Origin of the sequence: Polaribacter sp. AHE13PA (assembly GCF_019278505.1) — a bacterium.
Lineage (GTDB): Bacteria > Bacteroidota > Bacteroidia > Flavobacteriales > Flavobacteriaceae > Polaribacter.
The window spans coordinates 1,499,455-1,592,500 of record NZ_CP058985.1; the positions used below are offsets into that span (position 1 = coordinate 1,499,455).

The window sequence follows — 93,046 nt, forward strand, 5'->3', positions numbered from 1 at the left end:
CTTTCCGTTCTAAAGGAGCAGAAAACCCGGTTAATATGTTAGCAAAAGAACATTTTAACGGAGGAGGACATGCTAATGCTTCTGGAGGAATGAGTGATTTAACTGTTGATGAAACTCTAGAAAAATTAAAAGGATTAATTCCTGAGTATTTTCAGAAATAAGACCAATTGTCTTTTACATATAAAAAGAGGTTTTAGCTTTACAAAGTTAATACCTCTTTTTTATTGCGCTCAATTTTAATTTTTTTCAAAACTAGTTCAAAGAATTATTTACGTTCAATAAAACTTTGATTATTTTTATCAAAAATTAGATAAACATGATGCAACATTACGAGTTTGTTAATAGAAAAGGCATTACAAAAAGAATTTTTAATCTGTTAGTAGTTGTTTCTTTTCTAACCATATTCTTTTCTTGTAATAGTAACGATGATAATTTATTTAACGAGGAAGAAATTATACAAAAAGACGCTAAAATAGAAGATTTAGCGGGTGCTTGGTCTATTTATAAAGTTGAATATGATGGAAACGAAGCTTCTGTACCTGCAACAACTGAAGAGTGCGGTAGAGATTTTTTTATTTACAATAGTTCTGGTACTTATGAAGAATTTCTTTATCAAGAATCTTATCGATGTCAACCGACACAGAATACGTTAAACTGGACTTTAAATAATGGAATAATTACGTTAAATTCTGATGAAGACAATCAGTATGAAACAATAAAAATTAAAAATTTAAGTAAAGATAACTTTGTGTTTTTTGTTAGTTTAGATACGGATGGTGACGCTGTTAAAGAACAATATACTTTTACTGCTTACAGATATTTACCACCAAATGAAATGGATGTGTATACAGCTACTTTTCAAAAAAAGGAAGAGGGGCCATTTGAAAATCACATAGAATTTGGTTGGGATGCATATAATGGCTACAATATATTTGAAAAATACGAGATTTATAGAAATGGTAAGGACTGTAACTTAAACGGAGCTACTTTATTAAAGACAATTACAGATGTAAATTTAAATACTTTTATAGATGAAGATCCTTTATCAAATAGCGAAGCGTGTTATTTTCTAAAAATTTACACTAATAAAGGCCTTTTAGGAGAAAGTGATCCGAGGTATATAAACCCTGAATTTATATTTCCAGAAAATGTTGTTTTTAAAAATGCGGAGGTAATTGAGAATGAGGTTTCTTTATCTTGGGAAAAATATTCTGGTTATTATTTTTCTCATTATGAGATAAGAGTGCAAGATCAGAATGAGAATTCTAGCCCTAATATAGAAAGCGTTAAAATTATTTCGGATATCAATACAACCACCTTTATAGATGAGAATCCACCTTATGTAAACAATCCTATTTATACTATTTATGTGCACAATATATTTGGGAATATTAGTAACTTGAATGATGAGAAATCTGTTGTAGAAACAGCTTTTATAAGACCAGAATTGTTAGACGCTGATTATATTAAATATTTAAGTTTTGATCCGGAAGGTCAATCCTTTTACTTTTATTTAAGAAATACCAAAAACGAGCCAAGATTGGTAAAATATGATTATATCAAGCAAGAAATAACAGCAGAAGCTTTTAAACTACCAACGTCGTATACAGAAGTGGAAATGAAATTAATTACTTCAGAAAATGGAAAAGAACTAGTTTTTTCTCAAAGTGATAACCTATTTATTTACGACGCAGAAACCTTAAATTATAAATATTCTTTAGTTTCATCATATAGGGCAATGGGTAGTTTTGAATATTTTGATGATAATATCTGGGTTTTATCAGACAGTGATGATGTTTTTACTTACAAAAGGAATGGAGATCAATTTGTAGAAATTGATGAAAAACCACATTTTTCAGATCACCAAGGAGGTCAGAATTATGAAATTACAAAATTAGATAAAAACAACTTTTTTTTAAGTCATAATAACGAGGGCAGAGCAATACATTATAGTATTAGTAATACAGGAGAAATCTCTAATAATGGAATAATAGAAATTCCTTTAAAATTCAAATATAATAGTGATGTGTCAACAAATACAACAAGTTCTTATTTACTAAACAAAAAAAGAAATACGGTTTATTCTTTAGATGACTTTTCTAAAATAGTAAGTTATTCTACTCCAATAGTTACATCAAATTTTAGTAAAAATGGGACTGAAATTTATGGTACAAATAATGATTCAGAAGTTTATGATAATCATAAAAATTTTAAAAAGGAAATTATAGTTTATAGTATTTTAAATAATAATTTTAGAACCTTACCTACAAAAGGATTTCCATTATACATTGCAGAAGATAATTTAGGAAATATAATAAGTCTGTCTTCTGGTTTTCCTAGAAATTCTTATTATGATAGTTATAATGGCAATGTTGCAGATCTGTTTGTAGAAATTATTAAATAAGCAAAACAAACTCTTTAAATAATTTCACAACAATCAAACTTTGATTATTTTTATCAAAATTTAGTTTTAAATGAGTCAGAAAGAAGAATTTTTTGAATACATCAATAACGGTTACAAAACCAAAGGCGATTTTATAGCATTAGGTGCCGCAATGTTAGGGGAAGAAACCGTAACAGATGCGCTGGTAAAAATACCACTTAAAACTCTAAATAGGCATGGTTTAATTGCTGGAGCAACCGGAACAGGAAAAACAAAAACCCTACAAGTTTTAGCAGAAAACTTATCAGAAAAAGGAGTCCCTGTTTTGTTGATGGATATTAAAGGAGACCTTTCTGGTTTGGCACAACCTAGTCCAGGACATGCAAAAATAGACGAACGTCACGCAAAAATTGGTTTTCCGTTTACGGCACAAAAATTTCCTATAGAAGTTTTAACGATTTCTGAACAAGACGGAACAAGAATGCGTGCTACAATTTCAGAATTCGGACCTGTTTTATTATCAAGAATTTTAGACTTAACAGAAACTCAAAGTGGAATTGTTGCCATCATTTTTAAATATTGTGATGATAATAAATTTGCCCTTTTAGATATTAAAGATTTCAAAAAAGTTTTACAATACGTTACCAATGAAGGTAAAGAAGAAATTCAAGCGGAGTATGGGCGAATTTCATCTTCATCTACAGGTGCAATTTTGCGTAAAATTGTAGAGATAGAACAACAAGGAGGAGATTTATTCTTTGGCGAAAGATCTTTTGAAGTAGAAGATTTAACAAGAGTAGATGAAGACGGAAAAGGAATTATTTCTGTTTTACGATTAACAGATATACAAGACAAACCAAAGTTGTTTTCAACATTTATGTTACAATTATTAGCTGAGGTCTATGAAACTTTCCCAGAGCAAGGAGATAGTGACAAACCGGAGTTAATCATCTTTATAGATGAAGCGCATTTGGTATTTGAAGAAGCTTCTAAAGCTTTATTAAATCAAATAGAAAGTATTGTAAAATTGATTCGTTCTAAAGGGATTGGTTTGTATTTTGTTACGCAAAACCCTAAAGATGTGCCAGAAGATATTTTAGCACAATTAGGTTTAAAAATTCAACATGCATTAAGAGCATTTACAGCAAAAGATAGAAAAGCTATTAAGTTGGCTGCAGAAAATTATCCATCTTCTGAGTATTATGACACCAAAGAAGTTTTAACGCAATTAGGAATTGGAGAAGCTTTTGTATCCGTTTTAAACGAAAAAGGAATTCCAACTCCGTTGGCAAGAACCATGTTACGCGCACCAATGAGTAGAATGGATGTTCTAACTGATAAAGAGTTAAAAAATGTAATTAACAACTCACGTCTTTTCTATAAATACAATGAAAATTTAGACAGAGAAAGTGCGTACGAATTATTGAATGAAAAGATAGAAAAGGTTAATATTGCAGAAGCAAAAGCTATACAAGCAGAAACCGATAAAAAAGAAAGAGAAAAATTAGCAAAAGAAAGGGAGAAGGAAAGAATAAGAGAAGAAAGAGCTTCTAGAAGTACTACCAGACGCAGAAGTACGGCACAAAATCCATTAATTAAAGTATTAACAAGTGCAACTTTTATTAGAGCTGCATTTGGGATTTTAAAAAAAGTATTAAAATAAGAAATAAATAAAAAGAACATTTAAATAACAAACATACTATAATGATTAACAAAAATATCCTTCCAATTATTGCAATCGCATTTTCACTATTTGTAATTAGCTGTGATAATACTAGTAAATTTAAAATAGAAAAAGGTAAAGTTGGTGCGCTTACAACCACAACTACAATAAAGGAATTAAGTACTATTTTTAAAAACGATTCTATTGTTAAAAATTTAAGTGAAGGTGCACAAGGAGACAATTATTTTCAAGAAGACGATGAATATTTCATTTTTGAAAAAGGAGGAAAATTGTTACTTACAATTTTGCCAAAACAACAATTAGATTCTACATCTACCATAAAAAGTATAGAAATTAATGATGTGCGTTATACAACTGCATCTGGAATTAATTTAAATTCTAGTTTTTCAGAAATAAATGCCAATAACAATATTAACAGAATAGAGACTACTTTAACTTCTGCAACGCTTTTTTTAAACGACTTAAATGCAACAGTTGCTATAGATAAAGAAGAGTTAGGTCTAAAAGAATTGATTACTCAAAAAGTAACAAAAGAACAAATTCCAGATTTAGCAAAAATGAAATCTTTTATCGTTTGGTTTAATTAAATTTTAGGGCAAATTTTGTCGCTTTATTTTTTTAACAAAACCGCGCTTTCAACTATATCTTTTTATGTAAAAATAAATTGATACTTTAAAAACTCTTATTTAATAAATAATATTTTGTTATATTTATTAAATAAGAGTTTTTACATAAAAAGGATGCCGTTTCAATCGCTTTCGCAAAACCAATATTTATGAAAACATATTCAATTGAAAACAGTGAAAGAACAGTTTTAAGACCAAATTCTGAGTTTGAAAGAAGAATTATCTTTCAATATTATTTAGATAATGACATTAAAATAAACTCCAAAGAAAAAGAGATTCTTTTAAAAACAGATGTGTCAGAACATGAGTCTATTGGTATTATAGGGTGTTTATTAAATGATAGCACTCATTTAAATACTCTTAGGTTAGCGATTGGTTCTAAAAATTTGTCAAATAAAAAATTATCTAATTTAGCAAGTTCATTATTTAATGCTAAAGAATTAGAAAAAGCAGATACGGTTTACTTTGTAGAAAAAAACGTTGATGATTTAAGTAGAATAGAAAATATAATAACAAGCGAATATCTTGCCGCATTTTATAGTTTTAACAGATGAAAAAATATACCATTCAAAAAGCACCCTTTGTGGTTCCAACCACAGATGGTAAAATAATAGAAGAACATTTCGGACAAGCAACCGATGGAAACTCTCAAATAAGTATTGCGCATATAATTTTAGTATTGATACATCATTAAAATGACTGAATCTTATGTTAATTAGGCGTTGTTATTTTTTTATAAAAACATCTAATCGGTTGTTGGTAGTTTGCTGAATTTTATTTCTCATAAAAGAGGACCATCCCAATAAATAACCAGGAAGTCCCATTGCTTGTTTTGTCCAAGACCATAAATCAAAAGTGTCAAAATGCTGTATAATTTTACCATCTTTAAATCTAAAATCGGCAGAAACTCTATTAACCACTTTTCTTTTCTTGTCTCCATAAAGATATTCTGCTACCCAATTTGCTTTTCCGTTTTCTGCAGTTGCTTCTATATTACTAAAGTTAATAGTAGTGTCTTGTTTTTTATTAGAAAGTAGCATTTCCCACATTTTAAAAGCTCTATCTCCTTCTAACCTTCCGAATACAGCATCTTTAAAGACAACATCCTTATGATAACATTCTAGCATTCCTGTTACATTTCCATTAGAAAATGATGTGTAAAACTTCTTTATTATTTCCTTATTTTCCATTTAGTTGCTATTTTTAATTGAGTTTAATGTTAACGATGATATCACATCGTTTCAAAGTCCAATTATCAGAAGTTAGCGAAGTTATAAGAAAATAGGTACGGAAACAAATCTAACTCTAAAACTAAAGGTTTCTTTAATAATAAATTAACGATATTAGTCAATCCAGTTCTTAAAATCTTTTACACGTTCCCTACTCACAATAATTTCACTATCAGAATAAGAATCTAAGATTAACTTTAAACGAGAATTAGAATATGCTATAATGTCTTTTATAGCATTTATGTGCACAATAAAAGTTCTGTTAACTCTAAAAAAATGTTCCGGATTTAATTGTTCTTGCCAAGTTTCTAAAGAATTATCTAGCAAGTAATTCCTATTTTCTTTAGTATGAATATAAGTAGATTTATTCTCACTGTAAAAACATGCTACCTCGTCAATATTTATAATTTTTATGTGCTGACCAACCTTAATCGTCAATCTCTTTTTAAATTTTCTATCTACGGGATTCACCAATAGTTTACGAATTTCATCCAAGTTTACCTGTACTTCTGTTTCTTTTGGCCGATATTCTTTAAACTTTTCTACGGCAACTTTTAGTTCATCTTCATCTAAAGGTTTTAGCAAATAATCAATACTATTTAACTTGAATGCTTTTAACGCATATTCATCATAAGCAGTAGTAAAAATAATAGCAGATTTTACTTCAATTTCTTCAAAAATCTCAAAAGACAATCCATCAGAAAGCTGAATATCTAAAAAGATCAAATCTGGATGTTCATTGTTTTGTAACCAATTTAAAGACTCTTCTACCGAGTGCAACATCTGCTGAACTTCTAAATTTAATGCTGCTAACATTCTGTTTAGCCTTCTTGCTGCAGGTTTTTCATCTTCAATTATTAATACATTCATTTTTGTAATCGCTTTTTAAGATTGTTGATCTTTTATATTTTTTTAACTCTTCTTTTTGTTAATATTCAGTTGATTTTAATCTTGCATAAATTCTTTGATTTTTTTCTCTTCCCAATTTTTATTAAAAACACCTGCAAAACCAAATGTTTTAAAAGCATCAATTAACAAAATAACTCCCCAAATTAACCAAAAAGGAATATGCTTAAATCCGTCTGAATCGTATTGATTGCTTAGCACAAAGTCACCGAAAATCTTAAAAGAAAACGTCCAAACAAATGTTAAAAATAAATTTACTAAAACATAGGTTACAACATGTTTGTAAAACTTTTTAATTTCTGCAACTCTTTGTTTTGCTTCAAAAAATCTCTTTTCGTCTAAATTTTCCATAATCTTATAATTTATGTTTCCTGAGATCTTCTTTATCCATCATTTCTTTAATTTTCTTTTCTTCCCAATCTGCGCCAAAGCCAATCGATTTAAAACCAAAAACGCCCATCCAATGAAAAAACATACCAATTCCCCAAAAAAGCCAAGTAGAATAAGTACCAAAGTTACTTATAGCATCTTCAAAATTATATCCGCTTTGCATTAAGCCAAAAATAACAACGGCACTAATAAAAATGTTTACCAAAACGTAAACCATTAAATGTACATAAAAACCTTTTATTGCTTTTACTCTTTTTTTAGCTTTAATATAATTTTGTTCTTTTGTAAAATCTCTTTCCATAACTATTTTTTTTCATTCATAAATTCTTTAATCTTTTTTTCTTCCCAATTGTTTCCTAAACCTAATAACTTTAGTCCAAAAACAGACAACCAGTGAAAGAAAAGCCCTGTTCCCCAGCCACATAAAGAGAACCAAAACCAATGAAAATGAGGTTCGAATTTTAAATTTACAAAAATTATAATCGGTATCACAATACAATAAATACTTAAATGTGTGTAAAACCCTTTTATCTTTTTTACTCTTTTCTGCGCTCTAATATATTGTTGTTTTTGCGTAGTATCTGTATCCATAATTATCTTCTATAATTTTGTTCATCCATATACTTCTGAATCTTCTTTTGCTCCCAATCTTTATTCATAAACAAACTTAAACCAAAAGTATTCAAAGCCTGAAAAGCAATTCCGATTCCCCAAAAAAACCAAATTTTATAATTATGATAATTAGAAAAAGCTTCCATAAAGGTATCTCCATCATTTATATCTCCAACTATAAAAATGGCACTTAAAAAGCTGTTTACAATAATATAAGTTGCCAGGTGTTTATAGAATTTACTAATTTTTTCAACTCTTTTCTTTGCTAAAATATATTTTTGTTCTTGTGTAAGTTCCTTTTCCATTATCTTCTGTTTTTATGCTGATTCTCGGCTTCCATCATTTCTTTTATCTTTCTTTCCTCCCAATTATTGCCTAAGAAAATATTGTAGTTATTTACTTCTAAAAAGTGAAATGCCAATCCCATTCCCCATCCAAAAATTGGAAACCAAAACCAATGAAAACCTGAAGAGAACCTTAAATTGATAAAAATTAAAAAAGGAATTACAATACAATAAGCTGCTAAATTCTGATAAAATTCTTTTAACTTTTCTACTCTTTCTACTGCTTTCACGTATTTGCTATTTTCTAAATCGTCGTTGTACATAATATCGTTCATTTTATATAAGAGAGGTAAACTCACCTTAAAAGTTTTGTTATTGTTATCTATTTTCACTCCCTTTTGAGTGATCAATCCATATCTATCCGCAATATTCTGCAATCCTACTTTAGTGCTTTTCCCTATTGCTTCTTTAGGATTTACATTGTTTTCTATTATTAAATAAGTATCTTCTTCATAAATACTAACTGTTAAAGGTTTAGAAGATGAAACCACATTGTGTTTTACCGCATTTTCTAACAAAAGTTGCAAAGAAAGTGGTACAATTTTTAAGTCATTATTACTTATGGTATCTGGAATATTAAATTTCACTGCATCTTCAAAACGCATTTCTAACAATTGCATATACGTATTTGCAAATTTTAATTCTTCTTCAATAGGTACTAAATCTTTGTTTCTTTGCTCTAAAACATACCTGTATACCTTAGATAATTTGGTTGTAAATTTTTCTGCTTGCGCAGGGTTTTCTCCAATCAAACTCGTTAACACATTTAAACTATTGAATAAAAAATGTGGATCTAATTGATTTTTTAGAGACTCAAATTTTGCAGTTTCTGTTTTTGCAACAATTTCTTGTTTGGTAGTTTCCTGGGTCATAGCACTTTTCCAATTCACCATAAAACCTTTGGCATGAAAAAAAGCAGCGACTCCTAATGAAAATATGATTGCAAATAAATGGACCCAAACTAAATATCCTTGAAAGAAGTTTTCTACTTTATATCCAAAAAGCAATATATATTGTATAAAATGAATAATTAAAACGGCAATTACTGTATAAATTACGGTAGTTATAATTCCTGCCCAAACTCTTTTGTTGGTTTCTTTAACCCAATCCCATTTGGTGTTTAAGTATTCATTAATAATTCCGTTTCCAAGTCCTAAAGTAAAAGAATACATTCCCGAAATTAAAAAGGTAATACCTGCACCTTTAAAACTAAATTGTTGGTTTATAACTATAAAAACGATCCCTATAACTATGGTAAGTTTTGTACAAAGTATAAAATCATCTTTAATTTTATTATAAATATGGTTGGTAGGTGTCTTCATTTTGGGAAATTGTTCTTATAAAAAATACATACTAAAATTTAATTTCTAAAGATACATTTTTATCGTTAACCTTAAATTTTGCATCTTCAAATCTTGGCGGACCAAAAGTCATGTTATTGTTAGAAGCACCATAATCTTCTAAAGGCATTCCATTAGCTTTAAAATCCATTTTATCATTATCATTTTTATCATGATAACAAATAATTGCATATTCGCCTCCTTCTACGTTTTCGAAAACCACTGTACTTTTCCCTGCTTCAATTATAGCATTAGCACTCTGAATTGGTTTCATTCTAAAATTTGTTTTGTCATATAAAGCAAAACCAACTTTACCAGAATCTGAAGTAATATTTACTACAGTTGCTGTAATTGTTTTGTTTTGAGCTGTTACTAAGTTTGTAACACATAACATTGCCGTTGTTAAAATTGCTAAGATAAGTTTCATAATAAGTTGTTTTAAGTGGTTAATTATACTACAAAGATGCAAAACAACCTTAGTTCTATAAATTTAAGAATACCGAGTTGTAATTTTTTAAGGATGAATTGTAGTTTTCACATAAAATAATCAGTAATAAATAATAAGCAGTAATTTAATCACCTTTAATATTATGAAAAAAAGATTTTTTAAGATATCTGTTGATTTATTTTTAACGCAAACCATAAATTTGTTTAAATTTGATAAAACTGATAAAAAAGCACTACATTTTTGATAATAATTTTTAAAAAATATTTACTTTAGCAGTATGATTACCACAAGAATAAATAATTTATGTACTACAATAGTTCCCAGCTTGCGCTTGCGCAACCGCCGTCGCTAATATTCTACTTTAGCTACAAGACAACTTATTATAGTATTTATCCATTTATTTATTTTATCGTGAACAATTCTTACAAAACTTACTTACAATCTTTCGTTATCTTAAAAAATAACAATTTACGACGTAGTTTTTCTATTCGCCCTTTGGGTGTTTAGATAATTATAGAGTTTAGGTGAGTCCGATTCTACATTCAAAAAGAACAAACAACAACTTTAATAAAATAAAAAACACAATGCAATGGAAATTGTAATTGCTAACAAGTCACATATTGTTTATGCAGATATTATTTGCAAAACAATAGAAGATGCTGCTCAGGTTAGAGGAACAGGTATCGCAAAAAGAAAACCAGAATATGTTGCCACAAAAATGGAAAACGGTAATGCTGTAATAGCATTAGAAAATGGTGAATTTGCAGGGTTTTGCTACATAGAAAAATGGGGGCATGGAAAATTTGTTGCCAACTCTGGTTTAATTGTACACCCAAATTATAGGAATATTGGGTTATCAAAAAAAATAAAACAAAAAATATTTGAGCATTCTAGAACTAAATTTCCAGATGCGAAAGTTTTTAGTATTACAACAGGTTTTGCTGTAATGAAATTAAATAGCGATTTAGGCTATAAACCTGTACCTTTTTCTGAGTTAACAGACGATCAATCTTTTTGGGATGGATGCCAAACTTGTAGAAACTACGATGTTTTAACAAGAACAGACAGAAAAATGTGTTTGTGTACGGGGATGCTTTTTGATCCTGCAAAAATAAAAAAAGAAGAGAAAACTCCTTTTAAAGAAAAAACATTTCAAAGATTAAAACGAATAAAACAAGCATTGTTTCTTAAAAAAAATAAAGAATAATATTATGAAAAAATTAGTAATAGCTTATAGTGGAGGTTTAGACACATCTTATTGTGCAGTTAGTTTATCTAAAGAATATGATGTACATGCCGTAAGTGTTAACACAGGCGGATTTACAACAGAAGAGATTAAACACATTGAAAGTAACGCCTATAAAATGGGTGTTTCTACGTACAAAAATATTGATGCAGTTGCTACGTTCTACAACAAAGTAGTAAAGTATTTAATTTTTGGTAACGTATTAAAAAACGCTACGTATCCTCTTTCTGTAAGTGCAGAGAGAATTATTCAGGCAATTGAAATTGTAGAATACGCAAAGAGTATTGGAGCTGAATATATTGCTCACGGTAGTACAGGTGCAGGAAATGATCAAGTTCGTTTTGATATGATTTTTCAAACTTTGGCTCCTGGAATCAAAATTATTACGCCAATTAGAGACCAAAAATTAACAAGACAAGAAGAAATAGATTATTTAAAATCTGAAGGTATTGATATGCCTTGGGAAAAATCTAAATATTCTGTAAACAAAGGTCTTTGGGGAACTAGTGTTGGTGGTGTTGAAACTTTAAAGTCAGAATTACCTTTACCTAGTGAAGCATATCCTTCTCAATTAGAAAAAGAAGGTGAAGAAAAAGTAACTCTAACTTTTAAAAATGGTGAATTTGTTGCTTTAAACGGACAAGAAAATGCTCCGGAAGTAAATATCGAAAAATTAAACGACATCGCTTCTGCATATGCAATTGGTAGAGACATTCATGTTGGTGATACAATTGTTGGTACAAAAGGAAGAGTTGGTTTTGAAGCTGCAGCGGCTTTAATCACAGTAAAAGCACACCATTTGTTAGAGAAACACAACTTAACAAAATGGCAATTACAGCATAAAGAGTATTTATCTAGTTTTTACGGAATGCATTTACATGAAGGGCAATATTTAGATCCTGTAATGAGAGATACGGAAGCTTTTTTACAAAGTTCTCAAAAAATGGTTTCAGGTAATGTAGTAGTTTCTTTGAAACCTTATCATTTTACTTTAGACGGAATAATTTCTGATCACGATTTAATGTCTAGTGCATTTAGTACGTATGGAGAAGAAAACAAAGCTTGGACAGCTGATGATGCAAAAGGTTTTATTAAAATTTTAGGAAATCAGAATAAAATATACAGACAAGTAAATAACAAATAATGTTGAATCGTGTAATTGTTTAAGTTATTATTCCACAACGATTACACAACATAACAATTACACGATTAAACAGTTACACAATTAAAAATTTTCAAAAGCATGAAAAATTTAGAAGTAGGAATTATAGGAGGAGCTGGTTATACTGCTGGTGAATTAATTAGATTATTATTGAATCATCCAAAGACAAATATCAATTTTGTATACAGTACTTCTAACGCTGGTAACAAATTGTATAAAGTGCATCAAGATTTAATTGGTGATACAGACATCAGTTTTACAAGTGAAATAAATGCTGATGTAGATGTTTTATTTTTATGCTTAGGTCATGGAAACTCAACTTCATTTTTACAAAAAAACAGCTTTTCTGATAACACGAAAATTATTGATTTAAGTAATGATTTTAGATTACTTGCTGATAAGAATTTTGAAGGTAAAGATTTTGTGTACGGTTTACCAGAATTAGATAAAGAAAGTATAAAAACAGCAAAATACATTGCAAATCCTGGTTGTTTTGCCACTGCAATACAATTGGCTATTTTACCTTTAGCAGCAAATGGTTTGTTAAAAGATGATGTGCATATTAATGCAGTAACAGGTGCAACTGGAGCAGGAACGTCATTATCTGCAACGACACATTTTACATGGAGAGATAATAACTTTTCTCATTATAAAGCATTTAATCATCAACATTTAGGAGAGTACAACCAAACTGTAAACCAACTACAACCTAGTTTTAATTCTGAAATTAATTTTATGCCAAATCGTGGTGATTTTTCTAGAGGAATTTTTGCAACTACGTATACAAAGTTCGATGGTTCTCTTAAAGAAGCAACAGAAATTTATAAGGCGTATTATAAAGATGCTGCTTTTACATTTGTTTCTGATGAAAGCATTTTTATGAAACAAGTTGTAAACACCAACAAGTGTTTAGTACAGTTAGAAAAACACGGCAATAAGTTGTTAATTACAACCACTATTGATAATTTATTAAAAGGCGCTTCTGGTGCTGCAATTCAGAATTTAAACTTAATGCATGGTTTTGAAGAAACCCTAGGTTTAAATTTAAAAGCAAATTACTTCTAGTAGTAAGTAACTCGAGTTAGCGATTGAAACTTTTCGGCTACGCTCAAGACAGGCTCCATCCTTTTTTGGTGTCGGTTTGAAAAAATTTGTATCGAGAACAAAATAAGATATAGTGTAAAGCGCAACCTTTAGGAACGTAAAAAAATATTAATTATGAAAGCAGCAATTATTGGAGCAGGAAGTTTAGGACAGTCTATTGCCAAAGGTTTATTAAAAAACAAAGTGGTGAGTTCTTTGTATTTAACAAAACGAAATACAAGTTCAATAGCAAGTTTTAACACTTATAATGAAGTAGTTTTAACTTCGGATAATGAAGAAGCTGTTAAAAATTCTGACATTTTAATATTTGCCGTTCAACCAAGACATTTAGATAAAATTTTAAAAGATTTAAAATCTCTTTTAACAGGAAATCATGTGATAATTACAGTAATTACAGGTTTTTCTATAGAAAAAATAGAGGCTATTATTGGAGTCGATAAATTTATTATTCGTTCTATGCCAAATACTGCAGCTGCTGTTGGTCAGTCTATGACATGCCTTTCCCCAAATACAAAAGGAAAAGAAAAAGTGGAATTAGCCAAAACTATTTTTAATAGTTTAGGTCAGTCTATGGAAATTCCGGAAGAGCAATTACAAGCCGCAACAGTAATTTGTGCAAGCGGAATTGCTTTTTGGATGCGCTTAATTCGTGCCACTACACAAGGCGCCATTCAGTTAGGTTTTGAAGCCGATGAAGCCCATAAATTAGCCATGCAAACATGTTTTGGTGCGGCTAGTTTATTAAAAGAGTCAGGCAATCATCCAGAAGCAGAAATAGACAGAGTTACCACTCCTGGTGGTTGTACAATAGAAGGGTTAAACGAAATGGAACACCAAGGTTTAAGCTCTTCTTTAATTAAAGGGATCAATAAATCTTTTGATAAAATTAACCAAATTAAAAACTAATCAACGGGTGTAAACCCATTGCTACTAAAAACTATCATTATGCCATTATTTAACGTTTATCCACTGTACAATGTTACTCCTGTAAAAGCTAAAGGAGTTTATGTTTATGACGAAAACAAAACGGAATATTTAGATTTATATGGCGGACATGCTGTAATTTCTATAGGTCATGCACATCCTAAATACGTAAAAGCGATAACCAGTCAGGTTGAAAAACTAGGTTTTTATTCGAATGCTATTCAGAATCCTTTACAAGTTCAATTAGCCGATAAATTAGAAGCCCTTTCTGGCTGCAAAGACTACGAATTATTTTTATGTAATTCTGGTGCTGAAGCAAATGAAAATGCCCTAAAATTAGCTTCTTTTAAAACGGGAAAATCTAGAGTTATTGCATTTAAAAATGGTTTTCATGGTAGAACTTCTGCTGCGGTTGCTGCAACCGATAATAAAAATATCATTGCACCAATTAACGCGCAACAAAAGGTTACTATTTTAGAATTAAATGATATTGACGCTGTAAAAACAGAACTAGAAAAAGGTGATGTTTGTGCGGTTATCGTTGAATTTATTCAGGGAGTTGGTGGTTTAGATCAAGCAACTAGTGAGTTTTTCGAACAAGTAGATGTACTTTGTAAAGCAAACAACACCTTTTTTATTGCCGATGAAGTGCAGTCTGGTTACGGTAGGTCTGGTAAGTTCTTTGCTTTTCAGCATTATAATGTAACTCCCGATGTTATTTCGATTGCAAAAGGAATGGGAAATGGTTTCCCGATTGGAGGAATTTTAATTCACCCAGATGTTGAAGCTAAATTCGGAATGTTAGGGACTACTTTTGGAGGAAATCATTTGGCTTGTGCTGCTGGTTTATCTGTTTTAAAAGTAATTGAAGAGGAAAACTTAATAGATAATGTAAATCAAATGTCTTGCTATTTCATAAAAATTGCAAAGACAATTCCACAAATAAAGAATATAAAAGGTAAAGGATTAATGCTTGGTTTAGAATTCGACTTTGAAGTTGGAGATTTACGTAAGAAGCTAATTTATGACTATCATATTTTTACAGGTGGTGCGATGAATAAAAACCTTTTAAGAATTTTACCTCCATTAACACTAAAGAAAGAGCATATCAATCAGTTTTTTGAAGCTTTGGTTGATGCTTTAGGAGAATAATTTGCTCCCGTAAAGTCGCAAAGATTTTTGCTTAAACTAATACTAGAAACTGCAACTGATTACTATAAACTTAAACTATGAATACGTTATTATCAATTGAAATTAGAAATGCTGTTTTACTTACAATGGCAGAACTTCTTGATAAAGAAAGAGAAGCTATTATTTGTATCAACAAAAAAGATTTAGAAGCTTATAAAGGAGATGACATTTCTATGTTCGATCGTTTAAAAGCGGATGATAAAAAAGTGGATGAAATGATTGCTGCTGCAAAACATTTAGCTTCACAAGAAGATCCGGTTGGTGTAGAGCGTTTTAGTTTTAAGCATGATAACGGAATGCAAGTCTATAATAAAACGGCTTCTTTTGGAACGATTCTTATTATTTATGAATCGAGACCAGATGTTACTGTGGAAGCTGCAGGAATTGCTTTTAAATCTGGAAATAAAATATTATTAAAAGGAGGAAAAGAGTCGTTAAATTCTAACTTAAAAATTGTGGAATTATGGCACAAAGCTTTAAAACAGCACAATGCTTCTACAGATTGGGTAGAATATTTGCAATTTAACAGAACAGAAACACAAGCTTTTTTAGAAAAACCAACACAAAAGGTAGATTTAATTGTGCCTCGTGGTGGCGAACGTTTAATTGCTTTTGTAAAAAAACACGCTACGTGTCCTGTTATAATTAGCGGACGAGGAAACAACTTTGTGTATGTATGTAATGATGCTGATTTAGATATTGCAATTGATGTGATCATCAACGGAAAATCAAAAATATCTGCTTGTAATGCTGTTGATAAAGTATTAATTGATGCTAATCTTACTAATAAACAAGTATTCATCAATAAATTAATATCAAAATTAAACGAATCTAAAATTGAAGTTCTAGGTGATGCAACTGTAGCTAAAAATCATCAATTAGATCAGATTTCATCAAACGAAGTTTGGTACGAAGAATTTTTAGATTACAAAATTGTAATTGGAGAAGTTGCCTCAAATACTGATGCTATTGCAATGATTAACAAATATGCTGGCGGACATTCATCAGCAATTATTACTAAAGAAATTAAGAAAGCTAAAGTATTTATGGAAAACGTAGATACCGCAGTTGTCTATCATAACGCTTCTACTCGTTTTACAGATGGTGGTCAATTAGGTTTGGGTGGCGAATTAGCGATTAGTACAGACAAATTACACCAACGTGGGCCAATTGGTTTACAGCATTTGGTTACCAATAAATGGTACGTTCATGGAAATGGACAGGTGAGAAGTTAAAAATTTTAGTTGGCAGTTTACAATCACAGTAAACAATTGAAAATTAAACACAATGCAAAAAAAGAAACGTATTTTATTAAAAATAGGCTCTAACACGCTTACCAAAGAAACGGATAATATTTCTAGAGGAAAAATTGAAGATATTGCGAATCAGATTGCAAAATTACAAGATACTTGTGAATTTATTATAGTAAGTTCTGGAGCAATTGCCGTTGCAAAACAGTTTGTAAAACTAGAAAGTAAACATGAAGAAGTTTTTGTAAAACAAGCTTTGGCTTCTATTGGTCAGCCACATTTAATTAGAATCTATCAAGAAATTTTTAGAGAATACGGTTTATTGAGTTCTCAATGCCTTCTCTCCTATTCAGATTTTGAAAAACAACAAAGTAAAACCAATATTGTAAACACTATTAATGTGTTGGTAAACAACAACTACATTCCTATTATTAACGAAAATGATACGGTTGCAACCGATGAAATTCAGTTTGGTGATAATGATAAACTAGCAGCTTTAACAGCTACTTTATTACATGTAGATTTACTAATTATTGCCACAAATACCAATGGAATTTACACCAAAGAGTCTTTTAAAAACAACGCACCAGAAACTATTTTGGTTGTTGAAGATTTTGACCATTTAAAGGATGAAGTTGTAAATTCTAAATCATCCCACGGAAGTGGCGGAATGGCTTCTAAAGTTGAAGCAGCAGAACTTGCAAAAAACGCAAACATAGAAACTTGGATTGTAAACGGTTTAGAAGACAATTTTATGACCAATGCTATGAATAACACAGTACCGTTTACAAAAATAAAATAAGACTATCAATTTCAATGGACTTAAGTACATTGTTAAAATAAAAACATGAAAAATTACACCTCCATTAACGACATAGAACATATTGACAATTGGATTCTAGAAGCAAAAGAAATAAAAAGAAAGCCTCTAAGTAATAATCACTTAGGAAAAAACAAAACATTAGGATTGTTATTCTTTAATTCGAGTTTACGTACACGTTTAAGTACCCAAAAAGCTGCATTAAACTTAGGCATGGATCCTATTGTAATGAATGTTTCTGGGGATGCCTGGGGAATTGAGTTTGGCGATGGAACAGTAATGAATGGAAACACTGCAGAACATATTAAAGAAGCTGCCGCTGTAGTATCTCAATATTGCGATATTATTGCTGTAAGAGCTTTTCCTACCTTAACGGATAAAGAACTAGACGCATCAGAACAGATCTTAAATTCATTTGTAGAATTTGCTTCAGTACCAGTTGTAAGCATGGAAAGTGCTACTGGTCATCCTTTGCAAGGTTTAACAGACGCAATTACTATTTCTGAAAACACTACAAAAAAGAGACCAAAAATAGTGTTAAGTTGGGCTCCACACGTAAAGGCTTTGCCACACGCTGTTGCTAATAGCTTTACACAAGCAATGCAAAAAATGGATGTCGAATTTGTAATTGCAAACCCTGAAGGTTATAATTTAAGTTCAGAAATAACAAAGGACACTCCTATTTATCATAATCAGGAAGAAGCTTTTAAAGATGCAGATTTTATCTATACAAAGAACTGGAGTTCTTACGATGACTACGGAAAAATATTAAAAACAGATTTAGATTGGATGATTACCAAAGAAAAAATTGGTGAAGCAAAATTTATGCACTGTCTACCTGTTAGAAGAAATGTTGTAGTAGAAGATGCTATTTTAGATTCTGACAGTTCATTAGTTATTGAACAAGCAAATAACAGAACATACGCTGCTCAATTGGTATTAAAGAAGATATTAGAAAACAACTAACGTCATTGCGAGGCACGAAGTAATCTGTCTATTTAATTAAGAGATTGCTTCGTCATTCTTCCTCGCAATGACAGATACTTAACAAAAATGGAAAAACTATCAATCATAAAAATTGGAGGAAACATCATTGAAGATGAAACGTCTTTAAATGCTTTTCTAAAATTATTTTCTAACTTAGACGGAAACAAAATTTTGGTCCACGGAGGAGGAAAACGTGCCACTCATATTGCTTCTAAATTAGGTATCGAATCTAAAATGGTAAATGGTAGACGTATTACAGATGCAGAAACGCTGGAAGTAATTACCATGGTTTATGGTGGCTTGGTCAATAAAAATATTGTAGCCAAATTACAAGCATTACAAGTTGATGCTATTGGTTTAACAGGAGCTGATATTAACAGTATTAAATCAGAAAAAAGACCTGTTAAGGAAGTCGATTTTGGTTTTGTAGGTGATGTAAAACAAGTGGCTTCTAATTCTATTGATAAATTAATTAAAGCTAATTTTACACCTGTTTTTTGTGCAATTACACACGACGGAAACGGACAATTATTAAATACCAATGCAGATACAATTGCGAGTACCATTGCAGTTGGTATGAGTGAAATCTACGAAACATCTATTTATTATTGCTTTGAATTAAATGGTGTTTTAAAAGATTTTAATGATAAAAATTCTGTGGTAAAAAAAATCGATACGGATACATATAAAGAATTATTAGACGCTAAAATTATTACAGACGGAATGATTCCAAAAATAGACAACTGTTTTGATGCTTTAGATAATGGAGTTTCAAAAGTACATATTGGAAATACATCTATGCTGACAAAAGAAAACGATAATTTTACCACAATAACATTATAAAAATGAATATTGAAAAATTAACAGAAAACGCTATTTCTCTTTTAAAGAACTTGATTGAAACACAATCATTTTCTCAAGAAGAAGAAAATACAGCAAAATTGATAGAAGGTTGGTTTATAGAAAATAAAATACCTTTTAAAAGAACAAAAAATAATATTTGGGCAACCAACAAATATTTTGATGACAGCAAACCAACCTTATTGTTAAATTCCCATCACGATACCGTACATCCAAATTCAGCATACACCAATGATCCTTTAAAAGCCATTGTAAAAGATGGTAAATTATATGGGTTAGGTTCTAATGATGCGGGTGGTTGTTTGGTTTCTTTAATGGCTACATTCACTAATTTTTATGCACAAGAAAACCTAAAATACAATTTGGTAATTGTGGCTTCTGCAGAAGAAGAAAATAGTGGTCCTAATGGACTAAATAGTATGTTATCTATTATTCCACATATTGATGTAGCAATTGTTGGTGAACCTACTTTAATGAATTTAGCGGTTGCAGAAAAAGGTTTAGTTGTTTTTGATGCTGTTGTAGAAGGAACTCCGAGTCATGCTGCACATCCAAATAATAACAACTCTATTTACAATACTATTGAAGTATTACAATGGTTTAAAGATTTTAAGTTCGAGAAACCTTCTGTAGCTTTAGGTGATGTAAAAATGACCGTTACACAAATTTCTGCAGGTTCTCAACACAATGTTGTGCCAGCACATGTAGATTTAGTAGTAGATGTACGTGTAAATGATGCGTATTCGAATAAAGAAATTAATGAAATATTACAAGAAAAAGCACCTTGTACTACAATTACACCAAGAAGTTTACGTTTAAACTCCTCTTGCATTTCTACAAATCATGACTTGGTAAAAGCAGGAATTGCGATGGGAAGAGAAACTTACGGTTCTCCTACGCTATCCGATCAATCTGTATTAACTTGCCAATCCTTAAAGTTAGGACCTGGAGACAGTACTCGTTCTCATTCTGCCAATGAATTTATTTATCTTGCAGAAATTGAAGAAGGAATTCAGATTTATGTAGAATTGCTGAATAGAGTAATTATTTAAAAAGTAATATAACAAAACGTCAAAACGAGGAAGTATCACAAAGTTACCTCTCAATTAATAAAGAGATTGCTTCGTACCTCGCAATGACAACAAAATATAAAAAATATGAAACTTTGGGATAAAGGATTTTCAATAGATCAACAAATAGAAAGATTTACCGTTGGAAATGATAGAGAAATTGATATGCATATTGCTAAATATGATGTTCAGGCTTCTTTGGCTCATGCCATAATGCTAGAATCAATTGGTATTATTACTGCGGATGAATTGAAAGACTTAAAAAGAGGATTGCAAGAATTAGCAGATGATATTGAAAACGGAACCTTTGTTATAGAAGCTTCTTTTGAAGATGTACATTCTAAAATTGAATGGGAATTAACCAATAAGTTAGGCGAAGTTGGTAAGAAAATCCATACTGCTCGTTCTAGAAATGACCAGGTTTTAGTAGCACTACAGTTGTACTACAAGGAGAACTTGGCAATTATCAACGATAAAACAAAAACACTTTTTGATACCCTTTTAAGTTTAGCAGAAACACATAAAGAAAGTCTTTTACCTGGTTATACACATTTGCAAGTTGCCATGCCATCATCTTTTGGTTTGTGGTTTTCTGCGTATGCGGAATTGTTAATAGACGATGTATATATGTTAAATGCAGTTTCTAGAGTTGTAGACCAAAATCCATTAGGTTCTGCAGCGGGGTACGGTTCTTCCTTTCCTATAGACAGAGAATTAACCACCAAGGAATTAGAATTCGCTACCATGAAATACAATGTGGTTGCAGCCCAATTAAGTCGTGGAAAAAGCGAGCGCTCTATTGCTTCCGCCTTAGGCGGATTATGTAACACCATGTCTCGTTTTGCAATGGATGTTTGTTTATACATGAGTCAGAACTTTGGGTTTATTACTTTTCCTGACGAATTAACAACAGGAAGTAGCATTATGCCACACAAGAAAAACCCTGATGTATTTGAATTGATTCGTGGAAAGTGTAATAAAATTCAGGCATTACATACAGAAATGGTGATGATTACTAATAATTTACCAACCGGTTATCACAGAGATTTTCAGTTATTAAAAGAAAATATTATTGCAGCTTTTGAAGATGTAAAAGATATTTTAGACATCTTTAATTACTCTATTCAACAAGTAATTGTAAAAGATATTGATTTGAATGATGAAAAGTATCAATATTTATTTACAGTTGACAGCATCAATAATTTAGTTGTTGACGGTATGAGTTTTAGAGAAGCTTATCAGAAAATTGGTGGACAAGTACAAGCCGGAACATACAAACCAGATTTAGGAAAACAGCATACACATGTTGGTAGTATTCACAATTTATCTTTGGATAAGATTGCTGAGAAATATCCGAAGTAGAAATTATCTATTCCATAAAAAAGCCTTGTTTACAAATTGTAAACAAGGCTTTTTATTTTATTAATTAACTTAAATATTGTTTAAAAATAAAAGTTCACTCCAACATCAGCACTAAAAACATCAAGTACACCAACCTCTTTAGACGTAATTGCATACCATAAATAGGTTTCTACAGTCCCGAATTCTAAATAAAAATCTACTCCTTTAAAAATTTTTGGCTTTTTAAAATCCTTATGCAATAAAGCTCCTCCAAAAAAAGTAAAATGAACAGCTGTAGGCACATAATAACCATCAGGATACAAACTAGGAAGCGTAGTAAAAGAATTCGTTCCTATGTCTAAAGTAGTTGTAAAACCCGCTATAGGTGTTATTGTTAAGTTTTCACCAATTACTTTTCTATAAATAGGAAACGTATTCTTAATGGTAATTAAATGTATGTTATCTGCTCTAGATGCAAACTCAGGAACAAAGCCGTATAATAATTCTGAGTACAAAACATCATTAAATAATTGATAACCTGCTCCCACAGAAACAAGACCAATATTTCCTGCAAATTGTGCTTTTACATAATCTGGTACATACCAAGATTTTTCTTTTACTACATCAGTTTCTTGAGCATAAACATTGTTAAATAATAACAACAATATAGATACTATAAATATTTTTCTAATTTTCATTTATTTTATAATTCAATCAATTCAACACTAAACCCTTTATCCTTCACAGATACTATATTATACGCCTTCTCTTTAACAGCGGGCGCAGTTAGGTAACTTACATCACCTTCTTCATAAAAATAACTGTGCGTATGTCCATGAATAGATAATGGAACATTGTATTTTGACATGGTAGATCTGTACTTTTCTCTTAATTCATCATCAAATTGATCTCCATAAGGAGGAATATGAGCAATAACAAATACTTGATTAAAAGATGTATTGTCTTCTAATTCTGATGTTAACCAATCAAAATCTAACTCCTTTTCACTTTCCCAAACAACATCATCAAAAAGAACAAACTTGTTGTTATTAAATTCAAAAGAATAATTATAATCACCAAACATTTTCTTGTAGATGATTCCTCCATTTATATTATAATCATGATTTCCAATAACGGTTAGATAAGGTTTCTTCAATTTAGACATTATATCATGAAAAATCTCATATTCTCTTAATAATGCTTGATCTGCAATATCACCTCCAAAGATTACAAACTTAATATCATCTCTTTTATTTATATCATCAATTACTGTACTAAGTTGATCATAAAAAAAATGTACATCTGATAAAAAAGCAAATTTAAATTCTTTAGAGTCTACTGTAATATTCTCCAATAATTTTAAATTTTTATCAGTAGTATTTTGTTGTTCGGTTTTAACGTTTGCTTCATAAACACTAAACTCAAAAGGATGTTTACAGCTTGTAAAAACGAGTGTAAGACCTAGTATTAATATTCTAATATATTTCATATATTTTAACTATGTTTTATAATTTAATGCAAATTTATTCAATAAGTAGACGACACAAAAACATAAACTTACATTAAGTAAAATAAAAAATGATTCCAAAAACACAAACAGACCTAACCATCTATAAATAAACCACATAAACAACAAACTTTACAAATTAAATAAATAATATAATTAATCGCTGTACTACCAAAAAACCATACTTACTTCTTTTATGAATTGATAATTGAACTCGAAAAAATCACTTTCGTAGACATAAAAAGTGATTCTACTTGTATTTTAGTAGGGATATCCCTTAAAAACGCAGGGACAACGCTTAATTTTACAACCATTTTAATACTATTTAACTTTTTAATTCTATATTGAAAAATTAACCCTAAAAAAATATACATGTTTTGGTATCATCCAGATTTAGAACGATTAGAAAATCAAATTCAAGAATTAGAATATCATCCCAAAACGATTTTTTACGGAAGTTCTACATTAACCCTATGGAATAACTTAACTACTACTTTTAAAGAACACAAACCTATAAATTTAGGATTTGGAGGCTCTACCCTGGCTGCTTGTACTTGGTTCTTTGATCGGGTTTTTGAGAATATAAAAGACATAGATGCTATTGTAATTTATGCAGGAGATAATGATTTGGGAGATGGCAGACATCCAGAAGAAATTATTCTATTTTTAGAAAACTTACTACTTAAAATTAGAACTAAATACGGTAACATAAAGTGCACTTGTATTTCTATAAAACCTAGTATTGCACGCAGTCATCTGCAAGAAAGCATCAATTATACAAATAAAAAAATTCAAAAATTAATGTCTAAAGACGATAATTTTCATTTTGTAAATATTTATGATGACTTATTAGATAAAAAAGGAAAACCTAATAGCAAGTATTTTGAAGAAGATGGATTACATTTTAATACCAAGGGTTACAACTTATTAGAAAAAGCACTCCAGAAACATCCTATAATTTTCCCTCAAAAAATACTCGAAAAAACATTTTAAAATAGTATCTTAATGGAAAATTAATTTTTCATGAAAAGAGAATATCATAAATGGTATAGTCAAAATCTTGAAAAAGAAATGGAACTCCTTGTATTTGGATATTCAGGTGAAAAAGTTTTGTTTTTCCCACCGAGAATGGGACGTTTTTATGATTATGAAAACTGGAAAATTATTGCCTCTGTAGAGCAAAAGATTAAAAAAGGAGAATTACAAGTTTATTGTGTAGACAGTGTAGATTTAGAATCTTTTTACAATAGTTTTAAAGATCCAGGTTATAGAATTTATAGACATATACAATATGAAAACTACGTTATAGAAGAAGTACTCCCTTTTGCCAATTTACAAAATTCAAATAAAAATATAGTTTCTGCAGGTTGCAGTTTAGGTGCTTACCATGCAGTAAACATAGCCATGCGACATCCAAAATTGTTTTCTAAAGTTGTTGGTATGAGTGGTCGTTATGATTTAACGAAATCTAATGGTTACTTTAAAGACTTGTTAAGTGGTTTTCATAATGATTTTGTGTATTTTAACATGCCGAATCAATATCTAAAAAATTTAGATGATCAAATTTTACTTAGTCAATTAAGTAAAATGAATATAATATTAGCAGTCGGAAAAAAAGATGTTTTTCTAGAAAGCAACTATAAACTATCTAATATTTTACAGGAAAAAGGAATTCCACATCACTTATTTGAATGGCAAGAAGAAGCCCATAGAGCATGTTATTGGCGTACAATGGTAAATCTCTATTTTTAAAATTATCTATATGAAACTAATACTTATTTTTTTATTTATGATGATATCCTTTGGTCAATTACAAGCACAAAATAAAGTTGTTTCTCTTTGGGAAACCATACCAAACAGCAAAGAAACCAGCGAAGAAGAATTTATAGAACATGGAGATATTGTTAAAATATCTAAAGTTAAAAAACCAACATTAGAAATTTATACTCCATCCAAACGAAATGCAACAGACAAAGCTGTTATTATATGTCCGGGTGGAGGTTATACTATGTTAGCCTATGATTGGGAAGGCACTGAAATTGCAAAATGGTTTAATAGCAAGGGAATTACTGCTTTTGTTCTAAAATATAGATTACCAAATTCCAAATCTATAAAAACTCCCAATGAAGCTCCTTTGCAAGATGCCCAAAGAGCTATGAGATGGGTTCGTTTTAATGCTGATAAATTAGGTATTAATCCTAATAAAATTGGTGTAATCGGTTTTTCTGCTGGAGGACATTTAGCCGCTACTCTAGGGACTCAGTTTCATACTAAAAATAACTTTAAAGAAGAACCTACAGACACCATTTCTGCAAGACCAGACTTTATGGCTTTAATTTATCCTGTAATTACGATGAAAGATGATTACACACACAAAGGTTCTCGAAATCAATTGATAGGTAAAAAACCTACCCAAGAATTAATAGAACAATACTCTAATGAATTACAAGTTACAGAAAATACACCTCCTACTTTTTTAGTACACTCCTCTAATGATACTGCAGTACCTGTAGAAAACAGTTTACAGTTTTACAAAGCTTTAAATGATAAAAAAGTAAAAGTAGAAATACATATTTATCCTTATGGAGGTCACGGTTTTTCTTTAGCAATAAATAAAAAAGGGTACTTACACACTTGGTTAGATCGATTAGAAGACTGGCTAAAAACCATATAATTTTAAATCTTTTTTTAAGCTCTATATTTAACAATATACCAGGAAATTATCTCTTTTTAATAATTTAGAAATCTTAAATACTTTAATTAATTCAGAAAAAAGAGAATCCATTTATTTTTTAACTTCGTTCTATTAGTTCTTTAAAATGGATCATACAAACCAATATCTTCAATATAAATTTCTATATATTTACTTATAAGAGAATTATTTATCTTTTACATAATTTTACAGTACAATAATTACTGAAATCTCAACAAAAATCAGTTTTAAAAATCTCAAGAAACAAGTATCTTTGTGCTCTTAAAATAAAAAAAATGCCAAAGATTTCATCTGTAAAACATTCCGAATTTGTACTTATTGGAGGCGGTATAATGTCTGCAACATTAGCCATCTTACTTTATGAAAAATTTCCTGGAAAGAAAATAACGATCATAGAAAAGCTACCTACAATAGCCCAAGAAAGTTCTGAGGCTTGGAATAATGCTGGTACTGGACATGCTGGAAATTGTGAATTGAATTATACTCCAGAAAAAAAAGGTGTTGTAAATATTACAAAAGCCATCAGTATATCGGAGCAATTTACAGAAACTTATAATTTTTGGAAAGACTGTGAAGAAAAAGGCTATATCAACAATTTATCAAAATGTATAAGTGAAGTTCCACATCTTAGTTTTGTTAGAGGAAAAAAGGACGTTGCTTTTTTAGAAAAGCGTTATGAGGTTATAAAAGATACCCCTCAATTTAAAGACATGCTTTTCTCTAAAGATAAAGAACAAATAAAAAAATGGCTACCTTTAATGATGGAAGGAAGAGCCGATAAAGAAGAAATTGCTGCTACCTTTTTTGAAAAAGGATATGATGTTAATTTTGGTGAAATTGCAGAACAAATATTTCGTTTCTTAAAAAAACAAGACAACGTAGAATTATTAAATCATAGCAATGTTAACAATATACAAAAGTCTAAAAGAGGTAATTGGGTAGTAACTATAAAAGGACAAAACGTTGTTAAAAGTTGGATGCTTGCCTCTAAATATCTTTTTATTGGAGCTGGTGGAGGTACATTGCCTTTATTAGAGAAAGCAAATATAAAAGAAGCAAAAGGTTATGGAGGTTTTCCTATAAGTGGTCTATGGTTACGTTGTACCAATCCAGAAATTATAGAAAAACATAACGCAAAAGCTTACGGTAAAGCAGGACGTGGTGCACCACCAATGTCTGTTCCTCATATGGATTCTAGAATGATTAACGGTAGAAAAGAATTATTATTTGGCCCTTTTGCGGGCTTTACAACTAGATTCTTAAAACATGGTTCTATGTTTGATTTACCAAGATCTGTTGAGTTTGATAATATTATGAGTTTATTAGGTGCAGGTTATCAAAATTTACCGCTTGTAAAATACTTAATAAAACAAGTAAGATTATCCTTTAAAGACAGGATGGAAGAATTAAGAGCTTTTTATCCTGAAGCAAATAACGACGATTGGAAAACTGTAATTGCTGGACAACGTGTTCAAATTATAAAAAGAAATAAAAAAGGGTTTGGTAAATTAGAATTTGGAACAGAAATAATAATTTCTGAAGATAAAACAATTGCTGCTCTTTTAGGCGCTTCACCTGGTGCATCTACTTCTTACTCTGTAATGAAAGAAGTGTTTGACAAAAGTTTTAAATTATAAAATTCTTTTAAAAAGTGCTATGATAAAATGTTTTGGAGGCATTTTAAGTATCACTTGTAAATCTTCAAAAACAGAAGTTTCTTCATCTAAAAATTTTAATATTTTTTTAGGTGAAGAACGTTTAAATAAATTTGAAAAAAGAAAAGATCCTATATGGTTTTTTTCACTTAAAATATCTAATAACAGTAAATCATAAAACCAGAATTTATTTATTTTATGAAATTTTGGTAATGGTTTATTTTGTTTTAAATGATTGATTAAAAGGATTGTTTTTTTATTGATCTTATTAAAAGTAAAACCTGTACTTGCTTTAGACCAACCACCTGCAGTACCAATATTAATAATATTTTTAGAGTTTTTATTCCAAAATTTATAACAGGTCATTGGTATTAAACCTTGCTCTTTTTCAATAATTTTATAATTGTTAATATTTTTACTTTGTAGATATTTTTCTATTTCTGTTTTATAAATATTATAAGCTAATAAATCTTTAGAAAACAAGGTATACTCAAACAATGCTTCTTTTTTATTGTAAGGAAGTATATACATAAAACGTGTATTTCCTTTTTGCTCAACCGTAAAATCCATAAAAGTTGCTGCACTATCATCAAAAGAATCTTCTTCTGTTTGTATAAAAAAACCAACAAAATGTTGTCTTAAAACAGGGTATTTAGACTGTTTTTTATAATCATCACTCAAAATACTATTAAGTACAGTTCGTGTTTTTAATACCTTATTTTCTGTTATTACTTCTGCTTCGGAGGATAATTGATTAATATCAAGTACACTTTCTTCAAGAAAAGAAATATTTATTTTTGAGGCTATTTGATTCCATATTTTTAAATAAAAATCTTTACTACGAATCATTTTATACTGATAAGGAGCAATATTTTCTACCTTATTATAAATAGCACTCTTAAATACAATATTTTTCCAAGAAGTAGTTAAAATGTCATTCCATTCGCCATCTTGTTCTTCCCAATAACACCAAGTTTTATCGTTAACTTGCTTTTTTACTTCGTCTACAATCAATATGGATTTGTTATCAAAGAAAGAATCTTTAGACATTCTGTAAGCAATCATTAAGCCAGATGCTCCCCCTCCAACAATTATGTAGTCGTAATAATTCAAAATAGATAAAATAATGTGTTTAGTAAAAATTGAAATAATTCGAAGAAACTAGTAAATTTTTAAACTCTAAAGTTTAGGTTTTTTAAAATATTTAAAAGGGACAAATAACATTCCAAAACACTCTCCTTCTTCTTTTCCTAAATGTTTATGATGCATTTTATGCGCTTTTCTCAAACCTCTTAAGTAACGGTTATTAGTATGTTTAAACCATTTAAAACGCTGGTGAATTAAAACATCGTGCACTAAAAAGTAGGCTATTCCGTAAAACAGAATTCCAAGTCCAATAAAAAACAAGAACGTGTATTCAGTATACGTACCAAAGTAAAAAAGTAAAATACTAGGTATTGCAAAAACAATAAAATAAGCATCATTTTTTTCGAATACACCTTGGTATTTTGGTTGATGATGATCTGCATGCAAATACCAACCAAAACCATGCATCACAAATTTATGCGTACACCAAGTAACACATTCCATAAAAAGAAAAACACCTAAAGTAATTAGTACAAAAATCATTAAATAATGTTTAATTTATATTTTACGTAACTTCTAGCTAACAAATTTATTTTCATCGGATTCGATATTCGAATTCTAGTATCCATAATTTTTTCTGATGGAACTTCTTTTAATTTTTTCAGTAATCTTTTATAATATCTATATGCCATATAAACACCAAACTTAGCTTCAACAGGCAATTTAAGAATTCCGTTTTGATAAGCAAATTCAAAATCTGCTTCTATTTCGTCAATAATCAACTGCTTAGAAGATGCATCTAATTCTCCCAAATTTATATTCGGAAAATAAGAGCGATTCAACACTTCAAAATCATCTTTTAAATCACGTAAAAAATTTACTTTTTGAAAAGCAGAACCCAAACGCATTGCAGCCTCCTTTAATTCTTCAAACCTTTTATCATCACCATCAACAAAAACCTTTAAACACATTAACCCAACAACATCTGCAGAACCATAAATGTACGCATCATATTCTTCTTTAGTTTGGTATTCTGTTTTAAATAAGTCTGCTTTCATACTTTTTAAAAAGGCTTGCACCATTTCATCTGGTATTTTGTATTTATGAACCGTTTGCTGAAAAGAATTTAAAATGGGATTTAAACTAATACCAAGCTCTTTTGCTAGATAATAATCCTTTTCAAAATGTTCCATTAAAAGTTCTTTATTATAATCATGAAAAGAATCTACAATTTCATCTGCAAAACGCACAAAACCATAAATATTATAAATATCTGTTCTAATTTTTGGAGACAACATATTTACAGCCAAAGAAAAAGAAGTGCTGTATTTTTTTGTAACCAACTTACTGCATTCACTAGAAACGCTATCAAATAGTTCTTTCATAATTATAGTTGATTTTTAAAGATTAATTCTGATGCAATTTTTCCAGATATTAAAGCAGGAGGAACTCCAGGACCAGGAACCGTTAGCTGTCCCGTAAAATACAAATTTTTTATTTTACTACTTTTAATTTTTGGTCTTAAAAAAGCAGTTTGTAAAAGTGTGTTTGCCATTCCGTACGCATTTCCTTTGTATGAGTTGTATTCACTTTTAAAATCATTTACACAAAAAGACTTCTTAAACAATACATGTTTTTTTACTTCCTGACCTGTTAACTTCTCAAACCTGTCCATAATTTTATGGAAATATTCTTCTCTTAGTTCATCCGTATCCTCTATTCCAGGAGCCAGAGGTATTAGAAAAAAACCAGCTTCTTTACCTTCTGGCGCAGAAGTTTTATCTGTAATAGATGTAAAATTCGCATAAAAGAGAGGATCTGTTGGCCATTGCGGTTTATCATAAATTTCTTTAGCGTGTGCATCAAAATCGGTATCAAAGAACAGCGTGTGATGACTTACGTTTTCTATTTTTTTATCAAAACCAACATAAAACAACAAAGAGGATGGAGCAAAGGTTTTTTTCTCCCAATAACTTTCTGAATACTGTCTTACATTTTTATCTAACAAAGTTTCTGTGTGATGATAATCTGCTCCACTTAAAACTAAATCCGTTTTAATTTCTTTTCCATTTACCAATAAACCAGTTACATTTTTAGAAGTATCAGTTATAATTTTTTCAACATTGGCATTCGTTTTAAACTTAACCCCTAAACTTTTAGCCAAGGAAACCATACCTTCTATTACGGTATACATACCTCCTCTTGGGTGCCATGTTCCTAATCCGAAATCTGCATAATTCATAAAATTATAAAATGCAGGTGTATTATTTGGTTTTGCTCCTAAAAACAAAACAGGAAATTCTAAAATCTTGATTAATTTTTCACTTTTTATATCCTTTCTCACTTGTTTTCTTATCGTTGAAAAAAACTGAGAAACTCTTGCAATAGTTGTTGTATTCACTAATTCTAAAGGTGAAACTCCTGGTTGATACACCAAATCTTTTATGGCAGTATCATAATTAGATTTTGCTGAATCTAAAAAAGTTTTTAAATGCTTGGCACTTCCTTTTTCTTCATCTTCAAAAAGTTGATAAATCTTTTTTAATTCACTGGCTATTTTAACAGATGAGTTTTCTCCAAAATAAACTTCATAACCAGGATTTAATTTATCCAAGGTATAATAGTCTGATGGTTTTTTATCAAAATCAGCAAAAAAACGCTCAAACACATCGGGCATCCAATACCAAGATGGCCCAATATCAAAAGTAAAACCATCTTTTTTATACTGTCTTGCTCTTCCTCCTAAAGTATCGTTTTTCTCTAAAATAATAACTTCATAACCTACTTTTGCTAAATAACAAGAAGCTGATAAAGCAGAAAAACCCGATCCTATTATATAAATTTTCTTCTTCATTTTTAATTTTGTTTAACAAATATACAATTTTATTAAACATAAAATTGAAAATATAAAATTATATCACCTTTAACAAATCAGTTATAGTGTTATGTAGGTGAATTTGTGGACTTAAATCTAAGTGTTTAACCTGATTTACTTTTTGACCTATAGCTATAAAAGTCTTACCTGAATTACGTATCATAGCATCTATTTCTTTAAAATAATCTTCTATTTTATCATCATACGGTTTAATAGTTAAAGAAGTAATAAAACAAATTTCATTATCACTTTCTAAAAAATAATCCAAATTGTTTAAAGGCAAACTTTGCCCTAAATAAACGGTATGAGCCCCTCTTAAAACAAGTTCGTAATTTAAATATAAAAGTCCAATTTCATGAATTTCATTTTCTGGCAAAAACAACACATACGTTTTACTTGTTTCAGAAATATTAAACTGTAGTTTTTCTGTATTTATAAGAATTTTCTGAACAATTAAATTAGAAATAAAATGTTCGTGAGCTGGTTTTAAAGTATCCGTTTGCCACAATAAACCCACATCATTTAAAAAAGGAATAAAGACTTCTTGAAAAATTTCTTGAAAAGTTTTTTCTTCTAAAAGTTTTTCATAAACATTGTTGAACAAGCGTTTATCAAACTGAAACATCGATAGTTTAAGAGCATTAATAGATTCGTCATTTAAAGATGTTACAAAAGCTAATGCTCTAGTTTGCAAAATTAGCTCTTCATCAGACATTTTTGAAATCTTAGAGATCTTAATATCATTATTATTTAATAAAACAATATTTAGGAGTTTCTGTAAATCTTCATTTGAATAAAAACGAATGTTTGTTTCACTCCTTTTTGGCTCTAAAAGATTATACCTTTTTTCCCATATACGGATTGTATGTGCTTTTATCCCTGAAATATTTTCAAGGTCTTTAATGGTAAAATCCAATTTAATATTGTTCAATGTATTTTATTTTTAGTTCAACAAAGTTAACGAAAAAACAAAGAATAAAATATTTTTTATTTAAAATGTAACAATTTATACTTTTACCCTACTAATAGGTAACTAACTAATTTACACAAGTGCAAAAAGATTTAGAGAAAAATTTTTTATTGGACTTTGAAGAAAATCAAAATATTGCTCATAAAATTTGTAGAATTTATACTACAAACCAAAGTGCTCATAATGATTTATTTCAAGAGATAACCATTCAGCTTTGGAAAAACTATCCAAAGTTTAGAGGAGACTCTAAATTTAGCACCTGGATGTACAGAGTGGCTTTAAATACAGCAATTTCGTTGTATAGAAAGTCTACAAGAAGAGTAAAAACACAAGATATTAGTGATTTTTCTTATAAAATAAAAGCGACTGATTATGATGATACGGAAGAAATTCAGTTAAAAGCTTTATATAAGGCAATTCACAAATTGAATGATATTGACAAGGCGTTGATATTTTTATATCTTGAAGACAAACCTTACAAAGAAATTTCTGAAACATTAGGAATTTCATCTGTAAATGCAAGAGTAAAAATGAATAGAGCAAAAGAGAAATTAAAAAACATTTTAAACCCATAACAGCATGGATTTATTAGATAAATATAAAAAAACTTGGGAAAATCAACCAGAAGAAGGAAATAAATTTTCTGCTGTTGATATCTACAAAATGGCTAAATCTAAGTCATCATCTATTGTAAAATGGATCTTTATTATTGGTATTTTAGAATTTGTAATTTTTAATTCTATGTACTTTTTCTTAGATATGGAAGAAGCATATTTAGAATATGAAAAAATTGGATTAATGAATTTTGTTTATTATTCTCAAGTTTTGGCATATATAATTTTGTTCTATTTTTTAGTAATGTTCTATAAGAATTACAAAAGTATTTCTACCATTGATTCAACTAAAAAGTTGATGAAAAAAATTCTTAAAACTAGAAAAACAGTAAGAAACTACGTACTCTTTAACTTAGGTTTTATGGCTTTAATGATGATTATTGTAATGGTAGCAGAAATAAACTTTAAATCTGAAGAGTTAGAAACCAAACAAATATTTTTAATAATTCTTTTAACTCTTGTTGTTACATTGGTATTATTGGGTGTCTTATGGCTCTTTTATCAATTGCTTTACGGAATATTATTAAAAAAATTGAATAGAAATTATAAAGAATTAGCTAAATTAGACGAGACTAATTAATTTTTATTATGAAAAAGTATTTCCTTCTTTTGTTTTTAAGCACTTCTTTTACCATGATTTCTCAAGAAAACACTGATTTTTGGGACAATGTACAGTTTGGTGGTGGCGTAAGTATGAGTTTTGGTTCACAAACCACTATTGGTGTCTCTCCAAGTGCCGTTTATAATTTTGACAATGGCTTTGCTTTAGGAACTGGTTTAACCTATATCTATAGTAAAAATCAAGATGTCAAAACAAATGTTTATGGAGCAAGCATTATTTCTTTATACCAAATACCTAATATAGGTATTCAGCTTTCTGGAGAATTTGAACAATCATTTGCTAAACAAACGTTTAATTCACAAAGTACAAGTACTAGTTTTCCTGCATTATATTTAGGAGCTGCTTATAATACGGGGCGTTTTGCTATTGGTATAAGATATGATGTTTTGTATGATGACAGAAGCGTTTACTCTTCTGCCATATCACCAATTATTCGTTTTTACTTTTAAAAACTTTTCAATTCCCTTAAAAGAATTTCATGCATTTCCGCTGTGTAATCTAAATGCGTAACAATTCTTATTCTTCCCTCGCCCATTGGAGTTAAAAGAATATTTTTTGCTTCCATTTTATGGATAAATTTGTCTGCTCCTATTTTAGCATCAACATAGAAAATTACAATATTAGTTTCTATAGGTTCTACTTTTGTTACATAAGAAACAGCTTCTAAAACAGCACCTATTTCCTGTGCTTTTTTATGATCTTCGGCCAATCTTTCTACATGATTATCTAAAGCATAAATTCCGGCTGCAGCTAAAAAACCGACTTGCCTCATTGCTCCTCCTAATAATTTTCTTATTCGTAATGCTTTTGCAATATGCGCTTTAGAGCCTAAAAGAATAGAACCAATCGGCGCACCTAACCCTTTAGAAAGGCAAATAGAAATCGTATCAAACAATTCACCATATTGTTTTGGAGTCTCATTTTTTGCAACCATAGCATTAAATAAGCGTGCACCATCTAAATGAAAGGCTAAATTATTTTCTTTCGATATTTTTTGTAATTTTTCTAATTCAGAAAACTCCCAACAAGCTCCTCCTCCTTTATTTGTAGTATTCTCTATACAAACCAAACTAGCAAATGGAGTATGAATACCAAAGCCTTCATCAATAGCATCTTGTAATTGCTCTGCAGTGAACATACCTCTATTTCCATCAATTAACTTACAAGTAACACCAGAATTAAATGCTGCTCCACCACCTTCATAATTATAAACGTGTGCATATTTATCACAGATTAACTTATCTCCTGGTTGTGTGTGTAATTTTATGGCAGTTTGATTTGCCATGGTTCCGGACGGAAAAAACAACGCATCTTCCATACCAAACAATTTTGCCGCTTTTTCTTGTAATTCGTTGGTAGTTGGGTCCATTTTAAAAACATCATCACCAACGTTGGCAGTCATCATTGCAGCCAACATCTCTTTTGTTGGTTTGGTAACTGTATCAGAAATTAAATCAATTATCATTACGTCTTTTTTTAATATTTATAATCTGTTCCTATTGGAGATCCATCAGGAATTTGTAATGCTTTTGTTTTTTTAAATGATGTAGGCTTTTTCTTAAAGTCATCAATCATTTTTATCATTGCAATATCATATATTTTCTGAACTCCTTTTGACTTTTTGTTTTCTAAAATTGATTTTATTTCATCTAATTTAAAAAACACAATTGCATTAACTTGTTTGTACTGATTTTTATAAGACGCTAAATAAAACAATTGCTCTAAAACAGTGGTATTAATTACGTTTTGTAACTCTTGATAATAAGAATCTTTATGTGTTTTTTTTATTGATTTTAAGATCAATTCATCAATTAACTCATCTAAACCTAATTGTTTATCATTTAAACTCTTGTGAGCGATTAATCTTGATGCTCTTTGTGGGTTTAACAACAAGTTTAAAGTCATTTCAGAGGCAGTTTCTACAGCTCCAAAAGCATCAAACGCTACACCTAAATTACTTTTAAAAGATTCTCTAGTTCTACTAAAACCCATCGCCCTTGGCGGAAACAGAGCTAGTTTTTCTTTAGGAATTGCAATTTCATCAACAGATATTGTTTTTAAAACTGCTTGTAATGCTATTTTTTCTAAAGATCCAGAAACTCTTTTTACAACAGTTTCTTTACCTCCTTTTACTGCATAAGAATACTCTAAACCACCAATTAATTTTATGGTTGCTTCTGTTTGAAATCTGTGGAAAAAATACAACGGAACAAATACATCTTCTAAAACAGAGTAAGGTTGATTGGTTTTTATATTATCGGTAGAAAAATTAGCAATCGCCATTTTTCTAATTTCAAGTAAATTATATAATTCTTCATAGATCGTACCTCCATTATCCCATAAATGAGAAGATGCACTGGCGCTTCCTTGAGATCTAGAATCTACATCAGATAAATACTTAAATCCTTCTGCGGTAGCATTTTCAATAATTTTATTTAATTCATTTGCTTCATCCGTTTTAAAATCTTGATAAAAATAGGCGACAATTACTTTATCCCAATCTCCTATTTTGTTATCATAAGCATTAGAAAAATCAATTTTACCTCCTTTTAAAGTAAACTTTGGATGCGGATAATCCATTACAGAAGCTCTACCATTTGTACTAGCAGCAAAATTATGAGCAAAACCTAACGTATGCCCTATTTCATGTGCAGATAATTGTCTTATTCTTGCAACTGCCATTTTTAAAGCAAAACTATCATCAGAATTATTATTTGCATAAGGAGCTTGCAAAGCTTGTGCTATTAAAAAATCTTGACGAATTCTTAAACTTCCTAAACTAACATGCCCTTTAATAATTTCTCCCGTTCTTGGGTCAGAAATACTAGCACCATAACTCCAACCACGGGTAGAACGATGTACCCATTGTACCATATTATAACGAACATCTAACGGGTCTGCGTCTTCTGGCAACATTTTCATCTGAAAAGCATTTTTGTAACCAATCGCTTCAAAAGCTTGGTTCCACCAACGTCCGCCTTCTAACAAAGCAGAACGTACAGGTTCTGGAGTTCCTCTATCTAAATAATAAATAATTGGTTCTTTAGCTTCAGAAATTACTGCTTCTGGGTTTTTCTTCTCCAATCTATGACGACGAATAAATTGCTTTTTTATGGGCTCGTTTACTGGAGTTGCATAATCTAAATAAGACATTGGATACCCACCAGAACGAGGATCGAACTTTCTTGGTTTGTACTTATTATCTGGTAATTCTACAAAAGAATGATGTTGGTTTACAGTTACCAAACTAGCATTAGGACTTACACTACTTATGTCACCTCCTTTGGCAGTACCTTTAAAGGTTAACAAAACATCAAACTCAACATTTTTAGGAAACGCTTTTGTTCTTTTAATATTAAAAGCAGATTTACTTTTATCTAAACTATAACTACCTTGTTTTGTTCTTACTAATTTTGCAGAAACTCCATGAGCATCTCTTATAAAAAAATCTGTTGCATCTACTAAATACACGCCTTTTTTAGTTTCTTTTATTTTAAAACCATGCAAAACAGATTTTGCAAATGCTTCTTTTACAGATTCTTTTTCTTCCTTATTATCTGTAATTGCTCTATACTCTAAATTAGGCTGTATTAACAATAATTTATTTCCAGCTTTTTTAAAATAAACTACTACACCACCTCCTAACTGGCCTCTATCTAAACCAATATCATTAGACCCAACTCCTTCAGAAAGAGAACGTACATAAAGAAATTCTTTTTCTAAAGTATCTATTTCAAGAAATATTTTATCAGAATTATCATTATAATAAAAGGTAAAATAACCTTCGAATTTAGTAATTCCTTTTTGCAATTTATTACCTGTTTTTTCTGTAAAAAACTGAGAAAAGCCATCAACAGAAAGTGTAATTAAAAATAAAATAAGTAGTGTTTTTTTCATGTTTTGTATAATTTCTATAAAACTATAAAATAACTATCACCTTTTAAAACAAGAAATCTTAAAATTTCATTTATTTTTGTTCTACTTATGATTACACAAGAACAACTTAAAGATATTGCCGAAAGAATTGAAAAGTTAAAATCTTATTTAGAGATTGATAAAAAACTGATTGAAATTGCCAATGAAGAAGAGAAAACGGTAGATCCAGATTTTTGGAACAACCCTAAAGAAGCAGAAGTTTTTATGAAAGAGCTTCGATTAAAGAAAAAGTGGGTAGAAGACTATCATAAATCCATCACTTTAAGTGAAGATGTAAATGTCTTATACGAGTTTTACAAAGAAGGTGAAATTGAAGAAGCAGAAGTTGTAGAACAATTTGAAAAAGCAAGTACATTTTTAGAAGATTTAGAGTTTAAAAACATGTTATCCGACGAAGGAGATGTATTATCTGCTACCATACAAATTAATGCAGGCGCAGGTGGAACAGAAAGTTGCGATTGGGTAGAAATGTTGTCCAGAATGTATACCATGTGGGCAGAAAAACAAGGTTATAAATTAAAAACACTTAATTACCAAGCAGGTGATGTAGCTGGTATTAAAACCATAACCATAGAAGTAGATGGCGATTATGCCTTTGGATGGCTAAAAGGAGAAAATGGCGTGCATCGTTTGGTACGTATTTCACCATTCGATTCTAATGGAAAACGTCATACAACCTTTGGCTCTGTCTATGTTTTTCCTGTTGCCGATGATTCTATAGAAATAGAAATTAATCCGGCAGATATAGAAATTGTAACTGCGCGTTCTAGTGGTGCTGGCGGACAAAATGTAAACAAAGTAGAAACCAAAGTTCAGTTAACACACAAACCAACCGGAATTCAGATTTCTTGTTCTAACTCACGTTCTCAGCACGATAATAGAGCTACCGCATTAAAAATGCTAAAATCTCAATTATATGAAATTGAATTGCAAAAACAACAAGCCACAAGAGACGAGATTGAATCTGGAAAGCTAAAAACAGAATGGGGAAGCCAAATTAGAAACTATGTAATGCATCCTTATAAATTGGTAAAAGATGTAAGAACTGGTCACGAAACGGGTAATGTAGACAATGTAATGAACGGAGATATAAACCCGTTTTTAAAGTCTTATTTAATGTTAAATGGACAAAAAAGCGATTAGATTTTAAACTATTTAAAACACAATTATTAGAAGCTGTTTCCTGCTTTCCATTATATCTTTTTTTAAGAAAAATAAAAAAAGGATGTCATTTCAATCAGGGCTAAACTTGTTTGCTAACAAATAGAAAACTAAAAACATACAGATGATTAAAATATATCACAATCCACGTTGTTCTAAATCTAGACAAGGCTTAGAAATTATAGAAAACTCTAAGAAAGAGTTCGAAATTGTAAAATATTTAGAAAAAATTCCATCAGAAAAAGAACTAACAGAAATTATTAAAATGTTAGACATCTCTCCTATTCAGTTAGTTAGAAAAACAGAAAAAATATGGAAAGAAAACTACAAAGGGAAAGAATTATCAGACAAGGAGATTATCAAGGCAATGATAGAATCCCCAAAGATAATAGAACGCCCAATTGTTATCAATAATAACAAAGCAGTTATTGGCAGACCTCCAGAAAATATTAAATCAATAATTTAACCTTAACTTTTTTGTGTTTTGTTTAACTTTTCTTTAACTACTTCTAATTAAACTTAGAGAGAACTTTGCTGTCTTAAAATAACAAGATTCAAAGACAATTATGAAGAAAATTACACTCTTATTACTTTGCCTATTAACATCAACCTATTTGCTAGCTCAAAAGCCTAGTAATGAAACCATTTCTATTACAGGTAAAGTTGTAGATGCAAACACCAATCAACCATTAGAATATGCTACTGTAGTTTTAAAAAACACTGAAACACAAGTAGTTTCTGGTGGAATTACAGATCAAACAGGTAGTTTTAATATTAAAAATCCAAAAGGAACGTACGAAATAAGTGTAGAGTTTATTTCTTTTAAAACCATCAAATTTCCAGTTCAAGAAATTTCATCAAACAAAAACTTAGGAACTATTAAACTATATGAAGATGCTAGTAGTTTAGATGAAGTGGTTGTTATAGCCGAAAAATCTACTGTAGATATTCGTTTAGATAAAAAAATATATAATGTTGGTAAAGACATGACGGTTAAAGGTGGTACCGCTTCTGATGTTTTAGACAATGTACCTTCTGTAGACGTAGATCCCGAAGGAATTGTTAGTTTAAGAGGTAGTGAAAACGTACGTATTTTAATAGACGGAAAACCATCTGCTTTAGTTGGTTTAAGCGGTGCAGATGCCTTAAAACAATTACCTTCTGATGCTATTGAAAGAGTTGAAGTAATTACATCTCCATCTGCAAGATACGATTCTGAAGGAACTGCAGGGATTTTAAATATCATTTTAAGAAAAGGAAAATCTTCTGGTTTAAATGGTTCTGTAAACGTTACTGTTGGAGATCCTAAAAATTATCAAGGTGGTGTAAATTTAAATTTACGTACCGAAAAAATAAATGTCTTTACTAATTTAGGATATAACGATAATGCAGGTCCTGGTGTTTATAATTCTGATATAACTTACCTAACTAATGGAAATATAGATAGTATTAGAGTAGAAAACAGAGATAATGACCGAAGTAGAAAAGGCTTTAATGCTAATTTTGGTTTAGAATATTATTTAAACAAAAAAAGTTCTATTACAGGTACTATATTTGTAAGAGACTCCGATGGTAATGATATTTCTAAGAATAACATTAGCTCTTTTGATGCTTTAGATAACAATTTATACAACTCTACACGTATTCAAACTGAAGGAGAAGATGATAAAACATTACAGTTTTCTTTAAATTATGTAAATAATTTTAATGAAGACGGACATAAATTAACGCTAGATTTACAACATAGTGCTAGTAAGGAAAACGAGAATGCAATTATTATAGATATAAACCCAGAAACAAACACTACAAACGAACTTTCTATAGACAATTTAGTGCAGGCAGATTACGTGTTACCAATTGGTAAAAACTCGCAATTTGAAGCAGGTTACCGTGGTAGTTTCCAAGATTTATCATCAAATTACCTAGTTGTCGCTCCTAATTTAGACCCAGCATACAACCCTTCTAATAACTTAGAATTCACCCAAAATGTAAATGCTTTTTACACACAATTTGGTAGTAAAATTAACAAGTTTTCTTATTTATTAGGTTTAAGAGCAGAAATTACAAACATTGATATTCAATTATTGAATAACAATGAAAATTACAATAAAAATTATACAGATTTATTTCCAACCGTAAACTTTGGATATGAATTAAATGATGATCAAAGTTTTACCTTAGGGTATAGTAAAAGGTTAAGAAGACCAAGCTCTCGCTATTTAAACCCATTTGAAAGTAGAGAAAGTGAAGTTATTTTTTCTAAAGGAAACGTAGACCTAGACCCTACATATACAAATTCTTTCGATTTAGGTTACTTAAATACTTGGGGTAAATTAACTTTAAACTCTTCTATTTATTACCAACATTCAACAAACAATATTTCGAGAGTTAACAGTCAAGATGTTAGAGTTGTAAACGGACAAGAAACCAATGTAATTATTAGACAACCAATTAATTTGGCTTCAGAAGACAGATCTGGTTTTGAATTTACAGCAAATTATAATGCTAGTAGAAAAGTACGTTTCTCTGGTAGCTTTAACTACTATCAATTCGAAACAGAAGGAGAATACACTTACAACGTTACAGACCCAAGTAATGGTAACCTAACACCTATTACTCAAAATTTCGACACAAAAAACGACTCTTGGTTCACACGTTTCGATGCTAAAATTACACTTCCTTGGGATATTCAATCTCAAACAAGAGTTTTTTATTACGGTCCAAAAAACGATGCACAAAGCGAGAGAGAAGGTATTTTATCTACAAACATAGCACTTAGTAAAGATATTTTAAAAGACAAAGGAACCTTAGTACTTAATGTTAGTGATCTTTTTAACTCTAGAAAGTACGAGGTTGTTGGGTACGCTCCAAGTAGAGAAAACCCAACCAATATCACAGACCAAACGTTTCAAAGAAGAATGCGCCAGGTGTCTTTAACTTTTACCTACAGATTTAATCAGAGTAAAAACCAAAAAGATAGAAAACCAGCTGAAAATAGAGAAGATGATGGTGGCGGAGATGAATTTTAAAAGTATTTGGGCGTTTTAACAGGCTTTCCACACTCGCTTTTTTTCTAAAAAAGAAAAAAGAGCTCAAACAATTGCTTCAATCCCTAACGCGGGCATATTTGCTAATTATTTGTTACTACAACAAGTTTTTGCAAGTTTGCCCGCGTTAGGGATTGTAGTGAAAAGCCCACAGATTTTTACCTTTGTAAAAAACGAGGACTTGTAACAGAAAGCCCGCCCCTTGTGGTAACGCCAAAAAAAAACTCGTTCAAATAAATGAACGAGTTTTTTTTAATTATATGGTTTAAAAAGACTACTTACCTTCCGCAGCTTTTTTAGCTTCTTTCTTTAACTTCATATTTTCCCAGATAGTTCCACCAATCCAGTAAGGAACCACAAATGTTAATAAGAATATTAACAACCAAAAACCAGCTGTAAAAATAAACATAAATAAAACCAATCCTGAAAATTCTGAAAAATCTAACATTTGTATATTTTGTAAAATTATTAATGCAAAAATAATATTTATTTTTAAAAGATAGGCATCAAAAAAACATTTTTTTTAGTTATCTAAAAATGATAAATATCAACTTTATGTAATCATAGTTTTTTGTAAATTTGTGTATCTAAAATTTACATTATAATTATGAAATATAGAATCGAAAAAGACACTATGGGAAACGTAGAAGTTCCTGCAGACAAATATTGGGGTGCACAAACAGAACGCTCTAGAAACAACTTTAAAATAGGTGCTTCTGGTTCTATGCCATTAGAAATTGTTTATGGTTTTGCATATCTTAAAAAAGCAGCTGCATATACAAATGCAGAATTAGGTGTTTTAACAGAAGAAAAAAGAGATTTAATCGCACAAGTTTGTGATGAAATTTTAGAAGGAAAATTAGATGATCAGTTTCCTTTAGTTATTTGGCAAACAGGTTCTGGTACACAATCTAACATGAATGTGAATGAAGTAATTGCTAATAGAGCGCAAGAAATTGCAGGAAAAGTAATTGGTGAAGGCGAAAAAGTGATTCAGCCAAATGATGATGTAAACAAATCGCAATCATCTAACGATACATTTCCTACTGGTATGCACATTGCTGCTTACAAAAAAATTATAGAAACTACTATTCCTGGAATTACGCAATTAAGAGATACTTTAAAAGCAAAAACAGAAGCTTTTAAAGATGTAGTAAAAATTGGTAGAACGCATTTAATGGATGCTACTCCACTTACTTTAGGTCAAGAGTTTTCTGGTTACGTTGCACAATTAAACTTCGGTTTAAAAGCGTTAAATAATACATTAGAGCATTTATCTCAATTAGCTTTAGGTGGTACCGCAGTAGGTACAGGGTTAAATACACCTGCAGGTTATGATGTTTTGGTAGCAAAATATATTGCACAATTTACAGGAATGCCATTTATTACAGCAGAAAACAAATATGAAGCTTTAGCAGCACACGATGCTTTAGTGGAAACGCATGGAGCTTTAAAGCAAATTGCTGTTTCTTTAAATAAAATTGCCAACGATATTAGAATGATGGCTTCAGGACCAAGATCTGGAATTGGAGAAATTATTATTCCTGCAAACGAACCTGGATCTTCTATTATGCCAGGTAAAGTAAACCCAACACAGTGTGAAGCTATGACAATGGTTGCTGCTCAAGTGATGGGTAATGACATTGCCGTAACAATTGGTGGTGCTCAAGGGCATTATGAATTAAATGTTTTTAAACCTGTAATGGCTGCAAATGTTTTACAATCTGCTCAATTAATTGGTGATGTATGTAAGTCTTTTGATGAACATTGTGCTGCTGGTATAGAACCAAATCATGCTAGAATTACAGAATTGGTAAATAATTCTTTAATGTTAGTTACTGCCTTAAATACTAAAATTGGGTATTATAAATCGGCAGAAATTGCAAATACAGCGCATGCTAACGGAACAACTTTAAAAGAAGAAGCTGTTCGTTTAGGCTATGTAACTCCAGAACAATATGACGAATGGGTAAAACCAGAAGAAATGACTGGCGGTTTAAAATAAAAATATTAATTTTACATTCTCTAAAAGCTGCATACCTTATGCAGCTTTTTTTGGCTAAACAAAGTAAATCATAATAAAAGAAAATGAAGATGAACAAACACGAAGAATTTATGAGCGAAGCTGTAAAAGCAGCTTTAAAAGGAATGAATAATAACGAAGGGGGGCCTTTTGGGTGTATCGTTGTAAAAGACGGAGAAGTAATTGGTCGCGGAAATAACAAAGTAACATCTACCAATGATCCAACTGCACACGCAGAAGTTACTGCAATAAGAGATGCTTGTAAAAATATTGGTTCTTTTCAGTTAGACGGTTGTATTATATATACTTCTTGCGAACCTTGCCCTATGTGCTTAGGTGCGATTTACTGGGCAAGACCAGACAAAGTTTTTTACGGAAGTAATCAGCAAGATGCTGCAAATATTGGCTTTGACGATGAATTTATCTACAAAGAAATTCCTTTACCTTACGAGAAAAGAAGCATTCCGTTTGAGCAAATAGGAAGAGAGATTGCACTAGAGCCTTTTAATAAATGGGCAGAAAAGCAAGATAAAACAGCTTATTAAATTCCCTCTAAAAAACTGAAATTTTTCCTCAGTTTTTATATAACTAAAAAAGCATCGAATTAACGATGCTTTTTTAATTTTTAATTCTTTTTAAATAAACTAGATATTCTAGAGAAGAAGCCTTTATTATCTTCATCCTCATGATAACCATTACCGTATTTTCCATAACCATAGCCGTAACCGTAGCCATAACCATAGCCGTAACCGTAACCGTATTTATTCTTTATAGAAAAGTCGTTTAAAACATAACTAATATTGGTTACCTCTTTATTTTTATACTTATCATCTATCATTCTCATCATTCCCTTTTCGGAGTAATCCTGACGTATAACATAAATAATAGCATCTCCATATTTAAACAATTCTAATGCATCAGAAACTAAACCAACAGGCGGCGTATCAATAATAACATAATCATATCTTTCTTGAAGGTCTTTAATCATCTTGTCTGCTGTTTCATTCAATAATAATTCAGAAGGATTTGGAGGTATTGGTCCAGACAAAATAAGATCTAAGTTTGGCACTTTAGTCTTAATTATAATTTCATCTAATGTCTTTTGCTTGATTAAGTGGTTTACCACACCAACATCATTGGTTAAATCAAAATCATCATAAATTTTAGGTTTTCTTAAATCTAAACCTACTAAAACTGTTTTCTTTCCGCTTAAAGCAAAAACAGTTGCCATATTTATAGAAATCATTGTTTTCCCTTCACCACTTACTGAAGAAGTTAAAACCAATGTTTTGGATTTATCTGAATCTGTATTTTTAAATAAAAATTGAATATTAGACCTAAGCGCTCTGAAGGATTCTGAAACTGAGGATTTTGGCTTATTAAAAACCGCTAGATTATTATTTCCATGGTTTTTACCTACAACACCTAAAACAGGAATTGCATAGTTATTTTGAATATCCTCTGCTGTGTGAATTTTATTATCTAAAACCTCTCTAGTAATAATATAAAATAAAGGAAAAACAATTCCCAACATTAAACCAACTAAATAATTAAAACTTGGTATTGGGTATACAGGACCATTACCTAAGTCTTTAGCCGTATCTATAATTTTAACATCAGATACATTTGCAGCAATTGCAGAACCTGCTTCGTAACTTTTTTGCTTCAAATAATTATAATTTGCTTCTGAAATTTGATAGTTTTTTTCAAACTTTAATAAACCTTGTTCTGTTTTAGGTAATTTTTTAAGTTTGCTTTTATAAGTAGCTAATTCAGCATTTAATTTGTTAATTTTATTTTGATTAACAACTTTTAAAGTGGATATATTTTCTAATAAATTAGTTTTAGAAATATTAATGTCATTACTCAACTTAATAACCTGTGGATGGTTATCTGTTACAGAACCTCTTAATTTTTCTCTTAAACTAGATAATTGTATAAGTGTAGATATTTCACCAGAAATCTTCCCATCTTGAACAGCTATTAAAGCAGGAACAGGAATATTTTCCCCATAGGTATCGTGAGAAAGTAAATAACTTCTTAAATTATTAAGATATTCATTAAGCTCTAAAACATTTTTTTTCTCTTGATCTATCTCAATAGTTTCATTAAAAACAAGACTACCTTCTTCAGATAAATTGTAAATATTATTTTTTTCCTTAAAAACCCCTAATTCCTTTTCTATTCGCTGTAAACTATCTTCTAATTGTGTAAACAAAAGCTCTATATAATCTTTCGTCTTTTTAGCATAAAGAATTTTTTGTTCTTGCTTATCTTCATCAAGAATAACAACCGTTGCATTTAAGTAGTCTACAATTCTATTTTTATTTGTACCTCCTTTAGACAATCTAAGCATAGAAGCTCCATTAGCTATACCTTCAACACCAATAGATTTATTACTACCTACAGTTCCATCAAAACTTACAAATTGAATATAAAATTTTTCACCAACAGTAAACTTTTTGGTTTTTTGCAATGAAAAATTTAAAAATTCAGTATTTATCTGTTCATCAATTTTATACTCTTTAGAAAAAAGTGGAGAGGAAAAATTGTGAACACTTGTTGTATTTGTATCATAGGTAATTAAAGCATTTGAAGTATTCTCTTTAAGATCAAAAGATAATTTATAAGTATCTTCACCTGTAATTTCTACTTGTATAAGTTGTCCATATAATTGAGGTTTACTAGTATCTAAATCTACCACAAACGGAGTGTAACCATAAACATCCACTAACCTATACCTGCCTTCTTTTAAATAGTTTATGAAGAAATTTAATTTTCTAACTACCTTTTCATTATGTGTTCTAGAAGTTAAAACTACTTTTATAGTTTCTACGGCATCACTTGCTCCTCCCCAATTAAATGCTATGTTTGTTCCTGTAGAAAACAATGGATTGTTTTCTTCTTTTACAGATATTACGGTATTTAGATTATAAATTTTTGTTTTATAATCATTCATAAATTTGGCAACTATCAAGGCAATAATAATAGTTACAAAAAAAAGTTTCCAATAAGATAAAACCTTAAAAACATACCCTTTAACATCAACATTAGCTTGAATAGTACTATTATTTAGTTTATTTAAATTATCCATAAATCCCTATAAATTTCTTGCTAAAATAAAAGTAGTACTTATCAATGTAAATAACGAAACAATTGTTGTGAGTGCTCCAAGACCAGTAGTACCTGTTCCCCATGTTTTTTGTTTCAATGGAATAACATTTATAATATCATTTGGTTTAACATAAAAAACATCAGAATCAAAAGCACTTATTTGTGTTAAATCAATTGTAAATTTTTCTGTTCCCGTAATTGAGTTTCTAATAATTTCAACTTTTTTTCTATTTCCAACAGCAGTAATATCTCCAGAACTAGAAATGGCATCTATAATTGAAAGCTTATTTTGAAATATAACATTAGGCCCAGGACTTCCTATTTCTCCAATAACGGTATATTTAATACCAGCCAATTTTACTGAAACAAAAAGTTCTTCTTGGGTTTTAATGAATTTTTTTAATTCATTTTCTATTTTTTTCCGAACCTCCAGCACTGTATATCCTAAAACATTAATTTCACCTAAAGTTGGCATTCTAATGTTTCCGTAACTATCTATACTGTATCCAGAAAAATAAGATGCTCCTTCACTAAGACCAGCTGCAGCACCTCCTGCATTTCCTGTAGATTGTTTCTTAAAAACAGATACTAAGGTCTCATCATTAGATTTTATATCTATATTTAAGATATCATCAACCTGTAACTTGTAAGGAATGTTATTAATTCTTTTAATTTCTTTTTTTGCAATTGGCTCTCCTTGAAGGTAAATTATATCCTTAGCTGGTATACACGAAAAAAGAAAAGGAATAAATAAGAGCAGTAAAAAATGGTTTCTCATTGTAATTTTAATCATAAATATGCACAAATATACTTTTTAAAAGTGGTTTACTATAATTTTATTTTACTTTCGTTTTTTATATAAAAATGATTTATTTGATAACAAAATATTTAAAATTTCTCGTAAAATCTTCTAATCAACATGGGGTCCACTCCCCTTTTGTGTATGATTTAATAACCAAATGTTTTTATAAAAAAACAGACCCAATATTAGTGAAATTATTTTCTAAAACAAAACAACAATCATTAGACAACAAAAGTTTGATAAAAGTCACAGATTTTGGTGCAGGATCTAAAGTTTTTAAAAATAATGAACGTCAAGTTTCTAAAATTGCAAAAATTGCAGGTTTATCAAACAAAAAAGCTAAATTATTAATTCGTTTAATTCAATATTTTAAACCTGATAATTTATTAGAAATTGGTACTTCTTTAGGTTTAGGTACATCAGCAATTAAAATTGGAAACAATAAAACAAATATTACAACATTAGAAGGTTGCCCAGAAACCAGTAAAGTTGCAGATCATTTATTCTCTAATAACAATTACAAAGACATTCAAATAATTACAGGTGATTTTAAAGAAACGTTACCTTTAGCTATTAAAAACCAAGAATTCGATTGTATATATTTTGATGGGAATCATACAAAAAAAGACACCTTACATTATTTTAATACTTGTTTAGATACGGTTACTAATAATTCAGTATGGATTTTTGATGATATTTATTGGAGTAACGAAATGAAAGAAGCCTGGACAGAAATTAAAAATCACAAAAAAGTAACCGTTACCGTTGATGTTTTTTACTGGGGAATTGTTTTCTTTAGAAAAGAACAAGAAAAAGAACATTTTAAAATAAGAGTCTAATTTTTTAAAAGTGTTAAATCGTGTTAATTTTAAACAGCACTCTTTTTAAACTTTGTAACTTTGATTTAATAAAAACCGCGACTAATATTATGAAAATATATACAAAAACTGGTGACGCTGGTACAACTGCTCTTTTTGGAGGTACTAGAGTAAAAAAATACAATTTACGTATAGAAAGTTATGGTAATGTAGACGAACTAAATTCTTATATTGGATTAATAAAAGATCAAGACATAAGTATACCTATAAAAGATTCTTTATTAAAAATTCAAAATGAATTATTTACTTTGGGTGCTATGTTAGCAACACCGCCTGAAAAAGAAACTTTAAAAAATGGAAAAGAAAGACTTAACATTCCAAAAATTGATAATGCTTCTATTCTGTTTTTAGAAGAAGAAATTGATAAAATGGATTTAGAGCTTCCTCAAATGACTCATTTTATTCTTCCTGGCGGACATCAATCTGTGTCATTTTGTCATATTGCAAGATGCATTTGCAGACGGGCAGAACGCTTAGTTGTAGAACTAAATGATCAAGAAAACATTAATATTGACATACTAAAATACTTAAACCGACTTTCTGACTACCTTTTTACGTTGGCACGAAAGTTGTCCAAAGACTTATCAGTAGCCGAAATCAAATGGATTCCTACAAAAAATTAACACGTTCTTTTTTTATCGATTTAAAGAAGTTTTTCATTTTATTTCATCCTTAAAGCATTAATTTTAAGATATTAACAAATTGAAAGAATAACTTCTCTATATATTTCTTAAAAAAGACTTGTATAATTCAGTAAAAAAATTATTTTTGCACAAAATTAAACATTAAGAAATGTATTGGACATTAGAATTAGCATCTTATTTAGCAGATGCGCCTTGGCCAGCAACCAAAGACGAATTAATAGATTACGCTATTAGAACTGGATCTCCTTTAGAAGTAGTAGAAAACCTACAGGATATAGAAGATGAAGGTGATGCGTATGACTCAATTGTTGAAATTTGGCCAGATTATCCTACCGAAGATGATTATCTTTGGAATGAGGATGAATACTAAACATAATAATTAAATATAAAAAGTCTCTAAAGAGGCTTTTTTTTTGTTTTCTTACAACCTAGGAAACTATTTTTCAGGCTTTTAAAAAACCTGATACGGAACTATAATGCAGTTATTAATTTAACTGAAAATAACATAATAAATGAATATTTTAAATTCAGTAATCAAACTTTTTGTTGGTGATAAACAAGAAAAAGATTTAAAAATTTTACAACCAGTTGTTGAAAATGTAAAAAAATTCGAGATAGAATTTTCTAAACTTTCTAATGATGCTTTAAGGGCAAAAACCATTGAGTTTAAAGAAAGAATAAAAATCGCTACAAAAGAATTTGATACTAAAATTACTGAATTAGAAGAAGAAGCTAAGACAGCAAATATAGATCGTCAAGAAGATATTTATACTGAAATAGATACCCTAAAAGATGATGCATATAAAGTTTCTGAAGAAACTTTACTTAAAATTATGCCAGAAGCTTTTGCTGTTGTAAAAGAAACTGCAAAACGCTTTGTAGAAAATGAACAAGTAGAAGTTACAGCTTCTGCTTTTGATAGAGAATTATCTGCAGAAAGAGATAACGTTACTTTAGAAGGTGATAAAGCTTTTTGGGCAAACTCTTGGGATGCATCGGGTAAAGCTGTTACTTGGGACATGGTTCATTATGATGTTCAATTAATTGGTGGATCCGTTTTACACCAAGGTAAAGTTGCTGAAATGATGACTGGTGAGGGAAAAACATTAGTTTCTACCCTACCTGTTTATTTAAATGCATTAACTGGTAACGGAGTTCATTTAGTAACCGTAAATGATTATTTAGCAAAACGTGATAAAGCGTGGATGGGACCCATTTTTGAGTTTCATGGTTTTACAACAGATTGTATCGATTATCATCAACCAAATTCTGATGCACGTAGAAAAGCCTACAACGCTGACATTACTTACGGTACAAATAACGAATTTGGTTTCGATTATTTACGTGATAATATGGCTAGCTCTAAAGACGATTTAGTACAAAGAGCTCCTAACTACGCTATTATTGATGAAGTAGATTCTGTTTTAATTGATGATGCTAGAACTCCTTTAATTATTTCTGGACCAGTACCTCAAGGAGACAGACATGAATTTAACGAATTAAAACCTTTAGTTTCTGAAATAGTTACTAAACAAAAAAATCATTTGGTAAGTGTTTTTGCTGAAGCCAAAAAAATAATTGCAGACGGCAATGATAAAGATGGTGGATTCTTATTATTAAGAGTTTACAGAGGATTACCTAAAAACAAAGCATTAATTAAGTTTTTATCTCAAGAGGGAAATAAACAAATCTTGCAGAAAACAGAAAACTACTACATGCAAGATAACAACAAGTTAATGCCACAAGTAGATGAAGACTTATGGTTTGTTGTTGAAGAAAAAAATAATCAAATTGATTTAACAGACAAAGGAATTGCAGATTTATCAGAAAAAACTGCAAATGAAAACTTCTTTGTGTTACCAGACATCGGAGTTAAAATTGGTGAAATAGATAATTCTGAAAGTAGTAAAGAAGAAAAAACTGCTCAAAAAGAAGAGTTATACAAAGACTTTAGCATAAAAAGTGAGCGTATTCATACAATGAATCAACTATTAAAAGCATACACTGTTTTTGAAAAAGATGTTGAGTATGTTGTTATGGACAATAAAGTAATGATTGTTGATGAACAGACAGGTCGTATCATGGACGGTCGTCGTTATTCAGACGGATTACACCAAGCAATTGAAGCAAAAGAAAATGTAAAAATTGAAGATGCTACTCAAACTTTTGCTACCGTAACTTTACAGAACTACTTTAGAATGTACAGAAAACTGTCTGGTATGACAGGTACAGCAATTACAGAAGCTGGTGAGTTATGGGAAATATATAAATTAGATGTTGTAGAAATCCCTACAAACAGACCTATCCAAAGGGATGATAAAGAAGATTTAATCTACAAAACTGCACGTGAGAAATACAATGCAGTAATTGAAGATATTGTAAAATTAGTAGAACAAAATAGACCTGTTTTAGTTGGTACAACTTCTGTAGAGATTTCAGAGTTATTAGGTAGAATGTTACAAATGCGTAAGATTCCTCATAATATTTTAAATGCAAAATTACACAAAAGAGAAGCAGATGTTGTTGCCCAAGCTGGTAAACCTGGTATTGTAACCATTGCAACAAACATGGCTGGTCGTGGTACCGATATTAAATTATCTAAAGAAGTAAAAGATGCAGGTGGTTTAGCTATTATTGGTACAGAACGTCATGATTCTAGACGTGTAGATAGACAATTACGTGGACGTGCAGGAAGACAAGGTGATGTTGGGTCTACTCAATTTTACGTTGCTTTAGATGACAATTTAATGCGTCTTTTTGGTTCTGATAGAATTGCCAAAATGATGGATAGAATGGGCTTAAAAGAAGGTGAAGTAATTCAGCATTCTATGATTACCAAATCTATTGAAAGAGCACAAAAGAAAGTAGAAGAAAACAACTTTGGTATTCGTAAGCGTTTATTAGAATATGATGATATTATGAACGCTCAACGTGAGTTTGTTTATAAAAGAAGACGTCATGCATTAGATGGTAAACATTTACAAGTAGATATTGCAAACATGATTTATGACACTTGCGAATCTATTACAAATACAAATAAAGCTGCTAAGAATTTTCATAATTTTGAATTTGAATTGATTAAATTTTCATCAATGACTTCTCCTTTTACAGAAGAAGAATTTGATAAACTTTCACAAAAAGAAATCACAGACAAATTATATGATCTTGTTACTGAACATTACAAAAACAAAATTGAAAGAAATGCCGTTTTAGCGTTTCCTGTAATTAAAGATGTTTTTGAAAATGAAGGTGATCGTTATGAGAGAATTGTAGTTCCTTTTACAGACGGAACTAAATCTTTACAAGTTGTAACCAACTTAAAAGATGCTTATGAAAGTGATGGAAAAAGTTTAATTACAGATTTCGAGAAAAATATTACGTTAGCAATTATAGATGAGAACTGGAAAGATCATTTACGTAAAATGGACGATTTAAAACAATCTGTTCAGAATGCATCTTATGAGCAAAAAGATCCTTTATTAATCTATAAGTTTGAGGCTTTTGAATTGTTTAAAACTACCGTTGATGAAATAAATAGAGAGGTTTTATCTTTCTTATTTAAAGGAGAGCTTCCTAGTCAAGATGCAAATCAAATTTCAGAAGCGCGTCAACAAAAAAGAGAAAGTTTAAATACATCTAAAGCAGATGTTCAAAACTCTACAGAGCAAGCTATAGAAAGCTCTCGTCAAAAACAATCTGAACCTGTTGAAACCATAGTTCGTGAACAACCTAAAGTTGGAAGAAATGAGCGTGTTACTATTAAAAATGTAATGAGCGGAGAAGAAAAAGCGGTTAAGTTTAAGCAAGCGATTCCTTTATTAGAAAAAGGAGAATGGGTATTGGTAAATAAATAAAAAGAACCTTTTAGAACAGGTCCTTTAATAAATAAAAATCCGTTTAGAAATTCTAAACGGATTTTTTTATTCCTAATAATTATTAGTTATTGTTTCATAAACTTTTTAGTTATTGATGTTTTATCTGAATAAATTTTAATTAAATACAATCCTTTAGATAAATCTTCTAATTGAATACTGTTAAAATTATTTGTCTCTTTTTTAACCAAACTTCCTAAAATTGAATAAATTTCAATTTTTGAAATATTAACAGATTTTGATACAATAAACAATTTATTCTTAACAGGATTTGGATACACAATGATTTCATTATCTAAAGAAACGTCAACTACACTCAAAGAAGCACAACTATCACCAACTTTATAATTGATATATTTTGTTACAGCTAAACCTCCTTCAAAAGCAAATTTACATCCATAAGAAACAGTTTCTCCGGGAGTTAAACCTCCTATCGTTTTTGTGAATTTTAAACCAGAAACATTTTCCATTTGCGTTTCACCAAAAGGTGTTTGATTCCATAAATAAGCTACAACTCCTACTCTATCTGTATCTAATAATTCAAATGTTACTTTTACACTTGTCCCTATCGTTTCAAATGTTACATTATAGCCTGTAGAAAATGAACCTTGTTGTGCTTCATTTGATGTTTCTGTACATTCTTTTACTTCGTTAATAGTAATATTTATACTTTGAGAAGTAGTTTGTGCAGCTTCATTATCTATCGCAATTGCTTTTAATTCATGCGTACCAACTGCAGCATTTGTCCAATTAAAAGAAAAAGGTGCCATTGTATCTTCACCAATTTTTGAATTACCATCGTAAAACTCAACTTTTGTAATTGTTCCATCTAAATCAGAAGCTGAAGTTGTTATATTTATTGCTGTACCAACAGAAAAAGAACTATTTTTTGATGGTGAAGTAATAGAAATGGTTGGACTTGCATTCGCATTATCTTGAACAACAACTAACACAAAACTACTTGCAGAATATGTGCCATCATTAACTGTTAACTTACATTTATAAACACCTTTTTCTAAGTTTGATATTGATGGAGATTCTAAAGTATTATCATTAAAATTAATTATTGATGGTCCATAAATTTGTTCCCATAAATAAGTTAATGTTTCATTTTCTGGATCATTACTTAAAGAACCATCTAAAGTTGCACTAGTTTCTGGTGTAATAACTATTACATTTTCTCCTGCATTTGCAACTGGTGGCATATAATCTAAAGGAGCAGCGTATGTAAAATCCATTTTCCCTAAATTAAATTCGCCATTTGTAAAAACAGCTCTTAAAATGTGTTCTCCTTTTGTAAACTCTATATCACTTACTGTTTTAGTTTGCCAACTAGACCAATCACCTGTATAAGACAAATTAATATCTGAGCTTATTTTTTTACCATCAATTTCTAAATAAAAAGGGCCTCCACCATTTGAATTACCAGAAGCAAAACGTACATCTAAACTGTATTTACCAGACGTTTGTATATCAATAGAATACTCTAACCATTCGCCTGCAGAAATCCAACCAACTATATTTCCTTCGGTATTATCTACTGCAGCATCTACATATTCATCAGTTCTAAAATCACCCTCGTTGTTTTGAGAAACATCAACATAAGAAATATTTTGCCCAACTCCACCTTCAAATTTATCATAATTCCCTGATTCGATAATTCCAGGAATTGTAAAAGCATTATCTAAAAAAGGTACTTGTTCACCAACCTGAATTTGTACAATATTAGTGACATTAAAATTAGTACTTTCATACACTTTTGCAGACATACCATGTACACCAAGTGTTAAATTTTCTGCTTTAAAAATATACGGAGCCTCTGTTTTTGTTCCTATTAAAGTCGTTTCGTCATAAAATTCAACTTTTGTAACATCACTTCCAGTAGTTGTAACTAATAAATTTACACTTCCATTTACATAAGCTTGATTAAAATCTGAACTGATAACACCAGAAATAGAAACATCTTTATTAGTAACCATTTTATGAGCAGGAACTGCTAATTTAAATCCATCAGAAAAAGAAACAATTTTTTCTGCACTGGTATAATTATGAGCAACATACGTAGTTGTTCCATTTTGTTTAAAAGCCATTGCAATTGGGTAGTCTGCAGTAATTGTTGCATCTACAACTCCCATAGCATTTAAACTATGTAACCAATGGTATGTTTGCGCATCAGAAATACCAAACTTTAAATTTCTATCGGGATACGCATTGTATAGATTTACAGCTTCTTGTGGGTTTATCATTGATAAATATTTCCAATAGGTATCGTGCCATAAATTGGCATTATCTTCTTGATTTAAAACACCGGTATTTTGAGAAATTTCATCCCATAATTTTTGAGCGTATTGCTGATTATGCCCTAAATAAAAAGACCCTGCATGAATTGGATACATTTCTATTCCATAAGAAGCAGCAATATCTGCAGTCCAAAAAGTACCATTATCATAAGAGTTTCCCCAAATTCTAGACACTAAACTATATTGTTGCGAATTAGAAAAATTACGTTCATAAACATCAAACCAATACTCTTCGATAGCTGTTTGTTCTGTGGTATAGATATAAATTCCTAAATCTCTAATTTCTTTGTTGTTAGATATCGTTCCCCAATGAATTAAAGAGGATGCAAACTGCATACTTTCTGATGTGGATTCTTGATCATTTCCTTGTGGAAAAGAAGCAAATCCATTTGCCCAACTATGACCCGCATACGGACTAAAATTTCTTAAAAAAGGAAACGTATCATCATCTCTATCTGATGAAGCTGCATCTCTAACTAAAAGATTTATCATATCTCCCCATTGATGCATCCAACCAGGTTCAAATTGCTCCATAAAAGCTGCTGCATGAATAAAATATCCCCAATGAAAATGATGATCATTTATGTTCGAATCTTGTCCATGACCTGCAGGATATCCTAATAAAGTAGACCAATTTGTATCGTAATAAAAAAGAAAGGCTTTTTCTCCAGGTTCAAAAGACAACCAATCCTCTAAACGTTCTTTTACAGTTGCAATCATTTTATCTCTTGCTGCAACATTACCTGTTTGATCTGCAATTCTTGCGGTTTGAATTAAACGATTCATAACTTGTCCTTCGTTGTAAGAATCTGTCCAAGTTGCTAAACCATCGTTTTCAATTTGAGCAATTTTACTATCTAAAGCAGCAGGACTAAAACCTTCGCTATAATTTGCTAAATAAGGTAACGTTGGTAAAATACCTTTAAAAGTATTTTCTACAGAAAAAGTATTTCCTTTTAACATTTTTAAAGCGCCTCTAATTGAGCTATAAGTAGCTTCACTTGGAGTTGCAGAAATTGATGATAAATTATTCCATTGATGAGGCAATAACCCTAATAACATATCTGTTTCAGTCCCTTCTTTTACAACAGTATTAACCGTAAACGTTGTTGTTACTTTAGATGACGTTTCATTATAAGTCCAAGAAGTTTCTGTATTTGTTGGAAAAACATAGGCATATTTTTTAAATTCTTGCGCTGCTGTAGTTACATTTGATGTTGTTTGAGGCAACATTACCATAGACCAATAGTCTTTTCCATTTAATGTCGATGTAAATACATTACCTGATTTTACCCAAGTACTTCCAACAGGTGCATAAAAAACAAAATCTGCACCACTTGTAGCATTTTCTACTATTAATAATTCGTTTAAAATTGTTGATGTACCAGAATTTACTTTAATTTCTACAATATCATCCGCATCTTTTTCAAAGTATAAAAAAGGCATCCCAATTCCTGCTGTCGTTTTTAATTCGTGATTACCGTCTTTCCAATTCATGGTTACAGTCCAATCAGAATAATCAGAAACGGTTGTTTTTGTGGTTGATAAACCAGATAGTTTTACTTCAATCGGGGCAGAATCTCCAATAACACCAGATGGAATATACGTTACAATTAAACCATTATTAGTGGTTTTTAAGGTCATAGGATAATTAAATAAATTATCTGCATGATCCTCTTTTATTAATTTAGACCACCAATCATTTGTTGGCACTGGTTTGCCTAAAGCATTACCAGTTAATTGAGGAGAACCAGAAGGATATCCATTTCTACCAGCAACATCTGTTCCTGGAAAAGTTTTAGTATAACTACCATTACCTGCTATAATGGTTTGTGCATAATTAGAAAATGAAAATGTAATGCATACTAAAAAAAGTAGTTTAGTCAATTGTGTTTTATACATAAGAATTATTTTTCATGAAATATAAAAATTAACTCATTTTTAACACCTTAAAACACTAATACATAAACCCTACAAGATAAATAGATTATTACATTTATGATAAAAAAACCAATACAAAAACCATACAAAGTATATTTTACATAAAACTTTTCATAAAAAAATCCGTTTAGAATTTCTAAACGGATTTTTTTAATAGTATATATTTTGTGGCTTAAAAAAACAAAATTTACTCGAATTTTGTATTCATTTTAAGATACTCTAAAAATTCTCTTTTCGTTTCTTTTTCTTTAAATTTACCTCCAAACTCTGCAGTAACAGTAGAGCTTTCAATATCCTTAATACCTCTAGAATTAACACATAAGTGCTTTGCATCAATAACACAAGCAACATCCTCTACACCTAAAGCTTCTTGCATAGCTTGCACAACTTGCATTGTTAAACGCTCTTGCACTTGAGGTCTCTTAGAAAAATACTCTACAATTCTATTCATTTTAGAAAGTCCAATTACTTTCCCATCAGAAATGTAAGCAACATGTGCTCTACCAATAATTGGCAATAAATGATGTTCGCAAGTAGAATATACAACGATATTGCGCTCTACCAACATTTCACCATAATTGTAATTATTGTCAAACGTAGATGCTTTAGGCATATTTTTAGGATCTAACCCCATAAAAAGTTCATTAACAAAAGATTTAGCAACTCTTTTAGGAGTTCCTTGTAAACTATCGTCTGTTAAGTCCAAACCTAAAGTGGTTAAAATATCTTTAACACTCTGTTGAATTCTTTCAATTTTTTCTTCATCAGTTATATCAAAAGCATCTGCTCTTAATGGAGTTTTGGCTGATGTACCAACGTGATTCTCTCCTATTTCTTCAATTCTTTCGTCATTCATTTTGCTGCTCAATTCAAACATTTCATTCTTATTATAGTGCAAATTTACGTGTTTGCAACGTATTATTTTAGTTTACGAATCAATAAAAATTATAAAACTATAATTTATGCTTTTAGTAAGGATAGTATTTCTGATAAATCACCATCTGTTTGCTCTCCTGAATTCATATTCTTTAAAGTAAAAACATCATTTACTACATTAGAAACTACAAATTCTATTTCTCTAGAACTAACGTATTTCCATTGTCGTTTTTGTGCCTTATTACTTTCTGCTAAATCAGGATAAAATTCACTTTTTATATTATTTTCTCTTAAAACCTTAATGGCTTTCATTTTTAGAACATCCGTATCAGACTCAAAATTTAAGAAAATAACCTTAGGTTTTGGTAAGTCTACAGCTTTAAACAAACCTAACTCTTCTAATACTAAATAGATTCTGTCTAATCCAAAAGAAATACCAACTCCAGAAACATCTTTTAAACCAAAGATTCCTGTTAAATCGTCATATCTTCCACCACCACCAATAGAACCCATTTTTACACCTTTTGGCGCAGAAACTTCAAAAATTGCACCGGTGTAATAATTTAATCCTCTTGCTAAAGTAACATCTACTTCTAAAGTTGCTGTTTCTAAACCTAATTCTTCCACAGAATTAATTACAAAACGCAACTCTTCTACTCCATTTGTTCCTTCTTCAGAAGTTGACAACATAGCTTCTAACGAAGCTAGTTTATCTAAATTAGACCCAGAAAAATCGAACAAAGGTTGTACTTTTTCTATGGCATCTTCTGTAATGCCTTTAGACAACATTTCTTTAACAACACCATCTTTACCAATTTTATCTAACTTATCTAAAGCTACTGTAAAATCGATTAATTTATCTTGTGCACCAATAACTTCTGCGATTCCAGAAAGTATTTTTCTATTATTAATTTTAATATTCGTACCTGCTAAACCAAGTTTACTAAAAACGGTATCATATAATTGTACAAATTCTACTTCTTGCCATAAAGATTTACTACCAACAACATCTGCATCACACTGAAAAAACTCTCTAAAACGTCCTTTCTGCGGTCTGTCTGCTCTCCAAACAGGTTGTACTTGATACCTTTTAAAGGGAAACGTAATATCATTTTGATGTTGTACAACGTAACGCGCAAAGGGCACTGTTAAATCGTAACGTAATGCTTTTTCTGAAATTTGACTAGTAACTTTTAAGCTGTTTTTTTCTGATAAAAGACCTTCATCGGCTTTCTTTAAAAAGTCTCCAGAGTTTAAAATCTTAAAAATCAAACGATCTCCTTCTTCACCATATTTCCCCATTAAGGTTGATGAATTTTCAAAACTTGGCGTTTCTATAGGTTGAAATCCGAATGTTTCAAAAGCAGTTTTTATCGTATTCATTATATACGTTCTGTTAGCTACTTCTGTTGGCGAAAAATCTCTAGTTCCTTTTGGAATACTTGGTTTCATATAAATCAGTTATCAATGTTCATTTATCATTTTTTAATAAACCAGATTAGATTACTGATAATTGTTAAATGATAATTGCTTTTAGCGAGCGCAAATATCGTGAAAAACTTAGAAATGTTATAAAATAGAATCAATTTTATTTCTGAACCTTAAAGCATAAATAGCAGCGTTTAACTCAAAGCCTAACAATAAGATAATTGCATTTAGCCACACAAATAACATCAAGATTAAAAGAGTACCAATAGAACCGTATAATTGATTGTATTGTGCAAATTTTACCACATAAATTCCGAATAAATAAAACGTACACAAAGATACAACTGTGGTTAAAAGTGCTCCTGCAGAAAAGAATTTTGTTTGTTTTCCTTGTTTTGTTCCGTATCTAAAAAGCAACGAAACTATCGTGAAAATCATCACTAAAAAAATGAGACTTCTTCCATAATAAAACAGATCTAAATCGGATGTATCTAACCAACCTGTTTCATCAATTTTAGACAATGCAAATTGATATAAAATTAGTGAAGTTATTACTATAATTAAAAAGAATGACATTAATAAAGAAACACCTAAAGAAACAAAATAGGCTCTAAAAACATTTCTTACATCAGTTATATGATATGAATGTTCAAAACCACCAAAGATAGCATTCACACCATTTGTCATTAAAAAGATAGACAGTAAAAAACCAAAAGAAAGCAAACCTCCATATTGATTATTAATAATATCCTTTAACACAACATCTACAGCTTCGAAAGTTTGTGGTGGTAAAACTTCTTTAATAAATGAAAATAACCCTTCTTGAAAACCTTCTATTGGAATGTATGGAATTAACGTTAAGATAAACAGTAAAAAAGGAAAAACAGCCATAAAGAAACTGAATGCAATTCCTCCTGCTCTAGTTGTTAAAGCACCTTTTACAATACCAATGATGTACATTTCTATTACATCGTACAAAGACATTCCTTCTAAACCAGGAACTTTTATTCTTTTTCCAAATAGTACCAAGAAATTTACAACTGGTATTTTTTCTAGTTTTTCTTCTATCTCCCTACTCATTAGCCCTTTTGCTTTACATAAATCTCCCCAAAGGGAAAAACTTACTCAATATTAATTTTATATTCTGATAAAAGCCCAATAATATTTTCTTTACTAAACTTCCCTCCTTTTAAGCGATTCTTTTCCGGACTGATATTAAAGTTAAAAGCGGTTCTAAAGTCTGACTTTTTTAAATTAGTTTCACCAAAAATTGCGCCATTAAAATCACAATTATCAAAAATGGAATTGGTTAAAACTGCTTCTGTAAAATCTACTTCTTGTAAGTTACAATTACTGAATTTTGTATTCGGAATTTTTAATTGATAAAAAGACGAAAAACTTAATTGACAATCTTTAAAACTAAACTGTAATAAAAACGCATCGCATTCATTAAATTTCACTCCCATCATTTTACAATTGATAAAAGCAACCTCTCTAAAAGCAGTATTATTTAAAATTGCATTGCTAAAATTACAATCTATAAATTCGCATTCTACAAACTGAATATTGGACACATGTACATTCTCAAAATTACAATTGGTAAATATACAATTGTCATACTCACCTTTGTTTATTTTAGTTTTCCTGTAATCTATTTTAGTAAATTCTTCGCTATCAAAATAAGTATCTGTCATCTAAACTTACTCTTGTTTTGTTAATTTATAGTTTAATTCACTTTTAATTTTATTACCATCAATATCTAGCATTTCAATATAATTGTCTCCAATTTCATATTTAAAAGGACTCGTTTCCAACTCTAAAATAACTTTTCCGTTTTCAACGGAATAATTTCCTGTTTTCGTATAAACATTATCATCACCTCTACCTTTATACACGCTCTCTAACACAAAGGTTTTATCAGAATTTAAGGTCATTTTATTATCGATTCCCGTGCAACTTGCACATGGAAATTCGCCAATATAAACACCAGAAACATCTTGTGCTGTGTTATTTTTACATGCTGAAAATAGAATACAAACTACCGCTATAACTTTTATAATATGTTTCATTTTATTAATTATTTTAAACCTCTTGCTTCTAACATTGGTGCTGCTTTAGGATCTCTCCCTGCAAATGTTTTATACATTTCTGCATAATCCATTGTGTTTCCTTTAGATAAAACTTGCTCACGGAATTTTTGTCCGTTTTCACGAGTTAACAAGCCATTGTCTTTAAACCAATCATACGCATCATGACTCAACATTTCTGTCCATAAATAAGAATAATAACCAGCAGCGTAACCACCACTAAAAATGTGTGCAAAATAAGTAGAACGGTATCTTGGAGGAATTTCATCCAAATTTAATTTCATATTTTTTAAGGCTTCTGCTTCAAAATTAGCTACATCTTCAATGGTCTCATTTGGTGAAATTGTATGCCATTTCATGTCTAAACTAGAAGAACATAAATTCTCTATCATAGAATATCCTTGGTTAAAAGTACCCGCATCTTTAATTTTTTGCAGCAATTCAACAGAAATCACTTCTCCTGTTTTATAATGTATCGAGTAATTATTTAAAATTTCTGGATGTGTTGACCAATTTTCATTAAACTGAGAAGGAAATTCTACAAAATCTCTTGCGGTACTTGTACCAGAAATAGATGCATATTTTTGATTTCCGAAGAAACCGTGTAATGCATGACCAAACTCATGAAACATGGTTTCTACTTCATCAAAACTGATTAATGCCGGTTCTCCTTCTGCTGGTTTTAACGAATTACAAACATTATAAATTACAGGTTTTTGATTGCGTAATTTAGATTGTTTTACAAAATTACTCATCCACGCACCACCACGTTTGCTATCTCTTGCAAAATAATCTCCAAAGAATAATCCTAATTTAGAACCGTCCTCTTCAAACAACTCATACACCACAACATCTGGGTGATAAGTAGGAATATCTGTACGTTTTTTAAATGTAATTCCGTATAATTTTGTTGCCGCATAAAAAACTCCTTTTTCTAAAACGTTTGTCATTTCAAAATAAGGTTTTACATCATCTTCGTTTAAGTTATATTTAGATTTACGTACTTTTTCTGCATAATAATTCCAATCGTAAGCAGCTAATTTAAAGTCTTCTCCTTCTTTATTAATTTCTGCTTGAATCTCTTTTATTTCTGATGCTGCTTTATCTAAAGAACCCGGAATTAAGTTTTTGAACATGTTAAAAACCTTGTCTGGAGTTGCCGCCATGGTTCCTTGTAAACTCCAACTAGCATAGTTATCAAAACCTAATATTTGTGCTTTTTCCGATCTTAACTTTGTCATTTTTAAAACAAGATCACTTGTATCATACTCACCAGCATCTGCTCTATGAATCGATTTTTCGAATAATTCTTTTCTTACTTCTCTATTTTCTAACGTTTGTAAAGAAGCTTGTTGCGTTGTATTTACTAACTGAATTTCATAGGCACCATCTTTTTCTAAAGACTTTATTTTTTCATCAGAAAAACCTTTTAAACCTTCTTTATTAGTAACTGTAATTCCGCCTTTTTTACTTGCATCTAATAATTTTTTTCCAAAATCGTTAGACAAACTCGCTATTTCTGAATTGATTTCTTTTAATTTCTCTTTTTTTTCTTCGGATAAATTTGCGCCTGCTTTAGAAAAATTCTTAAAATATTCTCCAACCAAATGTTTAGATTCAGCATCTAAATTAGCTTCAGAAAGATTTTCATAAACCGATTTTACTTTTGCAAACAATTGTGTATTTAGTAAAATATCATCGTTGTGTTTAGAAAACTTTGGCGCTAATTCTTTTTGATTTTCTTTAATAGTATCATTGGTATGCGCGCCTGCCAATCCATAAAAAACAGCAGTTACATCATCTAACTTTTTACTACTTTCTTCTAAAGCTAAAATGGTATTTTCAAAATTTGGAGCCTCAGTATTCTGAGTAATTTTTTCAATTGCCTCATTTTGCAATTTCATACCTTCTAAAATAGCCGGTAAAAAATGTTTTGCTTTAATTTTAGTAAAATCTGGTGTACCATATTCTAACGTACTTTTCACTAATAAAGGATTTTTAGAAATATCCATTGTGTTTTCTTTTTTAGCTTCTTTAGTGTTGCAAGAAATCACCAACATTAAAGATGCAGCTATTGTTATATATTTTTTCATTTTTTTTTATTTTAGTTACAAAGTTAAAAGCAGTAACAGAGTTACAAAGTCAGACTTTGTATACTGCAACTTTGTATTTTTTTCAAACTTTTTAACATTCTTAAAAAGCTTTTAAACTTAAATCTAAATTATAAACCGAATGTGTTAATGCACCAGAAGATATAAAATCTACACCACATTCTGCGTATTTTCTAATCGTTTCCTCGTTAATTCCGCCTGAAGATTCTGTTAAGCAAGTATCACCAATTAGTGCAACTGCTTTTTTAGTATCTTCATAATTAAAGTTATCTATTAAAATTCTGTAAACACCGTCGTTAGATAAAATTTCTTTAATTTCTTCTAAACTTCTCGCTTCCACAATAATTTTAATATCGATATTCTTTTCTGCTAAATATTTCTTTGTTTTGGTAATTGCAGCTGTAATCCCACCAGCGAAATCGATGTGATTGTCTTTAATCATTACCATATCATACAATGCAAAACGATGGTTTTCTCCTCCTCCAATTTTTACAGCCCATTTTTCAATAGCTCTAATTCCTGGTGTTGTTTTTCTAGTATCTAATACTTTGGTTTTTGTTCCTTTTAATAAATTTGCAAAAAAGGCTGTTTTTGTTGCAATTGCAGACATTCTTTGCATAGCATTTAAGACCAAACGTTCTGCCATTAAAATAGATTGAGATTTACCTGAAACATGAAAAACAATATCTCCATATTTTACATCATCACCATCATTTATAAATGTTTCTATTTCTAAATCTTTATCAACGTAAGAAAAAACTTGTTTTGCAAACTCTACTCCGGCTATAATTCCGTCTTCTTTTACCAACAATTTTGCCTTTCCTTCTGCATCGGCAGGAATACAAGAAAGTGAAGTATGGTCTCCATCTCCAATATCTTCTCTAATAGCATTTTTTATAATTAAATCTAACTCGTTCTGAAATTGTTCTTTTGATATCATAATTATTGAATTCTGATGTAAAAATAACAATGATTTTCAACTTTTGGTCTGTTCTGTCCAATTTATGTTTTAAAACTTATAAATTTGTACCGACAATAATTGTCTCCTCGAGCGCAGTCGAGAGGTTTTTATAAGGTCTCGACTGCGCTCGACCTGACAAGAGTTATGAAAATTAAATTACTAGCCATTGGTAAAACTGACAATAAAAATTTGATTCAGTTAATTGATGAATATCAAAATAGATTAAAGCACTATATAAAGTTTGAATTAGAGATTATTCCCGACATTAAAAACGTAAAGAATTTAAGCGAAATTCAGCAAAAAGAAAAAGAAGGTGAATTGATTTTATCTAAACTGCAGAACACAGATAATTTAGTTTTGTTAGATGATAAAGGCAAACACTTTACCTCTATTGAGTTTTCTAAATATTTACAGAAAAAAATGAATGCTGGTATAAAACAATTAGTTTTAGTAATTGGTGGACCTTATGGTTTTTCTGATGCGGTTTATAAAAAGTCTGTCGGAAAAATATCTTTATCTAAAATGACATTCTCACACCAAATGATTCGATTATTTATTGTTGAACAATTGTACAGAGGTTTTACAATTCTTAAAAATGAGCCTTACCATCATGAATAAAAAATATTTTTCTATTTCTTACTTCTACTGTAATCTTGAGGTGAATGTGATGTAATACTTTTAAAGGCAATAAAAAAAGGATTATATGATGCAAATCCCGTTTTATAGGCTAAAGACTCAAAGGTTTCTGTGTTTAAAAAACCACCTTCAATAAGTTTAAGAGCATCTTGTATTCTACTATTTTTTCTATATTCTGTAAAAGAAATTTTAGAATGATATTTAAACAAATAAACAATATGACTTGTAGGTACCCCTAAAGTTTCTGCAATATCACTCTGTGAAACTTTTTGACCTCTAAAAATAAATTGTTCTGCACTTAATTTATCAACTTCTTGAATATAACTTACAATATTGGTTCTTATATTTTCTTGTAATCTATAATCTTGACTATCTTCTTTTATAGAGACTTCTATTACCCAATTATTACCTACAATGTCACTTACTGAAGCTAATTGCTCTTCCTCTTCAGGTGATACCTCATTAAATTTTAATAAAGTTTTATTAAGAATAGGAAGTCCGTATAAAATTTCTGGAGAGATTAAAATTTTAAAGAAAACGGATAACCAAAAAACCATTGAAAAAACAGCCATTGTTTTCCCCGAAACCTTAATACCTGATTTAAACTCTAAATACAAGGAAATAAAAACCATTAAACTACAAAGTATGTTAATTACAAAAAAATAAATGGTCCAATTTTTAACCAAATTAAAATGATCTTTATTTAAAAGCATGTTTTTTCTGAACCAAACTTTATTCTTTAACAATCTAAATATTAAAACGATATAAAACAGCACAAAAATTGATATCAAATAAAAATTAGTCATTGTACCAAAATAAAATATAAAGCTATTTTGTAAAACTTCGACTGTATTGATTAGATATAGAAATATTATAAAAAAAAGATGTTTAAAATCTTTAGGGTTATATGCTTTTTTCTGATCTACTAAATGCTTATAATATAAATATAAAGAAGGAGCAAGAATTAAAAAAAGTAAGGAATATAAACCGCTATCTGGTTTTAAAATCGATTGTAAACCTAAAACATAACTACCATGAAAAAAATAACGAAATGAAATTACACTTATAATTAAAACTAAAAAAAAATTACAAAATGGATTAGATCTATATGACCTAATCATTAAGGTAAGTATAACAAGCCCAATAATGCCTGTAAATAAAAATAAAAAGGCTTCGATCAAACTATTTGAGGTATTTTTATTTATCAAACCTACAAAAAATTAACTAATATTCTTTTAATTTTATTACTGATTCATTAAAATTCTTACTGATTTCATTAAAATGACTAGTCCTTAAATTTTTAAATGAAGTTTACATTATTTATTTATTCTAAGTTTGAGTTGGCATATGCAAACAAGAAAAAGAAGAAGAGTAAATAAACTTGTCAACGGCAATATATGTGTTTATAGAAAATTAAAAAGTAATTTTTATGAATTTGGGGGAATAATAAAATAGTTTCTTTTGATTTTTATGTAAACACATGTTGACAAGTTTTTTATACTTACCAAAAAAAAATCGTAACCTATAACTTTATTTTACACTTTTCACAAGAGCTCTTTCTGTTACAATAATTCCTTAATTTAAATTTTTACATTAATCAATTTCTATCGCAGAACTCTTTAAAATTTCACTGTTTAATTTCTTACATTTGCTAAAATGAAACAGATGAAATTAGTTTTCGCTACCAACAATTTAAACAAACTTGCTGAAGTTCAAGAAATGTTACCAGATTCAATACAATTATTGAGTTTAAAAGACATTAACTGTTTTGATGAAATAGAAGAAACAGAAACCACTTTAGAAGGAAACGCTAAATTAAAGGCAGATTATATTACCAAAAAATTCGGTTATAATTGTTTTGCTGATGATACCGGTTTAGAAGTAGAAAGTTTAAACGGAAAACCAGGTGTATATTCTGCACGTTTTGCAGGTGAGCCTTCTAATTCTGAAAACAATATGCAAAAATTATTGGTAGATTTAAAACCTACTGAAAATAGAAAAGCACAATTTAGAACCGCTGTTGCTTTAAACTTAAATGATGAAAATTTTCTTTTTGAAGGAATTTGCAAAGGAGACATTTTAGAAAAGAAACACGGAGAAAAAGGTTTTGGATATGACCCCATATTTAAACCAAAAGGTTATGAAAAATCTTTTGCAGAAATGACTTCAGAAGAAAAGAACACCATTTCTCATAGAGGAATTGCAATTCAGAAATTAGTAAAATTTTTATCAAAATATAATTATTAGAATCAAACTCTAGAACATTATCTTCAAGTTAAAAATATTTTAACTTGAAGATAAAAGCACAGCTTTAGAGAAGTTTAAGTAAGTTTAGACTGTGCACAACCAACAAGCATCAATGGAAAACAAATCATACACAAAACACTTCCTTTTTTTATCAATTTCACTGGTAGTTTTGTTCTTTTTGAATATCAGTTTTGGGTCTGTTTCTATTCCGTTTAAAGATATTTTCAACAGCCTTTTTGGTGGTAATGTAACCAAAGAAAGTTGGGAAACCATTATTGTTAATTTTAGAGTACCAAAAGCCATAACAGCTATTTTAGTAGGTTCTGGCTTGTCTATTTGTGGTTTACTCATGCAAACCTTATTTAGGAATCCTTTGGCGGGTCCTTTTGTATTGGGTATCTCTTCTGGAGCAAGTTTAGGAGTTGCTATTTTAATTTTAGGTTCTTCTGTTTTTGGTGGCTTTTTTCTAACAAGTTCTGTATCTAATTGGTCATTACCTATAGCTGCAAGTCTTGGTGCTTTTTTAGTTTTATCTGCTGTAATTATTGCTGCAAACAAAGTTAGAAACACTATGTCTATTTTAATAATTGGATTAATGTTTGGCTCACTAACATCTGCAGTTATTAGTGTTTTAGCTTACTTTAGTGAAGCAGCCCAAATACAGCAATACCTCTTTTGGAGTTTTGGAAGTTTGGGTAATTTAACTTGGAATGAAATTACGGTTTTTACTATTATTTATTGCATCGGAATTTTAGGAACTATTACCGTTATAAAACCTTTAAACAGTTTTTTATTAGGTGAAAATTACGCAAAAAGCTTAGGGGTTAATGTCAAAAAAAGCCGAAATATTATTTTACTAATTACCAGTGTTTTAACGGGTGTAATTACAGCATTTTCTGGACCAATTGCATTTGTAGGATTGGCAGTTCCGCACATTGCAAGAATGTTATTCTCTAGCTCTAATCATAAAATATTATTGCCAGCAGTAGCTATTATTGGTGCCATTGTTTTGTTAATTTGCGATGCCATAGCACAAATGCCTACAAGTGAATTTACATTGCCTATAAATGCAATTACATCTTTATTTGGTGCACCCATCGTTATTTGGTTGCTAATTAGAAAAAAGAGATTATTTGTTTAAAAGGATAAATTAATCCTAACCTTCCTTTTGGGAAGGATGTAGCTCATTTATGAATAAACAAGAAAATAAACATATCGTTTTAAAAACTGAAAATCTATCTATAGGTTATCAGCAAAAAAAGACCCCTAAAATTATTGCTTCAAACATCAATTTAGAAATTGAAAAAGGAAAATTAATAACGGTTTTAGGCAAAAACGGAATTGGAAAATCGACTCTTTTAAGAACACTTTCTAAGGTTCAGAAACCTATTTCTGGTGCTATATTTATTCATCAGAAAAACTTAAAAAACCTTACAGAAACCACACTTTCTACACAGTTAAGTTTAGTATTAACAGAGCGTTTACCAGAAAGCCAATTAACGGTTTACGAATTAATTGCCCTTGGTAGACAACCTTACACCAATTGGATTGATAAACTTTCTAGTAAAGACATCGAAAAAGTAGAAACTGCATTACAACAAACAGAAATAGAACATCTTAAAAATAATCGTTTTTATGAATTAAGTGACGGTCAATTACAAAGAGTTTTAATTGCACGTGCACTTGCACAAGATACCGATATTATTATTTTAGATGAGCCAACAGCCCATTTAGATATGCATCATACTATTAAAATATTTTCATTGTTAAAAAAGTTAGTTGCAGACACTCATAAAACCGTTATTATTTCTTCTCACGAAATAAACCTGTCTATTCAATTAGCCGATCAAGTAATGCTTTTAACAGAAAACACCGTTCATTTTGGTACGCCAACAGAATTGATAGCAACAAATGCTTTTGACACCCTTTTTCCTAAAGAACTTGTTAATTTTAACAAAACGTTACAACAATTTGTGATTAACAAAAGTTAAGTTTGATGTTTAATTTACAATCAACTTTATAATTTTTATTCAACCAACTCATGAAAAACACCTTTTACACTATTGGGCTATTCTTTTTAATAGCATGTAGCTCTAGTAAAATCACCACGCAAGAAGATTTAAATATCGATTATGCTGCAAAATATGCAGAATCAATTACGGCTGAAAACTTAAAAACACATTTATATATTTTTGCTTCAGATGAGTTTGAGGGAAGAAATACAGGTGAACCTGGACAAAAAAAAGCTATTAAGTATTTAAAAGACTTTTACGTAAGCCAAGGTATTGCTTCACCTTTAGGTGGTGATGATTATTTTCAGGAAGTTTCTGCAGAATTTTTAAATAAAAACTCTAGAAGAGGAAACTTAAAAGATTCTGAAAATGTTTTAGCTTTTATAAAAGGTACAGAAAAACCAGATGAAATTGTTGTTATTTCTGCACATTTAGATCATGAAGGAATAAAGAATGGTGTAATTTATAATGGAGCAGATGATGATGGTTCTGGTTCTATGGCTATTTTAGAAATTGCAGAAGCTTTTCAAAAAGCAGCTAAAGCTGGAAAAGGGCCTAAAAGATCTGTGTTATTTTTACATGTTACCGGAGAAGAAAAAGGCTTATTAGGTTCTAAGTACTATACAGAAAACCCTGTTTTTCCTTTAACAAATACCGTTTGTGATTTAAATATAGATATGATTGGTAGAGTTGATAAAGCACATACTTTAGATTCTAATTATGTGTATTTAATTGGTGCAGATAAATTAAGTACAGAGCTTCACGAAATTTCTGAAAAAGCAAATACAAAATATACCAATATTAATTTAGATTATAAATATAATGACGAAAATGATCCTAATCGTTTTTATTACAGATCAGATCATTATAACTTTGCAAAACACAATGTACCTGTAATATTTTATTTTAACGGAACTCATGAAGACTACCACAAGCCTTCTGATACTCCTGATAAAATTGAATATGACTTATTAGAAAAAAGAACGCGTTTAGTGTTTCATACAGCATGGGAAGTTGCCAATAGAGAAGCAAGATTAGTTGTTGATAAAGCTGGCAAGTAATACATTTTAGTCAATAAAAAATTAAGAAAACCTCACAATATTGTGAGGTTTTTTTGTATGCATAATTAATTTTTATTGATAACAAAATGAATCATGATAATAGTCATATCTAAAAACTTATATAACCGCTAATTTTGCGAACAGAAAAACAGTGTAAAAACACCGATTTTTATTAACTACAACTAAACAAACTAAAAATGTTACAAAACAGAAGAATTTACTTACCACCATTAAGTTTAATTGGCCCAGGAGCGTTAAACGATTTAGGAGAAGAATTAAAAAGCTTACCTTACAAAAAAGCACTTTTTGTAACTGACGAGGTTTTAGTGAAAATTGGTGTTGCTCAAAAAATTATTGATGTAATGGAAGCTTCAGAGGTTGAAGTAGTCCTTTTTGATAAGGTTCAGCCAAACCCTACTTGCCAAAATGTAAACGCAGGTTTAGAATTGTTAAAAGACAATTCATGTGATTTTATCTTGACGCTAGGAGGCGGTTCTCCACAAGATTGTGGTAAAGCTATTGGTATTTTAGCAACAAATGGTGGAGATATTAAAGATTACGATGGTATTAATATATCAAAAAAAGCAGCATTACCAATTGTAGCAATTAATACAACTGCTGGTACTGCGAGTGAGGTTACTATTAATTATGTGATTACCGATGCGGAACGTCATATTAAAATGGTGATGGTCGATAAAAATTGTTTAGTTTCAATTGCTGTAAACGATCCAGAATTAATGATTGGTATGCCTGCAGGTCTAACCGCAGCAACAGGTATGGATGCCTTAACACATGCTATTGAAACGTATGTTACTAAAGGAGCTTTTGGTTGGTCTGATGCTTTGGCATTAGAGGCTATTAAATTAATTTCACAAAGTTTAGAAATAGCTGTTGTAGATGGTAAAAATATCGAAGCAAGAAGCAAGATGGCTTGGGGTCAGTTTATTGCTGGTCAAGCTTTTTCAAATGCTGGTTTAGGTTATGTGCATTCTATGGCACATCAACTAGGTGGTATGTATAATTTACCTCATGGTGTTGCTAATGCAATTCTATTACCACATGTAGAAGCTTTTAACCTACCTGCTTGTGCACATAAATTAAAAAGAGTAGCAAGAGCTATGGGAGTTGGTGTATTAGAAATGAGCGATACACAAGGTGCTAATGCTGCTATTTCTGCTATAAAAGCCTTATCTAAATCTGTTGGAATTCCTTCTGGATTAAAAGAATTAGGTGTTAAAGAAGAAGATTTTGCAGAAATGGCTAAAAATGCTTTAGCAGATGTTTGTACAGGAGGAAACCCTAGAGAAGTTACACTAGAAGATACTATTGCAATTTATAAATCAGCAATGTAATTTTTTTTTAAAATAATATTTAAAAACCTCACAATATTGTGAGGTTTTTAATTTTAGAACTTATTCCGTCGCTTTTTTATAATCAACTAAAAGCTTTTGTACTTTTTTATCATCATAGACAATTGGGTACAATTCTTTTAAAATAATATTATAATCGTAATCTATTTTTAAAGCAGTAATTAAGTGGTCAAATCCGTATTTTTCTTTATTCAGAATAAAAAATAAGCCTGCTAATCTATATTCTATTTCAGCAGCATCTTTGTAAAATTTTTGTGCTTTAATTAAAGTACTTATTGCATCGTTAAATTCACCTAAAAAAGATAATACATCCGTTAGACCAATAAAAACCTCTAAGTCAGTATCATTTAAACTTAAACATTTTACATAACCAACTACCGCTTCTTCATAGAAATTAAGTCTTAAATTAATTTCAGCATATCGTCTCCAATACAAAAAATTGTCCTCTTCAATTTTTAACGCCTTAGAAATATAATAAGCTGCTTTCTGATAGTTTTCATCTAAGAATGATAAATTAGCCAGTGACACCCAACCTTTATCTAATAATGGATCTTCATGTACCGCTTTTTTATAAAATGAAATAGCTTCATCTAAATTTAATAATTTTTCATAGCACTCACCTATCCTAAGACACACAAAAGCAGTTGCATCATCTAATTCTAAGGTAATTAAATAATTATCTATAGCTTCTTTATAACGCCCTAGTTGCTCTAAGGTTTTTGCTTTTTCTAAATAACCCCCAATAAAAGATTCATCAATTAAAACAGCATATTCAAAAGACATCAATGCTTTTTCAAACATTTCTAAAATAAAATACTGCCTTCCTAATTGATGCCAAGCAACTTCACAATATGGATTTATTTCTACATAACTGTTTAAATAGGTAATTGCTTCTTCATGTTTAGCCTCCATATCGAAACAATAGACAACATTATATAAGGCAGAATAATCTTCAAAATCTACTTCTACACACTTTATAAACGTAGAACGTGCATTATTAAAGTCGTCTAAATACAAATATTCCATGCCTAAAAGAGACCAAACATCTACTTTATCATCTGTAAAAGTCAACGCTTTTTTTAATAATTCTATAGACTCTTTATGGTTTCCTTGTTTAGAACTGATGGTTGCTTTTTGTATAAAAACTTCATCATTATTAGGCTCTAAACGCTCAATTATTTTTAATAATATGGATGCTTTATCTAACTCATCTTCAAAAACATAAATTTCTACTTGTAGTAATTTTAAATCTACAGAAGCAGGGTGTTGTTGCAATCCTAATTTTACTGCTTTTTTAGCCAAAGCATGTTTACCAGCATCTAAATAATGTACAATTATTTCTTCAAACTCAACCAGATCAAAAAAATAAACTGCGTTGGTTTTAAGCATGGATTCAAACTTTAAGAGGGACATAACTATTAGTTTTGAATTAGTATATTAAAGGTACTATAACTCCTAGTTCCCATTTAATTTAGGTTATTTTTTTTTTAACAATTTAGTTAACATTAAAGTGATTTCGTTTTTAGTTGCTATAAATTTTGCACATACATTTATTTACAGTAATTTTGATTTTCAATAACTATCAAGCTAAATTGATAGCTTTTCTTATGAGCAAAAAAAACTTACTTAACTCAAAGGATATTGAAATAATTTTACATCGATTGGCTTGTCAGTTAATCGAAAATCATAACGATTTTTCTAATACCGTATTAATTGGTTTACAACCTAGAGGTAGTTTTTTGGCTAATAGATTAGCCGATTTATTAAAAAATACCTACAACGTTAAAAACTTAAAATTAGGATTATTAGATATTACCTTTTACAGAGACGATTTTAGAAGAAGAGATGCACCTTTAGCAGCTACAGCTACTAAAATGGACTTTATAATTGAAGGTAAAAATGTAGTAATTATTGACGATGTTTTGTTTTCTGGTAGAAGTATTAGAGCTGCATTAACTGCAATGCAAGCCTACGGCAGACCAGAAAATATTGAGCTATTAGTATTAATAGACAGACGTTTTAGTAGACATTTACCAATTCAGCCAAATTATAGAGGCCGTCAAGTAGATGCTATTAACCATGAAAAGGTATTAGTTACCTGGAAAGAAACACATAAAAAAGACGCAGTTTACATAGAATCAAAATAATTATGTCAGAATTAAGTGTAGAACATTTATTAGGAATTAAGTATCTAAAAGAAACTGATATTGATCTTATTTTTAGAACTGCAGATCATTTTAAAGAGGTAATTAACAGACCTATTAAAAAAGTTCCTTCTCTTAGAGATATTACTATTGCTAACTTGTTTTTTGAAAACAGTACGCGTACAAAACTAAGTTTCGAATTGGCAGAAAAAAGGCTTTCTGCAGATGTAATTAACTTTTCTGCAGGACAATCTTCTGTAAAAAAAGGAGAAACTTTAATTGATACTGTAAACAATATATTGGCAATGAAAGTTGACATTGTTGTTATGCGACATGCAAGTGTTGGTGCTGGAGTTTTTCTATCTAAACATGTAGATGCTAAAATTATTAATGCTGGAGATGGAACGCATGAACATCCAACACAGGCTCTTTTAGATTCTTATTCTATTAGAGAAAAATTGGGTAGTGTAAAGGGCAAAAAAATTGTTATTGTAGGTGATATCTTACACTCTAGAGTTGCATTATCTAACATTTTTGCGCTGCAATTACAAGGTGCTAAAGTAAAGGTTTGTGGTCCTACAACCCTTATTCCTAAATACATTTCTAGTTTGGGTGTAGAAGTAGAAACCAATCTTAAAAAAGCTTTAGAATGGTGTGATGTTGCCAATGTTTTACGTGTTCAAAATGAAAGAATGGATCTTAAGTACTTTCCTTCTACCAGAGAATACACGCAACTTTTTGGTATAAATCAGGAGATTCTAGATAATTTAGACAAGAAAATTGTAATCATGCATCCAGGACCTATAAATCGTGGTGTAGAAATAACAAGTGAGGTTGCTGACTCTAATCAATCTATTATTCTAAACCAAGTAGAAAACGGAGTTGCCGTAAGAATGGCCGTTATTTATTTATTAGCACAACAGGTTAAAAGATAAATATAAACGCGGTTTACAATTCGTGTACTAAATCTGTAAACATGAAAATAGACAAAAAAGATACATATACACTTATTACAAGTGATGAAAAGTCATTCTCTGAATTCTATAATTCTTTCTTAATTGAAGAAGAAAAAAGATCTAAAGAGCATATTATTATACAAATTTCAGATAACATTAACGCTTCAATAAAAGATTTTTCACTATTTTTGAGAATAGCAGCTCAAAAAAAGGAAAATGGCACATCATTTGTATTAGTAAATTCTAGTATTAATATAGACGATTTTCCAGACCACTTCAACATTACACCTACCTTACAAGAAGCAATAGATGTAATAGAAATGGAAGCTATGGAAAGGGAACTAGGATTTTAAACAAGAAGCAAATGGTAAAAAAACTACTTTTTATTTTATTTTTATGTTACACTACAATAGGTATTTCTCAAGAAACATCTATAGATCGTTTATCTGCTGCGCCTAATCCATTTACAAATTCTACCAAAATTAGTTTTTCATCAGATGCTAACAAGACTGTTTATTTTACTGTTAAAAATGTTTTAGGAAAAACGGTATATAGAAAAAGTATTCAGATTAAATCTGGTAAAAATAACATTCCTTTTTATAAAGATAATTTAGCTACAGGTATGTACATTTATAGTATTCAGGACAATAAAAAAACCATCTCTAAACGATTTGTTATTAGATGAGTATAGCACTAACTATTTTAGGATGCCATTCTGCAACTCCTAGAAAAAACGCTTTTCCTACTTCTCAATATTTAGAAATTAACAACAGTCATTTTTTGATTGATTGTGGAGAAGGTACGCAGCGTCAAATGAGAAAATATAAAGTAGGTTTCTCTAAAATAAATCATATTTTTATTACGCATTTACATGGTGATCATTTTTATGGTTTGGTTGGCTTATTAGCTACTTTCGGTATTTTAAACAGAGAAAAAGAACTCCATATTTATGGACCAAAAGGTATTAAAGAAGTTACTTTATTACAATTGAGAGTTTCTCAATCTCACGCTAAATATAAAATGATTTTTCATGAATTAACTTCAAAAGAAAGTCAACTTATTTTTGAAGATGATAAAGTTTCTGTAACTACAATTCCTTTAAATCATAGAGTTTATACAAATGGTTATTTGTTTACAGAAAAGCAAAAACCAAGAAAATTAAACATGTTAAATATTAGCGGATATCCAGATATTGATAAAGCTGATTATTTAAATATTAAAGCAGGTAAAGATGTTGTTTTACCTTCTGGAGAAATTGTTTCTAATTTAGAATTAACTATTCCGGCAGACAAATCTTTAAGTTTTGCTTTTTGTAGCGATACTAGTTATAAACCAGACATTGTACCTATTATAAAAGATGTAGATCTATTGTACCATGAAGCTACCTTTTTAGCAGATAGAGAAGATTTGGCAAAAAAGACAAAACACGCAACAACAAAACAAGCTGCTGAAATTGCCAAACAAGCCAATGCTAAACAGTTAATAATTGGACATTATTCTGGTAGATATAAAGATATTAACGTTTTTAAAGCCGAAGCACAAGAAATATTTAAAAACACTAACCTAGCAGAACCAGGAAAAGTATTTAAAGTATAATTAATAAGTAAATTGAATTGGTTTTCTAAATTTATTAGAAAATAAAATATTTTGAAAAGGGAAGTTTAACTTTACCAATTCAATTTACTTTTTAATATTGCCCCATGCTCAACATTACTAATGTACAAGCAACTTCTACCGCTATAGAATTCTCTTCTAAAAGCTTTACAAATTCTCCATTTTCAGAACCAGGATTAAAAATTACCCTTCTAGGTTTTAATCCAATTATATAGTTATAGTATTCTTCTTGATTTTTTGGATTTAGATACAAAGTAACCGTATCAATATTATCAAACTCTTTTTTTTCGGTTTCAATGACAACACCTAAAACGGTTCCTTTTCTTATGCCTAAAGCAGCAACTGGTATTTCTTTATCTACAAGTCTTTTTATAGCAATATTAGAATATTTGTTAGGATTTGTTGATGCGCCAAGAACTAATGTTACATTTTTCATTCTGTTAATTTACGTTAAACAAATTTAATATCATAACAAATATAAACCAATCGATTAATAAAAGCTAGTAATATTAGAAATCCATTATACCTATTTAACTTCATTTTTCTAAAAACACAAAAACAGTAAATAAAATCTTAATTAACAAGAAACATAAAATAACAATAGATTTCATTGCTTAAAATAAGGTTCTAATTTCCCGTTAAAAAATACTTTCATATCATAATAAAAGACAAAGTTTCACTTTAATTAAGTAATCATTTTTAGCATCTTTGTAACATGTATCAAACTATAACAAATCATATCAATAATCATATTACTCCAACAACTATTGATTTGCAATTGTTTAATGCCATTTTAACGGAAACATCTATACCAAAAGGTCAGTTTTTACTATTACCAGGCACCATTGTAAAGCACGAATACTTTGTAATAAAAGGATGTTTAAAAGCTTATTATATGGATGATAAAGGGAATAGGCATATCATACAATTTGCTATAGAAAATTGGTGGGTAGGAGATTTTGATGCATTTTATAATCAAACACCTTCCATATTACATATAGAAGCTATAGAAGACTCTAAATTACTATCTATAAGCTATGACAATCTTCAAAAAATTTATGATGAGGCACCTATTTTTGAACGTTACTTTAGAATTTTAACCACAAAGGCATTCATCGCGCAGCGAAAAAGAATTTTATCTACATTAGAAAAAAACACCCAAGAACGTTATCTAGAATTTTGCTCCTCTTACCCAAATATAGAAGATAGAGTACCTAATTACGATATTGCAAATTATTTAGGTGTTTCTCCAGAAAACTTAAGCCGTGTAAGGCGACAACTAAAAAGTTAAATCTTTCTTAATTGATCTAAGTCAATAATATTAGCTTTCTATTCCTTTAATTTTGTGTAGATTTAACAATATAAAAAGTCAACATAAAATGAGCAAGCAACAATTATTAACTCCATATAATAAAAATATTAATCTAAAAAACAGGGTCGTAATGGCTCCCATGACACGTAGTAGAGCAAATAACGAAGGCAATGTAGCTACGAACGAATTACATGGTTTATATTACGAGCAACGTGCTTCTGCAGGTTTAATTATTACAGAAGGATCGCAGGTATCTAAAGATGCAGTTGGTTATATTCATACTGCAGGAATATATTCTGATGAACAGGTAGAAGGTTGGAAAAAAGTAACCAAACGTGTACATGACAAAGGAGGAAAAATCTTTATACAGTTATGGCATGTTGGTAGAATATCTCATCCAGATTTTCATAATGGTGAATTACCTCTTTCAGCATCGGCCATAAACCCAAACGCACAATCTTTTACGCCAGAAGGTTTTAAAGATACGGTTATACCAAAAGAAATGACAGTTGAAGATATTAAAACTACGGTTAACGATTTTAAAAATGCAGCTGCAAATGCAGTAAAAGCAGGTTTTGATGGCGTAGAAATTCACTCTTCTAATGGTTATTTATTTCATCAATTTTTTACAAACTGTTCAAATAAAAGAACAGATGATTATGGTGGAAATACAACAAACAAAACCCGTTTCTTTTTTGAAGTTTTAGATGCAATGAAAGAAGTAATTCCTCAAGAAAAAATAGGGGTACGTTTCAATCCTTCTCTAAACGGTTTGTTTGGCATCAATTTAGACGAAGAAACCATACCAACTTTTGAGTATATTATTAAAAAACTAAATGATTATAATTTAGCATACGTTCATCTTTCAGAACCTTTTACAGATGTTTCTGATGTTCCTTTTGCTGTTACTGAAATTGCAAAACATTTCCGTCCGTTATATAATGGAACGCTAATGATTAACACTTCGTTTGATAAAGAAAAAGGAAATAAAGTACTTGAAGATGGAGATGCTGATTTAGTGGCTTATGGTAAACCTTTTATTTCTAACCCAGATTTAGTAGAACGTTTTGAAAACAATTTAGAACTAGCTGAGTGGAATCAAGATACTTTTTATACTCAAGGACCTAAAGGTTATACAGATTACCCTAAAGCGAATAACTAAGTAGTTTTTTTAAAAAAAATAGTTTTTAATACTGTTTTAGAAACTATAATAAACAACAAATGCCAATATAAGTTTATATTGGCATTTGTTGTTACTTAAAATTTGGATTGTTATTTGCGACTAAATTATTACCATCTAATAATTACACTTCCCCAAGTAAATCCACTTCCAAAAGCAGCTAAAACAACTAAATCGTTGTCTTTTATTTTACCTTCTTCCCAAGCTTCGGTTAACGCAATAATTACAGAAGCAGCAGTTGTGTTTCCGTATTTTTGAATATTATTAAAAACCTTGTCATCAGACAATTTAAACTTCTTTTGTATAAACTGTGCGATACGTAAATTTGCCTGATGCGGAATTAACATATCAATATCTTCTTTCTCTAACTTATTTGCTGCTAAACCTTCTACAATTGCTTCAGAAAAACGTGTTATGGCGTGTTTAAAAACAAACTGACCATTCATGTAAGGAAAGTATGAAACATCATCCGGATCATTTCTTTCAATAATTCCTGGAACCCATTTTCCGGTAGACGGACCTTCTAAAACCAATTCTTTTGCATGTTTTCCTTCCGAATGTAAATGAGTAGATAAAATTCCTTTTCCTGCTTCTTCACTTCTAGAAAGCACAGCAGCTCCTGCTCCATCACCAAAAATAACCGAAATATTTCTTCCTCTTGTAGATTTGTCTAATCCTCCAGAATGATTTTCAGCACCAATTACCAAAACATTTTTATACATTCCTGTTTTAATAAATTGATCTGCAACAGACATCGCATAAATAAAACCAGAACATTGGTTACGTACATCTAATGCAGGAATTGTTCCCATATCTAACATTTCTTGCACTTGCACACCACCTCCAGGAAAATACATATCCGGACTTAAAGTTGCAAATACAATAAAATCGATATCATCTTTTGTTAACCCAGCTCTTTCAATTGCTATTCTAGATGCTTTTGCCCCCATAACTGCCGTTGTGTCTTCTGTTTTTGGGTCTATCCAACGTCTTTCTTTAATTCCTGTTCGTTCTTGAATCCATTCATCTGAAGTTTCCATAAACTCTTTTAAGTCGTTATTGGTAACAACATTCTCTGGAACATAATACCCAAGTCCCGTTATTTTTGAATTATACATAATTATATATTGTTTTTTTGATTTTTTGCAAACTCTTAATACGTAAAAGTACTAATTTATAAAAATAAACGAAAGAGTTGTCATTAAAATAATATTTATGTCATCTTGTCATAAAATTCTCTTTGGTATTTTTTTTGAATAACCTTTATCAGAATAATAAATTAATAAAATAAACATAAAATGGCAAAAGGAAATATTAATGTATCAGTAGAAAATATTTTTCCACTAATTAAAAAATTCTTGTACTCAGATCACGAAATCTTTTTACGTGAATTAATTTCTAACGGAACAGATGCAACTTCTAAACTAAAGCATTTAATTGCTATTGGTGAAGCTAAAACTGAATTAGGTGATGCTAAAATTGAAATCAGCATAGATAAAGAGGCTAAGACAATTACTATTAAAGATCAAGGTTTAGGAATGACTGCAGATGAAGTTGAAAAATACATCAACCAAATTGCATTTTCTGGAGCTGAAGAGTTTTTAGACAAATATAAAGACAACGAAGCTGGTATTATTGGTCATTTCGGACTAGGTTTTTACTCTGCTTTTATGGTTGCAGAAAAAGTAGAATTAATTACAAAATCTTTTAAAGATGAGCCTGCTGCACATTGGACTTGTGATGGTTCACCAGAATTTACACTAGTAGAAAGCGATAAAGCAGACAGAGGAACTGAAATTATTTTACATGTTGCAGAAGATTCTTTAGACTTCTTAGAAGAAAGTAAAATTGGTGGTTTATTAAACAAATACAACCGTTTTAACCAAGTGCCAATTAAATTTGGAACAGAAGAAATTAACGATCCTGAGTTTACACCTGCAACTACAACAGATGCTGATGGGAAAGAAACTACAGAGCCTCATAAAAAAATTACAGTTGATAATATCATCAACAACACAGAACCTGCTTGGACAAAAGCGCCTGCAGATTTAAGTGATGAAGATTATGAAAACTTCTACAGAGAATTGTATCCAATGCAATTTGAAGAGTCATTATTCCACATTCATTTAAATGTTGATTATCCTTTTAACTTAACAGGTATTTTATTTTTCCCTAAGTTATCTACGTCAATGGATATGCAAAAGGACAAAATTCAATTATACCAAAACCAAGTTTTTGTAACGGATAATGTAGAAGGAATTGTTCCTGATTTCTTACAAATGCTAAAAGGTGTTATCGATTCTCCAGACATTCCATTAAACGTTTCTCGTTCTGGTTTACAGGCAGACGGAGCTGTAAAGAAAATTTCTGGTTACATTACTAAAAAAGTAGCCGATAAATTATCTTCTATATTCAAAAAAGACAGAGCAGATTTTGAAACAAAATGGAATGATATTAAAGTAATTATTGAGTACGGAATGTTGTCTGAAGATAAATTCTTTGACAAAGCGAAGAAATTTGCATTGTACCCAACAGTTGCAGACACATATTTTACGTTTGATGAATTAATTGAAAAAACAAAAGATTCTCAGACTGATAAAGAAGGAAATCACGTTATTTTATATACATCAAACAAAGAAGCACAACACAGTTATATTCAAGATGCAACAGCAAAAGGATATGAAGTATTGTTATTAGATTCTCCTATTATTTCTCATTTAATGCAGAAATTAGAAGGTGGTGATGCTAAAGTAAAATTCTCTAGAGTAGATGCAGATCACGTAGATAATTTAATAAAGAAAGACGATAACGTAATTTCTAAATTATCTGAGGATGAAATTGCAACTTTAAAACCAATTATTGAAGGTGCCGTAAATTCTAAAACATATACGGTTCAATTAGAAGCGATGGATTCTGCTTCTTCTCCGTTTATGATAACAGTTCCAGAATTTATGCGTAGAATGAAAGAAATGCAAGCTTCTGGTGGTGGTGGAATGATGGGAATGGGTAATTTCCCAGACATGTATAACTTAGTTGTTAATACAAACAGCCCGTTAGTTGCTGATATTTTAAATAATAAAGATGAAGCTGCTCAGAAAGGTTTAATTTCTCAAGCTTTTGATTTAGCTAAATTATCTCAAAACCTTTTACATGGTGAAGAGTTAACAAACTTTATAAAACGTTCTTACGCGTTAATCAAGTAATAAAACGTCATTACGAATGAGGAACGAATGAAGTAATCTGTTTCTTTAAATTTACAGATTACTTAGTACCTTGCAATGACTTATAAGACCAAAACCTCTTTGTGTATTCAGAGAGGTTTTTTTGTTTTAAAACAACTATGAACTTTAAATGCTTTTGTAAATTAGACAGACTATTTAATCAATTATGAAACTCGTACATACAAATACATTACCAGAAATAGGCACAAGTCACGATGAAAATGTTAAGAAAAAAGTATTTATAGAAAGAGGAGAAATTCCTCAATTAATGATGTTTGGTTCTGCAACTTTTACTCCTGGTCAATCTGTAGAAACACATAAACACGATACGATGTACGAAGTTTTTTATATTCAATCTGGTAAAGCAGAGTTTATTGTGAATGACAAAAAAATGATTGTAGTTCCTGGAGATTGTATCACAATTGAACAAGGAGAATTACACTCCATGAACAATCCTTTTTTAGAAAATGTAACTTGGGTTTATTTTGGAATTGCTACAAACAAGCAAGGCTAATTTTAAAGATTCCTTTTAGCTTTTAAAAATACGCTTTCTTAACCATCATAAAGCTGCTTTAAAAATCTACTTTGTAAATTCTAAGTCATTTTTTTCTGATTAAAATTGTAACTAAACTTAACTTTTTTTACTGCTGATAAAAACCACAAACCTCACTATTCATTCAGTGAGGTTTTTTGTTTGATTTTGTCAGGAAAAAAGGGTAAATTCGTTTAACTTCTTATAAAATGAATTGAAATTTATTTTATTATTGCCATTAATACAAAAGAAACGAGAAAATGAAACCAAACATATTTATTAGCTCTACAATTAATGATTTGACTCATCTTCGAGATTCAATAAGAGATTTAATATCTGAACTCGGATATAATCCAATAATGAGTGAATATGGAGATGTCGGATATTTACCATCTGAATCTGCTGAGGATTCTTGTTATTTAGCTATGAAAGATTGTCAAATGTCAATAATGATTATTGGAAAAAGATATGGCTCTATTTCAGAAAATGGTTTGAGTATAACTCATAATGAATTTAAAACAGCACGAGAACGAAAAATACCTGTAATATTTCTGGTCAATGAAGAAGTTTTATCTTTTAAACGTGTTTTTGAAGCGAATGAAAAGGGAATTCAAATGAATTTCCCAGGAATGGAAAATCCAAGTCAAATTTTTGAATTAATTAGAGAATTTTCTGAATCTAAATACAATAATGGATTAATAGCTTATACAAATGTTCAATCAGCAAAAAAGAATTTAAAACAACAATTGGCTCATATAGTTGGAGATTTATTAAAAAGAAAATTTGACCCTGTACAAAGTGAAATAAAAGATATACTATCTGAAATAACAACTTTAAGACACCTTTTATTAAAGAATGAACAAGAAATAGCACAACAGTTTTCAGTTGCGTTTAGATTTTTATTAAATGAAGAAAATGATTACTTAAGAGACGTATCAGAAACCATTTCCGGTTCTTTAGAAAAAGCAGTTACAGAACTTTTAAAACATAATTCATTTAAATCATATTTAGAATTCAAAAATGTTCAAGTTTCTGAAATGGACACAAAAACTGCCCAAGAAAAATTGAGTACGAAAAAGTCTACAGAAGACTTTAAAAGTAACGGGCTTATTAAAATTAATTACTCTGGTTTACCATTCGAAACATCAAGAAATAGAGCTTCAATTGGAGGAGAACCAAACTATGATGTTAAACCTATATCAAAAGAAGATTCTCGAGTGATTTTTGGTTTTGGAAAAAAAATAATTTTAGCAAATTATAATGCAATTATTCTTTTGAATGCTATGTATGACAAATTGAAAAAAACAATTGAAAAAAATACTAGTAGTAATACAAAGTATAATTAATTACTCGTAAAAACTAGTTAAACGAACTACTTCAATTTTCCAAAATAATAAAATGAAAAATTACAATTTACTAATCATCCTAAGCCTACTACTTTTAAGCTGTAATAAAGAGAAAGAAGTAAGCTCTGTAGATTTTAAAAATTGGTCTAAAAGACACTTAGCAATAAACACAAAAGATTCTTTAGAGTACGGTAAATCTTACTTGTCTGTATATTCACAAATTTACAGTGTATCAGAACATAAAACCCATAGTTTAACTGCTATGGTTAGTTTGCGGAATACAAGTGACACAGACACTATCTATTTATTAAAAGCAGAGTATTACGATACAAAAGGTAAATCTGTTCGTTCTTATTTTGATAAAACAATCTTTTTAGCTCCTTTAGAAACTACAGAAATAATCATTGATGAAGTAGAAAAAAATGGAGAAACCGGTTCTAATTTTATTTTCGAATGGAAAATACCTAAAGATTGTCCAGAACCTTTATTTGAAGGAATCATGAATTCTACCAAAGGACAGCAAGGTTTATCTTTTACGACACAGTCTAGAAGAATTAAATAAAAATAAATAGTAAATTTATCTTTTTAAAATGATATTTTATGAAGTGGAAAGGAAATAGAAAAAGTTCTAATGTAGAAGACAGAAGAGGCGCCTCTTCTGGAGGGAGTTCTGGTGGTTTAGGAAGTTTAAGTCCTATGATAATTGGACTTCTATTAAAACTAGTAACTTCTAAAAAAGGATTAATTATTGTTGGTATTGTATTAGCTGTCATGTATTTTACAGGCAATAATCCTTTAAACTTTATTACAGGAAATACTGGGAATCAAATAGAATCTTCAACTACCTACAAAGGAACAGCTAAAGAAAATGAGTTAGCAGAATTTAGTAACCAAGTTTTAAGAAGTACAGAAGATGTTTGGAACCAAATTATACAAGATTATAGAGAACCTACTTTAGTTCTTTTTACAGGCTCTGTGAATTCTGCTTGCGGAAGTGCTTCTAGTGCAACTGGTCCTTTCTATTGTCCTGGTGATGAAAAACTATACATAGATTTAAGTTTTTTTGAAGAAATGGAAAGAAACTTAAATGCTCCTGGAGATTTTGCGCAAGCGTATGTAATTGCACATGAAGTTGGTCATCACATTCAAACCATTACAGGTATCAGTAAAAAAGTACAAGCTTTACGCGGTAAAGTGAGTCAAACAGAATATAACAAATACTCTGTTATGTTAGAATTACAAGCAGATTTTTACGCTGGTGTTTGGGCGCATCATTCTCAAAAAGATAATTTAATTTTAGATGACAATGATTTAGAAGAAGCGTTAAACGCAGCAAATGCTATTGGAGACGATCGTTTACAAAAACAATCTACAGGACGCGTTGTACCAGACTCTTTTACCCACGGAACTTCTGCGCAAAGAATGCGTTGGTTTAAAAAAGGTTTTGACACTGGTGATGTTAACCAAGGTGATACTTTTAGTGCAAGTTCTTTATAACTTTTAATTTATTACTCCTATATGATTTCAATTAAAAAAGCAGCTTTAGAAGATGTTAAAGCATTAGCAAAAGTTGGTGAAAAGGCATTTTTTGTTCCACATAAAGAAGCTATCTCTAAGGAAATGATGGATGCTTATATTAGTACTAGTTTTAATGAGCAAAACTTAATTGAAGAGATAACCAATAAGAAGTTTCAATATAATTTAATTTTTAAAGGTGATGTTTTAGCTGGTTATTCTAAGATTATTATCAATTACAAAAACGAAAACATAAAGGAAACCAATGTTACAAAAATGGAACGTTTGTACTTATTGGAAGAGTTTTATGGTGCAGGTTTAGGTAAACAATTATTTACACACAATTTAGAGTTAGCCAAACAACAAAATCAAAAAGGTATTTGGTTGTATGTATGGGTAAAAAACTACAAAGCAATCGATTTTTACAAAAAAGCAGGCTTTAAAAAAATAGCAGATTATGATTTTCCTGTTTCTAAAACAGAAACGAGACCTAATGATGTTTTTTATTTAGAGTTTTAAGATTATAATAACCTCATAAAAAAAGCTTCAGAATACATATCTGAAGCTTTTTTATTTCCTTAAAATAAGAAGGTTATTTTTTAACCATTGTCATTGTAATTTTAGACTTCAATTCTTGTCCGCTTACAGACATATTCATATCAATTGTAGAGTTTTCAGGAATTCCAGAAGCTTTATCAATATTCATATTTCCAGAAATTTTTCCTGTTGCCATACCAGAAACATCACCAGATAAGTCTAAAACAACTTTATCACTTGATATTGACTTTACAGTATATAAAAAATCCATTTTCATACCTTTTTCTTCTTTAGTCATTGTCCAAGTACTACCAACACTAACAGCTTCTGTAGGATACACAACATTACTAGATTGTTTTGCCATATCTTCTACTCCAGGGATACTTGGCTCTACTTTTACTTCTAAAATTTCACCTAAGTTATTTCCTTTAGCATAAATAAGAGCACTTAACATTGGTCCCATTTGAGCTTTCATCATCTTACCAGTATCATCTAACTCTTCATCACTTTTAGTAGAATCAAAACTCATTGCTTGTCCACCTTGTAACATGTCCATAGTCATTTTAGTGAATTTCATTTCACTATCATAAGTATCATCCTTTACATCTAAAACTTTTATATCCATATTAATAAGCATTCCCATAGACATTACAGTTCCCATTTCTTGAGAAATGTTCATTTCAACATCATAAGTAGCTCCTTTTTCATAGTTTAATCTAAGTAATGCAGCATCTTGCGCTAAGCTTAAGTTTGCAGAAATAGCTAGAAATAAAATTAACAATTTTTTCATTTTTTAAAATTTAGTTTTATAATTATTTATATACAACGAATATAATATTTTGAAACAAAAAAACGCTCACAAATTGTGAGCGTTTTTAGTATAATTGTATTTATTTTAAAACTAGAAGTCTTGGTTTATGTCCCAAGCTTCTAAAATATCTTTTAAAGTTTTAATAAACATACCACCTAAAGCACCATTTACAACTCTATGATCATAAGAATGTGATACAAACATTTTTTGTCTAATTCCTATAAAATCACCTTCTGGAGTTTCTATAACCGCCGGCACTTTTCTAATAGCTCCTAAGGCTAAAATAGCAACCTGTGGTTGATTGATAATTGGTGTTCCCATAATAGAACCAAAACCACCAACATTTGTAACTGTATAAGTTCCTCCTTGTATATCATCTGGCTTTAAAGCATTATTTCTTGCTCTATTAGCTAAATCATTAACTGATTTGGTAATTCCTACCAAACTAAGTTGATCTGCATTTTTAATGACAGGAACAATTAAGTTTCCATCTGGTAACGCAGCAGCCATTCCTAAATTTATATTTTTCTTTTTAATAATGGTATCACCATTAACAGCAATATTAATTAAAGGATATTTTTTAATTGTAGTAGCAATTGCTTGCATAAAAATTGGTGTGAAAGTTAATTTCTCTCCTTCTCTTTTAAAGAAAGCATCTTTAACCTTATTTCTCCAATTTACAATATTGGTTACATCAATTTCTATAAATGATTGTACATGTGCAGAAGTCTGTATAGAATCTACCATGTGCTTAGAAATCAATTTCCCCATTCTACTCATTTCTATTATTTCATCTTCTCCATTTACAGAAATTGGTGCTGCTTTAGCAACCGTTTTCTCTATTTTTTTAGGAGCTTCAGCTTTAACAGGAGCTTCTGATGGTGTTTCTTTAATAACTTCACCTCTATTTTCTATATAAGAAAGGATGTCTTCTTTAGTAACTCTATCATCTTTACCCGAACCAGAAATAGATTCTAATTCGCTCATAGAAATACCTTCCGTTTGTGCAATATTTCTAACCAAAGGTGAATAAAACTTACCAGAATCAGAAACTTTAGCAATTGGTGTAGAAACGGTGTCAACAGCTTTTTCAATCGTTTTTTCTATCTCTTCCACTGGAGACTTTTCTGCATTTCCAGATGCAGCAACTGGTTCTGTACCAGAACCTTCTCCTTCTATTTCTATAATTGCAATGGTTGCTCCAACAGCAACAACATCATCTTTTTCAAATAAAATTTCTATTAATGTACCAGCAACTTCAGAAGGAATTTCTGAGTCTACTTTATCTGTAGCAATTTCTACCACAGCTTCATCTAATTCAATGGTATCTCCAACTTCTTTTAACCAAGAAGTTATCGTTGCTTCTGCAACACTTTCTCCCATTTTAGGTAATTTCAATTCAAATCTCGCCATTTTATCTAATTTTTCAGTATGCAAAAGTACTAAAAATCGTTGATTTTTTAGTGTTTTTAATCTAATAAAAAAATGAAACTACAAAACAAACTTTACATTATCCATAATAAAACTTATTTTAAATTTAATTTTGATGAATTTAATGTAACAAAAAATTAATTTTAATATATTTTACACAATATTGATTACCAATACAACTTTTATTTATGTAAACATAAAATAGGTAATCAACTTAAACAAGCTACTTTAAAAAGTTAAGTAATTAAAGATTATAATAGTATCCATAAGTTTTAAGAGAAACAAAAGAAATAAAAATGATCTTTAGCTATATAAATGTCCTTTTTAAATTTATAGATTTCCGATAATATTTAATTTCAACATTTAGATAATTCAAGAAACATAAAAATTTAAAAATACAATTCTAAAGTCCACCAAAAACAGCAACAACAATTAACAAAGCATATAAGGACATGGTTATAATAGTAAAAACTCCTATAAACTTATAGTGAGATTTTAACATCTCAAAAGCTTTAGCTAAAGTTTCATCATTTTTTGTAGATAATGCAGTTTTCATTTTATTAGAGAATTGTAATAAGTAATACACCGGAAAAAAATAAATAATGGCTAGTACCAAATAAGTTACTGTCATTGTTAATCCTAAACTCGCAGGCATACCAGGTTGCATTTTACCTGCCAATTCGAAAATAGTTGTAGCAAAAACAGCAAAAACAAGCATGATTGCAATTAAGATAAAACCAATAATTGACAAGAATTTTGCCCATTTAGCTGTTTCTTTTAAAAAATTCTTAGAAGCCTTAGTTATTGTAAGCTGTTCTAATTGAGTAATAGGATTGTGTATCATAAAATGAATTGTAAGGTTTCGTTTTTCAAAAATAAACAAAAAAATGAAGCCACGAATTCACAATTAAAAATTTGTGTATTCGTGGCTATAATAATATTTAAAAAATCATTCCTTTTTAGGAATAACTAATTATATTAAGTTATTTAAATTCAGAAATTGTATTTTTAATAATTGAAATACAATCCATTAATTGTGCTTTATTCATCACCAATGGTGGTGCAAAACGGATAATATTTCCATGAGTAGGTTTCGCCAATAAACCATTCTCTTTTAATTTCATACAAATATCCCAAGCTGTAGAACTATCTTCAGAATCATTAATTAAAATTGCATTTAACAAACCTTTTCCTCTAACCGATTCTACTAAATGGTTGTTTTTACAAAACTCAGTTAATTCAGCTCTAAATATAATACCTAAAGCTTCTGCATTTTCCGCTAAGTTTTCTTCAGCAACAACTTCTAATGCCGCAATTGCAACAGCTGCCGCCACAGGGTTTCCTCCAAATGTAGAACCATGATTACCAGGTCCAATAACATCCATAATATTATTATTCGCTAAAACAGCCGAAACAGGATATGCACCACCACTTAACGCTTTACCTAAAATTAAAATATCTGGTTTCACATTCTCATGATCAACTGCCAACATTTTACCAGTTCTTGCAATTCCTGTTTGCACTTCATCTGCAATAAAAAGAACATTATACTCAGCACACATTTTTTTAGCCGCAGCCAAATATCCTTCAGAAGGTACATAAACACCAGCTTCACCCTGTATTGGTTCTACCAAAAAAGCCGCAATATTGTTACTACTTTCTAAAACCTCTTGTAATTCTTGTAAATTATCATATTCAATTTTGAGGAAACCTTTCGTGTAAGGACCAAAATTCTTTCTAGCAACAGGATCATTAGAAAACGAAATAATAGTAGTTGTTCTACCATGAAAATTATTCTCACAAACAATAATCTCCGCCTTATTCTCTTTAATTCCTTTTACTTCATATGCCCATTTTCTAGCAATTTTTAAAGCAGTTTCAACCGCTTCAGCACCAGTATTCATTGGTAATAATTTGTCAAAACCAAAAAGTTCTGTAGCAAATTTCTCATACTTACCCAATACATCATTATAAAATGCACGCGAAGTTAAAGTCAAGGTTTTAGCTTGATTCACCATTGCATCAACAATTTTCGGATGACAATGACCTTGATTTACAGCAGAATATGCTGATAAAAAGTCATAATATTTTTTTCCTTCTGCATCCCAAACATAAACACCTTCACCCCTACTTAAAACCACAGGAAGTGGATGATAATTATGTGCTCCATATTTGTTCTCTAATTCAATCGCTTCTTTCGAAGTTAATTTGTCTAAAACAGTCATTTTTTTTCGTTTTAAATGTTTATAATAAAATAACCATTCCTGTTCTACCTTTATCTTTTCAGCAAATACTGAAAACTCAGCGTGGGAAAGAAATCATCCCCGAAGTTTAGCAAAAGTAATCAATTAATAACTTACCTTAAAAATTATTTGGGCGTTACCTAAAGGTCGTGCTTTACACTATATCTTTTTTGTATATAGTTTATAAAAAACATACGTCTGGTAATTATTTTATTTCATTACTAATAACAACAGTTGTCAAAAAAGGATGCCGTTTCAATCACTAACGCAAAAAGATATTGAAAATTTATAATAAGTGTTTGAAAATGGAAATTAACAAAGTTATTCATTATAATGTTAAAAGTTAATTTGTCATTTCGACTTTTTAAGAAGAATCACATTAAGAATGTTAAGCATAGTATTATCAATTAAATGAAATATCATAGTTAGTACTCTTTTGTAATGATTTCACACACTGCCAGTCAAAACCTTTACGTTTAGTAAAATAAACCAAGGCTATTGATTCCAATATTAACCCCAATTTGTCTTTTCTACCTTTTAGGGGAGAAATCGCATAAGGTTTAGTAATTATTGTGTTATCACTGTTATGGGATTTCTCCTAGCTTCGAAATCATAATTTAGATAATTTTATCTAATGCATAGATTACAAAAATGACAACCATTAAGATTTAGCTTGTGCTCGTTTATAACAAGTACAAATACTTCAATATAAAATCATTAACTTTATAAGATTGACTAAGACTATCCACTCAAAGCTTTACTCCCAATTTGTCTTTTCGACTTTTTAGGAGAAATCACATAAAAAAATAAAGTATTGTGTAACCAAGCATATGAGATTTATCCTAAAATTTAAATGACAACTTAGAAGATTTCATCTAATGTTCAGATTACAAAAATGACTATGATTTAAGTTTAGAAAGAAAAGAGATTTTCTAAAATAAGTTGAAATTAACAAAAGTGACAAGGATTAAGAATTCGCGACTGCTCGTTGCTAAGGAGTACACAATACCAAACTAAACCTTTACGGTTAGTACAATAAACCAAGGCTTAATCTTCAAATATTTACACCTAATTTATCATTTCAACCTTTTGTAAGGAATCACCCAACAATATAAAGTAGTGTATGATCAAGAGTATGAGATTTTTACTACCATCAAATGATAAGTTAAATGATTTTATGTAATTCATAGATTACAAGACCATAACAAACCTTTGAGTTTATTACAAAAAAAAACCTCAATTCATAAGAATTGAGGTTTAGAATCTTGAATATTCAAGATTAAAGAAAGGCGGCGACCTACTCTCCCACATAAATGCAGTACCATCGGCGCGATTGGGCTTAACTTCTCTGTTCGAGATGGGAAGAGGTGAGCCCCAATGCTATAACCACCCTAAAATTTTCAGCTAAATAATTTTAACTGTATAAGTTAACATATGGTAAAATAATATCTAAATCGTCTAATAAATAAAGAGGTTCTGCTCCCGCCTTTCGGCGGGAAGCGTACATAAGTCTATGGGTTATTAGTATCACTTGGCTATGACATTACTGCCTTTACACCTATGACCTATCAACGTTGTAATCTCCAACGACCCTTTAAAGAAATCTCATCTTGTGGTGGGTTTCGCGCTTATATGCTTTCAGCGCTTATCCCTTCCCGACGTAGCTACCCTGCTATGCTTCTGGCGAAACAACAGGTACACTAGAGGTCAGTCCAACTCGGTCCTCTCGTACTAGAG

General features: G+C 30.0%; 87 protein-coding genes, 2 rRNA genes and 1 pseudogene (2 of these 90 running past the window's edge). 52 read left to right on the top strand and 38 right to left on the bottom strand.

The genetic code is table 11. The annotated features are described in order from the left end of the window. The 6 genes and pseudogenes from H0I28_RS06555 to H0I28_RS06580 all read left to right on the top strand — a co-directional run. Positions 1-161: the 3' portion of a bifunctional oligoribonuclease/PAP phosphatase NrnA gene (locus H0I28_RS06555; RefSeq protein ID WP_218761072.1), read on the top strand. Its footprint begins 841 nt before the window's first position; 161 of the gene's 1,002 nt are visible here — the last part of the coding sequence; the start codon falls outside the window, past its left edge; the stop codon is at positions 159-161. A gap of 155 nt (positions 162-316) precedes the next feature. Next, complete coding sequence (locus H0I28_RS06560) at positions 317-2,404, top strand: lipocalin family protein (protein WP_218761074.1); 2,088 nt, start codon at positions 317-319, stop codon at positions 2,402-2,404. Between the two features lie 70 nt (positions 2,405-2,474). Then, positions 2,475-4,046 carry a helicase HerA-like domain-containing protein gene (locus H0I28_RS06565; RefSeq protein WP_218730750.1) on the top strand — a complete coding sequence of 524 codons (1,572 nt, stop codon included), beginning with the start codon at positions 2,475-2,477 and terminating at the stop codon, positions 4,044-4,046. Between the two features lie 41 nt (positions 4,047-4,087). After that, positions 4,088-4,654 carry a hypothetical protein gene (locus H0I28_RS06570; RefSeq protein ID WP_218730749.1) on the top strand — a complete coding sequence of 189 codons (567 nt, stop codon included), beginning with the start codon at positions 4,088-4,090 and terminating at the stop codon, positions 4,652-4,654. Between the two features lie 188 nt (positions 4,655-4,842). Beyond that, positions 4,843-5,247 carry a hypothetical protein gene (locus tag H0I28_RS06575; RefSeq protein ID WP_218761076.1) on the top strand — a complete coding sequence of 135 codons (405 nt, stop codon included), beginning with the start codon at positions 4,843-4,845 and terminating at the stop codon, positions 5,245-5,247. Next, positions 5,244-5,366, top strand: a pseudogene (locus H0I28_RS06580) (cupin); the annotation flags it as partial. The gene H0I28_RS06575 and the pseudogene H0I28_RS06580, both read left to right, overlap by 4 nt. A 52-nt stretch (positions 5,367-5,418) precedes the next feature. Here H0I28_RS06580 and H0I28_RS06585 read toward each other — a convergent pair. From H0I28_RS06585 to H0I28_RS06620, 8 genes are all read right to left on the bottom strand, one after another. Then, complete coding sequence (locus H0I28_RS06585; RefSeq protein WP_218730754.1) at positions 5,419-5,883, bottom strand: nuclear transport factor 2 family protein; 465 nt, start codon at positions 5,881-5,883, stop codon at positions 5,419-5,421. Positions 5,884-6,036: 153 nt separating this feature from the next. Then, positions 6,037-6,792, bottom strand: coding sequence for a LytTR family DNA-binding domain-containing protein (locus H0I28_RS06590; protein WP_218761078.1), 756 nt, complete (start codon positions 6,790-6,792; stop codon positions 6,037-6,039). Positions 6,793-6,867: 75 nt separating this feature from the next. Further along, on the bottom strand, positions 6,868-7,179 hold the full coding sequence (locus H0I28_RS06595; RefSeq protein ID WP_218753646.1) for a 2TM domain-containing protein: 312 nt from the start codon (positions 7,177-7,179) through the stop codon (positions 6,868-6,870). A gap of 4 nt (positions 7,180-7,183) precedes the next feature. Continuing rightward, complete coding sequence (locus H0I28_RS06600; RefSeq protein WP_218761079.1) at positions 7,184-7,519, bottom strand: 2TM domain-containing protein; 336 nt, start codon at positions 7,517-7,519, stop codon at positions 7,184-7,186. 2 nt (positions 7,520-7,521) lie between these two features. Continuing rightward, positions 7,522-7,809, bottom strand: coding sequence for a 2TM domain-containing protein (locus tag H0I28_RS06605; RefSeq protein ID WP_218761080.1), 288 nt, complete (start codon positions 7,807-7,809; stop codon positions 7,522-7,524). A 2-nt stretch (positions 7,810-7,811) separates the two neighbouring features. Further along, positions 7,812-8,135 (bottom strand): 2TM domain-containing protein, encoded by a 324-nt coding sequence (locus tag H0I28_RS06610; RefSeq protein WP_218730759.1) that lies wholly within the window; start codon positions 8,133-8,135, stop codon positions 7,812-7,814. Further along, entirely contained in the window at positions 8,135-9,496 is a 1,362-nt protein-coding gene (locus tag H0I28_RS06615) for a 2TM domain-containing protein (protein ID WP_218761081.1), read from the bottom strand. Before H0I28_RS06615 ends, H0I28_RS06610 begins: the two co-directional genes overlap by 1 nt. A gap of 31 nt (positions 9,497-9,527) precedes the next feature. Beyond that, positions 9,528-9,941 carry a DUF2141 domain-containing protein gene (locus H0I28_RS06620; RefSeq protein WP_218753648.1) on the bottom strand — a complete coding sequence of 138 codons (414 nt, stop codon included), beginning with the start codon at positions 9,939-9,941 and terminating at the stop codon, positions 9,528-9,530. A 610-nt stretch (positions 9,942-10,551) separates the two neighbouring features. Here H0I28_RS06620 and H0I28_RS06625 point away from each other — a divergent pair. From H0I28_RS06625 to argH, 11 genes are all read left to right on the top strand, one after another. After that, positions 10,552-11,169 carry a GNAT family N-acetyltransferase gene (locus H0I28_RS06625; RefSeq protein WP_218753650.1) on the top strand — a complete coding sequence of 206 codons (618 nt, stop codon included), beginning with the start codon at positions 10,552-10,554 and terminating at the stop codon, positions 11,167-11,169. Between the two features lie 4 nt (positions 11,170-11,173). Beyond that, positions 11,174-12,352 (top strand): argininosuccinate synthase, encoded by a 1,179-nt coding sequence (locus H0I28_RS06630; RefSeq protein ID WP_218730763.1) that lies wholly within the window; start codon positions 11,174-11,176, stop codon positions 12,350-12,352. A 99-nt stretch (positions 12,353-12,451) separates the two neighbouring features. Continuing rightward, positions 12,452-13,435: an N-acetyl-gamma-glutamyl-phosphate reductase gene (gene argC / locus H0I28_RS06635; RefSeq protein WP_218730764.1), complete on the top strand. Its 984-nt coding sequence runs from the start codon at positions 12,452-12,454 to the stop codon at positions 13,433-13,435. A 153-nt stretch (positions 13,436-13,588) separates the two neighbouring features. After that, positions 13,589-14,380: a pyrroline-5-carboxylate reductase gene (proC, locus tag H0I28_RS06640; protein ID WP_218761083.1), complete on the top strand. Its 792-nt coding sequence runs from the start codon at positions 13,589-13,591 to the stop codon at positions 14,378-14,380. Positions 14,381-14,419: 39 nt separating this feature from the next. Continuing rightward, positions 14,420-15,550, top strand: coding sequence for an aspartate aminotransferase family protein (locus H0I28_RS06645; RefSeq protein ID WP_218761085.1), 1,131 nt, complete (start codon positions 14,420-14,422; stop codon positions 15,548-15,550). Between the two features lie 77 nt (positions 15,551-15,627). Further along, positions 15,628-16,824: a glutamate-5-semialdehyde dehydrogenase gene (locus tag H0I28_RS06650; protein WP_218761087.1), complete on the top strand. Its 1,197-nt coding sequence runs from the start codon at positions 15,628-15,630 to the stop codon at positions 16,822-16,824. A gap of 52 nt (positions 16,825-16,876) precedes the next feature. After that, on the top strand, positions 16,877-17,641 hold the full coding sequence (gene proB, locus H0I28_RS06655; RefSeq protein ID WP_218730768.1) for a glutamate 5-kinase: 765 nt from the start codon (positions 16,877-16,879) through the stop codon (positions 17,639-17,641). A gap of 45 nt (positions 17,642-17,686) precedes the next feature. Continuing rightward, a complete protein-coding gene (locus H0I28_RS06660) occupies positions 17,687-18,625 on the top strand; it encodes an acetylornithine carbamoyltransferase (RefSeq protein WP_218761089.1) in 939 nt (312 codons plus the stop codon). 87 nt (positions 18,626-18,712) lie between these two features. Further along, entirely contained in the window at positions 18,713-19,489 is a 777-nt protein-coding gene (argB, locus tag H0I28_RS06665) for an acetylglutamate kinase (RefSeq protein WP_218761090.1), read from the top strand. Between the two features lie 2 nt (positions 19,490-19,491). Continuing rightward, positions 19,492-20,559, top strand: coding sequence for a M20 family metallo-hydrolase (locus H0I28_RS06670; RefSeq protein ID WP_218761091.1), 1,068 nt, complete (start codon positions 19,492-19,494; stop codon positions 20,557-20,559). Between the two features lie 105 nt (positions 20,560-20,664). Continuing rightward, the gene (argH, locus tag H0I28_RS06675; protein WP_218761092.1) at positions 20,665-21,939 is read left to right on the top strand and encodes an argininosuccinate lyase; all 1,275 of its coding nucleotides are present in this window, start codon (positions 20,665-20,667) and stop codon (positions 21,937-21,939) included. A gap of 80 nt (positions 21,940-22,019) precedes the next feature. On the opposite strand, the gene H0I28_RS06680 is transcribed toward argH, so the two are convergent. Together H0I28_RS06680 and H0I28_RS06685 are read right to left on the bottom strand one after the other, a co-directional pair. Beyond that, a complete protein-coding gene (locus H0I28_RS06680) occupies positions 22,020-22,616 on the bottom strand; it encodes a hypothetical protein (protein ID WP_218730773.1) in 597 nt (198 codons plus the stop codon). 5 nt (positions 22,617-22,621) lie between these two features. Then, positions 22,622-23,407: a metallophosphoesterase gene (locus H0I28_RS06685; RefSeq protein ID WP_218761093.1), complete on the bottom strand. Its 786-nt coding sequence runs from the start codon at positions 23,405-23,407 to the stop codon at positions 22,622-22,624. 390 nt (positions 23,408-23,797) lie between these two features. On the opposite strand from H0I28_RS06685, the gene H0I28_RS06690 reads away from it, so the two are divergent. The 4 genes from H0I28_RS06690 (at position 23,798) to mqo (ending at position 27,775) form a co-directional block, all read left to right on the top strand. Next, a complete protein-coding gene (locus H0I28_RS06690) occupies positions 23,798-24,418 on the top strand; it encodes a GDSL-type esterase/lipase family protein (protein ID WP_218753674.1) in 621 nt (206 codons plus the stop codon). Positions 24,419-24,448: 30 nt separating this feature from the next. Next, entirely contained in the window at positions 24,449-25,177 is a 729-nt protein-coding gene (locus H0I28_RS06695) for an esterase family protein (RefSeq protein ID WP_218761094.1), read from the top strand. A gap of 10 nt (positions 25,178-25,187) precedes the next feature. Next, the gene (locus tag H0I28_RS06700; protein ID WP_218761095.1) at positions 25,188-26,099 is read left to right on the top strand and encodes an alpha/beta hydrolase; all 912 of its coding nucleotides are present in this window, start codon (positions 25,188-25,190) and stop codon (positions 26,097-26,099) included. Between the two features lie 314 nt (positions 26,100-26,413). Continuing rightward, complete coding sequence (gene mqo, locus H0I28_RS06705; RefSeq protein ID WP_218730778.1) at positions 26,414-27,775, top strand: malate dehydrogenase (quinone); 1,362 nt, start codon at positions 26,414-26,416, stop codon at positions 27,773-27,775. Here mqo and H0I28_RS06710 read toward each other — a convergent pair. From H0I28_RS06710 to H0I28_RS06730, 5 genes are all read right to left on the bottom strand, one after another. Continuing rightward, the gene (locus tag H0I28_RS06710) at positions 27,770-28,906 is read right to left on the bottom strand and encodes a lycopene cyclase family protein (RefSeq protein ID WP_218761096.1); all 1,137 of its coding nucleotides are present in this window, start codon (positions 28,904-28,906) and stop codon (positions 27,770-27,772) included. The genes mqo and H0I28_RS06710 overlap by 6 nt on opposite strands. A 66-nt stretch (positions 28,907-28,972) precedes the next feature. Continuing rightward, positions 28,973-29,422 carry a sterol desaturase family protein gene (locus tag H0I28_RS06715; protein ID WP_218730780.1) on the bottom strand — a complete coding sequence of 150 codons (450 nt, stop codon included), beginning with the start codon at positions 29,420-29,422 and terminating at the stop codon, positions 28,973-28,975. After that, complete coding sequence (locus H0I28_RS06720) at positions 29,422-30,264, bottom strand: phytoene/squalene synthase family protein (protein WP_218761097.1); 843 nt, start codon at positions 30,262-30,264, stop codon at positions 29,422-29,424. Before H0I28_RS06720 ends, H0I28_RS06715 begins: the two co-directional genes overlap by 1 nt. A 2-nt stretch (positions 30,265-30,266) precedes the next feature. Continuing rightward, complete coding sequence (locus H0I28_RS06725; protein ID WP_218761098.1) at positions 30,267-31,733, bottom strand: NAD(P)/FAD-dependent oxidoreductase; 1,467 nt, start codon at positions 31,731-31,733, stop codon at positions 30,267-30,269. A 58-nt stretch (positions 31,734-31,791) separates the two neighbouring features. Beyond that, complete coding sequence (locus tag H0I28_RS06730) at positions 31,792-32,685, bottom strand: MerR family transcriptional regulator (RefSeq protein WP_218730783.1); 894 nt, start codon at positions 32,683-32,685, stop codon at positions 31,792-31,794. A 119-nt stretch (positions 32,686-32,804) separates the two neighbouring features. On the opposite strand from H0I28_RS06730, the gene H0I28_RS06735 reads away from it, so the two are divergent. The 3 genes from H0I28_RS06735 to H0I28_RS06745 are packed head-to-tail and all read left to right on the top strand — an operon-like array spanning position 32,805 to position 34,409. After that, positions 32,805-33,299 (top strand): RNA polymerase sigma factor, encoded by a 495-nt coding sequence (locus H0I28_RS06735; RefSeq protein ID WP_218761099.1) that lies wholly within the window; start codon positions 32,805-32,807, stop codon positions 33,297-33,299. A gap of 4 nt (positions 33,300-33,303) precedes the next feature. After that, positions 33,304-33,918 (top strand): hypothetical protein, encoded by a 615-nt coding sequence (locus tag H0I28_RS06740; RefSeq protein WP_218761101.1) that lies wholly within the window; start codon positions 33,304-33,306, stop codon positions 33,916-33,918. 8 nt (positions 33,919-33,926) lie between these two features. Further along, on the top strand, positions 33,927-34,409 hold the full coding sequence (locus H0I28_RS06745; RefSeq protein WP_218761102.1) for a hypothetical protein: 483 nt from the start codon (positions 33,927-33,929) through the stop codon (positions 34,407-34,409). Here the strand turns inward: H0I28_RS06745 and H0I28_RS06750 are convergent. Both H0I28_RS06750 and H0I28_RS06755 read right to left on the bottom strand, forming a co-directional pair. After that, complete coding sequence (locus H0I28_RS06750; RefSeq protein ID WP_218730787.1) at positions 34,406-35,425, bottom strand: low specificity L-threonine aldolase; 1,020 nt, start codon at positions 35,423-35,425, stop codon at positions 34,406-34,408. The genes H0I28_RS06745 and H0I28_RS06750 overlap by 4 nt on opposite strands. Before the next feature lie 11 nt (positions 35,426-35,436). Then, on the bottom strand, positions 35,437-37,857 hold the full coding sequence (locus H0I28_RS06755; protein ID WP_218761104.1) for a zinc-dependent metalloprotease: 2,421 nt from the start codon (positions 37,855-37,857) through the stop codon (positions 35,437-35,439). Between the two features lie 87 nt (positions 37,858-37,944). Between H0I28_RS06755 and prfB the strand changes: the two genes are divergently transcribed. From prfB to H0I28_RS06770, 3 genes are all read left to right on the top strand, one after another. Beyond that, positions 37,945-39,039 (top strand): peptide chain release factor 2, encoded by a 1,095-nt coding sequence (gene prfB, locus H0I28_RS06760; protein ID WP_218730789.1) that lies wholly within the window; start codon positions 37,945-37,947, stop codon positions 39,037-39,039. A 142-nt stretch (positions 39,040-39,181) separates the two neighbouring features. Beyond that, positions 39,182-39,523 carry an arsenate reductase (glutaredoxin) gene (arsC, locus tag H0I28_RS06765; protein ID WP_218761106.1) on the top strand — a complete coding sequence of 114 codons (342 nt, stop codon included), beginning with the start codon at positions 39,182-39,184 and terminating at the stop codon, positions 39,521-39,523. A gap of 100 nt (positions 39,524-39,623) precedes the next feature. Further along, positions 39,624-42,086, top strand: coding sequence for a TonB-dependent receptor (locus tag H0I28_RS06770; protein WP_218761108.1), 2,463 nt, complete (start codon positions 39,624-39,626; stop codon positions 42,084-42,086). A 292-nt stretch (positions 42,087-42,378) separates the two neighbouring features. On the opposite strand, the gene H0I28_RS06775 is transcribed toward H0I28_RS06770, so the two are convergent. Then, a complete protein-coding gene (locus H0I28_RS06775; RefSeq protein WP_165733463.1) occupies positions 42,379-42,552 on the bottom strand; it encodes a hypothetical protein in 174 nt (57 codons plus the stop codon). Positions 42,553-42,711: 159 nt separating this feature from the next. Between H0I28_RS06775 and fumC the strand changes: the two genes are divergently transcribed. Next, the gene (fumC, locus tag H0I28_RS06780; RefSeq protein ID WP_218761109.1) at positions 42,712-44,109 is read left to right on the top strand and encodes a class II fumarate hydratase; all 1,398 of its coding nucleotides are present in this window, start codon (positions 42,712-42,714) and stop codon (positions 44,107-44,109) included. 89 nt (positions 44,110-44,198) lie between these two features. Then, positions 44,199-44,672, top strand: coding sequence for a nucleoside deaminase (locus tag H0I28_RS06785; protein ID WP_165733465.1), 474 nt, complete (start codon positions 44,199-44,201; stop codon positions 44,670-44,672). Positions 44,673-44,752: 80 nt separating this feature from the next. Here H0I28_RS06785 and H0I28_RS06790 read toward each other — a convergent pair whose 3' ends face one another. After that, a complete protein-coding gene (locus tag H0I28_RS06790) occupies positions 44,753-47,221 on the bottom strand; it encodes an exopolysaccharide transport family protein (protein ID WP_218761111.1) in 2,469 nt (822 codons plus the stop codon). A gap of 6 nt (positions 47,222-47,227) precedes the next feature. Then, positions 47,228-48,019, bottom strand: a complete 792-nt coding sequence (locus H0I28_RS06795; RefSeq protein ID WP_218761113.1) for a polysaccharide biosynthesis/export family protein — start codon at positions 48,017-48,019, stop codon at positions 47,228-47,230. 86 nt (positions 48,020-48,105) lie between these two features. Between H0I28_RS06795 and H0I28_RS06800 the strand changes: the two genes are divergently transcribed. From H0I28_RS06800 to secA, 4 genes are all read left to right on the top strand, one after another. Beyond that, positions 48,106-48,882, top strand: coding sequence for an O-methyltransferase (locus tag H0I28_RS06800; RefSeq protein WP_218761115.1), 777 nt, complete (start codon positions 48,106-48,108; stop codon positions 48,880-48,882). An 89-nt stretch (positions 48,883-48,971) separates the two neighbouring features. Then, on the top strand, positions 48,972-49,544 hold the full coding sequence (locus H0I28_RS06805) for a cob(I)yrinic acid a,c-diamide adenosyltransferase (protein WP_218730797.1): 573 nt from the start codon (positions 48,972-48,974) through the stop codon (positions 49,542-49,544). Positions 49,545-49,713: 169 nt separating this feature from the next. Beyond that, positions 49,714-49,935 carry a DUF2795 domain-containing protein gene (locus H0I28_RS06810; RefSeq protein WP_065318236.1) on the top strand — a complete coding sequence of 74 codons (222 nt, stop codon included), beginning with the start codon at positions 49,714-49,716 and terminating at the stop codon, positions 49,933-49,935. A gap of 142 nt (positions 49,936-50,077) precedes the next feature. Next, on the top strand, positions 50,078-53,419 hold the full coding sequence (gene secA, locus H0I28_RS06815; RefSeq protein WP_218761117.1) for a preprotein translocase subunit SecA: 3,342 nt from the start codon (positions 50,078-50,080) through the stop codon (positions 53,417-53,419). Positions 53,420-53,505: 86 nt separating this feature from the next. Here secA and H0I28_RS06820 read toward each other — a convergent pair whose 3' ends face one another. From H0I28_RS06820 to nadC, 8 genes are all read right to left on the bottom strand, one after another. Then, positions 53,506-57,639, bottom strand: coding sequence for a glycosyl hydrolase (locus H0I28_RS06820; protein ID WP_218761119.1), 4,134 nt, complete (start codon positions 57,637-57,639; stop codon positions 53,506-53,508). Positions 57,640-57,865: 226 nt separating this feature from the next. Continuing rightward, positions 57,866-58,555 carry a GTP cyclohydrolase I FolE gene (gene folE / locus H0I28_RS06825; protein WP_218761121.1) on the bottom strand — a complete coding sequence of 230 codons (690 nt, stop codon included), beginning with the start codon at positions 58,553-58,555 and terminating at the stop codon, positions 57,866-57,868. Between the two features lie 83 nt (positions 58,556-58,638). Beyond that, a complete protein-coding gene (gene hisS / locus H0I28_RS06830) occupies positions 58,639-60,006 on the bottom strand; it encodes a histidine--tRNA ligase (RefSeq protein ID WP_218761123.1) in 1,368 nt (455 codons plus the stop codon). 117 nt (positions 60,007-60,123) lie between these two features. Then, positions 60,124-61,062: a YihY/virulence factor BrkB family protein gene (locus H0I28_RS06835; protein WP_218761124.1), complete on the bottom strand. Its 939-nt coding sequence runs from the start codon at positions 61,060-61,062 to the stop codon at positions 60,124-60,126. Positions 61,063-61,103: 41 nt separating this feature from the next. Continuing rightward, positions 61,104-61,676, bottom strand: a complete 573-nt coding sequence (locus tag H0I28_RS06840; RefSeq protein WP_218761126.1) for a pentapeptide repeat-containing protein — start codon at positions 61,674-61,676, stop codon at positions 61,104-61,106. 6 nt (positions 61,677-61,682) lie between these two features. After that, on the bottom strand, positions 61,683-62,051 hold the full coding sequence (locus tag H0I28_RS06845; protein WP_218761128.1) for a copper resistance protein NlpE: 369 nt from the start codon (positions 62,049-62,051) through the stop codon (positions 61,683-61,685). An 8-nt stretch (positions 62,052-62,059) separates the two neighbouring features. After that, a complete protein-coding gene (locus H0I28_RS06850) occupies positions 62,060-64,162 on the bottom strand; it encodes a M3 family metallopeptidase (protein WP_218761130.1) in 2,103 nt (700 codons plus the stop codon). Between the two features lie 100 nt (positions 64,163-64,262). Next, positions 64,263-65,120 carry a carboxylating nicotinate-nucleotide diphosphorylase gene (nadC, locus tag H0I28_RS06855; protein WP_218753717.1) on the bottom strand — a complete coding sequence of 286 codons (858 nt, stop codon included), beginning with the start codon at positions 65,118-65,120 and terminating at the stop codon, positions 64,263-64,265. A gap of 165 nt (positions 65,121-65,285) precedes the next feature. Between nadC and rlmH the strand changes: the two genes are divergently transcribed. Beyond that, the gene (gene rlmH, locus H0I28_RS06860; RefSeq protein WP_218753719.1) at positions 65,286-65,759 is read left to right on the top strand and encodes a 23S rRNA (pseudouridine(1915)-N(3))-methyltransferase RlmH; all 474 of its coding nucleotides are present in this window, start codon (positions 65,286-65,288) and stop codon (positions 65,757-65,759) included. 11 nt (positions 65,760-65,770) lie between these two features. Here rlmH and H0I28_RS17555 read toward each other — a convergent pair whose 3' ends face one another. Then, positions 65,771-66,490: an AraC family transcriptional regulator gene (locus H0I28_RS17555; protein ID WP_254712849.1), complete on the bottom strand. Its 720-nt coding sequence runs from the start codon at positions 66,488-66,490 to the stop codon at positions 65,771-65,773. A 952-nt stretch (positions 66,491-67,442) separates the two neighbouring features. Between H0I28_RS17555 and H0I28_RS06870 the strand changes: the two genes are divergently transcribed. From H0I28_RS06870 to H0I28_RS06890, 5 genes are all read left to right on the top strand, one after another. Next, complete coding sequence (locus H0I28_RS06870) at positions 67,443-68,024, top strand: non-canonical purine NTP diphosphatase (protein WP_218730807.1); 582 nt, start codon at positions 67,443-67,445, stop codon at positions 68,022-68,024. A gap of 112 nt (positions 68,025-68,136) precedes the next feature. Beyond that, positions 68,137-69,165: an iron ABC transporter permease gene (locus H0I28_RS06875; RefSeq protein WP_218730808.1), complete on the top strand. Its 1,029-nt coding sequence runs from the start codon at positions 68,137-68,139 to the stop codon at positions 69,163-69,165. A gap of 49 nt (positions 69,166-69,214) precedes the next feature. Continuing rightward, entirely contained in the window at positions 69,215-70,015 is an 801-nt protein-coding gene (locus H0I28_RS06880) for an ABC transporter ATP-binding protein (protein ID WP_218730809.1), read from the top strand. A gap of 50 nt (positions 70,016-70,065) precedes the next feature. Beyond that, positions 70,066-71,097, top strand: coding sequence for a M28 family metallopeptidase (locus tag H0I28_RS06885; protein WP_218761134.1), 1,032 nt, complete (start codon positions 70,066-70,068; stop codon positions 71,095-71,097). 197 nt (positions 71,098-71,294) lie between these two features. Then, the gene (locus H0I28_RS06890) at positions 71,295-72,449 is read left to right on the top strand and encodes an iron-containing alcohol dehydrogenase (RefSeq protein WP_218730811.1); all 1,155 of its coding nucleotides are present in this window, start codon (positions 71,295-71,297) and stop codon (positions 72,447-72,449) included. Between the two features lie 60 nt (positions 72,450-72,509). Here the strand turns inward: H0I28_RS06890 and H0I28_RS06895 are convergent, their stop codons facing one another. Continuing rightward, complete coding sequence (locus H0I28_RS06895) at positions 72,510-73,856, bottom strand: lipopolysaccharide assembly protein LapB (protein ID WP_254712850.1); 1,347 nt, start codon at positions 73,854-73,856, stop codon at positions 72,510-72,512. A gap of 218 nt (positions 73,857-74,074) precedes the next feature. Here H0I28_RS06895 and pyrR point away from each other — a divergent pair, with 218 nt between their 5' ends. The 5 genes from pyrR to H0I28_RS06920 are packed head-to-tail and all read left to right on the top strand — an operon-like array spanning position 74,075 to position 77,163. Continuing rightward, the gene (gene pyrR / locus H0I28_RS06900; protein ID WP_218730813.1) at positions 74,075-74,614 is read left to right on the top strand and encodes a bifunctional pyr operon transcriptional regulator/uracil phosphoribosyltransferase PyrR; all 540 of its coding nucleotides are present in this window, start codon (positions 74,075-74,077) and stop codon (positions 74,612-74,614) included. Positions 74,615-74,616: 2 nt separating this feature from the next. Next, a complete protein-coding gene (locus H0I28_RS06905; protein WP_218730814.1) occupies positions 74,617-75,546 on the top strand; it encodes an aspartate carbamoyltransferase catalytic subunit in 930 nt (309 codons plus the stop codon). A gap of 41 nt (positions 75,547-75,587) precedes the next feature. After that, positions 75,588-75,920: a hypothetical protein gene (locus tag H0I28_RS06910; RefSeq protein WP_218753731.1), complete on the top strand. Its 333-nt coding sequence runs from the start codon at positions 75,588-75,590 to the stop codon at positions 75,918-75,920. Between the two features lie 11 nt (positions 75,921-75,931). Continuing rightward, positions 75,932-76,252: a T9SS type A sorting domain-containing protein gene (locus H0I28_RS06915; RefSeq protein ID WP_218730816.1), complete on the top strand. Its 321-nt coding sequence runs from the start codon at positions 75,932-75,934 to the stop codon at positions 76,250-76,252. Next, entirely contained in the window at positions 76,249-77,163 is a 915-nt protein-coding gene (locus H0I28_RS06920; RefSeq protein WP_218761137.1) for a ribonuclease Z, read from the top strand. The genes H0I28_RS06915 and H0I28_RS06920 overlap by 4 nt, the downstream gene beginning before the upstream one ends. A 91-nt stretch (positions 77,164-77,254) precedes the next feature. On the opposite strand, the gene H0I28_RS06925 is transcribed toward H0I28_RS06920, so the two are convergent. Further along, the gene (locus H0I28_RS06925) at positions 77,255-77,617 is read right to left on the bottom strand and encodes a CoA-binding protein (protein ID WP_218730818.1); all 363 of its coding nucleotides are present in this window, start codon (positions 77,615-77,617) and stop codon (positions 77,255-77,257) included. Between the two features lie 279 nt (positions 77,618-77,896). Between H0I28_RS06925 and H0I28_RS06930 the strand changes: the two genes are divergently transcribed. Further along, entirely contained in the window at positions 77,897-78,472 is a 576-nt protein-coding gene (locus H0I28_RS06930) for a Crp/Fnr family transcriptional regulator (RefSeq protein ID WP_218730819.1), read from the top strand. 88 nt (positions 78,473-78,560) lie between these two features. Next, a complete protein-coding gene (locus H0I28_RS06935) occupies positions 78,561-79,655 on the top strand; it encodes an alkene reductase (RefSeq protein WP_218761139.1) in 1,095 nt (364 codons plus the stop codon). A 128-nt stretch (positions 79,656-79,783) separates the two neighbouring features. Here the strand turns inward: H0I28_RS06935 and H0I28_RS06940 are convergent, their stop codons facing one another. Continuing rightward, on the bottom strand, positions 79,784-80,791 hold the full coding sequence (locus H0I28_RS06940) for a 3-oxoacyl-ACP synthase III family protein (protein ID WP_218761141.1): 1,008 nt from the start codon (positions 80,789-80,791) through the stop codon (positions 79,784-79,786). Positions 80,792-80,971: 180 nt separating this feature from the next. Between H0I28_RS06940 and htpG the strand changes: the two genes are divergently transcribed. The 6 genes from htpG (at position 80,972) to H0I28_RS06970 (ending at position 86,806) form a co-directional block, all read left to right on the top strand. Then, positions 80,972-82,876, top strand: a complete 1,905-nt coding sequence (htpG, locus tag H0I28_RS06945) for a molecular chaperone HtpG (RefSeq protein WP_218761143.1) — start codon at positions 80,972-80,974, stop codon at positions 82,874-82,876. Positions 82,877-83,060: 184 nt separating this feature from the next. Next, the gene (locus H0I28_RS06950; RefSeq protein WP_218761145.1) at positions 83,061-83,408 is read left to right on the top strand and encodes a cupin domain-containing protein; all 348 of its coding nucleotides are present in this window, start codon (positions 83,061-83,063) and stop codon (positions 83,406-83,408) included. A 278-nt stretch (positions 83,409-83,686) separates the two neighbouring features. Then, positions 83,687-84,772: a DUF4062 domain-containing protein gene (locus H0I28_RS06955; protein WP_218761147.1), complete on the top strand. Its 1,086-nt coding sequence runs from the start codon at positions 83,687-83,689 to the stop codon at positions 84,770-84,772. Between the two features lie 52 nt (positions 84,773-84,824). After that, positions 84,825-85,334 carry a DUF3124 domain-containing protein gene (locus H0I28_RS06960; RefSeq protein ID WP_218761148.1) on the top strand — a complete coding sequence of 170 codons (510 nt, stop codon included), beginning with the start codon at positions 84,825-84,827 and terminating at the stop codon, positions 85,332-85,334. 38 nt (positions 85,335-85,372) lie between these two features. Further along, complete coding sequence (locus tag H0I28_RS06965) at positions 85,373-86,269, top strand: neutral zinc metallopeptidase (RefSeq protein WP_218730826.1); 897 nt, start codon at positions 85,373-85,375, stop codon at positions 86,267-86,269. A 21-nt stretch (positions 86,270-86,290) separates the two neighbouring features. Next, positions 86,291-86,806 (top strand): GNAT family N-acetyltransferase, encoded by a 516-nt coding sequence (locus H0I28_RS06970; protein ID WP_218753751.1) that lies wholly within the window; start codon positions 86,291-86,293, stop codon positions 86,804-86,806. Positions 86,807-86,879: 73 nt separating this feature from the next. On the opposite strand, the gene H0I28_RS06975 is transcribed toward H0I28_RS06970, so the two are convergent. The 6 genes from H0I28_RS06975 to H0I28_RS07000 form a co-directional block, all read right to left on the bottom strand. Continuing rightward, complete coding sequence (locus tag H0I28_RS06975) at positions 86,880-87,614, bottom strand: hypothetical protein (protein ID WP_218730828.1); 735 nt, start codon at positions 87,612-87,614, stop codon at positions 86,880-86,882. A 111-nt stretch (positions 87,615-87,725) separates the two neighbouring features. Then, complete coding sequence (locus tag H0I28_RS06980) at positions 87,726-89,048, bottom strand: dihydrolipoamide acetyltransferase family protein (protein WP_218761149.1); 1,323 nt, start codon at positions 89,046-89,048, stop codon at positions 87,726-87,728. Between the two features lie 421 nt (positions 89,049-89,469). Further along, a complete protein-coding gene (locus tag H0I28_RS06985; protein WP_254712851.1) occupies positions 89,470-89,910 on the bottom strand; it encodes a DUF5362 family protein in 441 nt (146 codons plus the stop codon). A gap of 139 nt (positions 89,911-90,049) precedes the next feature. Beyond that, positions 90,050-91,291, bottom strand: coding sequence for an ornithine--oxo-acid transaminase (gene rocD / locus H0I28_RS06990; RefSeq protein WP_218730830.1), 1,242 nt, complete (start codon positions 91,289-91,291; stop codon positions 90,050-90,052). A gap of 1,302 nt (positions 91,292-92,593) precedes the next feature. Continuing rightward, positions 92,594-92,703, bottom strand: a 5S ribosomal RNA gene (rrf, locus tag H0I28_RS06995). 107 nt (positions 92,704-92,810) lie between these two features. Then, positions 92,811-93,046, bottom strand: a 23S ribosomal RNA gene (locus H0I28_RS07000) (it continues 2,649 nt past the right edge of the window).

Excerpts from the sequence above, each read along its gene's own strand:
- H0I28_RS06690 (WP_218753674.1), top strand. The coding sequence starts at position 23,798 with ATGTTTTGGTATCATCCAGATTTAGAACGATTAGAAAATCAAATTCAA.
- H0I28_RS06605 (WP_218761080.1), bottom strand. The coding sequence starts at position 7,809 with ATGGATACAGATACTACGCAAAAACAACAATATATTAGAGCGCAGAAA.
- H0I28_RS06895 (WP_254712850.1), bottom strand. The coding sequence starts at position 73,856 with ATGCTTAAAACCAACGCAGTTTATTTTTTTGATCTGGTTGAGTTTGAA.
- fumC (WP_218761109.1), top strand. The coding sequence starts at position 42,712 with ATGAAATATAGAATCGAAAAAGACACTATGGGAAACGTAGAAGTTCCT.
- H0I28_RS06805 (WP_218730797.1), top strand. The coding sequence starts at position 48,972 with ATGAAAATATATACAAAAACTGGTGACGCTGGTACAACTGCTCTTTTT.
- H0I28_RS06570 (WP_218730749.1), top strand. The coding sequence starts at position 4,088 with ATGATTAACAAAAATATCCTTCCAATTATTGCAATCGCATTTTCACTA.
- H0I28_RS17555 (WP_254712849.1), bottom strand. The coding sequence starts at position 66,490 with ATGCTTTTAAATAAAGATCATTTTAATTTGGTTAAAAATTGGACCATT.
- H0I28_RS06650 (WP_218761087.1), top strand. The coding sequence starts at position 15,628 with ATGAATACGTTATTATCAATTGAAATTAGAAATGCTGTTTTACTTACA.
- htpG (WP_218761143.1), top strand. The coding sequence starts at position 80,972 with ATGGCAAAAGGAAATATTAATGTATCAGTAGAAAATATTTTTCCACTA.
- H0I28_RS06585 (WP_218730754.1), bottom strand. The coding sequence starts at position 5,883 with ATGGAAAATAAGGAAATAATAAAGAAGTTTTACACATCATTTTCTAAT.
- H0I28_RS06800 (WP_218761115.1), top strand. The coding sequence starts at position 48,106 with ATGATTTATTTGATAACAAAATATTTAAAATTTCTCGTAAAATCTTCT.
- H0I28_RS06890 (WP_218730811.1), top strand. The coding sequence starts at position 71,295 with ATGTTACAAAACAGAAGAATTTACTTACCACCATTAAGTTTAATTGGC.
- H0I28_RS06935 (WP_218761139.1), top strand. The coding sequence starts at position 78,561 with ATGAGCAAGCAACAATTATTAACTCCATATAATAAAAATATTAATCTA.
- H0I28_RS06775 (WP_165733463.1), bottom strand. The coding sequence starts at position 42,552 with ATGTTAGATTTTTCAGAATTTTCAGGATTGGTTTTATTTATGTTTATT.
- H0I28_RS06970 (WP_218753751.1), top strand. The coding sequence starts at position 86,291 with ATGATTTCAATTAAAAAAGCAGCTTTAGAAGATGTTAAAGCATTAGCA.
- H0I28_RS06905 (WP_218730814.1), top strand. The coding sequence starts at position 74,617 with ATGTCAGAATTAAGTGTAGAACATTTATTAGGAATTAAGTATCTAAAA.
- H0I28_RS06740 (WP_218761101.1), top strand. The coding sequence starts at position 33,304 with ATGGATTTATTAGATAAATATAAAAAAACTTGGGAAAATCAACCAGAA.
- H0I28_RS06785 (WP_165733465.1), top strand. The coding sequence starts at position 44,199 with ATGAACAAACACGAAGAATTTATGAGCGAAGCTGTAAAAGCAGCTTTA.
- H0I28_RS06610 (WP_218730759.1), bottom strand. The coding sequence starts at position 8,135 with ATGGAAAAGGAACTTACACAAGAACAAAAATATATTTTAGCAAAGAAA.
- H0I28_RS06725 (WP_218761098.1), bottom strand. The coding sequence starts at position 31,733 with ATGAAGAAGAAAATTTATATAATAGGATCGGGTTTTTCTGCTTTATCA.
- rlmH (WP_218753719.1), top strand. The coding sequence starts at position 65,286 with ATGAAAATTAAATTACTAGCCATTGGTAAAACTGACAATAAAAATTTG.
- H0I28_RS06930 (WP_218730819.1), top strand. The coding sequence starts at position 77,897 with ATGTATCAAACTATAACAAATCATATCAATAATCATATTACTCCAACA.
- H0I28_RS06950 (WP_218761145.1), top strand. The coding sequence starts at position 83,061 with ATGAAACTCGTACATACAAATACATTACCAGAAATAGGCACAAGTCAC.
- proC (WP_218761083.1), top strand. The coding sequence starts at position 13,589 with ATGAAAGCAGCAATTATTGGAGCAGGAAGTTTAGGACAGTCTATTGCC.
- H0I28_RS06770 (WP_218761108.1), top strand. The coding sequence starts at position 39,624 with ATGAAGAAAATTACACTCTTATTACTTTGCCTATTAACATCAACCTAT.
- H0I28_RS06920 (WP_218761137.1), top strand. The coding sequence starts at position 76,249 with ATGAGTATAGCACTAACTATTTTAGGATGCCATTCTGCAACTCCTAGA.
- H0I28_RS06955 (WP_218761147.1), top strand. The coding sequence starts at position 83,687 with ATGAAACCAAACATATTTATTAGCTCTACAATTAATGATTTGACTCAT.
- H0I28_RS06810 (WP_065318236.1), top strand. The coding sequence starts at position 49,714 with ATGTATTGGACATTAGAATTAGCATCTTATTTAGCAGATGCGCCTTGG.
- H0I28_RS06885 (WP_218761134.1), top strand. The coding sequence starts at position 70,066 with ATGAAAAACACCTTTTACACTATTGGGCTATTCTTTTTAATAGCATGT.
- hisS (WP_218761123.1), bottom strand. The coding sequence starts at position 60,006 with ATGAAACCAAGTATTCCAAAAGGAACTAGAGATTTTTCGCCAACAGAA.
- H0I28_RS06750 (WP_218730787.1), bottom strand. The coding sequence starts at position 35,425 with ATGATAATTGATTTAATTTCTGATACAGTTACCAAACCAACAAAAGAG.
- H0I28_RS06755 (WP_218761104.1), bottom strand. The coding sequence starts at position 37,857 with ATGAAAAAAACACTACTTATTTTATTTTTAATTACACTTTCTGTTGAT.
- H0I28_RS06575 (WP_218761076.1), top strand. The coding sequence starts at position 4,843 with ATGAAAACATATTCAATTGAAAACAGTGAAAGAACAGTTTTAAGACCA.
- argC (WP_218730764.1), top strand. The coding sequence starts at position 12,452 with ATGAAAAATTTAGAAGTAGGAATTATAGGAGGAGCTGGTTATACTGCT.
- H0I28_RS06880 (WP_218730809.1), top strand. The coding sequence starts at position 69,215 with ATGAATAAACAAGAAAATAAACATATCGTTTTAAAAACTGAAAATCTA.
- H0I28_RS06980 (WP_218761149.1), bottom strand. The coding sequence starts at position 89,048 with ATGGCGAGATTTGAATTGAAATTACCTAAAATGGGAGAAAGTGTTGCA.
- H0I28_RS06595 (WP_218753646.1), bottom strand. The coding sequence starts at position 7,179 with ATGGAAAATTTAGACGAAAAGAGATTTTTTGAAGCAAAACAAAGAGTT.
- H0I28_RS06645 (WP_218761085.1), top strand. The coding sequence starts at position 14,420 with ATGCCATTATTTAACGTTTATCCACTGTACAATGTTACTCCTGTAAAA.
- H0I28_RS06795 (WP_218761113.1), bottom strand. The coding sequence starts at position 48,019 with ATGAGAAACCATTTTTTACTGCTCTTATTTATTCCTTTTCTTTTTTCG.
- H0I28_RS06850 (WP_218761130.1), bottom strand. The coding sequence starts at position 64,162 with ATGAAAAAATATATAACAATAGCTGCATCTTTAATGTTGGTGATTTCT.
- H0I28_RS06670 (WP_218761091.1), top strand. The coding sequence starts at position 19,492 with ATGAATATTGAAAAATTAACAGAAAACGCTATTTCTCTTTTAAAGAAC.
- H0I28_RS06925 (WP_218730818.1), bottom strand. The coding sequence starts at position 77,617 with ATGAAAAATGTAACATTAGTTCTTGGCGCATCAACAAATCCTAACAAA.
- H0I28_RS06615 (WP_218761081.1), bottom strand. The coding sequence starts at position 9,496 with ATGAAGACACCTACCAACCATATTTATAATAAAATTAAAGATGATTTT.
- H0I28_RS06745 (WP_218761102.1), top strand. The coding sequence starts at position 33,927 with ATGAAAAAGTATTTCCTTCTTTTGTTTTTAAGCACTTCTTTTACCATG.
- H0I28_RS06625 (WP_218753650.1), top strand. The coding sequence starts at position 10,552 with ATGGAAATTGTAATTGCTAACAAGTCACATATTGTTTATGCAGATATT.
- H0I28_RS06845 (WP_218761128.1), bottom strand. The coding sequence starts at position 62,051 with ATGAAACATATTATAAAAGTTATAGCGGTAGTTTGTATTCTATTTTCA.
- H0I28_RS06680 (WP_218730773.1), bottom strand. The coding sequence starts at position 22,616 with ATGAAAATTAGAAAAATATTTATAGTATCTATATTGTTGTTATTATTT.
- H0I28_RS06975 (WP_218730828.1), bottom strand. The coding sequence starts at position 87,614 with ATGAAAAAATTGTTAATTTTATTTCTAGCTATTTCTGCAAACTTAAGC.
- prfB (WP_218730789.1), top strand. The coding sequence starts at position 37,945 with ATGATTACACAAGAACAACTTAAAGATATTGCCGAAAGAATTGAAAAG.
- H0I28_RS06870 (WP_218730807.1), top strand. The coding sequence starts at position 67,443 with ATGAAATTAGTTTTCGCTACCAACAATTTAAACAAACTTGCTGAAGTT.
- rocD (WP_218730830.1), bottom strand. The coding sequence starts at position 91,291 with ATGACTGTTTTAGACAAATTAACTTCGAAAGAAGCGATTGAATTAGAG.
- H0I28_RS06940 (WP_218761141.1), bottom strand. The coding sequence starts at position 80,791 with ATGTATAATTCAAAAATAACGGGACTTGGGTATTATGTTCCAGAGAAT.
- folE (WP_218761121.1), bottom strand. The coding sequence starts at position 58,555 with ATGTTTGAATTGAGCAGCAAAATGAATGACGAAAGAATTGAAGAAATA.
- argH (WP_218761092.1), top strand. The coding sequence starts at position 20,665 with ATGAAACTTTGGGATAAAGGATTTTCAATAGATCAACAAATAGAAAGA.
- H0I28_RS06840 (WP_218761126.1), bottom strand. The coding sequence starts at position 61,676 with ATGACAGATACTTATTTTGATAGCGAAGAATTTACTAAAATAGATTAC.
- H0I28_RS06715 (WP_218730780.1), bottom strand. The coding sequence starts at position 29,422 with ATGATTTTTGTACTAATTACTTTAGGTGTTTTTCTTTTTATGGAATGT.
- arsC (WP_218761106.1), top strand. The coding sequence starts at position 39,182 with ATGATTAAAATATATCACAATCCACGTTGTTCTAAATCTAGACAAGGC.
- argB (WP_218761090.1), top strand. The coding sequence starts at position 18,713 with ATGGAAAAACTATCAATCATAAAAATTGGAGGAAACATCATTGAAGAT.
- nadC (WP_218753717.1), bottom strand. The coding sequence starts at position 65,120 with ATGATATCAAAAGAACAATTTCAGAACGAGTTAGATTTAATTATAAAA.
- H0I28_RS06685 (WP_218761093.1), bottom strand. The coding sequence starts at position 23,407 with ATGAAATATATTAGAATATTAATACTAGGTCTTACACTCGTTTTTACA.
- H0I28_RS06630 (WP_218730763.1), top strand. The coding sequence starts at position 11,174 with ATGAAAAAATTAGTAATAGCTTATAGTGGAGGTTTAGACACATCTTAT.
- H0I28_RS06790 (WP_218761111.1), bottom strand. The coding sequence starts at position 47,221 with ATGGATAATTTAAATAAACTAAATAATAGTACTATTCAAGCTAATGTT.
- secA (WP_218761117.1), top strand. The coding sequence starts at position 50,078 with ATGAATATTTTAAATTCAGTAATCAAACTTTTTGTTGGTGATAAACAA.
- H0I28_RS06660 (WP_218761089.1), top strand. The coding sequence starts at position 17,687 with ATGAAAAATTACACCTCCATTAACGACATAGAACATATTGACAATTGG.
- H0I28_RS06820 (WP_218761119.1), bottom strand. The coding sequence starts at position 57,639 with ATGTATAAAACACAATTGACTAAACTACTTTTTTTAGTATGCATTACA.
- mqo (WP_218730778.1), top strand. The coding sequence starts at position 26,414 with ATGCCAAAGATTTCATCTGTAAAACATTCCGAATTTGTACTTATTGGA.
- H0I28_RS06910 (WP_218753731.1), top strand. The coding sequence starts at position 75,588 with ATGAAAATAGACAAAAAAGATACATATACACTTATTACAAGTGATGAA.
- H0I28_RS06700 (WP_218761095.1), top strand. The coding sequence starts at position 25,188 with ATGAAACTAATACTTATTTTTTTATTTATGATGATATCCTTTGGTCAA.
- H0I28_RS06720 (WP_218761097.1), bottom strand. The coding sequence starts at position 30,264 with ATGAAAGAACTATTTGATAGCGTTTCTAGTGAATGCAGTAAGTTGGTT.
- H0I28_RS06590 (WP_218761078.1), bottom strand. The coding sequence starts at position 6,792 with ATGAATGTATTAATAATTGAAGATGAAAAACCTGCAGCAAGAAGGCTA.
- proB (WP_218730768.1), top strand. The coding sequence starts at position 16,877 with ATGCAAAAAAAGAAACGTATTTTATTAAAAATAGGCTCTAACACGCTT.
- pyrR (WP_218730813.1), top strand. The coding sequence starts at position 74,075 with ATGAGCAAAAAAAACTTACTTAACTCAAAGGATATTGAAATAATTTTA.
- H0I28_RS06960 (WP_218761148.1), top strand. The coding sequence starts at position 84,825 with ATGAAAAATTACAATTTACTAATCATCCTAAGCCTACTACTTTTAAGC.
- H0I28_RS06915 (WP_218730816.1), top strand. The coding sequence starts at position 75,932 with ATGGTAAAAAAACTACTTTTTATTTTATTTTTATGTTACACTACAATA.
- H0I28_RS06565 (WP_218730750.1), top strand. The coding sequence starts at position 2,475 with ATGAGTCAGAAAGAAGAATTTTTTGAATACATCAATAACGGTTACAAA.
- H0I28_RS06695 (WP_218761094.1), top strand. The coding sequence starts at position 24,449 with ATGAAAAGAGAATATCATAAATGGTATAGTCAAAATCTTGAAAAAGAA.
- H0I28_RS06835 (WP_218761124.1), bottom strand. The coding sequence starts at position 61,062 with ATGAGTAGGGAGATAGAAGAAAAACTAGAAAAAATACCAGTTGTAAAT.
- H0I28_RS06985 (WP_254712851.1), bottom strand. The coding sequence starts at position 89,910 with ATGATACACAATCCTATTACTCAATTAGAACAGCTTACAATAACTAAG.
- H0I28_RS06875 (WP_218730808.1), top strand. The coding sequence starts at position 68,137 with ATGGAAAACAAATCATACACAAAACACTTCCTTTTTTTATCAATTTCA.
- H0I28_RS06600 (WP_218761079.1), bottom strand. The coding sequence starts at position 7,519 with ATGGAAAGAGATTTTACAAAAGAACAAAATTATATTAAAGCTAAAAAA.
- H0I28_RS06965 (WP_218730826.1), top strand. The coding sequence starts at position 85,373 with ATGAAGTGGAAAGGAAATAGAAAAAGTTCTAATGTAGAAGACAGAAGA.
- H0I28_RS06560 (WP_218761074.1), top strand. The coding sequence starts at position 317 with ATGATGCAACATTACGAGTTTGTTAATAGAAAAGGCATTACAAAAAGA.
- H0I28_RS06620 (WP_218753648.1), bottom strand. The coding sequence starts at position 9,941 with ATGAAACTTATCTTAGCAATTTTAACAACGGCAATGTTATGTGTTACA.